118 protein-coding genes and 2 pseudogenes (2 of these 120 running past the window's edge) are annotated in these 113,380 nt (G+C 60.5%); 88 read left to right on the forward strand and 32 right to left on the reverse strand.

The genetic code is table 11. The features are described 5' to 3' along the window. The 4 genes from ACR3YK_RS07380 to ACR3YK_RS07395 form a co-directional block, all read right to left on the reverse strand. Positions 1-697, reverse strand: partial view of a DEAD/DEAH box helicase gene (locus ACR3YK_RS07380; protein ID WP_486174276.1) — the beginning only. 1,034 nt of this gene lie to the left of the window's left edge; 697 of the gene's 1,731 nt are visible here — the first part of the coding sequence; it begins with the start codon at positions 695-697; the stop codon falls past the left edge of the window. A gap of 295 nt (positions 698-992) precedes the next feature. Then, positions 993-1,595 (reverse strand): DUF1684 domain-containing protein, encoded by a 603-nt coding sequence (locus ACR3YK_RS07385; RefSeq protein WP_486174277.1) that lies wholly within the window; start codon positions 1,593-1,595, stop codon positions 993-995. A gap of 136 nt (positions 1,596-1,731) precedes the next feature. Next, positions 1,732-2,727 (reverse strand): DNA topoisomerase IB, encoded by a 996-nt coding sequence (locus ACR3YK_RS07390; protein ID WP_486174278.1) that lies wholly within the window; start codon positions 2,725-2,727, stop codon positions 1,732-1,734. A 62-nt stretch (positions 2,728-2,789) separates the two neighbouring features. Continuing rightward, the gene (locus ACR3YK_RS07395; protein WP_486174279.1) at positions 2,790-3,290 is read right to left on the reverse strand and encodes a hypothetical protein; all 501 of its coding nucleotides are present in this window, start codon (positions 3,288-3,290) and stop codon (positions 2,790-2,792) included. A 107-nt stretch (positions 3,291-3,397) separates the two neighbouring features. Here ACR3YK_RS07395 and ACR3YK_RS07400 point away from each other — a divergent pair, with 107 nt between their 5' ends. The 3 genes from ACR3YK_RS07400 to ACR3YK_RS07410 all read left to right on the forward strand — a co-directional run bounded on the left by ACR3YK_RS07400 (position 3,398) and on the right by ACR3YK_RS07410 (position 5,538). Further along, on the forward strand, positions 3,398-4,474 hold the full coding sequence (locus tag ACR3YK_RS07400) for an NAD(P)-dependent alcohol dehydrogenase (RefSeq protein WP_486174280.1): 1,077 nt from the start codon (positions 3,398-3,400) through the stop codon (positions 4,472-4,474). 133 nt (positions 4,475-4,607) lie between these two features. Further along, positions 4,608-5,150, forward strand: a complete 543-nt coding sequence (locus ACR3YK_RS07405; protein WP_486174281.1) for a 2-phosphosulfolactate phosphatase — start codon at positions 4,608-4,610, stop codon at positions 5,148-5,150. An 85-nt stretch (positions 5,151-5,235) separates the two neighbouring features. Further along, positions 5,236-5,538 carry a DUF427 domain-containing protein gene (locus tag ACR3YK_RS07410; RefSeq protein ID WP_486174282.1) on the forward strand — a complete coding sequence of 101 codons (303 nt, stop codon included), beginning with the start codon at positions 5,236-5,238 and terminating at the stop codon, positions 5,536-5,538. Between the two features lie 24 nt (positions 5,539-5,562). Here the strand turns inward: ACR3YK_RS07410 and ACR3YK_RS07415 are convergent, their stop codons facing one another. The 8 genes from ACR3YK_RS07415 to ACR3YK_RS07450 form a co-directional block, all read right to left on the reverse strand. Continuing rightward, positions 5,563-6,201, reverse strand: a complete 639-nt coding sequence (locus ACR3YK_RS07415; protein ID WP_486174283.1) for a CGNR zinc finger domain-containing protein — start codon at positions 6,199-6,201, stop codon at positions 5,563-5,565. Between the two features lie 54 nt (positions 6,202-6,255). After that, positions 6,256-6,723, reverse strand: coding sequence for a SprT-like domain-containing protein (locus ACR3YK_RS07420; protein ID WP_486174284.1), 468 nt, complete (start codon positions 6,721-6,723; stop codon positions 6,256-6,258). 24 nt (positions 6,724-6,747) lie between these two features. Then, the gene (locus tag ACR3YK_RS07425; protein ID WP_486174285.1) at positions 6,748-7,440 is read right to left on the reverse strand and encodes a signal peptidase I; all 693 of its coding nucleotides are present in this window, start codon (positions 7,438-7,440) and stop codon (positions 6,748-6,750) included. After that, entirely contained in the window at positions 7,433-8,290 is an 858-nt protein-coding gene (locus ACR3YK_RS07430) for a hypothetical protein (RefSeq protein ID WP_486174286.1), read from the reverse strand. Before ACR3YK_RS07430 ends, ACR3YK_RS07425 begins: the two co-directional genes overlap by 8 nt. Continuing rightward, the gene (locus ACR3YK_RS07435; RefSeq protein ID WP_486174287.1) at positions 8,281-9,252 is read right to left on the reverse strand and encodes a hypothetical protein; all 972 of its coding nucleotides are present in this window, start codon (positions 9,250-9,252) and stop codon (positions 8,281-8,283) included. The genes ACR3YK_RS07430 and ACR3YK_RS07435 overlap by 10 nt, the downstream gene beginning before the upstream one ends. After that, positions 9,249-9,830, reverse strand: a complete 582-nt coding sequence (locus tag ACR3YK_RS07440; protein ID WP_486174288.1) for a TasA family protein — start codon at positions 9,828-9,830, stop codon at positions 9,249-9,251. The genes ACR3YK_RS07435 and ACR3YK_RS07440 overlap by 4 nt, the downstream gene beginning before the upstream one ends. A gap of 92 nt (positions 9,831-9,922) precedes the next feature. Beyond that, entirely contained in the window at positions 9,923-10,474 is a 552-nt protein-coding gene (locus ACR3YK_RS07445) for an alternate-type signal peptide domain-containing protein (RefSeq protein ID WP_486174289.1), read from the reverse strand. Positions 10,475-10,820: 346 nt separating this feature from the next. Then, entirely contained in the window at positions 10,821-11,687 is an 867-nt protein-coding gene (locus tag ACR3YK_RS07450; RefSeq protein WP_486174290.1) for a spermidine synthase, read from the reverse strand. Between the two features lie 79 nt (positions 11,688-11,766). Here ACR3YK_RS07450 and speB point away from each other — a divergent pair, with 79 nt between their 5' ends. The 3 genes from speB (at position 11,767) to ACR3YK_RS07465 (ending at position 20,442) form a co-directional block, all read left to right on the forward strand. Then, positions 11,767-12,780 (forward strand): agmatinase, encoded by a 1,014-nt coding sequence (gene speB, locus ACR3YK_RS07455; RefSeq protein ID WP_486174291.1) that lies wholly within the window; start codon positions 11,767-11,769, stop codon positions 12,778-12,780. A gap of 211 nt (positions 12,781-12,991) precedes the next feature. Further along, on the forward strand, positions 12,992-16,516 hold the full coding sequence (gene rpoB, locus ACR3YK_RS07460) for a DNA-directed RNA polymerase subunit beta (protein ID WP_486174292.1): 3,525 nt from the start codon (positions 12,992-12,994) through the stop codon (positions 16,514-16,516). 44 nt (positions 16,517-16,560) lie between these two features. Next, entirely contained in the window at positions 16,561-20,442 is a 3,882-nt protein-coding gene (locus tag ACR3YK_RS07465) for a DNA-directed RNA polymerase subunit beta' (protein WP_486174293.1), read from the forward strand. A gap of 146 nt (positions 20,443-20,588) precedes the next feature. Here the strand turns inward: ACR3YK_RS07465 and ACR3YK_RS07470 are convergent, their stop codons facing one another. Genes ACR3YK_RS07470 through ACR3YK_RS07480 form a run of 3 tightly spaced genes read right to left on the reverse strand, consistent with a single transcriptional unit; the run spans position 20,589 to position 23,409 of the window. Continuing rightward, positions 20,589-21,587 carry a hypothetical protein gene (locus ACR3YK_RS07470; protein WP_486174294.1) on the reverse strand — a complete coding sequence of 333 codons (999 nt, stop codon included), beginning with the start codon at positions 21,585-21,587 and terminating at the stop codon, positions 20,589-20,591. Then, positions 21,584-22,795 (reverse strand): sensor histidine kinase, encoded by a 1,212-nt coding sequence (locus ACR3YK_RS07475; protein ID WP_486174295.1) that lies wholly within the window; start codon positions 22,793-22,795, stop codon positions 21,584-21,586. The genes ACR3YK_RS07470 and ACR3YK_RS07475 overlap by 4 nt, the downstream gene beginning before the upstream one ends. Continuing rightward, a complete protein-coding gene (locus ACR3YK_RS07480; protein ID WP_486174296.1) occupies positions 22,792-23,409 on the reverse strand; it encodes a response regulator transcription factor in 618 nt (205 codons plus the stop codon). Before ACR3YK_RS07480 ends, ACR3YK_RS07475 begins: the two co-directional genes overlap by 4 nt. Positions 23,410-23,639: 230 nt before the next feature. Between ACR3YK_RS07480 and ACR3YK_RS07485 the strand changes: the two genes are divergently transcribed. From ACR3YK_RS07485 to tuf, 17 genes are all read left to right on the forward strand, one after another. Beyond that, complete coding sequence (locus tag ACR3YK_RS07485; RefSeq protein ID WP_486174297.1) at positions 23,640-24,086, forward strand: hypothetical protein; 447 nt, start codon at positions 23,640-23,642, stop codon at positions 24,084-24,086. 92 nt (positions 24,087-24,178) lie between these two features. Beyond that, a complete protein-coding gene (locus ACR3YK_RS07490; RefSeq protein WP_486174298.1) occupies positions 24,179-25,852 on the forward strand; it encodes a GspE/PulE family protein in 1,674 nt (557 codons plus the stop codon). Between the two features lie 21 nt (positions 25,853-25,873). Further along, complete coding sequence (locus ACR3YK_RS07495; protein ID WP_486174299.1) at positions 25,874-27,958, forward strand: type IV pilus twitching motility protein PilT; 2,085 nt, start codon at positions 25,874-25,876, stop codon at positions 27,956-27,958. Further along, positions 27,958-29,199: a type II secretion system F family protein gene (locus tag ACR3YK_RS07500; protein ID WP_486174300.1), complete on the forward strand. Its 1,242-nt coding sequence runs from the start codon at positions 27,958-27,960 to the stop codon at positions 29,197-29,199. Before ACR3YK_RS07495 ends, ACR3YK_RS07500 begins: the two co-directional genes overlap by 1 nt. Positions 29,200-29,557: 358 nt before the next feature. Beyond that, positions 29,558-29,989: a prepilin-type N-terminal cleavage/methylation domain-containing protein gene (locus tag ACR3YK_RS07505; RefSeq protein ID WP_486174301.1), complete on the forward strand. Its 432-nt coding sequence runs from the start codon at positions 29,558-29,560 to the stop codon at positions 29,987-29,989. Between the two features lie 145 nt (positions 29,990-30,134). Next, positions 30,135-31,514 (forward strand): type IV pilus modification PilV family protein, encoded by a 1,380-nt coding sequence (locus tag ACR3YK_RS07510; RefSeq protein ID WP_486174302.1) that lies wholly within the window; start codon positions 30,135-30,137, stop codon positions 31,512-31,514. Beyond that, positions 31,514-32,221 (forward strand): type II secretion system protein, encoded by a 708-nt coding sequence (locus ACR3YK_RS07515; RefSeq protein WP_486174303.1) that lies wholly within the window; start codon positions 31,514-31,516, stop codon positions 32,219-32,221. Before ACR3YK_RS07510 ends, ACR3YK_RS07515 begins: the two co-directional genes overlap by 1 nt. Beyond that, a complete protein-coding gene (locus ACR3YK_RS07520) occupies positions 32,218-33,969 on the forward strand; it encodes a hypothetical protein (protein ID WP_486174304.1) in 1,752 nt (583 codons plus the stop codon). Before ACR3YK_RS07515 ends, ACR3YK_RS07520 begins: the two co-directional genes overlap by 4 nt. Further along, positions 33,966-34,769: a prepilin peptidase gene (locus ACR3YK_RS07525; RefSeq protein ID WP_486174305.1), complete on the forward strand. Its 804-nt coding sequence runs from the start codon at positions 33,966-33,968 to the stop codon at positions 34,767-34,769. Before ACR3YK_RS07520 ends, ACR3YK_RS07525 begins: the two co-directional genes overlap by 4 nt. A gap of 19 nt (positions 34,770-34,788) precedes the next feature. Next, positions 34,789-35,829 carry a type IV pilus assembly protein PilM gene (pilM, locus tag ACR3YK_RS07530; protein ID WP_486174306.1) on the forward strand — a complete coding sequence of 347 codons (1,041 nt, stop codon included), beginning with the start codon at positions 34,789-34,791 and terminating at the stop codon, positions 35,827-35,829. After that, positions 35,826-36,611 (forward strand): fimbrial assembly protein, encoded by a 786-nt coding sequence (locus ACR3YK_RS07535; RefSeq protein WP_486174307.1) that lies wholly within the window; start codon positions 35,826-35,828, stop codon positions 36,609-36,611. The genes pilM and ACR3YK_RS07535 overlap by 4 nt, the downstream gene beginning before the upstream one ends. After that, complete coding sequence (locus ACR3YK_RS07540; protein WP_486174308.1) at positions 36,608-37,312, forward strand: hypothetical protein; 705 nt, start codon at positions 36,608-36,610, stop codon at positions 37,310-37,312. Before ACR3YK_RS07535 ends, ACR3YK_RS07540 begins: the two co-directional genes overlap by 4 nt. Before the next feature lie 117 nt (positions 37,313-37,429). Then, positions 37,430-38,290: a hypothetical protein gene (locus ACR3YK_RS07545; protein ID WP_486174309.1), complete on the forward strand. Its 861-nt coding sequence runs from the start codon at positions 37,430-37,432 to the stop codon at positions 38,288-38,290. A gap of 350 nt (positions 38,291-38,640) precedes the next feature. Then, entirely contained in the window at positions 38,641-39,015 is a 375-nt protein-coding gene (gene rpsL / locus ACR3YK_RS07550; protein ID WP_009773141.1) for a 30S ribosomal protein S12, read from the forward strand. Further along, positions 39,015-39,485 carry a 30S ribosomal protein S7 gene (gene rpsG / locus ACR3YK_RS07555; protein WP_486174310.1) on the forward strand — a complete coding sequence of 157 codons (471 nt, stop codon included), beginning with the start codon at positions 39,015-39,017 and terminating at the stop codon, positions 39,483-39,485. The genes rpsL and rpsG overlap by 1 nt, the downstream gene beginning before the upstream one ends. Before the next feature lie 90 nt (positions 39,486-39,575). Beyond that, entirely contained in the window at positions 39,576-41,690 is a 2,115-nt protein-coding gene (fusA, locus tag ACR3YK_RS07560; RefSeq protein WP_486174311.1) for an elongation factor G, read from the forward strand. 109 nt (positions 41,691-41,799) lie between these two features. Beyond that, a complete protein-coding gene (gene tuf / locus ACR3YK_RS07565) occupies positions 41,800-42,993 on the forward strand; it encodes an elongation factor Tu (protein ID WP_486174312.1) in 1,194 nt (397 codons plus the stop codon). A 140-nt stretch (positions 42,994-43,133) separates the two neighbouring features. Here tuf and ACR3YK_RS07570 read toward each other — a convergent pair whose 3' ends face one another. Next, positions 43,134-43,901 (reverse strand): IclR family transcriptional regulator, encoded by a 768-nt coding sequence (locus ACR3YK_RS07570; RefSeq protein WP_486174313.1) that lies wholly within the window; start codon positions 43,899-43,901, stop codon positions 43,134-43,136. 79 nt (positions 43,902-43,980) lie between these two features. On the opposite strand from ACR3YK_RS07570, the gene hutH reads away from it, so the two are divergent. The 26 genes and pseudogenes from hutH (at position 43,981) to ACR3YK_RS07700 (ending at position 61,497) form a co-directional block, all read left to right on the forward strand. Then, the gene (hutH, locus tag ACR3YK_RS07575; protein ID WP_486174314.1) at positions 43,981-45,525 is read left to right on the forward strand and encodes a histidine ammonia-lyase; all 1,545 of its coding nucleotides are present in this window, start codon (positions 43,981-43,983) and stop codon (positions 45,523-45,525) included. An 8-nt stretch (positions 45,526-45,533) separates the two neighbouring features. Next, positions 45,534-47,198: a urocanate hydratase gene (gene hutU, locus ACR3YK_RS07580; protein WP_486174315.1), complete on the forward strand. Its 1,665-nt coding sequence runs from the start codon at positions 45,534-45,536 to the stop codon at positions 47,196-47,198. Further along, the gene (locus ACR3YK_RS07585) at positions 47,185-48,042 is read left to right on the forward strand and encodes an arginase family protein (protein WP_486174316.1); all 858 of its coding nucleotides are present in this window, start codon (positions 47,185-47,187) and stop codon (positions 48,040-48,042) included. The genes hutU and ACR3YK_RS07585 overlap by 14 nt, the downstream gene beginning before the upstream one ends. Then, positions 48,039-49,253, forward strand: a complete 1,215-nt coding sequence (gene hutI / locus ACR3YK_RS07590; protein ID WP_486174317.1) for an imidazolonepropionase — start codon at positions 48,039-48,041, stop codon at positions 49,251-49,253. Before ACR3YK_RS07585 ends, hutI begins: the two co-directional genes overlap by 4 nt. A gap of 514 nt (positions 49,254-49,767) precedes the next feature. Continuing rightward, entirely contained in the window at positions 49,768-50,076 is a 309-nt protein-coding gene (gene rpsJ / locus ACR3YK_RS07595) for a 30S ribosomal protein S10 (RefSeq protein WP_100388190.1), read from the forward strand. Positions 50,077-50,116: 40 nt separating this feature from the next. After that, a complete protein-coding gene (gene rplC / locus ACR3YK_RS07600; RefSeq protein WP_486174318.1) occupies positions 50,117-50,767 on the forward strand; it encodes a 50S ribosomal protein L3 in 651 nt (216 codons plus the stop codon). A 5-nt stretch (positions 50,768-50,772) separates the two neighbouring features. Next, the gene (gene rplD / locus ACR3YK_RS07605) at positions 50,773-51,432 is read left to right on the forward strand and encodes a 50S ribosomal protein L4 (protein ID WP_486174319.1); all 660 of its coding nucleotides are present in this window, start codon (positions 50,773-50,775) and stop codon (positions 51,430-51,432) included. Further along, complete coding sequence (gene rplW, locus ACR3YK_RS07610) at positions 51,429-51,728, forward strand: 50S ribosomal protein L23 (RefSeq protein ID WP_010203832.1); 300 nt, start codon at positions 51,429-51,431, stop codon at positions 51,726-51,728. Before rplD ends, rplW begins: the two co-directional genes overlap by 4 nt. 17 nt (positions 51,729-51,745) lie before the next feature. Further along, positions 51,746-52,585: a 50S ribosomal protein L2 gene (gene rplB / locus ACR3YK_RS07615; protein ID WP_486174320.1), complete on the forward strand. Its 840-nt coding sequence runs from the start codon at positions 51,746-51,748 to the stop codon at positions 52,583-52,585. Positions 52,586-52,600: 15 nt separating this feature from the next. After that, the gene (gene rpsS, locus ACR3YK_RS07620) at positions 52,601-52,882 is read left to right on the forward strand and encodes a 30S ribosomal protein S19 (RefSeq protein ID WP_009773127.1); all 282 of its coding nucleotides are present in this window, start codon (positions 52,601-52,603) and stop codon (positions 52,880-52,882) included. 24 nt (positions 52,883-52,906) lie between these two features. After that, positions 52,907-53,299, forward strand: coding sequence for a 50S ribosomal protein L22 (gene rplV / locus ACR3YK_RS07625; RefSeq protein WP_486174321.1), 393 nt, complete (start codon positions 52,907-52,909; stop codon positions 53,297-53,299). Beyond that, a complete protein-coding gene (rpsC, locus tag ACR3YK_RS07630; RefSeq protein ID WP_486174322.1) occupies positions 53,299-54,111 on the forward strand; it encodes a 30S ribosomal protein S3 in 813 nt (270 codons plus the stop codon). The genes rplV and rpsC overlap by 1 nt, the downstream gene beginning before the upstream one ends. A gap of 2 nt (positions 54,112-54,113) precedes the next feature. Then, positions 54,114-54,533 (forward strand): 50S ribosomal protein L16, encoded by a 420-nt coding sequence (gene rplP / locus ACR3YK_RS07635; protein WP_339619145.1) that lies wholly within the window; start codon positions 54,114-54,116, stop codon positions 54,531-54,533. Continuing rightward, positions 54,533-54,865 (forward strand): 50S ribosomal protein L29, encoded by a 333-nt coding sequence (rpmC, locus tag ACR3YK_RS07640; RefSeq protein ID WP_486174323.1) that lies wholly within the window; start codon positions 54,533-54,535, stop codon positions 54,863-54,865. The genes rplP and rpmC overlap by 1 nt, the downstream gene beginning before the upstream one ends. Before the next feature lie 2 nt (positions 54,866-54,867). Beyond that, a complete protein-coding gene (gene rpsQ, locus ACR3YK_RS07645; protein WP_100388197.1) occupies positions 54,868-55,164 on the forward strand; it encodes a 30S ribosomal protein S17 in 297 nt (98 codons plus the stop codon). Further along, complete coding sequence (gene rplN, locus ACR3YK_RS07650) at positions 55,164-55,535, forward strand: 50S ribosomal protein L14 (RefSeq protein ID WP_100388198.1); 372 nt, start codon at positions 55,164-55,166, stop codon at positions 55,533-55,535. Before rpsQ ends, rplN begins: the two co-directional genes overlap by 1 nt. Positions 55,536-55,537: 2 nt before the next feature. Further along, positions 55,538-55,873: pseudogene (gene rplX / locus ACR3YK_RS07655) on the forward strand (50S ribosomal protein L24); the annotation flags it as partial. A gap of 95 nt (positions 55,874-55,968) precedes the next feature. Next, positions 55,969-56,559, forward strand: coding sequence for a 50S ribosomal protein L5 (gene rplE / locus ACR3YK_RS07660; protein WP_486174324.1), 591 nt, complete (start codon positions 55,969-55,971; stop codon positions 56,557-56,559). Between the two features lie 73 nt (positions 56,560-56,632). Beyond that, on the forward strand, positions 56,633-57,031 hold the full coding sequence (gene rpsH / locus ACR3YK_RS07665; protein WP_100388201.1) for a 30S ribosomal protein S8: 399 nt from the start codon (positions 56,633-56,635) through the stop codon (positions 57,029-57,031). 6 nt (positions 57,032-57,037) lie between these two features. Then, on the forward strand, positions 57,038-57,574 hold the full coding sequence (gene rplF / locus ACR3YK_RS07670; RefSeq protein WP_486174325.1) for a 50S ribosomal protein L6: 537 nt from the start codon (positions 57,038-57,040) through the stop codon (positions 57,572-57,574). A 2-nt stretch (positions 57,575-57,576) separates the two neighbouring features. Then, positions 57,577-57,948, forward strand: coding sequence for a 50S ribosomal protein L18 (rplR, locus tag ACR3YK_RS07675; protein WP_486174326.1), 372 nt, complete (start codon positions 57,577-57,579; stop codon positions 57,946-57,948). After that, on the forward strand, positions 57,945-58,670 hold the full coding sequence (gene rpsE / locus ACR3YK_RS07680; protein WP_486174327.1) for a 30S ribosomal protein S5: 726 nt from the start codon (positions 57,945-57,947) through the stop codon (positions 58,668-58,670). The genes rplR and rpsE overlap by 4 nt, the downstream gene beginning before the upstream one ends. After that, positions 58,670-58,855 carry a 50S ribosomal protein L30 gene (rpmD, locus tag ACR3YK_RS07685; RefSeq protein ID WP_486174328.1) on the forward strand — a complete coding sequence of 62 codons (186 nt, stop codon included), beginning with the start codon at positions 58,670-58,672 and terminating at the stop codon, positions 58,853-58,855. Before rpsE ends, rpmD begins: the two co-directional genes overlap by 1 nt. Further along, positions 58,855-59,454: a 50S ribosomal protein L15 gene (gene rplO / locus ACR3YK_RS07690; RefSeq protein WP_486174329.1), complete on the forward strand. Its 600-nt coding sequence runs from the start codon at positions 58,855-58,857 to the stop codon at positions 59,452-59,454. The genes rpmD and rplO overlap by 1 nt, the downstream gene beginning before the upstream one ends. A gap of 124 nt (positions 59,455-59,578) precedes the next feature. Further along, entirely contained in the window at positions 59,579-60,901 is a 1,323-nt protein-coding gene (secY, locus tag ACR3YK_RS07695; RefSeq protein WP_486174330.1) for a preprotein translocase subunit SecY, read from the forward strand. Beyond that, positions 60,898-61,497 (forward strand): adenylate kinase, encoded by a 600-nt coding sequence (locus ACR3YK_RS07700; RefSeq protein WP_486174331.1) that lies wholly within the window; start codon positions 60,898-60,900, stop codon positions 61,495-61,497. Before secY ends, ACR3YK_RS07700 begins: the two co-directional genes overlap by 4 nt. 75 nt (positions 61,498-61,572) lie before the next feature. On the opposite strand, the gene ACR3YK_RS07705 is transcribed toward ACR3YK_RS07700, so the two are convergent. Next, the gene (locus tag ACR3YK_RS07705) at positions 61,573-63,492 is read right to left on the reverse strand and encodes a BglG family transcription antiterminator (RefSeq protein ID WP_486174332.1); all 1,920 of its coding nucleotides are present in this window, start codon (positions 63,490-63,492) and stop codon (positions 61,573-61,575) included. 136 nt (positions 63,493-63,628) lie between these two features. On the opposite strand from ACR3YK_RS07705, the gene ACR3YK_RS07710 reads away from it, so the two are divergent. The 15 genes and pseudogenes from ACR3YK_RS07710 to glmM all read left to right on the forward strand — a co-directional run bounded on the left by ACR3YK_RS07710 (position 63,629) and on the right by glmM (position 74,229). Then, on the forward strand, positions 63,629-63,952 hold the full coding sequence (locus ACR3YK_RS07710) for a PTS sugar transporter subunit IIB (protein WP_486176389.1): 324 nt from the start codon (positions 63,629-63,631) through the stop codon (positions 63,950-63,952). Continuing rightward, positions 63,945-64,211 carry an HPr family phosphocarrier protein gene (locus ACR3YK_RS07715; protein WP_486174333.1) on the forward strand — a complete coding sequence of 89 codons (267 nt, stop codon included), beginning with the start codon at positions 63,945-63,947 and terminating at the stop codon, positions 64,209-64,211. The genes ACR3YK_RS07710 and ACR3YK_RS07715 overlap by 8 nt, the downstream gene beginning before the upstream one ends. A gap of 57 nt (positions 64,212-64,268) precedes the next feature. After that, positions 64,269-65,798, forward strand: a complete 1,530-nt coding sequence (locus tag ACR3YK_RS07720) for a PTS mannitol transporter subunit IIBC (RefSeq protein WP_486174334.1) — start codon at positions 64,269-64,271, stop codon at positions 65,796-65,798. A gap of 11 nt (positions 65,799-65,809) precedes the next feature. Further along, on the forward strand, positions 65,810-66,247 hold the full coding sequence (locus tag ACR3YK_RS07725) for a PTS mannitol transporter subunit IIA (protein ID WP_486174335.1): 438 nt from the start codon (positions 65,810-65,812) through the stop codon (positions 66,245-66,247). Beyond that, positions 66,244-67,377, forward strand: a complete 1,134-nt coding sequence (locus tag ACR3YK_RS07730; RefSeq protein WP_486174336.1) for a mannitol-1-phosphate 5-dehydrogenase — start codon at positions 66,244-66,246, stop codon at positions 67,375-67,377. Before ACR3YK_RS07725 ends, ACR3YK_RS07730 begins: the two co-directional genes overlap by 4 nt. Positions 67,378-67,521: 144 nt before the next feature. Next, entirely contained in the window at positions 67,522-67,743 is a 222-nt protein-coding gene (infA, locus tag ACR3YK_RS07735; RefSeq protein ID WP_010203795.1) for a translation initiation factor IF-1, read from the forward strand. Between the two features lie 75 nt (positions 67,744-67,818). Then, positions 67,819-67,935 (forward strand): 50S ribosomal protein L36, encoded by a 117-nt coding sequence (rpmJ, locus tag ACR3YK_RS07740; RefSeq protein WP_129072182.1) that lies wholly within the window; start codon positions 67,819-67,821, stop codon positions 67,933-67,935. A 193-nt stretch (positions 67,936-68,128) separates the two neighbouring features. After that, entirely contained in the window at positions 68,129-68,503 is a 375-nt protein-coding gene (gene rpsM, locus ACR3YK_RS07745; protein ID WP_100388215.1) for a 30S ribosomal protein S13, read from the forward strand. A 51-nt stretch (positions 68,504-68,554) separates the two neighbouring features. After that, positions 68,555-68,954, forward strand: a pseudogene (gene rpsK, locus ACR3YK_RS07750) (30S ribosomal protein S11). A gap of 165 nt (positions 68,955-69,119) precedes the next feature. Further along, positions 69,120-70,115 carry a DNA-directed RNA polymerase subunit alpha gene (locus tag ACR3YK_RS07755; protein ID WP_100388217.1) on the forward strand — a complete coding sequence of 332 codons (996 nt, stop codon included), beginning with the start codon at positions 69,120-69,122 and terminating at the stop codon, positions 70,113-70,115. A 38-nt stretch (positions 70,116-70,153) separates the two neighbouring features. After that, a complete protein-coding gene (rplQ, locus tag ACR3YK_RS07760) occupies positions 70,154-70,654 on the forward strand; it encodes a 50S ribosomal protein L17 (RefSeq protein WP_486174337.1) in 501 nt (166 codons plus the stop codon). 73 nt (positions 70,655-70,727) lie between these two features. After that, on the forward strand, positions 70,728-71,651 hold the full coding sequence (locus ACR3YK_RS07765; RefSeq protein ID WP_486174338.1) for a tRNA pseudouridine synthase A: 924 nt from the start codon (positions 70,728-70,730) through the stop codon (positions 71,649-71,651). 212 nt (positions 71,652-71,863) lie between these two features. Beyond that, entirely contained in the window at positions 71,864-72,310 is a 447-nt protein-coding gene (rplM, locus tag ACR3YK_RS07770; protein ID WP_341619222.1) for a 50S ribosomal protein L13, read from the forward strand. Positions 72,311-72,352: 42 nt separating this feature from the next. Continuing rightward, positions 72,353-72,841: a 30S ribosomal protein S9 gene (rpsI, locus tag ACR3YK_RS07775; protein WP_486174339.1), complete on the forward strand. Its 489-nt coding sequence runs from the start codon at positions 72,353-72,355 to the stop codon at positions 72,839-72,841. Between the two features lie 26 nt (positions 72,842-72,867). Continuing rightward, entirely contained in the window at positions 72,868-74,229 is a 1,362-nt protein-coding gene (gene glmM, locus ACR3YK_RS07780) for a phosphoglucosamine mutase (RefSeq protein WP_486174340.1), read from the forward strand. Between the two features lie 20 nt (positions 74,230-74,249). On the opposite strand, the gene coaA is transcribed toward glmM, so the two are convergent. Further along, on the reverse strand, positions 74,250-75,197 hold the full coding sequence (gene coaA, locus ACR3YK_RS07785) for a type I pantothenate kinase (RefSeq protein WP_486176390.1): 948 nt from the start codon (positions 75,195-75,197) through the stop codon (positions 74,250-74,252). Positions 75,198-75,252: 55 nt separating this feature from the next. Between coaA and glmS the strand changes: the two genes are divergently transcribed. The 8 genes from glmS (at position 75,253) to ACR3YK_RS07825 (ending at position 81,711) form a co-directional block, all read left to right on the forward strand. Then, complete coding sequence (gene glmS / locus ACR3YK_RS07790) at positions 75,253-77,103, forward strand: glutamine--fructose-6-phosphate transaminase (isomerizing) (RefSeq protein ID WP_486174341.1); 1,851 nt, start codon at positions 75,253-75,255, stop codon at positions 77,101-77,103. Positions 77,104-77,111: 8 nt separating this feature from the next. Continuing rightward, the gene (locus tag ACR3YK_RS07795; RefSeq protein WP_486174342.1) at positions 77,112-77,483 is read left to right on the forward strand and encodes a holo-ACP synthase; all 372 of its coding nucleotides are present in this window, start codon (positions 77,112-77,114) and stop codon (positions 77,481-77,483) included. After that, entirely contained in the window at positions 77,480-78,580 is a 1,101-nt protein-coding gene (alr, locus tag ACR3YK_RS07800; RefSeq protein WP_486174343.1) for an alanine racemase, read from the forward strand. Before ACR3YK_RS07795 ends, alr begins: the two co-directional genes overlap by 4 nt. Continuing rightward, positions 78,577-79,134, forward strand: coding sequence for a tRNA (adenosine(37)-N6)-threonylcarbamoyltransferase complex ATPase subunit type 1 TsaE (gene tsaE, locus ACR3YK_RS07805; protein ID WP_486174344.1), 558 nt, complete (start codon positions 78,577-78,579; stop codon positions 79,132-79,134). Before alr ends, tsaE begins: the two co-directional genes overlap by 4 nt. Further along, positions 79,118-79,738, forward strand: a complete 621-nt coding sequence (tsaB, locus tag ACR3YK_RS07810; RefSeq protein WP_486174345.1) for a tRNA (adenosine(37)-N6)-threonylcarbamoyltransferase complex dimerization subunit type 1 TsaB — start codon at positions 79,118-79,120, stop codon at positions 79,736-79,738. Before tsaE ends, tsaB begins: the two co-directional genes overlap by 17 nt. Next, positions 79,735-80,226 (forward strand): ribosomal protein S18-alanine N-acetyltransferase, encoded by a 492-nt coding sequence (gene rimI, locus ACR3YK_RS07815; RefSeq protein ID WP_486174346.1) that lies wholly within the window; start codon positions 79,735-79,737, stop codon positions 80,224-80,226. Before tsaB ends, rimI begins: the two co-directional genes overlap by 4 nt. Positions 80,227-80,255: 29 nt before the next feature. After that, a complete protein-coding gene (gene tsaD / locus ACR3YK_RS07820) occupies positions 80,256-81,329 on the forward strand; it encodes a tRNA (adenosine(37)-N6)-threonylcarbamoyltransferase complex transferase subunit TsaD (protein WP_486176391.1) in 1,074 nt (357 codons plus the stop codon). Positions 81,330-81,429: 100 nt separating this feature from the next. Next, positions 81,430-81,711 (forward strand): DUF4190 domain-containing protein, encoded by a 282-nt coding sequence (locus tag ACR3YK_RS07825; protein WP_486174347.1) that lies wholly within the window; start codon positions 81,430-81,432, stop codon positions 81,709-81,711. 63 nt (positions 81,712-81,774) lie between these two features. On the opposite strand, the gene ACR3YK_RS07830 is transcribed toward ACR3YK_RS07825, so the two are convergent. Next, positions 81,775-82,299 (reverse strand): hypothetical protein, encoded by a 525-nt coding sequence (locus ACR3YK_RS07830; protein WP_486174348.1) that lies wholly within the window; start codon positions 82,297-82,299, stop codon positions 81,775-81,777. A 7-nt stretch (positions 82,300-82,306) separates the two neighbouring features. Here ACR3YK_RS07830 and ACR3YK_RS07835 point away from each other — a divergent pair, with 7 nt between their 5' ends. Further along, positions 82,307-82,792, forward strand: coding sequence for a DUF4190 domain-containing protein (locus tag ACR3YK_RS07835; RefSeq protein ID WP_486174349.1), 486 nt, complete (start codon positions 82,307-82,309; stop codon positions 82,790-82,792). Here ACR3YK_RS07835 and ACR3YK_RS07840 read toward each other — a convergent pair. Continuing rightward, complete coding sequence (locus ACR3YK_RS07840) at positions 82,789-83,994, reverse strand: class I SAM-dependent methyltransferase (RefSeq protein WP_486174350.1); 1,206 nt, start codon at positions 83,992-83,994, stop codon at positions 82,789-82,791. The two genes, ACR3YK_RS07835 and ACR3YK_RS07840, sit on opposite strands and share 4 nt — an antisense overlap. 123 nt (positions 83,995-84,117) lie before the next feature. Between ACR3YK_RS07840 and groES the strand changes: the two genes are divergently transcribed. From groES to ACR3YK_RS07865, 5 genes are all read left to right on the forward strand, one after another. Next, positions 84,118-84,414, forward strand: a complete 297-nt coding sequence (gene groES, locus ACR3YK_RS07845; protein ID WP_100388242.1) for a co-chaperone GroES — start codon at positions 84,118-84,120, stop codon at positions 84,412-84,414. Between the two features lie 153 nt (positions 84,415-84,567). Then, the gene (gene rarD / locus ACR3YK_RS07850) at positions 84,568-85,512 is read left to right on the forward strand and encodes an EamA family transporter RarD (RefSeq protein WP_486174351.1); all 945 of its coding nucleotides are present in this window, start codon (positions 84,568-84,570) and stop codon (positions 85,510-85,512) included. Positions 85,513-85,565: 53 nt separating this feature from the next. After that, on the forward strand, positions 85,566-86,864 hold the full coding sequence (locus ACR3YK_RS07855; protein ID WP_486174352.1) for an ABC transporter substrate-binding protein: 1,299 nt from the start codon (positions 85,566-85,568) through the stop codon (positions 86,862-86,864). 130 nt (positions 86,865-86,994) lie between these two features. Continuing rightward, positions 86,995-88,251, forward strand: a complete 1,257-nt coding sequence (locus ACR3YK_RS07860; protein WP_486176392.1) for an ABC transporter substrate-binding protein — start codon at positions 86,995-86,997, stop codon at positions 88,249-88,251. Positions 88,252-88,421: 170 nt separating this feature from the next. Then, complete coding sequence (locus ACR3YK_RS07865; RefSeq protein ID WP_486174353.1) at positions 88,422-89,693, forward strand: ABC transporter substrate-binding protein; 1,272 nt, start codon at positions 88,422-88,424, stop codon at positions 89,691-89,693. A gap of 456 nt (positions 89,694-90,149) precedes the next feature. On the opposite strand, the gene ACR3YK_RS07870 is transcribed toward ACR3YK_RS07865, so the two are convergent. Genes ACR3YK_RS07870 through ACR3YK_RS07885 form a run of 4 tightly spaced genes read right to left on the reverse strand, consistent with a single transcriptional unit; the run spans position 90,150 to position 94,118 of the window. Beyond that, a complete protein-coding gene (locus ACR3YK_RS07870) occupies positions 90,150-90,887 on the reverse strand; it encodes an ABC transporter ATP-binding protein (RefSeq protein ID WP_486174354.1) in 738 nt (245 codons plus the stop codon). Continuing rightward, positions 90,884-91,858 carry an ABC transporter ATP-binding protein gene (locus ACR3YK_RS07875; protein WP_486174355.1) on the reverse strand — a complete coding sequence of 325 codons (975 nt, stop codon included), beginning with the start codon at positions 91,856-91,858 and terminating at the stop codon, positions 90,884-90,886. Before ACR3YK_RS07875 ends, ACR3YK_RS07870 begins: the two co-directional genes overlap by 4 nt. Continuing rightward, positions 91,848-92,828: a branched-chain amino acid ABC transporter permease gene (locus ACR3YK_RS07880; RefSeq protein WP_486174356.1), complete on the reverse strand. Its 981-nt coding sequence runs from the start codon at positions 92,826-92,828 to the stop codon at positions 91,848-91,850. The genes ACR3YK_RS07875 and ACR3YK_RS07880 overlap by 11 nt, the downstream gene beginning before the upstream one ends. A gap of 9 nt (positions 92,829-92,837) precedes the next feature. Beyond that, positions 92,838-94,118, reverse strand: a complete 1,281-nt coding sequence (locus ACR3YK_RS07885) for a branched-chain amino acid ABC transporter permease (RefSeq protein WP_486174357.1) — start codon at positions 94,116-94,118, stop codon at positions 92,838-92,840. A 279-nt stretch (positions 94,119-94,397) separates the two neighbouring features. On the opposite strand from ACR3YK_RS07885, the gene guaB reads away from it, so the two are divergent. Beyond that, positions 94,398-95,900 carry an IMP dehydrogenase gene (guaB, locus tag ACR3YK_RS07890; protein WP_486174358.1) on the forward strand — a complete coding sequence of 501 codons (1,503 nt, stop codon included), beginning with the start codon at positions 94,398-94,400 and terminating at the stop codon, positions 95,898-95,900. Between the two features lie 117 nt (positions 95,901-96,017). Here guaB and ACR3YK_RS07895 read toward each other — a convergent pair whose 3' ends face one another. From ACR3YK_RS07895 to ACR3YK_RS07905, 3 genes are read right to left on the reverse strand one after another with little or no spacing between them, the layout of a single operon-like run. Beyond that, positions 96,018-96,833, reverse strand: coding sequence for an ABC transporter permease subunit (locus tag ACR3YK_RS07895; RefSeq protein ID WP_486174359.1), 816 nt, complete (start codon positions 96,831-96,833; stop codon positions 96,018-96,020). Next, the gene (locus ACR3YK_RS07900; RefSeq protein WP_486174360.1) at positions 96,830-97,744 is read right to left on the reverse strand and encodes an ABC transporter ATP-binding protein; all 915 of its coding nucleotides are present in this window, start codon (positions 97,742-97,744) and stop codon (positions 96,830-96,832) included. Before ACR3YK_RS07900 ends, ACR3YK_RS07895 begins: the two co-directional genes overlap by 4 nt. 50 nt (positions 97,745-97,794) lie before the next feature. Continuing rightward, positions 97,795-98,502, reverse strand: coding sequence for a TetR/AcrR family transcriptional regulator (locus tag ACR3YK_RS07905; RefSeq protein WP_486174361.1), 708 nt, complete (start codon positions 98,500-98,502; stop codon positions 97,795-97,797). A 99-nt stretch (positions 98,503-98,601) separates the two neighbouring features. Between ACR3YK_RS07905 and ACR3YK_RS07910 the strand changes: the two genes are divergently transcribed. The 5 genes from ACR3YK_RS07910 to guaA are packed head-to-tail and all read left to right on the forward strand — an operon-like array spanning position 98,602 to position 104,367. Then, positions 98,602-99,723, forward strand: a complete 1,122-nt coding sequence (locus tag ACR3YK_RS07910) for a GuaB3 family IMP dehydrogenase-related protein (protein ID WP_100388255.1) — start codon at positions 98,602-98,604, stop codon at positions 99,721-99,723. Between the two features lie 52 nt (positions 99,724-99,775). After that, complete coding sequence (locus ACR3YK_RS07915) at positions 99,776-101,503, forward strand: glycerol-3-phosphate dehydrogenase/oxidase (protein ID WP_486174362.1); 1,728 nt, start codon at positions 99,776-99,778, stop codon at positions 101,501-101,503. Continuing rightward, complete coding sequence (locus ACR3YK_RS07920) at positions 101,500-102,312, forward strand: SURF1 family cytochrome oxidase biogenesis protein (protein WP_486174363.1); 813 nt, start codon at positions 101,500-101,502, stop codon at positions 102,310-102,312. Before ACR3YK_RS07915 ends, ACR3YK_RS07920 begins: the two co-directional genes overlap by 4 nt. Positions 102,313-102,316: 4 nt before the next feature. Beyond that, entirely contained in the window at positions 102,317-102,775 is a 459-nt protein-coding gene (locus tag ACR3YK_RS07925) for a DUF3817 domain-containing protein (protein ID WP_100388258.1), read from the forward strand. Continuing rightward, positions 102,772-104,367, forward strand: coding sequence for a glutamine-hydrolyzing GMP synthase (gene guaA, locus ACR3YK_RS07930; RefSeq protein WP_486174364.1), 1,596 nt, complete (start codon positions 102,772-102,774; stop codon positions 104,365-104,367). Before ACR3YK_RS07925 ends, guaA begins: the two co-directional genes overlap by 4 nt. 146 nt (positions 104,368-104,513) lie before the next feature. Here the strand turns inward: guaA and ACR3YK_RS07935 are convergent, their stop codons facing one another. The 3 genes from ACR3YK_RS07935 to ACR3YK_RS07945 form a co-directional block, all read right to left on the reverse strand. Continuing rightward, the gene (locus ACR3YK_RS07935; RefSeq protein WP_486174365.1) at positions 104,514-105,317 is read right to left on the reverse strand and encodes a Bax inhibitor-1/YccA family protein; all 804 of its coding nucleotides are present in this window, start codon (positions 105,315-105,317) and stop codon (positions 104,514-104,516) included. Positions 105,318-105,397: 80 nt separating this feature from the next. Next, positions 105,398-105,907 carry a hypothetical protein gene (locus tag ACR3YK_RS07940; protein ID WP_486174366.1) on the reverse strand — a complete coding sequence of 170 codons (510 nt, stop codon included), beginning with the start codon at positions 105,905-105,907 and terminating at the stop codon, positions 105,398-105,400. Next, positions 105,897-106,217, reverse strand: coding sequence for a DUF4190 domain-containing protein (locus ACR3YK_RS07945; protein ID WP_341619252.1), 321 nt, complete (start codon positions 106,215-106,217; stop codon positions 105,897-105,899). The genes ACR3YK_RS07940 and ACR3YK_RS07945 overlap by 11 nt, the downstream gene beginning before the upstream one ends. Positions 106,218-106,263: 46 nt before the next feature. Here ACR3YK_RS07945 and ACR3YK_RS07950 point away from each other — a divergent pair, with 46 nt between their 5' ends. From ACR3YK_RS07950 to ACR3YK_RS07960, 3 genes are read left to right on the forward strand one after another with little or no spacing between them, the layout of a single operon-like run. Further along, positions 106,264-107,265 (forward strand): glycerophosphodiester phosphodiesterase family protein, encoded by a 1,002-nt coding sequence (locus tag ACR3YK_RS07950; protein ID WP_486174367.1) that lies wholly within the window; start codon positions 106,264-106,266, stop codon positions 107,263-107,265. A 12-nt stretch (positions 107,266-107,277) separates the two neighbouring features. Then, the gene (locus ACR3YK_RS07955) at positions 107,278-109,683 is read left to right on the forward strand and encodes an ATP-dependent helicase (RefSeq protein ID WP_486174368.1); all 2,406 of its coding nucleotides are present in this window, start codon (positions 107,278-107,280) and stop codon (positions 109,681-109,683) included. A gap of 49 nt (positions 109,684-109,732) precedes the next feature. Continuing rightward, the gene (locus ACR3YK_RS07960) at positions 109,733-111,148 is read left to right on the forward strand and encodes an RNB domain-containing ribonuclease (protein ID WP_486176393.1); all 1,416 of its coding nucleotides are present in this window, start codon (positions 109,733-109,735) and stop codon (positions 111,146-111,148) included. Positions 111,149-111,163: 15 nt separating this feature from the next. Here the strand turns inward: ACR3YK_RS07960 and ACR3YK_RS07965 are convergent, their stop codons facing one another. After that, the gene (locus tag ACR3YK_RS07965; protein WP_486174369.1) at positions 111,164-111,928 is read right to left on the reverse strand and encodes a nuclear transport factor 2 family protein; all 765 of its coding nucleotides are present in this window, start codon (positions 111,926-111,928) and stop codon (positions 111,164-111,166) included. Between the two features lie 91 nt (positions 111,929-112,019). Next, positions 112,020-112,874 carry a helix-turn-helix domain-containing protein gene (locus ACR3YK_RS07970; RefSeq protein WP_486176394.1) on the reverse strand — a complete coding sequence of 285 codons (855 nt, stop codon included), beginning with the start codon at positions 112,872-112,874 and terminating at the stop codon, positions 112,020-112,022. Between the two features lie 271 nt (positions 112,875-113,145). On the opposite strand from ACR3YK_RS07970, the gene ACR3YK_RS07975 reads away from it, so the two are divergent. After that, positions 113,146-113,380, forward strand: the beginning of a protein-coding gene (locus ACR3YK_RS07975; RefSeq protein WP_486174370.1) for a hypothetical protein. 392 nt of this gene lie beyond the right edge of the window; 235 of the gene's 627 nt are visible here — the first part of the coding sequence; its start codon is at positions 113,146-113,148; its stop codon lies beyond the right edge, outside the window.

Consider the following 113,380-nt stretch of genomic DNA (forward strand, 5'->3'; position numbering starts at 1 on the left):
TTTCGGTCTCGAACACGTGGTGAGTCATGGCGGAGACGTGCGAAGTCGCTTCGTCAACCGAGTGCAATACCTCGTTGTGGAGGAAGCGGCGAACCAGCTTGTCTACACCGTTGTCGAGGGTGGCGCTGAACAGTAGGCGCTGTCCGCTGCTGGGGGTCTTGTCGAGGATGCGGGTCACGACGGGCAAGAAGCCAAGGTCGGCCATGTGGTCGGCCTCGTCAAGCACGGTGATCTCGATGGCGTCGAGGCTCACGAAGCCCTGCTTCATGAGGTCTTCGAGGCGACCGGGGCAAGCAACGACGATGTCGACGCCGGCCTTGAGGGCCGCAACCTGGCGGTTCTGGCTGACGCCACCGAAGATCGTGGTGGTGTTGAGGCCGTAGGCCGCAGCGAGAGGTTCGATAACAGCAGAGATCTGCGTGGCGAGCTCACGGGTCGGTGCGAGTACGAGACCCAGAGGGCGACCCGAGCGGCGCTTGCCACCCGAGAGCTTGCCGCCGAGGCGAGCAACCATGGGCAGCGAGAAGGCGAGGGTCTTGCCCGAGCCCGTCTTTCCGCGACCGAGTACGTCGCGGCCATTGAGGGTGTCGGGAAGGGTGTCGAGTTGGATGGGGAACGGCGTGGTCTTGCCATCGGCTGCAAGTGCAGCAACGAGAGGGGCGGGTACGCCAAGCGAGCTAAAAGTTTGTTCAGTCACAACGGTGGTGCCTTTCGGGCATAAGTAACAGATGGGCGTTACACCGGAGGCGCACACACCGTTCACATTGAACGTGGCAGTGCTGATCTACACCGACCCAATCTGGCGTTTCGCACGGATGCGGCACACAGGTCAGATCTCGAACTTTCGTTCGGCGCGGATTACTCCAGTTCGCCGGAGAAAGTTATCTACGAGCCTCACGTTTCTGATTGACGTGGGCGAGAAGAGGGAAGCGTTCTACGACGCAGGGAAACATAATTGTTTCGCAAGTTCCCCCAGCGTAGCAGTTATGCCCCTAGTAGCGCTCGCCTACCGGCACTTGCACAGCCAGAGTGTTCCCGGCCTGCGCGAGCGGGCAGGCCCAAGCGGGGTCGTAGGCGCACGAAGGGTTGTACGCAAAGTTGAAGTCGAGCACGAGCGACTCGGGCGTGCTGCCCGGCCCAAGATCGGCACCCTTGACGGTGTCGAGAAGGTAGCGGCCACCACCGTAGGTTCCGCCCTTCACTCGAGAGAGAGCATCCTTCACGGGGATAAAAATTCCGCCGCCATACGACGCCAAGCGCCACACATCGAGCGAGCCAACCGAGTCAATCTCGACCGTGCCAAGCAGGTCGAACGGCACAACGCCATCCGTTCCTGTCTCCACGTTCATGCGGCGACCGTCGCCCGGAACAATGGATGCTTCGAAACGCCAGTCGGGATTGTACGACTCAAACGGCAGCCCCTTAAAGCCGCGCAGGTCCTCCGGCAATAGCGGCGAAGCTGGATGCGTGGCGAACATCTCATCCCGTGCCGCACGCCAGTCGGCGTGGGCGCTCGCGGCATCCGGATTCTCGCGGATAGCGGCGTAGAGAGCAAAGTTGCGGCGGCGCCAGTCGGCTACGTCAAGAGCGGTCATAGCTTCAGGCTAACCCGCGCAGCCGACAGCGAGCTTGGTGCGGCGCTCGCCTTCAGCATCCGCCCGCGCGAAACGCGCCAGCGCAAACCCCGCCAGCGCAAACCCCGCCCCTTCGAAACGCGCAGCCAACAGGCCGCTACCTGTCGCGCGAGAGCAGCGCCCGCACTTCACTCTCGGCCGAGGCGAGCCGCTGCGGGTTGATCGTCTCGCCGGCAGAGAACAGGTCAACGATGCGCGGGTCAACGTAGCTCTTCTTAGCGATGGCGGGGGTATTGCCAAGCACCTCGGCTGCCGCTTCCATCGCCACGCGAATAGCGCGCGATCGTGCCCGCTGGCTCAGTTTTTTCACTGCCACATCAGCAGCGGCTGCGCTCACTGCCAGACTTGATGCCGCCGCAATTGTGCCGCGTAGCGTGCGAAAGTCCTTGGCCGTGAAGTCACCGCCCGTGCGTTCGCGAACGTAGTCGTTGATGTCCGCTGCGGTGAGGGAGCGGCGCTCGCGGCCTTCCCGCCAGGAGAGAACCGAAGCGTCGGGAGCACTGCGCAGGCGGCGTCGAATGAACTCGGCGAGGTCGGCATCCACAATTTCGCTCTCCCACTGTTGACCGCTCTTGGCGGGAAAGCAGAGTTGCACGCGATCGCCGACCACGGTGACGTGATCGCACAGGAGAGTGGAGAGGCCGTGACTGCCGTGTTCTTCGGCATAGCGCTCGCTGCCAACCCGCAAGGAGCCGGTGTCGAGCATCCGAAAGGCTGCGGCAAGAGTGCGCTCACGAGGGTCTTCGCTCGAGCGCAAGGTGCGGGTGACGACGCCGCGAGCGCCGGGCAACACGGCGGCAAGTTCGAGAGCGCGGTCGAACTTCACGCGGTCTTGACGTTCGCGCCAGGCCGGGTGGTAAATGTACTGGCGGCGACCCGCCTCATCGAACCCGGTCGCGAGAATGTGACCGTTCTCGTAGGGGCAGATCCACACTTCGGTCCAGGCGGGAGGAATGCCGAGCGACGCAAACCGCGACTTGAGGGCGGCATCGGTGACCGTCGCGCCGGCAGGGTCGCTATAGCTGAAGCCCTTGCCTGATCGCTTGCGCGAGTAACCGCGCCCTGATGTATTGCTCCGCCGCAGTCGAGGCACCGCGTGTTCCTTTCGCCCCTGCGATTCGGCTCACGCCGACGGCTGAAGCCAGAACGGTCAACCTAAAGGTTGAGATTACTTCTTCTCGTTGTGCCCCAACTCCACGACGGAGCCAGACGGCGCAGAGCCGCACCGCGCCACTGCCAAAACGCCCAGTAGAGCGGCCACAGGAGGGGAGTGAGAAGTCCCGCGCTGAAGATGAGCTGGTCGCGGTAGAGGGTCCCACCTCCGGGGGCGGCGCTGATCGCCATGGAGTGTTCCCAGTGCGTGACAAGAGCGAGGGGACCACTGAGTCCGCGGCCGCTGTCACGCATGATGCGCACGCCGTCAGGGGCATCCGGGAATGACACATCGATCACTTGTTGGCCCACCGGGAACAGCCCCGCAGCAGCCATGCGCACCGGATGCTCGCCCGCTTGCCACAGCTCCGGAAAGCCGCCAACTTCCAACGAGGTGAAAGTCGAGAGCGGTGCCGATACCTCTTGAAAAACGTGCGGGCTGCGGATGGCGCGCCAAGCGTCGTCGGGGGCACAATCGAGTTCGAACTTCAGCAGCACGCGCATGCCTCTAGTGTCCTCCTGTCTGATTCAGGAATCCAGAGTGGAACCCGAAGCGCGCCAAAAATCGGCACGAACCCTACACTGGATGCACCGATTCGGCAGGAGCCCCGATGTCTATTCCTCCGCACACCAGCCCGAGCCCCGCACCGGCCATTCCCGAGACGATGACCGCGGTAACGTCGCGGCGCTATGGCGACACCGACGTTCTCGCGATCGAGACGCTCCCGACGCCCACGGCGGGCCCCGGCATGCTTCTCGTGCAGGTCTTGGGCTCCTCGGCCAATGCGCTCGACTGGCGTTTGCTCAGTGGCACCCCGCTATTTGTGCGACTCGTCATGGGGTTGCGTAAGCCGAAGCGGCTGACTCCGGGGGCGGATGTCACGGGGCGCGTCGTTGCCGTCGGTGACGGGGTTACCGGCTTTGCGATCGGAGACGCTGTGTTTGGTGAGGCAAACGGCGGAGCCTTCGCCGAGTACGCCGCCGTCACAGCCAAGCATTTTGTCACCCTGCCGCCCGGCATCGATTTCGTGGCAGCGGGAGCAACTCCGGTCGCAGCTCTCACCGCGCTTCAGGGGCTGCGGACCAAGGGCGCGGTTCAACCCGGCGATCGGGTGCTCATCAACGGGGCCGCGGGTGGGGTCGGCACTTTCGCAGTTCAGCTCGCGCGCATCCTCGGTGCCAGCGACATCACCGCCGTCTGCAGTGGCCGCAACACCGAACAGTCGCTCGCTCTCGGCGCGACCTGCGTCGTTGACTACGAAACCGAGGACTACATCGAAGTCGGCGGCCAGTACGACGTCGTCTTCGACCTCATGGGTAACCGAACCGCCGACGACATGCGCACCATCCTGGCTCCCGGCGCGCGCTTCGTGGGCGTTAGCGGTCCCATGAGCAACCGGTGGGTCGGCCCCGTCTTCCACCTCATGCGCATGGCCCGCGCCTTCAGGAAGTCGGATGTCACGTTCCACCAGTTCACCGCCGCGCCGACTCCCGAGGATCTCAGCTACCTTGCCGAGCTGCTCGCTTCCGGCGAGCTTGTTCCCGCAATCGAACGCGTCGTGGGGCTCGACGGAGTCGTAGACGCCATCGATCAGATTGCGTCCAGCCACGGACGGGGCAAGGTCGCGATCGTGCCGGGCGGAGCCGATAGCGAGGCTGCGGACGGGGCTCCCGGCAGAGCCTCCTAGCGCCGCTGTGCGGCCGTACTGCGGAACATGATCTCCCGCGCCACGGCTGACTTCTCGTGGCCCGGGCAGTCAGGCGCTGTCACATTTGGTAACCGAAGATGACGCCCGCGCACCCGCGCTTTAGCCTCAAGAAGTGAACGATCCCCGCACCCAACCCCAGTACCAGGTCCGCTTTGGCTTCGGTCGCGCTCAAGCGCACGAGTTGAGCGACGGCGCCGACGTCGTCGTGTGGGCGGATGCTCTGGCCGACGGTTCCACGCCCGCCCCCGAGCTGCCCGGAGAACTCTCGGTTCTCAGCGCCGGCACCGGGGCAGCCACGGCCGTCGCCGAGTGGGTTATCGCGCAACAAGAACTCAAAGGTGACCGCTTCACCGTCGCCGTCATCGCTGCCGGAAACGCGGACGGCGGGTTCGCCGTCGACGACCTCCTGGCGGCGGGGGCGATCGTGGATACTCTCGCCGATGCGGGCATTGACTACATTTCTCCGGAAGCGGCATCCGCTGTTGCCGCTTTCACGGGCCTCAAGTCTGCTCACAACCACTTGCTGTCGGCGAGCACCGCGGGCCAGCAGTTGATTCAGGATGCCGGACGCGGCGCCCTCGATGCGGCCATTGCCAGCAATTCCGCAGCCAGTTTTGCCATCGTTCAGCACAGTCGGCAACTCGTTCGGGAATGACCCTCGCGCCGTGAGCGTTGAACCGAATAGTCACTGACTGAGCTACCTGTCATTGACTCACGACATCGACTCAACGGAGGACAGTATGAAGGCAGTAATCGGCGACACCGTCATCGCAGAAGCACCCCAGGAAGATCTCCTCAAGATTGAGGGCAACTGGTACTTCCCGCCGGCCAGCGTGAACCACGAACTGCTCGAGAAGAGCCCCACCCCGTACCACTGCCCGTGGAAGGGTGACTGCCAGTACTTTGTTGTCAGCGCCAACGGCCAGAAGTACCAGGACCGTGCGTTCAGCTACCCGAACCTCCTCCCGGGCGCTGCAGAGCGCGTCGGCAAGGACTTCTCCAACTACGTCACCTTCTGGAAAGAGGTTCAGTTCGTCGACTAATCGACGACTGTCTTTTGTGCGCAGTTAGCGTGCCGCATTGCGAGCACGGTGGCTGCGCACTTTTGCGCGGTTGCCGCAGCGTTGCATCGAGCACCAGCGGCGGTTGTTCGAGCGTGACTCGTCGTAGAAGACCAGCGCGCAGTCATCCGCAGCACATTCACGAATGCGTTCGTGCTGTTCTTCGCCAAAGAGGAAGACGGCTTCGCGCGCCATGGTTGCGAGCGCCTGACCGGTGCGAACGCGGGTGCGACCGGCCTGCAGGCTTCCGCCGGCCAGCCGGGGCGGAACATCCGGAGTCGCGGCAAAGAGGTTGATGATGTCGACCTGGCGGGAATCGGGAGTGCCGTTCACGCTGAGCGCGGTGGCAATCGACGCAATAGCGTCGCGCAGCCCCTTGGCGTCGGTCAGATCGCGATCGGTGACCGTGCCGTCGCAGGCTTCAAAGCGGCCCTCGAGCCACGTCGCCAAATCGGCGGGAGTGTTCAGTCGCTCCCACGCGGGGTTGTCGCCCATGGCGCCCGTGTACGCAAAGTCGAGCGCACGCGCACCCGAATCAAACCACCACTGACGTGAAGAGCGAGACGTGAACCACTGGCCGGTTGCGCCACCGGCGTTGTCCGTTGTGGGCGTGACAGTAGGAGTTGTGGTTTCGGGATGTGGCACCTAACCATTATCGCCGGTTACGAGACACCCCGGTGACCAGCAGTGAGCGACCGCCTAGCCGCGCGGTCGCGACACCACCCGGTGCACCCAGTCGATGCGATTGGCCGTGCTGAACCTGCGAGAACACAGCCCGCACGCGAGCACGCGCGTTGGCTTGCGATAGCGGTAGTGCTTGTGGCCGGCGGGGCACGTGCCTACCCAGGGTGCGAACTCATCGGCGATTGCACCGCCGTGCAGCCGCTTACCCTCATAGCCGAGCTCTTTCGCTACGGCCTTCCACTGCGCTCCGTGCCCAGCACCGGGGCCAGCCATCGCATGCGCGATCTCGTGCAGCAGGATTTGATGAATCTCGTCATCCTCATACCGCGCAGCCAAATACCGCGACACCGAAATGCGCTTGTGCGTGTAGTTGCAGAGCCCGGCCCGGGTTTTGGCGTTGTCGAAGGTGAAGTGCCAACTGTCATCCAAGTGCAATCGAATGAGGGCATCAGCCCACACGCGCACTCGGAAAAGTTCAGCCACCTGTCGAGGCTAATCGATGAATCGCTAGCCCAACCGCACGCGGTTGTCGACCGGTTCGACGGCATCCACTGCTGTAGCCGCTTCGATGGATGCTGCACGCTCGGCTTCACGCTGAGCACGAGCCCGGCGACGCTTGCGCTTGCGGGCGCCGGAGATGATTCCGCTGGTGATCATGAAGCCGGCGTACACGAACAGGGCGATGGCGATGATCGGAACAAGCCACGCTTTAGCGCTGCCGTTGACGAAATTGCTCACATAACCGATCCACGGAACGCTGTACCAGAGCTTGCCCTGCACCTGAACGGGCAGTACTTGTAATTCGTCGGCGACGTCGTTGTTGTCGCCCTTCAACGTGAAGGTGCGGCTGCCGTCGCTGGAGTTGGTGATGCCGGTGACGCGGTGCGTGATGACTCCGGGCTTACCTGATTCGATCTGGTAGGTAATGACGTCGCCCACCGCAATCTTTTCGGTTTCTATGGGTTTGACCACTATGAGCGTTCCCGGGGGTAGTCCCGGTTCCATCGAGCTCGTGAGGACGGTCAGTGGCATCGCGCCGGCGAGGTTCGGCACAATGATTACGAGAGCGCCAACGAGGAGAACGAGCGCAAAGAGTCCGCCGCTGATCCCCATGCCGAGGTAATAAAGAATGCCGTGAGACTTTTCTTCGTCGGCACTGGCGGCAGAGCGAGCGGCTGCACGAGTAGTCAGATTAGACATCGTCTGCTTCCTTTCGTGTGCGACGGCCAGCGATCCACGAGATGCCTGCACCGACCAGTGCGGCCAAGAACAGGATGAGTACAAGGTACTCCTGGTAGAGCCGCCACGAGTTGGGGTCGAGTGTGAATCCCGTGGGGAATGTCGGGGTGAGTCCGCTTGCCGTATCGGTACTGTCGTCAGTCATCGCGGGGCTCGGGCTCGGTGTGGGAATCGGCAGCGCCGACGTGTTTCCGACTCCGTCGGCGGTGGTGTCTGTCGTCGTGGCTGTGGAGCCCGGAACGTTAGGCACAAGCGGAACCGTCGATCCGGTGTTGCCACAGTGCGTTGCAGGCGCGCTGCCGGGGGTAGTGTCCGAGAGTGTGAAGCGAAGCGAAATGGATGCCGTAGCCCCTTGCCCCTGAGTGCCGGTCAAGTTGCCGAGTGCCAGGTTTGCCGTGACGGGAACGGTCTGCCCGGCAGCGACGAGCACTCCTTCGGTGGTGACGAGGCAGGGCGAGGCGCCACTGATCGCCTGGGCGGCGCCAGCATTGCTCGGAGTGCTGGTCGTCACAGTGAGCGCATCGGCGTAGCGAGCATCCGAGAATGACACGTCGCGCATGGTGATGCGGAGGTAGCCCGCAGCAGTGCCGGTGTTGCGCACGTAGATGGTTTCGGTCTGGCTGTCGCCCGGGCTCAGCAGCGCGATGCTGTCGAAGACCGCGCCCGGGTAAGTGCGGGCGAAGTTCACTCCGTCGTCACTCAGTTCGACGACGCCGACGCCCGTCGCAGCGCTTGCGGGCGTGGCGCCGAGTATGAGGCTGAGAAGCGCGGCGGTGGCGATGCCGGATGCCCGGCGAAGTCCTAACCGCATGCGACACCAGTGGCGTACCAGCCATTTGCCAATTGCACAGCGACGGCGGCGGAGGGGTCGGACTGCGTCGTGCCGTTGAGCACCGCGCGAACTGTGATGTCGCCACTACTCGAGACCAATGACCGAGTAATCGTGGCCGATGTGGACGAGGTCGTCCCCAAGAGGGTGGGGCCCGATCCATTGTCGAAGTACACCTCATAGCTGAGGGTTCCAGAATTGCTGGTCGGCGCAGTCCAGGATACTTGGGCTTCGTACCAAGCGCCCCAGTAAATCGAACGAGTTGTGCACTGCATGTTGGTCGGGGCGCCGATCTGTGGAGCGGCTTCGACGTCTTGAGTGAACGTCCGGTTTGCAGCGCTCATCACGTCAGTGGCGTTCCAGTTTGTTCCCGCGCTCGCGTTGATCGCGAATGTGGCCGTGGTGGCGCGGCCCGCTTGAGTCGTCATAGAACCCGTGAAAGTTGTGGAGGCGCACAGAATCGCACTGTTCGTAGACGCGAGGGTCATGTTGAGGGTGCCCAACGACACAGTGCCGCCGCCCAGAGTCGTTGAGACAACTGGCGTGGTGGCGGCACAGGCGGAGCTCGTGCCCACCCAGAACTTCACGGCAACTTGGTTGCCCGCGAGAGTTCCGCTGCGAGAAATGGTGACGCTCGTGATTGACGCTTCGACGCTACCGGTATTGCGCACGGTGATGGGCTTCGTGACGGTCTGGTTGGTGGCCGTGTAGGTGTGAGGACCGAGGGTGCTGATGGTGGCGGCGCCACTGGCGGTCGCGGTCGTCAATGCGACCGCGCCGGTGGCGGCGGTGGCGGTCTTCGTGGACGACGCGGTCCAGGCGGCGAAGCTCACGCCAGAAACGAGCGTGAGAAATACGGCTATGCCCGCGATGATCGAGACGCGCGTGGAGCGCTTCATGCCGCGGTAGCCCTGAGCCGCCGTGCGCTCTGCGATGCGGCTCACGGCTGAACTCCAGAGATTGTGGCGGTGATGGCGACGTTCGTTGACTGCGCGCTCGCGGGCGCGTTGGCGGGAAGAGTGACGACGAGGCAGGCACTCGTGGAGGCGCCAGCGGCGAGCGTGCTGTTCAGGGTTCCCGTGGGAACTCCCGAGCTGGGGCACGCGTTGTTGGCTACCGAGATGGTGAACGGGTTCGTGGTCGATGAACCGGTTGCCGTTGCTGCGATTGCTGCGGAAAGTACGAGGGGCACGTCACCGGTGTTGGTGATGGTGAACGTGCCGGTGACTGATTTGCCCGGAGCAAGCGCAGTCCAATTGAGCGACTGGTTTCCGACGGTCAGGGCGGCGGTGCCAGCGCTGATGGTCGAGCCAGGAGTCGCGGTGGCAGACGAGTTGAGGTAGGCGTAGGTGCCGCCGGTGCCAACGAGCCCGAGCGAGATAGCGATGGTGAGAACGGCCAGTGCTTTGATTGCGCCAAGGGTCCCCCCGCCGAACGCGGTGAAAAGCGATGCTGAGCGGCGCTGGTGACGGGCGTTAACCATGTCAAGGCGGTGCGATCCGCGAACTGTCGAAGAGTTCATGGTGCACCGCCTTTCGATGAGAGAAAACTACTTACTGTGAAGAGGATTGCTGGGTGCGCGTCCCCCCAGACCGCACACCCAGCAGGGTAAAACTAGTTCTGCGTGAGCGTGATGGTGAAGTCGCTCAGCGATACGGCACCCAGCTTGGAACCGTTCTCGGCTCCGGCGTTGGTGCTCTTCGGGTACGTGATGGTGACGCTGACAACAACGGGCTGCGTTCCGGCTGCGGGGCTCACGGTCGAGGTTGCTGCGCCGTTGACGGTGAAGGTTGCCGACTTGGTGAGTGCTGCGGCCAGTGCGGTGTCGGCGCTGCTCGAGCTGGCGGCCGTGATGGCGAGCGTGCCGAGTGCTGCGGTTGCGGTCAGGTTGTCTCCGGTTGCGGTGACGTTGAAGGTCTTGGTGTAGGTCACGGTGTCACCGGGAACGATTTTGAAACCAGCGGGCGATGAAACAGTGGCCGCGTTCCCGAGCTTCCAGCCGTCGTTGCTTCCGGTTGCTGCGGCGATGCTCAGTGTTCCCGCCGAGATGGTCCCCGGTGCGCTCACGGTAGCGACAGAGTTCCAGGTGGCGAGCGTTCCGGCACCACCGAGGAGAAGAGCGATTCCTGCTGCACCTGCGATGGAGCCTTTTACGAGCTTGTTCATGATTTCCTTTCGCGGCGCAGCGGAGCAGGCCGGGATGAGTGTGGTTCGGGTTATCGGGATTCAAGAAGCTGTCTGCTGGTTTCGGGTTCCTGCATCTCGGGATGAGTAGTCGCGAGGTTCGGGTCTCGCTCTCAACTTCTAAATCGAATCTACTTGTCCGCACTATGGAGGACAGTCCCCAGTAGTGGGGGGCAGGTTGTGTCCGCACCATGGGGGACTAGAAGAGCGCATTTGGGGGACGAAATACCCCGATTTTACGCGGATGTTGCCAGAAACAAGCCAAAGGGGTACATCGTTTGTACCCCGAAAGTCTCAGAAAAATCGGGGTACAACGGGACAGATCTGTCTATCCTCTACCCGGTTTGACCTGAAAAATATTTTTGGAGGGGGGTGGAGATTTCACCGCAGTGGCGTCTGTGACCACCGGAGAGCTGCCAATGAAGTCCACAAGTTCGACACCGGCGACCACCTTGGAGGGGTGCGGGCCGCCGGCAAGCAGCCGCGGCATCCAGTGCAGGGGAAGTGCGGAAGGCGACCCGACAAGCACAATGTTGCCAAAACGGCGACCTTTGAGAATCTGAGTCTCGGCAAGAGCCGCTACATGGCCAACCGTGTGCTTAAGGGTTGCGGCCTGGCTGCGCGCAAATGCGAGCCCGGGACCGTCGGCAACGTTCACGACGACAACGCCTTCGGGCGCAAGGAGCGTCATGGCTTCCTCATAGAACTCGACGCTGGTGACGTGAGCGGGAGTGCGGGCGCCGCTGAAGACGTCTACGACGAGAAGATCGACGGCTCCGCGCATCCCGGCCGGGAACTTTGCCAGCACCTCGCGAGCATCACCGTGGCGAACGCGGATGGATGCCCGCTTCGACCACGGAAGCTCAGCACGAACAAAGTCCACGAGATCCGACTCCAGCTCGACGACCTGTTGGCGTGAGCCGGGGCGCGTGGCCTCAACGTAGCGGGGAAGGGTCAGGGCGCCACCGCCCAGGTGAATGGCGGTGATGGGCGCGCCGGGCTCCGAGAGCTGGTCAATGACGTGGCCCATGCGCTGTACGTACTCGAAGAACAGCTGGCTCGGGTCGTCCATGTTGACGTGCGATTGAGGGGTGCCGTCCACGGTGAGGGTGAAGGCGCCATCCTGCCAACGGTCAGGGGCGATCTCGGCAAAGTGGCCGCTCAATTTCAGGGTGGTGCTGGGATGCTCGGCCATGGCATTGACTTTGCCACACTCCGTGCAGACATGCAGCCGCGCTCGCGGGCTCCAGAACCGCTGAGCGGTACGGTGAAGCATGGCTGATGCGAACCGCGAACTTCCTCCCCACCTCAAGGCGCAATTGAACGCCCAGTCCTATGTGGGGCCGGCAACCTTCGGAATGCGACCGATGCTGAGCGAGCCGGAGCAGCTTGATTCGTGGCAACCGGATGTCGCGGTCGTTGGTGCTCCGTGGGATGACAGCACCACCAACCGCCCGGGTGCTCGCTTCGGCCCGCGTGCTTTGCGTGCCAGCGCCTACGACCCCGGCACGTATCACCTCGACCTCGGCGTCGAGATCTTCGACCACCTCGACGTCGTCGATTACGGGGATGCCGTCACGAGTCACGGAATGTGGGAGTTTTCAAAGGCCGCGATTCACGAGCGCGTCTCGCAGGTCGCCAGCCGTGGCATCGTTCCGTTCATCATTGGTGGCGACCACTCGATTACGTGGCCGGCCGCAACAGCGGTTGCCGAGCATCACGGCTTCGGCAATGTGGTGATGATCCATTTCGATGCGCACGCTGACACCGCGAACATTCTCGAGGGCAACCTGGCCAGCCACGGTACCCCGATGCGTCGTCTCATCGAGTCGGGCGCCATCCCGGGCCCCAACTTCTTACAGGTCGGCTTGCGCGGCTACTGGCCGGGAGAAGAAGACCAGAAGTGGATGCGCGATAACGGTCTCAAGCACTTCATGATGCAGGAGTTTTGGGAGCGCGGCGTCAAGGAGATGATCCCGGAGATCATCGCTGCGGCGAAGGCTCGAGCATCCAAGGTGTACATCTCCATCGACATCGACGTACTCGATCCCGGCTTTGCGCCGGCAACCGGAACTCCCGAGCCGGGGGGCTTCGCGCCCATCGATCTGCTGCGCATAATCCGCCAAATTGTGCTCGAAACGGATGTTGTGGGTTTCGATGTCATGGAGGTTGCGCCGGCCTATGACCACGCCGACATCACGGTAAACAACGCCCATCGGCTCATCTGGGAGGCCTTCGGAGCCATGGCCGCCAAGAAGCGGAACGCGGGACTCACAGCAAACCCCTAGTCGAATTTGCGAATTTGGTCAAGAATCGGGTGGACACGGCGCGGCAAAGCGGCTTATAGTGGATCCTTGCGCTCCCAGACAAATTAAGCAGTCATATTGCGGACAGCTGGGTGCCCCGAGTATAGCGGCGGGGTGATTCTGGTGAGCATTTCATTACCGACCGTCAATCATCTTGACAGACGAACCCGACGGGGTTCACGGAGGTTGTTCCTTGGCTGCTGCGCGCGATGCGTCCACCAATAAGTCCCCAAAGAATGGCCGCGCAGCTTCGCGGCTTTCTTTCGCTAAAATTACTGACACACTCACTGTTCCCGATCTGCTCGCACTGCAGACCGAGAGCTTTGACTGGCTTGTCGGAAACGACAGCTGGAAAACGCGTATAGCGGATGGTGTTGCCGCTGGCCGCACCGATCTGCCGTCGCGCAGTGGTCTCGACGAAATCTTTGAAGAGATCTCGCCGATCGAAGACCTCGGCGAGACGATGCAATTGTCGTTCACCGACCCTGAGCTCGAAGAGCCGAAGTACTCCATTGATGAGTGCAAGGAACGTGGCAAGACCTTTGCTGCGCCCCTGTACGTGAACGCCGAGTTCATGAACCACCTCACCGGTGAGATCAAGACTCAGACCGTCTTCATGGGTGACTTCCCGCTCATGACGGCTCGCGGAACCTTCATCATTAACGGAACCGAACGTGTTGTTGTTTCTCAGCTCGTTCGCTCTCCCGGTGTTTACTTCGACCGCCAGCCTGAGAAGCTCTCCGACAAGGACATCTACTCGGCTCGCATCATCCCGAGCCGCGGTGCGTGGCTTGAGTTCGAGATCGACAAGCGCGATCAGGTCGGCGTTCGCATCGACCGCAAGCGCAAGCAGTCGGTCACGGTCTTCTTGAAGGCCCTCGGCCTCTCCAGCGAAGAGATTCTCGAGGAGTTCAAGGGCTTCCCGTCGATCGAGGCCACCTTGGAGAAGGACAACATCCTCACCAAGGAAGAGGCGCTCAAGGACATCTACCGCAAGCTCCGTCCGGGCGAGCAGGTCGCTGCAGAAGCCGCACGCGCGCTTCTCGACAACTTCTACTTCAACGCCAAGCGTTACGACCTCGCGAAGGTCGGTCGTTACAAGATCAACCGCAAGCTTGGTCTCGACACCGACATCAAAGAGTCGGTTCTCACCGTTGAAGACATCATTGCCACCATCAAGTACATGGTGTCGCTCCACGACACCACGGCTCCCAACGTTGCAGTGAGTGACAGCGGCGCGGCCAGCATCAAGGGTGTGCGTGATGGCCAGCAGGTCGACATCCGTCTCGACGTAGATGACATTGACCACTTCGGCAACCGTCGTATTCGTGCGGTGGGTGAGCTCATCCAGAATCAGGTTCGTACCGGTCTCAGCCGTATGGAACGTGTTGTCCGTGAACGCATGACTACGCAGGACATCGAAGCCATCACGCCGCAAACTCTGATCAACGTGCGCCCCGTCGTCGCTGCGATCAAGGAGTTCTTCGGTACGAGCCAGCTCTCGCAGTTCATGGACCAGAACAACCCGCTCGCGGGTCTGACCCACAAGCGTCGCCTTTCGGCGCTGGGCCCTGGTGGTCTGAGCCGTGAGCGCGCTGGTGTTGAGGTTCGAGACGTTCACCCCTCTCACTACGGCCGTATGTGCCCGATTGAGACTCCTGAAGGCCCCAACATTGGTCTGATTGGTTCGCTCGCATCGTTCGCGCGCATCAACGCGTTTGGTTTCATCGAGACGCCGTACCGTCGTTTGATCGACGGTGTTGTTTCGACGACCATCGACTACCTCACGGCAAGTGAGGAAGATGACTTCATCGTTGCGCAGGCAAACGCCCCGCTCACGAAGGACATGAAGTTCGCTGAGCCTCGCGTTCTTGCGCGCAAGAAGGGTGGCGAGGTCGACCTCGTTCCCGCTGAAGACATTGCCTACATGGATGTCTCGCCGCGCCAGATGGTGTCGGTAGCGACCTCGATCATCCCCTTCCTTGAGCACGACGACGCGAACCGCGCACTCATGGGTGCCAACATGCAGCGTCAGGCTGTGCCGCTGCTGCGCAGCGAGAGCCCGCTGGTCGGAACCGGTATGGAAGCCTTCGCTGCCATCGACTCCGGCGATGTCGTTACCGCGCTCAAGGCCGGTGTAGTTTCTGAGGTGTCTGCAGACGTCGTTGTCGTTCAGCTCGATGAGGGTGGAACGCAGGAGTACTTCCTGCGCAAGTTCGACCGCTCCAACCAGGGCACGAGCTACAACCACCGCGTTATTGTCAGCGCCGGTGAGCGTGTCGAAGTTGGTCAGGTCATCGCTGATGGTCCCGCAACGGAGAACGGCGAGCTTGCCCTCGGAAAGAACCTGCTCGTGGCATTCATGCCGTGGGAGGGCCACAACTTCGAGGATGCGATCATCCTGAGCCAGAACCTGGTCAAGGATGACGTACTGTCGTCAATCCACATCGAAGAGTACGAAGTGGATGCTCGCGACACCAAGCTCGGCAAGGAAGAGATCACGCGTGATCTGCCGAACGTTAGCCCCGAACTCTTGGCTGACCTCGACGAGCGCGGAATCATCCGTATCGGTGCAGAGGTTCGCCCCGGCGACATCCTCGTCGGAAAGGTCACGCCTAAGGGCGAGACCGAGCTTTCGGCTGAAGAGCGCTTGCTCCGTGCCATCTTCAACGAGAAGAGCCGCGAAGTTCGCGACACTTCGCTGAAGGTTCCCCACGGTGAGCAGGGCACGATCATTGCTGTCAAGGAATTCTCCGCAGACAACGATGACGAGCTTGGTTCGGGCGTTAACCAGCGTGTTGTGGTGTACATCGCCCAGAAGCGCAAGATCACCGAAGGTGACAAGCTCGCTGGTCGTCACGGCAACAAGGGTGTTATCTCCAAGATTCTGCCTGTCGAAGACATGCCGTTCTTGGCCGATGGAACCCCGGTTGACATCATCCTGAACCCCCTCGGTATCCCCGGTCGAATGAACTTCGGTCAGGTCCTCGAAACCCACCTCGGTTGGGTTGCAAAGCAGGGCTGGGAAGTTGAAGGCAAGCCGGAGTGGGCAAAGAACCTTCCGGAGGAAGCATTCAGCGCTGCCCCCGGAACCAAGGTTGCTACCCCGGTATTCGACGGTGCGTACGAAGAGGAAATCGCGGGTCTTCTCGACTCCACGACACCTACTCGCGACGGCGAGCGGCTCATCGACCACACGGGTAAGACCCGCCTGTTCGATGGTCGTTCGGGAGAGCCTTTCCCCGCTCCCATCTCGGTCGGTTACATGTACATCCTCAAGCTGCACCACCTCGTTGACGACAAGATTCACGCTCGTTCAACCGGACCGTACTCCATGATTACTCAGCAGCCACTCGGTGGTAAGGCTCAGTTCGGTGGACAGCGCTTCGGTGAGATGGAAGTGTGGGCGCTCGAGGCTTATGGTGCCGCCTACGCACTGCAGGAACTTCTGACAATCAAGTCGGACGACATCCTCGGTCGCGTCAAGGTGTACGAAGCCATTGTTAAGGGCGAGAACATCCAGGAGCCGGGTATCCCCGAGAGCTTCAAGGTGCTCATCAAGGAAATGCAGTCGCTGTGCCTCAACGTCGAAGTTCTTTCGGCGGACGGCTCAACGGTCAACCTGCGCGACTCGGACGATGAAGCGTTCCGTGCCGCGGAAGAGTTGGGCATCAACATTTCCGCGCGGTTCGAATCCTCGTCTGTTGACGAGATCTAACCCGACCGATTACGACTGCAGAACTTTCGAAGAGAGAAGATAAATTGCTCGACGTTCACGCGTTTGATGAAATCAAAATCGGTCTCGCTACCGCCGACGACATTCGTCGCTGGTCGCACGGTGAGGTAAAAAAGCCAGAGACCATTAACTACCGCACCCTCAAGCCGGAGAAAGATGGTCTGTTCGGCGAACAGATCTTCGGGCCTTCGCGCGACTGGGAGTGCTCCTGTGGCAAGTACAAGCGAGTGCGCTTTAAGGGCATCGTTTGTGAGCGCTGTGGTGTTGAAGTAACTAAGTCGGCTGTGCGCCGTGAGCGCATGGGCCACATTGAGCTCGCCGCTCCGGTTACTCACATCTGGTACTTCAAGGGTGTTCCGAGCCGTCTCGGTTACCTGCTTGATATGGCACCGAAGGACCTCGAAAAGGTCATCTACTTCGCTGCATACATGATCATTTCGGTTGACGAAGAGGGCCGTCACGCTGACCTCCCCGCGCTTGAGAACGAGATCCGTCTCGAAATCAAGACGCTTGAGGGACAGCGCGATTCTCGCATCGCTGACCGCCTGACCAAGTTCGAGGAAGACCTCGCCGCTCTTGAAGAAGAGGGAGCGAAGGCCGACCAGAAGCGCCGCGTCAAGGATGCTGCTGAGAAGGAAATGTCTCAGCTGCGTAAGTCGATTGATGAGCAGATTGCTCAGCTTGAGCGCGTGTGGGAAGACTTCCGCACCCTCAAGGTTGGCGACCTGAAGCCTGAAGACTCCGTCTTCCAGGAACTGCAGGACCGTTTCGGTAGCTACTTCGAAGCATTCATGGGTGCCGAAGCGATCAAGAAGCGTCTTGAGTCCTTCGACCTCGCGCTCGAGAGCGTTGAACTGCACGACCAGATCGCTAATGGCAAGGGTCAAAAGAAGATCCGCGCCATCAAGCGCCTGCGTGTAGTCAACTCGTTCCTGCAGACTGGCAACTCGCCGGCCGCGATGGTTCTCGATGTTGTTCCGGTTATTCCTCCGGAGCTTCGCCCGATGGTTCAGTTGGATGGTGGCCGCTTCGCGACTTCCGACCTCAACGACCTCTACCGTCGTGTGATCAACCGCAACAACCGTCTGCGTCGTCTCCTTGACCTCGGTGCTCCCGAGATCATCGTCAACAACGAGAAGCGCATGCTTCAGGAAGCCGTTGACGCCCTGTTCGACAACGGTCGTCGTGGTCGCCCCGTCACCGGTACTGGTAACCGTGCCCTCAAGTCCTTGAGCGACATGCTCAAGGGTAAGCAGGGTCGTTTCCGCCAGAACCTGCTCGGAAAGCGCGTTGACTACTCCGGTCGTTCGGTCATCATCGTTGGACCGCAGCTCAAGCTGCACCAGTGTGGTCTTCCCAAGCAGATGGCTCTCGAGCTGTTCAAGCCGTTTGTTATCAAGCGCCTGATCGACTTGAGCCACGCGCAGAACATCAAGAGCGCCAAGCGCATGGTTGAGCGTGCACGTCCGCAGGTGTGGGATGTACTCGAAGAGATCATTCGTGAGCGCCCCGTGCTGCTGAACCGTGCACCAACCCTGCACCGTTTGGGTATCCAGGCATTCGAACCTCAGCTCGTTGAGGGTAAGGCTATTCAGCTTCACCCCCTCGTTTGTGCGGCTTTCAACGCTGACTTCGACGGTGACCAGATGGCTGTTCACCTTCCGTTGTCGGTAGAGGCACAGGCTGAAGCTCGCGTGCTTATGCTCGCCAGCAACAACATCCTCAAGCCGTCTGACGGTCGTCCGGTGACCCTGCCCACACAGGACATGATCATCGGTCTGCACCACCTGACCACGCTCACGGAGGGTGCAGTCGGCGAAGGCCGTGCGTTCTCGTCGGTTGCTGAAGCAATCTTCGCGTTCGACCAGCACTCGCTCGACCTCAACGCCAAGATCCGTTTGCGCCTCGACAACGTCTACCTCGCTGAGGAAGATGCTCCTGAGGGCTTCGTTCAGGGTCAGTCCAAGCTCATGGAAACGACCCTCGGTCGCGCGCTCTTCAACGAGGCGCTTCCGAAGGACTACCCGTACGTCGAAGCACTCGCGGACAAGGGCCAGATTTCGGCCATCGTCAACGACCTCGCCGAGCGGTATGTGAAGGTCGATGTTGCCGCAGCTCTTGACGCGATCAAGGATGCTGGATTCCACTGGGCTACTCGCTCGGGTGTAACGGTTGCGCTGTCTGACATCGTGACCCCGCCGACCAAGCCGGAGATCATCGGCCGCTACGAGAAGTTGGCCGCAAAGGTCCAGGGCCAGTTCGAGAAGGGACTCACGACCGACGCTGAGCGTCGTCAGGAGCTCATCGAGATCTGGAACAAGGCAACCGCAGAAGTAGCGACTGCGATGCAGTCCAACTTCCGCACCGACAACAACATCAACCGCATGGTGTCGTCTGGTGCTCGTGGTAACTGGATGCAGGTTCGTCAGATCGCCGGTATGCGTGGTCTGGTATCGAACCCGAAGGGTGAGATTATCCCTCGCCCGATCGTTCACTCCTACAAGGAAGGCCTGACCGTAGCCGAGTACTTCATCTCGACTCACGGTGCTCGTAAGGGACTGGCCGACACCGCACTGCGTACTGCAGACTCCGGATACCTCACGCGTCGACTCGTCGACGTGTCGCAGGATGTCATCATTCGTGAAAACGACTGTGGCACCCGCAAGGGACTGGACATGCCCATCGCAACGCAGAACGCTGATGGCAAGTGGGTCCTTGACGACAACGTTGAGAACTCGGTCTACGCTCGCAGCCTCGCTGCGGATGCCACCAACGACAAGGGCGATGTAGTCGCTGCTGCTGGTGCAGACGTCGGAGACGTTCTGCTCGAGAAGCTCGTTGCAGCCGGTGTTCACAGCATCAAGGTTCGTTCGGTGCTTACGTGTGAGTCCGCTGTTGGTGTGTGTGCCGTCTGCTACGGCCGCTCGCTCGCAACCGGTCTGCTCGTTGACATCGGTGAGGCTGTCGGAATTATCGCCGCACAGTCGATCGGTGAGCCCGGTACCCAGCTGACCATGCGTACCTTCCACACCGGTGGTGTTGCTTCGGCAGACGACATTACGCAGGGTCTTCCCCGCGTTACGGAACTCTTCGAAGCTCGTACCCCTAAGGGTGCAAGCCCCATCGCAGAAGCCGCTGGTCGCGTCACGATCGAAGACACCGACCGCAGCCGCAAGCTGATCCTCACGCCCGATAACGGTGACGAGCCCATCGCCTACCCGGTATTGCGTCGTGCGACCCTCCTCGTTGAGGACGGCGAGCACGTTGAGCTTGGACAGCAGCTTCACGTCGGAAACGTTGACCCGAAGGAAGTTCTTCGCGTTCGCGGTGTTCGTGCCGTGCAGCAGCACCTCGTCGACGGTGTGCAGGGCGTTTACCGCTCGCAGGGTGTGCCGATTCACGACAAGCACATTGAGGTCATCGTTCGTCAGATGCTCCGCAAGGTGACTGTTGTTGACCACGGTGACACCGGTCTCCTCCCGGGTGAGCTGGTCGACCGTTCGAAGTACAACGAACTCAACCGCGGTGTTCTCACCGAGGGTAAGGCAACGGCATCCGCTCGTCAGGAGATCTTGGGTATCACCAAGGCTTCGCTGGCGACCGAGTCGTGGCTGTCGGCTGCGTCGTTCCAGGAGACCACCCGCGTTCTTACGCAGGCGGCCATGGAAGGCAAGTCCGACCCGCTCATGGGACTTAAGGAGAACGTCATCATCGGTAAGCTCATCCCGGCTGGTACGGGATTGGCTCGCTACCGCGATGTATCGGTCGAGGCAACGGAAGAGGCGAAAGCCGAACGGTACCCCAACCGCATCTTCGCTGATGATGCAAGCCTCACTGAGAGCGACTTGAGCTTCGTCGACTTCGACAGCTTCAGCTCGAATGACTCCACGCCGGGAACCTACAACTAAGTAATCCCGGCATCGCCTCCGGGCGATACCACGAAGGGCCCTCGTCATTGTGACGGGGGCCCTTCGTCATTGCGCCTCGCCCGTGCGGCACGGCTAGGTTTACTACACGAACATCACCACGCCCGCGGCACATCGCACGACGTCAGCTATGGCGCAGGGATCTCGAAGCGAGAGTATTCATCATCGTCGGCAACCATCGTGGCGAGCAGTGGACGTCCCGCAGGAAGCAAGCGAATTGTGACAGTTCCAGCCGAGGCGGTGTCAAGAACGCGAACGGCAGCCTCCGTGACGGAAGAAAGCGCGCCACTCGGCAGCGGCAGCGGATAACGATCATCGAGCAGCACGACCGTGATTCCACGACGCCGAGCGCGTTGCACCGCAGCGACGACCTCAGGGAGATCGAGCTGGCGGGCGCGAAGGCTGTCGCGAAGTCGCGCTTCAGCGATCACAAGCTCGGCCCGGTCGTCATCGGTGAGCTCATCACCATCGGCGATGCGCTTCAACTGCGCGCCCACAGCAGCGTCGAGTGCTGCGAGCCGACGAGAGCGTTCAGCCGTTCGCGCAAGAGCGGCCGCTTCGGCAGCTGCGCGAGCTGTCTCGACGTTGTGGATGCCGTCAAGCCGCTGACGTGTGCGCTCCATCCCCAGCGTGAACAGTGACCCTACCAACACGAACGGGGCTTGGCGTGCGACGAGCACGATTGCTTCGAGCAGGCGATCCTCGGTGGAGAACCCCCACAGGATCACCACGCCGCCCATCAGGCTGAAGCCGAGCCATGCCAGAAGATTCCGCCGCCGAAGGCAGAGGTAGAACATCGCGAGTGCGCCGACCCCCACGTACCACTGGGAAAAGCCTCCTACTATCGCGTTACTGGAGGAGATTGCGGTCACGGCCACGCTCGTCACGATCACGTAGAGGCTGGCGCCGATACCGACTCGAGGGCGCGTGTCGTTCGTCAGAATGAACCACACTGTCGCGAAGAGCCCGATAGAGATATAGACGGGAAGGGGAGATTTGACGTCGTCGAGCGACAGCAAAGCGAGTGCCGAGATGGTGACGAAATAGATCCACATCAGAATGTGGGCGCCACGACCGGTAATCTGTGGCAGATCGAGCCGTGCTCGCGGTGGCAAGTTGCTGATCATTCGAACCATCCCACCGTGACGCGGGTGCCGTGATCGGGTGCGGAGGACACTGTAGCGCTGGCACCAGGAAGTGCGTTAACGCGACCGAGGATGCTCACAACGATGCCGAGACGGTTGGCCGGAACGGCAGCGGGGTCGAACCCTTTGCCGTCGTCGTTCACCACGATCTCGACTCCCTCAGTACTCAGGCTGAGACGCACCTCTCGGGCGACGGCAGCATTCCCGGCGTGCACCACGCTATTGCGCAGCGCTTCGACTGTCGCTTCGATGAGGGCGCTTGCGATCGATGATGGCAGTGGCGGCCGCCGGGAGCCGTGAACCACGAGTGCTGCGGCATCTGACGTTTCTGCGATGGACGATGCAAGTCCTTGCACGAAGTAGTCGACGTGGATGAGCTCGGGAACGCTGGCGGTGGCGTCGCTCAATTCGCTGAGGCGGGCGATCGTGCGCGCGGCTTGCGCTCGAGTGGAGCCGGAGTCGCTTCGCCCGGCTCCGGCCGCGGCAAAAATCGTAGCGATCACTTCATCGTGAACAAGAGCGTCAAGGTGCGCCTGTTCCTCGCCGCGGGCAGTGAGCGCTGCGGCTCGCATAGAGGAGGCACGCGCAGCGGTAGTGGCTGCGTCGACTTCACGACCGGCAGCCGTCGCGACGGTGGCGACCGCGGTGAAGGCTGCGCAGACCGTGATGGTGAAGAAGGCAAACTGCACGGCGAGCGAGACATCGGCCCCACCGTCAGCGATGATCCGGATGGGGGCGATGACGAATGACGCCGCCAGAAGATAGAGCCACGCGATAAGCGGGCGCCACGCGATCGCGGCCGGGGTGGTGCCCAAGGCCGTCAACCCCACGACCCAGGGAGCGAGCTCCGGGGGCATCGGTCCGTTGACAAACGCCGGTATCCAGCTCACTACCGTGACGGCAAAAATGATCGCATATGCCGCGTGAAGTATGCGCAGTTGCCGCAGAGAGCTCCACGGTGCCACCGCAGCCATGATCAGGGGTGTGCCGAAAATCGCAACTGCCGCTACGAGCTCCCAATGGGGGAGAACATAGCCCGCTTCGTCAAAGAATGAGCCGAACGACAATCCAAGAAACATCATCGCAGCCGCTGCGAAAACTAGTGTCATCGTGCGCACGACACCGAGTTCGGCACCGCCGGCCGCGTGTGGTGGTCCAGCGCGCGGATTCGCGCTCTTGGCTGAACTCATGAGCTTGGGGGAGGCAGAATGCCGTCTTCAACGGCTCGCTTGTAGAGGTCAACTTTGGTCGCGGCAGGGCGACCGGCCATCGCGTACTTATAGCGAATGCGACGGACGTACTCGGCAACTGTGCTTGCCGAAAGCCCCGCTCGGTGAGCGACTGCCACGGACTTGTCACCGGAGGCGTAGTGCGCGAGCACCTCCTGTTCCTTGGGGCTCAAGCCGGCCGCGGCTAGTTCAGGGTCGGAGTCTAGAGCGGCAGCCCAGTCTGTGGTTACGACGGGGTTACCGAGGGCAGCTTCACGAACGGCATCAATGATCACTTCACGAGATTCTGATTTGCGGACGATTCCGAGCACTCCGGCACGAGAAGCGGCGCGAACTTCCGAGGCGTTATCGGCGGCGGTAAATACGAGTACATTGATCCCTCGTTCGCGCAGCCACGCGACGTTGTCTTCGACGTTGCTGCCGTCGGAAAGCCGCACATCGAGAACGACGAGATCGAGTTCGGAGGCGACAGCATCGAGTTCCTGCACGCGTGCGGCGGAAGAGTGGAGTACCACATCGATGCAGTTGCCGAGGAGCGATGCGAAGCCCAACTGCACGGTCTCATGATCATCCACATGCCCAACGCGATAGCGGCGTGGCGGGTATTCATTGTGCGGTGTCAATCGTGTCCCCGTTCGGATCAGGGTCGGTGCGTCCCGCAAGAATTTGCAGTCATCCTCATAAATGTACCGGAACTTTCTGTCTGTCCCCCAAACAGGTGTCATTGATAGTGACGACTGCCGTAACTTGGCCCTCGGTGCGACGATCGCTTAGGTCACATGGTTACTTTCGGGGGAGTGGGTTGATGAACCGTCACGCGGTAAATGACCTCATCGACTGTTCTCTCCAACGCTGGTACCGGCTCGTTTCAGAATGGCGCCAGCCGGCTCCCGGCACCGACGAGGGATGCGTTGCGTGCCGTGACTCTGACTTTGCCGCGTTTGACCGCACGGCTGAATGGCCGCACGATCTCATTCATTCCTTCGTGGAGACGCTGGAACTCGTGACGTTCCAACTCGCCGTCGCGCTTCATGAGGAGCGACACTGTCGCGGAGAAGACGCCCGATCGACGCGACCGTGTTCAACGTGCCTTGCAGCATCGCGCTCCACCGTGCAGGCCTGCGCGCATCGTCACGGGCCCGACATCTCTGGGGTCGTCAGCGAGTGCGCTCTCCCGCGACTTGATGCCTACGTCGAGAAAAGCATCACTTTGGCACTCAATGCTGCGACTCGCGGCGAATGGGCTTCCTGAAACGTCCTGACTACCCCTCACAAGTGGGGCTAGTGGTGCAGATGTGAGTCGATTAGCGTTGAACTCCGCTAGGACCTTGGGGGGAGGCACGCGTGACCACACTTGCTGAAGTACTGATTCTTCGCGGAATGATGCCAATTGAGAGCATTGACTCTGTGGGGACTTCTCACACCGACGAGGAAGCACTCGTTCGAAACTTGCTCGATAGCGGAACCATTTCGCCGGCGCAGCTCGCTTCAGCGCGCGCAGCTCAAGCCGGAGTACCGTTTGTTGAGCTCGTCGACTTCGCTGTTGACCATCAAGCGGTCGCCTTGGCGCCAGCCGCTATTTGTCGCCGTCACGAAGTTCTCCCTATTGCCTTCAGCGAGGGATATCTTGTCTTGGCCATGGTCGATCCCGGCAATATCTTTGCCCTCGACGACATTCGTGCAGCTACCGGCCGTCAGATTCGCGTGGTCGTTGCCGAGCGTAGCGACCTCCAAACCGCTCTCGACCGCTTCCACCGCGCGGACGGTGAACTCTCCAGCCTGAGCAGCGAGCTCGAGCAGGAAGCAACGACGACGGATGTCGCTCTTGCCGCGAACAACAATGAGCCGACCGAAGACGACGCACCTATCGTTCGCTTCGTGAACTTGCTCATCAGCCAGGGCATCCAAGACAAGGCCTCGGACATTCATATTGAGCCCGGTGAGCACGACCTCGGCGTTCGTTACCGTATTGACGGCGTGCTTCACGAAATGCAACGCGCTCCTCGTCAGATTCAGAACGGTGTCATCTCGCGCCTCAAGATCATGGCTGAAATGGACATCGCAGAGCGTCGTAAGCCTCAGGATGGCCGTATCTCCGTCATCCACGGTCAGAAGAAAATCGACCTTCGTGTCGCCACACTGCCGACCGTCTATGGCGAAAAAGTTGTCATGCGAATTCTCGACAACTCGAACACCACGCTGGACTTGAGTCAGCTGTACCTACTCGAACACAACGCGAAGGTGTACAAAGAGGCGTACGTAAAGCCCTACGGCATGATCCTTGTTACCGGTCCTACCGGTTCTGGTAAGTCGACCACGCTGTACACGACTCTGAATGCGGTTGCGCGCCCCGAGATCAACGTCATCACGGTGGAAGACCCGGTGGAGTACCGCATGGCGGGAATCAACCAGGTTCAAGTCAACCCGAAGGCCGGCCTTACATTTGCGAGTGCGCTGCGTTCAATTCTGCGATCTGACCCGGATGTCGTGCTGATTGGTGAAATCCGAGACCAGGAAACGGCGCAGATTGCGATCGAGGCCGCCCTTACTGGCCACCTCGTGTTGAGCACCCTTCACACCAACGACGCTCCGAGTGCCGTCACTCGATTGATTGAGATGGACATTGAACCCTTCTTGGTGGGTTCTGCTATCGACTGTGTCGTGGCCCAGCGTCTGGCGCGCCGTTTGTGTGACCGTTGCAAGCAGCCCGCCGTTCACAACCCGCAAGATCTGGTGAACCTTAAGGTCGGTTTCAATCCCGAAGGTCCCATGCCGACTCTGTATGCGCCGGTCGGGTGCACCGTGTGCTCGAAGACGGGTTACCGCGGCCGAATCGCCCTTCATGAAGTAATGGCGGTCACCGAAGAAATTGAACGCCTCGCGGTCGCGCGCTCGTCGAGTGCTGAAATTGGCCGGGTGGCGGTGGAGCAGGGGATGAGAACTCTGCGGATGGATGGATGGGCTAAGGCCCAGCTCGGTCTAACGACCGTCGAAGAGATTTTGCGCGTCGTCGCATAAGACGAATTATCTGGGGGAATTATGGCTAAGCGGATTTACGACATCCCGTCGCAATCGGTCGATGAGAGTTTGTTTACTCCGAAGGGGCAGAGTGCGCCTGCCGGGCAGAGCGTTCCAACGGATGCGCCACCACCCACGCCGGGAACCAGTGTTCCTGGCGTAGGTACGCCGCAAGCGGCAACTGCGTCACCGTTCCCTGAGTGGGCTCAAACGGGCACTGCGCCGGCAGCGTCGGCGGCGACCGTTCCTGCCTCGCCGCTTCCGACGATCCCGCCGCCGTCTGGTTCGATTAAGAGCACAGATACTTCGGGTGTAACACCCCCGGCCGCACCGCCGGCACCACCGGCCTCACCGACCTCCGCCACCGCTGCACCTCAGAGCGCTCCTGCGTCGGAGCCCGCGGCCGAGGCAACTCAGGCTGAGGCCAGCCAGACAGTAGCAGGTGCTGAAGGCGGGCGCCGCGCTCGCCGGATGGCTAGCGAACCTGTCACGTCGATCGATTCACTTGATGAACTGTTCCGCCAAGCGGCGGCGGGCGCAATGTCTCAGACGTCAGCCGCGACGTCGGCTGCTGGCGCATCACTTCCTGACCCCGATGTCGCTGAACCGGAAGCTCCTGCTGCTTCGGCGGCTTCCGCCGCTGCCGCTCCCGCTGCCGGAACCGCGCCGTCGCCGACCGCTGCCGAAGTTCCCTACTTTACGGAAGACACGCCACGTTCGCCTGCCGACAACCCAACCCAGATCTTGGATGAGGTTTCGGCAGATGCTCCTACGGTGAAATTCCCGTCGCAGTCTGCTCCCGAAGGTGGTCTGCTTGACCTGCCCGACATTGCTCCCGCGGCCGAGGGCGAACTGAATTTCCCACCGCCCGGCGTCGATGAGGGGCTCTTGAGCTTCACAAGCGGATTCGGTGCCGCGGACCCTCAGCCGACGCGAGAGTCCCAGTTGCTCTCGGTGCCCGAGATTGTGGAAGAGGAGCGCGAAGCGCGCCCCGAGATGGAGCTCACGGCGCGGGAGGGATCGAGCCCCGAATTGCTCGACGCTCTCAAAGAAGTCGTCTATACCGGTGCTTCTGACCTCCACATCGCATCGGGTGCTGTTCCCATGATCCGTATTGACGGAGGACTGCAGCCCCTCAAGGGAGTAGCTGCCTGGGATAAGGATCGTACGCGTGACGCCCTGTTCAGCATCCTCGACGAAAAGCAGGAGGAACAATTCCTTGAGGTTCTCGAACTCGACTTTGCGTTCGAGCTATCGGAGGCTGCCCGTTTCCGTGTCAACTTCTACATGGACCGTGGCAACCTGGGCGCTGCCTTCCGCATCATTCCGACCGAGATCAAGCAGTTGAAAGACCTCGGCATCCAGGAGTCAGTTTCCCAGTTTGCAACTCTTCCTCGCGGGTTGGTGCTCGTTACCGGTCCTACAGGGTCCGGTAAGTCGACGACGTTGGCCGCGCTGATCGACTTGGTCAACCGCACCCGTGCTGACCACATCGTCACGGTGGAAGACCCCATCGAGTTCTTGCATGGCAATCAGAAGTCACTGGTTAATCAGCGCGAGGTCGGTCGTGATACTCACTCGTTTACGAACGCCCTTAAGCATGTCTTGCGTCAAGACCCCGATGTCATTCTGATCGGTGAGCTTCGAGACCTAGAAACCATCTCGATCGCGCTGACCGCTGCAGAAACGGGCCACCTCGTGTTCGCCACCCTGCACACTCAGGATGCTGCGCAAACTGTTGACCGCATCATCGATGTTTTCCCGCCGCACCAGCAGGGTCAGGTGCGTACTCAGCTCGCTGCGGTGCTTCAGGGCATCATCTGTCAGACGCTCGTGCGTCGTGCCAGCGGCAAAGGGCGAGTTGTGGCGACAGAAGTACTGACGATGAACCCGGCCATTGGCAACCTCATCCGCGAAGGAAAGATCTATCAGATCCCCTCGGCGATGCAGGCTGGCCGTGGTGCGGGAATGCACACGATGGACCAGCACCTTGCTGGTCTCGCTAAGTCTGGTGCGATTACCGAAGAGGCTGCCATGGCTAAGGCTCATGACCCCGAGGGTATGCACCGATTGATGAGCGACAGCTCAACGGGAGTACCGAGATAATGGCCGCTACGACCTCTTCCACCAAGTCTTTTGAGTACAAGGCCCGCGATCAGTCGGGCAAGGTTGTCAAGGGACGCATTGATGCCTCGAGCGAGAACGCGGTCCTGGTGCGCCTTCGTGCCATGGAGATTAGCCCGATCTCGGTTACTGAAGCGGGTGCCGGCACCGGCCTCAACAAAGAGATCAACATCTCCTTCTTGCAGAAGGGCGTTGGCCTTGATGACCTCGCGGTGATGAGCCGTCAGATGTCGACGATGATCTCGTCGGGACTGTCGCTTATCCGGGCGCTGGTCATCCTCTCGGAGCAGACGGAAAACCCCACGCTTGCGAAGGCTCTCGGAGAGATTCGTCAAGACGTCGAAACCGGTGGAACGCTGTCGGATGCGTTTGCCAAGCACGGCACGGTTTTTCCGCCAATTATGATCCACCTGGTTCGTGCGGGTGAGACGGGCGGATTCCTCGACAACGCGCTCGAATCGATCGCGAACAACTTTGAGGGCGAAGTAAAGCTCCGCGGAACGATTAAGTCTGCGCTGACCTACCCCGTGGTCGTTCTCATTATGGCGATCGCTGCCGTGGTGGGAATGTTGCTCTTCATTGTGCCGGTGTTCGAGGAAATGTTCGCCGACCTCGGTGGCGAGCTGCCACTGCTCACCCAGATGCTGGTGTGGATGTCTGATGGAATGACCATCATTGCCCCGATTCTTGTCGTTGGCGGCATTATCTTCAGCGTGTGGTGGGGCAAGAACAAGCACACAGAAAAGGTCCGTAAGGCTGTTGACCCGTGGAAGCTGCGGGCGCCCGTCTTTGGCCCTCTCTTCCGAAAGGTATCGATCTCGCGCTTCACGCGTAACTTTGGAACCATGCTCGGCGCTGGTGTGCCAATTCTTCATGCACTGTCGATCGTCGGGGAGACGTCGGGAAACTTTGTCATCGAGGAAGCCCTTCGTCGCGTGGCAGACTCTGTCCGTTCCGGTCAGTCGGTTTCTGTTCCTCTAGCCAAAGAGCCGGTCTTCCCTTCGATGGTGACCCAGATGGTCGCCGTTGGTGAAGATGCTGGTTCGATGGAGGTCATGCTCTCGAAGATCGCTGACTTCTACGACGATGAGGTGCAGAAGACTACTGAGCAGCTCACGGCACTTATCGAGCCGCTCATGATTGGTGTCATTGGCGCGATCGTAGGCGTGATGGTCATCGCGCTCTACATGCCGATCTTTGCCATCTTCGACCAGATCAAATAGCACCCAGGCACCTAGCAGCCCCAAGCGGGGGCATCGCGACCCGAGTCGCGATGCCCCCGCTTGGCCGTTGACGTGCATTTCGGTTAGAGGACGCAGCACAGGGGAGTGCGCGCTTTCCGGCCGTCGCGGGCGAGTCCCGTGGAGTTGTGCCGGCGGAATCTACCCCTGAACTAGGCGCAAAAACCGCCACGACTCGCACCTCGCCCCTCAGACTGGGGGCGTGATTCGGGCGGTTCACCCCCGTTTGTGGGATTCTCAGCTAGCCCACATGTTGAGAGTATTTTTTGTGGGGGGCTGAGAAGCTGATTTTTTCTGGGGGCCCCTGTCCAAGATCCGAACCACAGACAGGAAATCCATAATGATCGCACGTTTGAACGAAGCACTGCGCAGCAAGCGCAACGACCTCGAGAACGACCAGAAGGGCTTCACTCTCGTTGAGCTCCTCGTTGTTGTTCTGATCATCGGCATCCTTGCCGCTATCGCTATCCCCTTCTTCCTCAACCAGCGCCAGGGCGCCTGGGAATCGCAGGTCAAGTCGGACATCGCTAACGCTGTTATCGCTGCCGAGACCTACGCGGTAGGCAACAACGGTTCGTTCACGGACCTCGACGAGACTGCTTTGGGTCTTAACGGATTCAAGAAGACCGACAAGGTAATCCTCACGAGCGTTACCCCGACTGCCACCACCTACGTGCTCGTTTTCGGCCACGAGGACTACACCGGCCAGACATGGACCTACGACAGCAGCACCGGTAAGACCGAGAAGGCTGCTTCTTCGACCACGCCGTAGTAGCAAGATAACTACCGAGACGGGGCGTCGCCAAGCGGCGGCGCCCCGTTTCCGTTCCACCCGAGAGTGATCGCTCTCACCAAGGAGAACCCATCTCCGACCGCACAACTTGCACACCCTTATACCCGCACGAAAGGGGCTCATCATGCATAAGGTTCTACAGCGTCTCCGTAGCTCCGACGCAGGGCTGAGCCTTCTCGAGGTACTCGTGGCGATGATGATCTTCGCGGTCGTCTCGCTTGGAGTCCTGCAATCACTAGCCACTGTTCTGGCAATCACGCGCGATAACCGAGCTCGCGTAGTCGCCGCTAACCTCGCTGCCCAAGAGGTAGACCTTGCCCGCGATGCCGGCGACGTCTTTACACTTTTTGACGACACGTACACGAAGACGCTCAATGGTGATGTCTTCACCGTTCGTCGTTCGACGGCGTGGGTCCCGTCAAGCAACACGGAAGCCTCGTGCGGCTCCGGCGGCGGAACGCTCCAGTACAAGCGCATCAATATCGAGGTTTCCTGGCCCAACATGCGAGCCGGTACCGAGCCCGTACGTTTTGACAGCCTGCTTGCTCCGGATGATCGAATCAATGACCCGGCTCTCGGGACGATCCTCGTGTCTGTGCTCGGTGGTTCTGGTGAAGGTTCGGCCGGCGTTAGCGTTGACGCCAGCCCAGCATCACCGCCTGAGGGGGCCCAGAGCCTTTCAACGTCACCAGCCGCGACAGACGCTCAGGGCTGCACCTTCATCCTGAAGGTGGCCCCTGGCAACTACAACGTCAGTGTTTCCCGCTCGGGATACATCACCGATGACGGTCAATCGTCGTCGCCTTCGCAATTGACTCAGGTGGTCGCGGGAACGGCGAGCTCCGTCTCGTTCAACTACGACAAGTCGGCGCGCTTCGACCTGAAGTATGTTGCAACTCCCGCTCCATCAAACGTCGAGATCCCGAAGAACATGGACACGACATTCCTGAGCTCGTATGGCGTCTACACCGACAGCAGCAGCTCATCGAGCCTGACTCGAAATGTCGATCTTTTCCCTTGGCGCTCTGGCTACGTCGGTATCGCGGGGGAGTACATTCCCAAACCGGAAGATTCGGCGAGTACCGCTAAATACTGTGCCTCACCAAACCCTGCGCTGTGGCCGGAAGAGGTTGTGGCGGGAGTGACCTATCGTTCTCCCGACCCGGCACCGGTGGCGGCGAACCCGGGCGGCAGCGTCGACATGGTGGTGCCTATGGGGCTCGTTGACGTGAGTGCGATCTCGGGATCTCGAATTCGAGTGAAGTCGACGGCGCCCGTAGCCGGTAGCGGCGACCCGGGTTGCACCGAGTCGATCACCCTCAACTTCAATTCACTCAATGCGAGCACGCAGTTCATTGCACTGCCATACGGAACGTGGGAGATTGAGCGCCGCGTCGCTGGCGCGTGGATTCCGCTCGGGTTGGGAAGCATCCTGACTCCCGTCATCGGTGGAACCTCCACGGTGCCTGGCGTAGTGACCGTCGACCCTCGAGTGGCAAGCTAATGCGTAGCTTTCGGCGACTTCTCTTCTCTCGCGTATCCCAACTCCGTCACGAACAGCGTGGTGTTACGCTCAGCGAGCTCATTGTCACGGTGGCGCTGATGGGAATGCTTCTCGCGATGGTGATGACGATTTTCGTCACGTTCACCAAAACCTTCAGCGAAGAGCGTTCAGCGTCGGCCAACACCTCGGCCGCGACAATCGCTATGAATGAGCTGACTCGTGTCATTCGGGCGGGTACGGAGAATCCGGTACCATCCGCTACCTTGAATGAGCCCGTCTTCAGTGTGGCCAGTGCCGAGAACGTCGTGTTGCAGGCCTACTTGGATACCGATGCGCTTAGTCCAGAACCGGTCAAAGTTCAGTTCCGCATCACGACGGACCGCACACTGGTTGAGACTCGCTGGGACGCGCGTCCTCTCTCCTCTGGCTATTTTTCGTTCTATAGCGCGGCAGCCTCCGAACGCACCGTCGTCCGTCAGATCGCGACGGGCGGTACTCCAGTGTTTAGGTTCTATACCAAAGACAATGTCGAACTCGTCGTGCCGTCCAGTGGATCCCTTTCCGAATCGCAGCGTCGCCAGATCGCCGCGGTCAAGGTGACAATGACCGTTCAGACGGATCCGACCGGAAGCGCCAAAACTGCAACGCTCGAAAACACCGTAGGTATCCCGAACCTTGGATTCTCCAGGATTGGAATTGATCGATGATCCGCTTTCTTCGTGCCCGTATCGGAGGCGATCAGGGCGCCGCGCTTCCCATGGTGATTGGCATCACTGTCGTCCTCGGTCTCTTGGTGACGACCGCAGTTGCCTACGCCACTGGAGGGTTTCGTCAAGCGGCCGCCACGCAAGAGTGGTCGGCTTCTCTTGCCGCAGCGTACGCCGGTGTTGAGGACTACCAGAGCCGGCTCTCGGAAGACACCTCCTACGTTCAGTACGGAAACCCTCTCGCGGACTTCTCGTCCACGAGTGACGTTCGGCTGCCCACCGGCGCCAACGCGAACCCCGCCTTCAACACCCTCGCCAGCGAGCCCTGGGTGAAGGTGCCCGGTAGCTCGGACAATTCCTACTTTCGCTACGAGGTCGACAACTCGAAGTATCAGAGCAGTGGAACCATCCGCGTGCGGTCGACGGGAAAGGTAGGCGGCGAAACTCGAACGATCGTGGCTGACCTTCGCCAATCCGGCTTTATCGACTTCCTCTATTTCACCGACTACGAAATCATGGACCCTACGTTCAGCAGCGTGAGTAACAACTGTGTGAAGTACTGGTGGGATGGCCGCAGCAGCATCTCAGGGAACTGCGGGGAGATCGCTTTCTCCGGCGGGGACACCGTCGATGGCCCAGTACATTCCAACGACACGATTCGCATTTGCAGCGCGAGCTTCTTGGGAGCAGTTACCACGAGTTACCGACCGTCGAGCGGAAACAAGTACAACCCACGTGACTCCAACGGATACTACTGCAGCGGTCAGTACTTCGACGTCCCCGGTTCGCCGAGCTTTAGTCCCGTGATCGGAATGCCAGCGACGAACTCACAGCATTTGAGAGAGACGCGATCTGATCTTGTCACCGACGGGGTGCCACGCCCAGGCTGCCTGTATACCGGTCCGACGGAAATCCAGTTGAACTCGAACGGCACGATCACGGTGCGCTCGCCGTGGACTAAGAAGACCCAGATCACAGGTTCTCCCGCAACAGGGGGAAGCACGCCGTCAACGTGCGGAAGTCTCTCCGGGCTCCGTAGTAGCTCTGGCGCGACATTCACTTTGCCACCGAGCAACGTGATTTACGTTCAGAATGTGCCGAGCGTCGTAGGCGACCCCAACTACTGGGAGAGCTGGAACCGTCCGAGTGGTCTCTCCTGCGTCGGCGAGAGCGGCTATCGCGACAGCAATGGAAATGGCAACGGCCTTGGCTACCCAATTCGCTACGAGGTCGCTCCGAGTGGAAGCTACGAATGCCGTAATGGAGACCTCTTTGTTAAGGGAACGCTGAACGGTCAAGCAACGCTCTCGGCGGAACACTACATTTACGTAACCGGCGACATCCGCTACAGCGATCCTCAGGAAGACATGCTCGGCCTTGTGGGCAATGACGCAGTCTGGGTGTGGAACCCCACGACGGGATCTAACCGTTACTATCACCACACGCTGCTCGGCGGCTATAACCGACGCATTGATGCTGCGATTCTCTCGGTCGGTCATACTTTCGCCGTTCAGAACCCCAGCATTGGTGGCGGCCGCGGCACCCTTACCGTCAACGGCGCGATCGCTCAGAAGTTCCGCGGAATCGTTCGGAGCGGTAGCGGCGGCTACGTCAAGGACTATGTCTATGACGGCCGACTTAAGTACACGGCACCTCCCAAGTTCCTTTCGCCCGTGACCACCACTTATGGTGTAAACGTGTGGATTGAGGTGGAGCCAGCCTACGAGGCATCAGGTGCCGCTCGATGACGGCAACCTCTCTTCTCGTCGTTTTCGCTGTCATTCTCGGACTTGCTGTTGGCTCGTTCTTGAACGTCGTGGTCTGGCGGTTGCCGCGCGGCGAGAACCTGACCTCGCCACCGAGCGCGTGCCCCAAATGCGAGCACCGCATCCGGTGGTACGACAACATTCCGGTTGTCGGGTGGTTGCTTCTTCGCGGCCGCTGCCGCGACTGTTCCGAGCCGATCGCAGCGCGCTACCCACTAGTGGAAGCAGCGACCGCAGTTGCCTTCGGCGTGACAGCCGGCGTCATCGGGGCAGAGTCCACTCTGATCTGGGCGCTTCCCGCGTTCCTTTACCTTGCAGCGATTTCGATCGCTCTCACCCTCATCGACCTTGACACGCAAACCCTGCCGAATCGCATCGTTCTGCCGTCGATCGTTGTGGGTGCGGTTTTGCTCGCCGTCGCGAGCGCGGGCACTGGAAACTGGGGTGCCTTTCTCAGCGCTCTCGGCGGGGGCGCTGCGCTTTTCGCTTTCTACTTCATCATCGCGATTATTCAGCCCCGTGGCATGGGCATGGGTGACGTCAAACTCGCCGCTGTCCTTGGTCTTTACCTCGGGTGGCTCGGATGGGGGGTCGTCGTCGTGGGTGCTTTTGCGGCATTCTTGCTCGGGGGCGTATTTGCAATCGCATTGCTCATCATTCGGCGGGCAGGCCGGCGCACAGCTATCCCATTTGGGCCGTGGATGATCGCGGGCGCATGGGTTGGCATCGCTTTCGGTTCACAACTGTGGAATGGATATATGGCGGTCACTGGTCTCGTCTGACCGTGACCCGGGGGGAACTATGGGAAAGAAATTAGTGGGGCTGGACATTGGCTCAACAGCAATTCGTGCTGTTGAAGTCGAGAACCCGCACCTTCAGAAGCCAACGGTGCTTCGCTTCGGTGAAGTACCTTTGCCCGAGGGCGCGGTGCGTGCAGGCGAGGTCATCGATTCTGCTACCGTTTCGGCGTCGATCAAGAAGTTGTGGTCAGCGAACGGCATCCGCACGCGCGACGTGGTGGTTGGCTTTGGAAACTCCAAAGTCGTTGCTCGCGATGTGACGGTGCCACGACTGCCGTTGAACCAAGTACGCGAATCGTTGCCTTTTCAGGTGCAAGATTTGCTTCCGGTTCCCGCTTCCGATGCGCTGCTCGACTTCTATCCCGCAGCTGAGGCGGAGGGCGAAACTGGGCCCATGCTCCAGGGCATGCTCGTGGCGGCCATCAAGGCGCCAGTTCTCGTCAATGTGAACGCGGCATCCGCCGGAGGTGTCGCACCTGTCAATGTGGACCTCGCTCCATTCGCTCTGACGCGACTGTTCTCCACACCGGAATTGGGTAGCACGACCACTCTGCTTGTCGATATCGGCGCGTCGACAACGACACTCGTTGCGCTGGAGGGGCACATCCCTCACTTCATTCGCTTCCTTCCTTCAGGCGGCGGCGATATTACTAAAGGAATATCGCAACGACTCGATATTTCTACTCGAGATGCCGAAGCGATCAAGCGATCGGTGGGCGTAATCGCCGCACGTGCCACTGCGGAGCAGCGCCCCGCGCTTGAAGTATCGTTCGAGCTGGTAAACGAGACTTTGATGGCGATTCGGGCAACCATTCAGTACTTCCAGAACGCGCGTAACAATCGCGCGATTGACCGCATTGTGATGACCGGTGGAGGATCGCACCTTCTCGGTCTCGTAGAGACTGTCTCAGAGTTCACTAAAACTCCGGCATCACTACCCGACCCCTTCACGATGACCGCTGTTTCGCGTGGTCTCAAGGGCACAGGATCACCGTTCGATATGTCGGTTGCGCTCGGATTGGTTACGGGGGTCTCGGCATGAGCGACAAGAATCAAAAGGCGCCAAAAGCTCGTAAGGAAGTAAAGGTCCCTACGGCGTATCCGCCGCACGTTAACCTTCTCCCGCCTGAGGTGGGGCAGAAAAAGCAAGCGGCGCGGGCCCGTGGTCGAGCCATTTTTGTCGCGATTGTCGCTATCGGAGTCGTAATTGTTGCGTCAGCGGGAACCAATCTCTATTCGCTTCAGCGCACGCTGACCCTAGAGACCGCGCGAACGGAGACGCAGAATCTCATCAACCAGCAGGGCGAATACAACGACGTTCGCGTCGCCAGCCAGATGGTGGAGTCGACAAAGAGTGCACGACAGTTTGCGACGTCAACTGAGATCTCGGTCAACACACTCATCCTCGCGCTCAACAAGAAGCTGGGCACAGATAGTGCCGTCGTCTCCTATAGCTTCGAGACCGCAACGCCGCTCCAGGCTTATGGCGAGTCCACCTCGGTGCTCGACCCGATTCGTATCGCTCAAGTCGGCTTGGAAGTGTCCTTTCCGAGTGTTGCGGCTGTCGATACGTGGGTCCGTTCGCTACCCGAGATATCGGGGATCTCCGACGCCACTTTGGTATCGGTCGAGCAAGGAGAGGCGGGCGCATATACCGCTTCAGTAATTGTGTTTGTAGACGAGAGCGCGTTGCTCAAGCGTTTTGATCCCGCGGCGCAAGAAGAAGCGGAGACTGCCGAAGAATCTGAGCCTGAGCCTGCGCCTGAGTCAACGCCGGCTCCGTCGCCGACCGAGGACACAGAGGAAGAAGGGAGCGGCTCATGACCTTAACGCGTCTATGGACCCTCATCGGGGTGATCGCTGTAATCGTCATTCTCGCTGCGGGCTACGCCGTCGGAGTCGGGCCGGCATACACCGCGGCAGCCGAGTCTGACCGACAGCTTGCGGACGTCGAACTCCAGAACCAGATCAAGCAGACAGAGCTCGATCGGCTAAAGGCACTTGCCGCAGACTCCACCGAGCTCTTCGCCGAGCTGGACGAACTACAGTTGGCGATCCCGGATTCTCACAACACCTCTAAGTTCGCGGCGCAGGTTCAAGCGATAGCGAGTAAGTCGGAAGTCTCTCTCGTCAACCTCTCCTACGTCAGTGCGAACCTCGCTGTTGCTCCTCAAGCTGACGCGGCGCCGTCGACTCCGGTCGAAGGTGAAGAAGGTGAAGAGGGTGAAGCGACCGCTGAAGTGGACCCTGGCTCTGAGGCGAACACTCAGTCGGTCGCTTCGGTCCCCGGGCTTGTGGCTGTGGCTGTCAACATCGAGGTCGAAGGTGAGTTCGCTGCGGTTCACCTCTTCTTGGAGCGAGTGCAGAAAGCTGTTCGCACCTACACCCTCGGCTCCGTGACGGTAGATCAAGGGGACGAGCCCGGCAGCTTCCAGCTCAAGTCAACCGGTTTTGTGTACGTGCTTCCCGGTACCGACTTGTCCACTGTGACCGGCGTCGTCGACGACGGAACGACAGTCGGCTAGACAGTAATCGCAATAAGGAGGGACGCCACGACCGCTTGGTCGTGGCGTCCTTCCCGTTTCTGAGAGTTGCTTCAGTACACTGAGAGCATCAGTCGCTGGCACGAGGAGGCAACAGTCATGACCGATCCATCTGTAGAGCGTGGTTCTTCTGCCGAGAAAAACGACAACATCGAAGATGCTGTAGTGGTCGACGAGGCCGTTGATGCGGCGGACGCGCCCCAGCACACCACGCCCCTTGTGGATCCAGCCGCGGAGCCCGTCGCTCCCGTTGGTTTCGTTGCGGCTACCGATACGGCGTCGTACGACGATGCCACTCTTGAAGCCGAAGCTGAACCGATGACGGTGCCCGCTCCGGCTGCTGAGACGGAGATTGTGGGCGAGGCCGAGCCACAGGGGACAACAACAGCTGCTCCAAGTGCGGAATCCAGCGAACTGCGAGTGGTTTATGTGACGGCACCGACACCGCCGAAGGTGGCCGGGAATCGAGGCTTCGGCGTATTTATCGCTCTAGCCTCAAGCCTGGTCTTTGCTATCGTCTTCGCTCTCGCAGTGGCGATCATCAGTGCGGCGGCAACCGGCCGTGTTGCTCTCGCATTTATGCAGGCGCCATCGTTCTACGTCCCGGTCGCGTTTTTCGCGTTGGGGGCAATTGTCGTCGCTCTCATTGTGAACCGCGCTGGCTGGGCTGCTCATGTTTTCTCGAGCATCATTGTCGGTCTCGTCGTGTATTTCGGCACGATCGGTGCCTTGTTGTTGATCAATGGCATTATCCAGAACACTCCCGTGCAGGCTCAAGCTATGTTCGTCGGTGCCTTGGCCGATCCGCTGGTTATCGCAGCAGGCCTTATCGGCCGTGAAGTGTCACTGTGGACAGGCGCACTCGTCGCAAAGCGCGGCCGCAAGGTCACCCAGCGCAACAGTGAATCCCGGGCGAAGTGGGAAGCCGAGCTTGCAGAGAAAACTGCTGCTCAACGCTAAGGTGGCGTGCGCAGTCGCGTGCCCTGTTCTGGAGCCTGCGTGTGCGCTGTGATCATTTGACCCCGGTGCGCCCGGGGGGCTATTCTTTCTGAGGTGTGCGCTTTGCCGTGCGCTTGAACTATGCCTCTTGAAGGTCGCCGCGAGAGCGGGGTTCGGGTGCAAGTAACTCCGCACCATTGGGCTCAACCGTCTGGTTGACCCCCACGGCATATTCACGAACCACTCAGAGAAGCTGTTTATTCAGCCTGTGGGCGGGGAGCGGATCCAGATGAACTCGATGTTCTGCCCAGAGCATCGAATGCTAACCATCATGACGCTGTCACCGTGCAGCAAAAACAAGGAGTAATTGAGTGCCCACCATTCAGCAGTTGGTGCGTAAGGGACGCACGCCGAAGGTCGTCAAGACCAAGGCGCCCGCCCTTAAGTCCAACCCGCAGCAGCGCGGCGTTTGCACGCGTGTCTACACAACAACCCCGAAGAAGCCGAACTCGGCGCTGCGTAAGGTTGCTCGTGTCAAGCTTTCTAACGGAACCGAAGTCACTGCCTACATTCCCGGTGAAGGTCACAACCTTCAAGAGCACTCGATGGTGCTCATCCGTGGTGGTCGTGTAAAGGACCTTCCCGGTGTTCGCTACAAGATCGTTCGCGGAGCGCTCGACACCCAGGCCGTAAAGAACCGTAAGCAGGCTCGTAGCCGTTACGGCGCGAAGAAGGACAAGAAGTAATGCCTCGTAAAGGACCAGCACCTAAGCGTCCCGTAGTCGCGGATCCGGTATACGGCGCACCTATTGTCAGCCAGCTTGTCAACAAGATTCTTCTTGACGGCAAGAAGGGCCTCGCAGAGCGCATCGTTTACGGCGCACTCGAAGGCGTAGCAGAGAAGACCGGCCAAGATGCCGTCGTCACCCTCAAGAAGGCTCTCGACAACGTCCGCCCGACCCTTGAGGTCAAGTCGCGTCGCGTCGGTGGATCGACCTACCAAGTGCCTGTTGAGGTCAAGTCGCACCGGGCAAACACGCTCGCACTGCGCTGGCTCACGAGCTACGCAAAGGGTCGTCGCGAAAAGACGATGACCGAGCGTCTCACCAACGAGATCTTGGATGCATCAAATGGACTTGGCGCCGCTGTGAAGCGTCGTGAAGACACCCACAAGATGGCCGAGTCGAACAAGGCATTCGCTCACTACCGCTGGTAGTCAGCACCTCGCAGCGAGGCGGATGAGGGTAAGCCTGATTCGCCTCGCGGCTGAGATTCGTTCTTCACCAACTAACTTTCGGAGGAACCTGTGGCACAGGAAGTGCTCACGGACCTAAAAAAGGTCCGCAATATCGGCATCATGGCTCACATCGATGCCGGCAAGACCACCACGACTGAGCGCATCCTGTTTTACACGGGTGTAAACCACAAAATTGGTGAAACTCACGATGGTGCGTCGACGACTGACTGGATGGAGCAGGAGCAAGAGCGTGGCATCACGATCACGTCTGCTGCTGTGACCTGTTTCTGGAACAAGAACCAGATCAACATCATCGACACCCCCGGCCACGTTGACTTCACGGTCGAGGTGGAGCGTTCGCTCCGCGTTCTCGACGGTGCTGTCGCCGTGTTTGACGGCAAAGAAGGCGTGGAGCCGCAGTCGGAGACTGTATGGCGCCAGGCTGACAAGTACGACGTTCCCCGCATTTGCTTCGTCAACAAGATGGACAAGATGGGCGCGGACTTCTACTACACGGTAGACACCATCGTGAACCGCCTCGGCGCTCGCCCCCTGGTTCTTCAGCTCCCGATCGGACTCGAGTCTGAGTTCGAAGGCGTCGTCGACCTCGTCGAGATGCGTGCGCTTACCTGGCGCGGAGACGCCAAGGGTGACGTTCAGATGGGTGCGAAGTACGCCATCGAAGAGATTCCCGAAGACCTCAAGGAAAAGGCTGAGGAGTACCGCACCGCACTCCTTGAGGTCGTGGCTGAAACCGATGACGCCCTCATGGAGCGTTACTTTGGTGGCGAAGAGATCACGGTTGCGGAGATCAAGGCTGCGATTCGCAAGCTCACCGTCAACAGCGAGATCTACCCCGTGCTTTGTGGTTCTGCCTTCAAGAACCGCGGCGTTCAGCCGATGCTCGATGCGGTTGTTGATTACCTCCCCTCGCCGGTCGATGTGCCTCCCATGGAAGCAACTGACCCCCGCGATGAAGAGAAGATCATCATCCGCAAGCCTGACTCCGCAGAGCCTTTCTCGGCGTTGGCGTTCAAGGTTGCAGTGCACCCCTTCTTCGGTCGCCTGACGTACATTCGCGTGTACTCGGGGCACCTTGACTCTGGCGGAGCTGTTGCTAACTCCACCAAGGGAAAGAAGGAGCGCATCGGAAAGATCTTCCAGATGCACGCCAACAAGGAGATGCCTGTCGACAGCGTCACGGCTGGACACATCTACGCCGTGATCGGCCTCAAGGACACCACGACCGGCGACACTCTGTGTGACCCGAACGAGCAAGTCGTTCTTGAGTCGATGACGTTCCCTGAGCCCGTTATCGAGGTCGCGATCGAGCCAAAGACGAAGGCCGACCAAGAAAAACTTGGCGTCGCTATTCAGAAGCTCGCTGAAGAAGACCCCACGTTCCGTACCGAACAGAACCAGGAAACTGGTCAGACGGTTATCAAGGGAATGGGTGAACTTCACCTCGACATCCTTGTTGACCGTATGAAGCGCGAATTCAACGTTGAAGCCAACGTTGGTAAGCCGCAGGTTGCCTACCGCGAGACGATTCGACGCGTTGTGGACAAGCACGACTACACGCACAAGAAGCAGACCGGTGGATCGGGACAGTTCGCTAAGGTCCAGATTTCGCTTGAGCCTATGGAAGTTGAAGGCGACAACATTTACGAGTTCGTAAATAAAGTCACCGGTGGCCGTATTCCTCGCGAGTACATTGGCTCGATCGATCAGGGCTTCCAGGCCTCGATGAACGTCGGAATCCTCGCAGGATTCCCGATGGTTGGCGTTCGAGGAATTATCCTCGATGGTGCCGCTCACGATGTTGACTCGTCCGAAATGGCGTTCAAGATCGCGGGAACCATGGCTTTCAAGGAAGCTGCTCGTAAGGCAAACCCAGTTCTCCTCGAGCCGCTCATGGCGGTCGAGGTTCGTACTCCCGAGGAGTACATGGGAGATGTCATCGGTGACCTTAACAGTCGCCGTGGACAGATCCAGTCCATGGAGGACGCGACCGGCGTAAAGGTCGTTCGCGCCCACGTACCGCTGTCGGAGATGTTCGGTTACGTTGGCGACTTGAGGTCCAAGACTTCGGGTCGTGCGGTGTACTCGATGACGTTCGACAGTTACTCTGAGGTTCCCCGCGCGGTAGCTGACGAGATTGTTGCAAAGAACAAGGGCGAGTAATCGCCGCACTACCAGCGCGCAACTAACATAGATACACACCAACTTGCAGAACATTCGGCAGCGATAAATCGCCGGATGCGAAGCAACCGAGTCCTGAGGAGGACCCACAGTGGCTAAGGCCAAGTTCGAGCGGACCAAGCCGCACGTAAACATCGGAACCATCGGTCACGTTGACCACGGAAAGACCACGCTCACGGCAGCGATCTCGAAGGTGCTTGCAGACAAGTTCCCTTCGGCAACCAACGTCCAGCGTGACTTCTCGTCGATTGACTCGGCTCCGGAAGAGCGTCAGCGCGGAATTACCATCAACATCTCGCACGTTGAGTACGAGACGACCAAGCGCCACTACGCTCACGTAGACGCTCCCGGTCACGCTGACTACATCAAGAACATGATCACCGGTGCGGCTCAGATGGACGGTGCGATCCTCGTGGTTGCAGCGACCGACGGCCCGATGGCTCAGACTCGTGAGCACGTTCTGCTCGCGAAGCAGGTTGGTGTTCCTTACCTGCTCGTAGCACTCAACAAGTCCGACATGGTTGACGACGAAGAGATCCTTGAGCTCGTTGAGCTTGAGGTTCGTGAGCTCCTGGGCAGCCAGGGCTTCGACGGCGACAACGCACCTGTCGTTCGCGTTTCGGGCCTCAAGGCTCTTGAAGGCGACGAGAAGTGGGTTCAGTCGATCCTCGACCTCATGGACGCTGTTGACGAGAACATCCCCGACCCCGTACGCGACAAGGACAAGCCGTTCTTGATGCCCGTTGAGGACGTCTTCACGATCACCGGTCGTGGAACCGTTGTTACGGGTCGCGCCGAGCGCGGAACCCTCGCGATCAACTCTGACGTTGAGATTGTTGGAATCCGTCCGACCCAGAAGACCACGGTCACTGGTATCGAGATGTTCCACAAGCAGCTCGACGAAGCATGGGCTGGCGAGAACTGTGGTCTGCTCCTGCGCGGAACCAAGCGTGAAGACGTTGAGCGTGGTCAGGTCGTTGTAAAGCCTGGCTCGGTTACTCCTCACACGAACTTCGAGGGAACCGCATACATCCTTTCCAAGGATGAGGGTGGGCGTCACAACCCGTTCTACGCGAACTACCGTCCGCAGTTCTACTTCCGCACCACCGACGTCACCGGCGTCATCACGCTGCCCGAGGGCACCGAGATGGTTATGCCCGGCGACACCACTGACATGACCGTTGAGCTTATTCAGCCCATCGCCATGGAAGAGGGCCTCGGCTTCGCCATCCGTGAGGGTGGACGTACCGTAGGTGCCGGTAAGGTAACCAAGGTTCTGGCGTAAGCTCAGTAACTCATTACGACAAGGGTCGGGCCGAAAGGCTCGGCCCTTTGTCGTTTAACCAGCGATGTTGCTTAGTCGGCGATGTTGCTTAGCGTGTGAGGTTGTCGAATCGGCCCCCGGCGATCGGTCAGTAGTGTCGTTCAGCTGGGACGTCCGGTGAGCCGGCCGGTGAGGGCGCGCGCAGCAGCCATCGTCGCGGCGCCGAGTTCTTCCCAGTGCCCGCCCACCGCATCCGTGCGGAAGGTCAACCCGATCGCTGCTGTGGGGTAGTTGTTGCGATCGAGCGCCGCGGTACCCACCGAGGAGTAGTCGGCGGTGACGTCGCCGATCTCGCTCGCCCAGCCCCGCGCGCGAGCGGAATCCAGCATCCGGTCAAGCTCGGCCAGGGTTTGGGGGCCCGCGGTTTGCCGGCGAGTCAGAGCTGCCCGAGTCGGATACAGGGCGCGGACTTGAGGTGCGGTGAGCCGCGCGAGCATGGCACGGCCAGTGGCAGTGAGATGGGCGGGCAGGCGCACACCGACCGCCGAGACGGTCGTGGGAGCGCGCGTTCCCTGCACGCGGGCCGCGTAGCTGACATCCGCGCCGCTCAATACCGCCAAGTGAGCGACGACCGGGATGGGTGCTTCGCGAGCGAGACTGCGCAGCAGCGGTGAGGCAAGAGCAGAGAGCCTTTCGCTGCGCAGCGCTGAAGTGCCAATCTCAGAGACGAGGGCACTGAGCCCGTAGGTGCGGTCCTCGGGGTAGTGCACAACGAATCCCTCGTCAACCATGACGGCGAGCAGTTGGTAGACGGATGATCGAGGCAGTCCTAGCTCGCGGGCCAACGCCGAGGCGGGCACGGGTCCTTTGCGAGACGCGAGATGGCGCAACACCGCCATAGTGTTGCGCGCTGCCGGAATGCTGGGCACGTTTCCCCTGTCTGATATCTCAGACACCATATCGCGAATCGCTATCGTAGCTGAAGGATGAACGGCGTTCACTGGGATCATGAATCCCGAAACTCCGCAGTCTATTTCTCTTGGTGTTGGCCCCGTCAGCATCGCCGAGGTCGTCGCTGTTGCGCGCCACCATGCGCGCGTGTCGATCTCGCCCGAAGCTATCGCCGAGATCGAGGCGTCGCGCGCCGTCATCGAGGCTCTCGCGAACGACGTTCGGCCGCACTACGGGGTGTCGACAGGCTTTGGCGCCCTCGCCACGAAACACATCGCTCTCGAGCAGCGTGTGCAATTGCAGCGGTCTCTGGTGCGCAGCCATGCCGCCAGCTCCGGTGCGGAGATTGACGCTGAGGTGGTGCGGGCGACCATGCTCTTACGCCTCTCCACGATGACAACCGGGCGAACCGGAGTGCGGCCAGTTGTCGCCGAAACCTATGCCGCACTGCTTAACGCCGACATCACTCCGATCGTGGGAGAGTACGGCAGCCTCGGGTGCTCGGGCGACCTCGCTCCGCTGGCGCATTGCGCGTTGGCGGTCATGGGCGAAGGCGACGTGCGCGTCGCCGGGGAGTTGATGCCCGCTTCCGCTGCTCTCAAGGCTGCCGGTATTGAGCCGGTCGTGCTGCACGAAAAGGAGGGTCTGGCGCTTATCAATGGCACGGACGGGATGCTCGGCATGCTATCGATGGCCATCACCGATCTGAGCGCGTTGCTCACCACCGCCGACCTGTCCGCGGCTCTCAGCGTCGAGGGTCTCGCCGGAACAGATCGCGTCTTCGCCGAAGATCTTCACGCCCTCCGCCCCCACCCCGGCCAGCAGGTGTCCGCCGGTAACATGCGCGCGGTGTTGCGCGATTCGGGAACGATCGCCGCCCACGCCACCAATGGTTTCACCCGAGTGCAGGATGCCTATTCCTTACGTTGTGCTCCGCAGGTTCACGGGGCGGCTCGCGACACGGTTGATCACACGCGACGCGTTGCTGAGCGAGAGTTGCAGAGCGCAATCGATAATCCTGTCGTCACCCTCGATGGCCGCGTGGAGTCGAACGGAAACTTCCATGGGGCGCCCGTGGGATATGCGCTCGACTTCCTTGCGATTGTGGCGGCCGACGTCGCAAGCATGAGTGAACGTCGCACCGACCGCTTCCTCGACAGCAACCGCAACGGCGGGCTGAACGCGTTCCTCGCCGCAGATCCCGGAGTCGACTCAGGTCACATGATCGCGCAGTACACCCAGGCAGGCATCGTCAGCGAGATGAAGCGGCTCGCGGCGCCGGCATCCGTCGACTCGATTCCGACCAGCGCCATGCAAGAGGATCACGTTTCGATGGGCTGGAGTGCCGGTCTCAAGCTGCGTCGCAGCATCGACGGTCTCTCGCGCGTTCTGGCAATCGAACTGTTGACCTCCGCGCGCGGCATTGAGATGCGCGGCGAGAAGCCGTCCCCGGTATCGGCCGCCGTGATCGACACCCTGCGCGAGCGGGTGCCGGGAGCCGGCCCCGACCGTTATCTTGCCCCCGACATTGCCGCGAGCGTTGAACTCGTGCAGTCGGGTGCCCTTGTTGCAGCAGCACGTTCCGTCACCGAACTTCACTAGGAGCAGTCATGATTCAGGCACAGCGTGGTTCCACCCTCACTACTCTCGGCTGGCAGCAGGAGGGCGCTCTGCGGATGCTGCAGAACAACCTCGACCCGGAGGTTGCCGAGCATCCCGAAGATCTCGTCGTCTATGGCGGCACGGGCAAGGCTGCCCGCGACTGGCCCAGCTACCATGCGATCGTGCGCTCGCTCACGACGCTCAAGGGCGACGAGACGCTGCTCGTGCAGTCGGGCAAGCCCGTCGGTGTGATGCAGACGCATGAGTGGGCGCCCCGCGTGCTGCTCGCCAACTCCAACCTCGTGGGCGACTGGGCGAACTGGGATGAGTTCCGTCGGCTCGAGCAGTTGGGCCTCACAATGTACGGCCAAATGACGGCCGGGTCGTGGATCTACATTGGTACGCAGGGCATTCTGCAAGGCACGTACGAAACTTTCTCTGCGGTTGCGGCGAAACGATTCGGTGGCACTCTAGCGGGCACCATCACCCTCACGGCCGGCCTCGGAGGCATGGGCGGCGCTCAGCCCCTCGCCGTAACCATGAACGACGGTGTCGCGATCTGCATCGATGTTGATCAGAGCCGCATCACTCGGCGTATCGATCATGGCTACCTCGACGTCGAGGCGACGTCGCTCGCGCACGCCGTCGAGCTCGCCGTTGCGGCTCGCGATGCGAAGAAGGCGCTATCGATCGGCGTGCTTGCCAACGCGGCTGCAGCCGTGCCTGAGTTGCTCGCGATGGGCGCCCCGATCGATATCGTCACCGACCAGACCAGCGCACACGACCCCCTCGCGTACTTGCCGCTCGGCGTTGACTTCCACGACTGGGAGAGCGCCCGTAGCCACCCGGACTTCGCCCAGCGCGCTCGCGAGTCTATGGCGATCCACGTTGAAGCGATGGTGGGTTTCCAGCGTCAGGGTGCCGAGGTCTTTGACTACGGCAACAACATCCGCACCGAGGCGCGCGCAGCAGGGTACGCGGATGCGTTTGCGTTTCCGGGGTTCGTGCCGGCCTACATCCGTCCGTTGTTCGCGGAGGGTAAGGGACCGTTCCGGTGGGCCGCCCTCAGCGGCGAGGCCCGCGACATCCACAAGACAGACAGGGCCATTCTTGAGCTGTTCCCCGAGAACGAATCGCTCGCGCGCTGGATCACGCTGGCAGGGGAGCGGGTGCACTTCCAAGGTCTGCCCGCCCGCATCTGCTGGCTCGGCTATGGCGAACGCGACAAGGCGGGCCTCAAGTTCAACGAGATGGTCGCCTCTGGTGAGCTGGCTGCCCCGCTGGCTATTGGTCGCGATCATCTCGATAGCGGGTCGGTGGCGTCCCCGTACCGCGAAACCGAAGCAATGAAAGATGGTTCGGATGCGATTGCCGACTGGCCGTTGCTCAACGCGCTGGTGAACACGTCGTCGGGGGCAACGTGGGTCTCTATTCACCACGGTGGCGGCGTTGGCATTGGCCGGTCGATCCACGCCGGCCAGGTGACGGTCGCTGACGGAACCGAGTTGGCGGCCCAGAAGCTTGAGCGCGTTCTCACGAACGATCCCGGGATGGGAGTGATCCGTCACGTCGATGCTGGCTACGATGAAGCCATCGCGGTCGCTGATGATCTCGGCGTTCGCATCCCTATGAACGAGGCTCCACTCACGAAGGGCGACAATGCTGAGCGCTGATCCGCTGTGGCCACGGGCGGGAGACTGGCCCGCGCCGGTTGCTGATGAATGGGCGGATGTCGCGCTCATCGGTATGCCGACTTCGCGTACGTCGCTCTCGCCGACTCAAGCGCACACCACGCCTCAGGCGGTGCGGGAGGCTCTGCGGCGTTATGCCGCGCTGTCTGATCTGCGGATCGTCGACGCCGGCAACGTGCGCGAGCCTGACTTGAACGAAGCGGATGCGATCGAGGCGGTCGCTGAGCTGCGAGCCGAGCTTGTTATTGCTTTGGGCGGCGATAACGCCGCAACGGTACCCACCGCCCTCGGACGCTGGGGATCACAGATCGCCACCGCTGGGCTCATCACGCTCGATGCCCACTACGACCTACGCGACGGAACGAGTAATGGTTCGCCCGTCCGTCGACTTCTCGAGGCAGGCCTCGACGGCAACCGCGTGGTGCAGATTGGTATCGAGCCGCTGGCGAACTCGCTGGCCTACGCCGAGCGAGCCCGCGAGGCGGGAATCACCGTCATCACTCGTGACGAACTGCGCTCGCGGTCGATGGAGGAGGTCATGGCGCAGGCCCTTGAGATTGCGGGTGCTGCTGGTGGCCCCATCCACGTCGATCTCGATGTCGATGTCTGCGACCGCGCGGTTACTCCCGCTTGCCCCGCGTCAGTACCGGGTGGCATTGCGGCGATTGACCTGCGCGCTGCCGCACGGATTGCTGCCGCGCATCCGGCGGTCTGTTCGATTGACCTTGTCGAAGTGGATGCCGCTGCAGACTCTGCCGACGAACGCACGGTGCGCCTCGTGGCCCTCTGCGTTCTCGAAGCGATCTCCGGAGTGGCACTGCGATGACGAATGCCGCAAACACGTGCACTGCGAACGCCAGCACCGCGAACGCCAGCACTGTGATCACGAATATCGGGCTTCTCCTGACTCACGACAGCGAGCAGCCAGAGATCGAGAATGCCGCCATTGTTTTCGACGGCGGCCGCGTGGCGTGGTGGGGCCCGACCGAGCAAGCCCCCGCTGCCGACGAGCACGTGGATGCCGCGGGTCGCTGCGTGCTTCCAGGTTTTGTTGATAGCCACAGCCACCTTCTCTTCGCGGGCGACCGCTCGGAGGAGTTCGAAGCGCGCATGGCGGGTCGTCGCTACGGGGCGGGCGGCATCCGGCGCACCGTTGCGCTGTCGCGGGAGGCAACCGACGACGAACTGCTCGCCAACGCCACGGCGCTCGTGGCAGAGATGCGCCGCCAAGGCACAACCACGATCGAGATCAAGAGCGGTTACGGCCTCAGCGTTCACGATGAGGCGCGGATGCTGCGCCTTGCCTCCACGCTCACCGACGAGACAACCTTCCTCGGCGCCCACGTCGTGCCGGCCGAATACGCCGAGGACCGCGCCGCTTACGTCTCGCTCGTCAGGGGAGAGATGCTCGACGCCTGCGCCCCGTTCTCGCGTTGGATCGATGTGTTCTGCGACAACGGTGCCTTTACCGAAGACGAAACGCGCTCCATCATCACTGCCGGCCAGGCCGCCGGCTTGGGTGCTCGTCTTCACGGCGCGCAATTGGGGGAGTCCGGCGCCGTGCAGCTCGCGGTTGAGCTCGGCGCTGCGAGCGTCGACCACTGCACCTATCTCTCCGACGACGATGTCGACGCGCTCGCCGCCAGCACTACGAGCGTCGGCCTCGTGCCCGGCGTCGAGTTCTCGACGAAGCATCCGTTCGTGGATGCCCGGCGCCTGCTTGACGCGGGCGTCGCCGTTGCGCTCGCCAGCGACTGCAATCCCGGCTCCAGCTTCACGTCATCCCTCCCGTTCTGCATCGCACTGGCGGTGCGGGAGATGGGAATGACGTCCGCCGAAGCGGTGACGGCAGCGACTCTCGGGGGAGCACGCTCGCTGCAGCGCGGTGACGTGGGTCATTTGCGGGTCGGCGCGCGAGCACATGCCCAGATTTTGGATGCTCCGCACTACCGTCATCTGGCGTACCGGCCAGGCGTTCCGCTGGTCTCGAGCGTCTTTCTGGATGGCGTTCATGAGCGTGTGCGGCCGCTGGGCTGAGAGCCGGCTAAACCCCGTCATATCGGCACCCAGAAGTGCTGAAAAAGAATGATCTGGATGCCGTACTTTCGGCATCGAGAAGTAGCCTGAAATTCCGACACGCCCGGGTTGCAGCAAATGCCGGGATGTGACAGACTCTTCTAGTTCAACATTTCGCCGCCCTGTGCGCGCGGATCACTCCCAGTCAGTGCATAGTTCCACAACGTGCGGGTCACGCAGAGCGTGAATCACACAGCGTGTAGCAGCTAGGCCGCGGGGAGAAGAACCAAGCTTAACCAACTCCCCAATTGATCACTCGAAAGAGTTATTGCTGCGGGAGACGCGTGTGCTGGCTCGCCAGCATGTGCTCCTCGCGGCCTCGCGGGTTGGTATCACGAGCAGTGACAGCAAGAACTTGACAGATAAATAGTGGTGCGAAAGCAGAAGTGCTGAGTGTCTTCGGGTGGCAACATTCGGCGTCGAACAGCCCAGGTGCACGCAGTGCCTCAACAGTACTAAGGGAAGAGAGCCAGTCATGGCGGGACAGAAGATCCGCATCCGACTCAAGTCGTACGACCACGAGGTCATCGACTCATCGGCACGCAAGATCGTTGACACGGTTACCCGCGCGGGTGCCACGGTAGTAGGCCCAGTGCCGCTGCCCACTGAGAAGAACGTGGTTGCGGTAATCCGCTCACCTCACAAGTACAAGGACAGCCGCGAGCACTTCGAAAAGCGCACCCACAAGCGGCTCATCGACATCATCGACCCGACGCCCAAGGCTGTGGATTCGCTCATGCGTCTCGACCTGCCGGCCGACGTCAACATCGAGATCAAGCTTTAGCTCGCGCAGTTATTGAGCGACTGAGCCGATAAGGAAAATAATGTCTACAACTAAGACGACCAAGGGTCTGCTGGGCAAGAAGCTCGGCATGACGCAGGTTTGGGACGAGAACAACAAGCTCGTTCCCGTGACCGTTGTCGAAATCACCCCGAATGTTGTTACGCAGCTGCGTAGCCCCGAGGTTGATGGATACAGCGCTGTCCAGATCGCGTACGGCCAGATTGATCCTCGTAAGGTCAACAAGCCTCTCACCGGTCACTTTGACAAAGCAGGTGTAACGCCGCGCCGTCACCTCACCGAAATTCGCACCCCTGACGCCGCGGAATACACCGTTGGCCAAGAGCTCACGGTCGACATCTTCACCCCCGGCTCGAAGGTCGACGTTGTCGGCACGAGCAAGGGTAAGGGTTTCGCCGGTGTTATGAAGCGTCACAACTTCAAGGGCGTATCGGCAAGCCACGGTGCGCACCGTAACCACCGCAAGCCTGGTTCCATTGGTGCTTCGTCGACCCCCAGCCGTGTCTTCAAGGGCATGCGTATGGCCGGTCGTATGGGTGGTGACCGTGTAACGGTTATGAACCTCGCTGTCCACTCGATCGACCTCGAGAAGGGACTCGTGCTCATTAAGGGCGCTGTCCCCGGTGCTCGTGGCCGTATCGTCTTCGTCCGCAACGCAGTGAAGGGGGCGTAGTACACATGGCTACCTCCATCGACGTCATCGACGCCAAGGGCAAGAAGGTCGACTCTGTCGAGCTTCCCGCCGAGATCTTCGACGTGCAGACCAACGTTCCCCTCATTCACCAGGTTGTAGTTGCACAGCGTGCAGCTGCTCGTCAGGGTACGCACAACACCCTGCGCCGCGGTGAAGTCTCGGGTGCTGGTCGTAAGCCGTTCAAGCAGAAGGGAACCGGTCGCGCTCGCCAGGGCTCGATTCGTGCTCCTCAGATGAAGGGTGGTGGCATCGTTCACGGTCCACACCCGCGTGACTACGCACAGCGCACCCCCAAGAAGATGATTGCTGCTGCTTTGCGCGGCACGTTGTCCGACCGGGCTCGCGGTGAGCGCATCCACGTTATCGACGCTCTGGCTGTCGACAACAAGCCTTCGACCAAGACTGTCTCTGCGCTGCTCTCGAGCATCGCACCGAGCAAGAACGTTCTCGTCGTGCTTCAGCGCGAAGACGCTCTTAGCTTGAAGAGCATTCGCAACCTCGATGGCGTTCACGTTCTGTCGTATGACCAGCTCAACGCCTACGACGTCGTCGTTAGCGACGACATCGTGTTCAGCAAGGGCGCTTTCGACGCGTTCGTTGCCTTCAACACCAAGTCTTCGAACAAGGAAGAGGTCAGCGCATGACCGTCACGTACAAGGACCCACGCGACATCATCATTGCTCCCGTGGTTTCCGAGAAGAGCTACAACCTGATCGACATGGGCAAGTACACCTTCGAGGTTGACCCCCGTGCGAACAAGACTGAGATCAAGCTCGCGATCGAGAAGATCTTCAGCGTCAAGGTTGACTCGGTCAACACGTTGAACCGCACGGGCAAGACCCGTCGCACTCGTTTCGGTATGGGTAAGCGCAAGGACACCAAGCGCGCCATCGTCACGCTCAAGTCCGGTTCTATCGACATCTTCACCGCTGTCGGTTAAGGACCAAGGAGAAACTAATGGCTATTCGCAAGTACAAGCCCACGACGCCTGGTCGCCGTGGTTCCTCGGTTGCAGACTTTGCTGAGATCACTCGTTCGACGCCAGAGAAGTCGCTTCTGCGTCCTCTGCCCAAGACCGGTGGCCGCAACAACGCAGGTCGCATCACGAGCCGTCACGTCGGTGGTGGCCACAAGCGCCAGTACCGCGTAATCGACTTCAAGCGCAGCGACAAAGACGGCGTAAACGCCCGCGTTGCCGAAATCGAGTACGACCCCAACCGCACCGCACGTATCGCTCTCCTTCACTTCGTGGATGGATCTAAGCGCTACATTGTTGCTCCCAACAAGCTCAAGCAGGGTGACATCGTCGAGTCCGGCGCTGGGGCGGACATCAAGCCCGGCAACAACCTCCCGATGAAGAACATCCCCGTCGGTACGGTTATCCACATGGTCGAGCTTCGCCCGGGTGGCGGCGCCAAGATGGCCCGTTCTGCGGGAGCTTCGGTTCGACTCGTTGCTAAAGAGGGCCCCTACGCGCAGCTGCGTTTGCCTTCCGGAGAAATCCGCAACGTTGACGTTCGTTGCCGCGCAACAATCGGCGAGGTCGGCAATGCCGAGCAGTCGAACATCAACTGGGGTAAGGCCGGCCGTATGCGCTGGAAGGGCGTTCGCCCGACCGTCCGTGGTGTTGCCATGAACCCTGTCGACCACCCCCACGGTGGTGGAGAGGGCAAGACGTCCGGTGGACGTCACCCCGTTTCCCCTTGGGGCCAGGCAGAGGGGCGCACTCGTAAGCGCAACCTGCCCAGTGACCAGCTCATCGTTCGCCGCCGCAATGTCGGCAAGAAGCGCAAGTAGTAGGAGAGTCAGAAGATGCCACGCAGTCTGAAGAAGGGCCCCTTCGTCGACGACCACCTCCTGCAAAAGGTTGTCAAGGCGAATGAGGCCAAGAGCAAGAACGTAATCAAGACCTGGTCGCGCCGCTCAATGATCGTTCCCGCAATGCTGGGTCACACGATCGCGGTGCACGACGGTCGCAAGCACATTCCGGTGTTCATCACCGAAACCATGGTTGGGCACAAGCTCGGTGAGTTCTCGCCCACCCGTACCTTCCGTGGACACGTGAAGGATGACAAGAAGGGTCGCCGCCGCTAACGCGGTGGTGTAGGAGGTAGAGAAATGGTGGAGTCGATCGCACGCGTGCGTCACATCCGCGTGACCCCCATGAAGGCTCGTCGCGTCATCAACATGATCCGCGGCAAGCAAGCACAGGAAGCACTGGCAATTTTGAAGTTCGCTCCTCAGGGCGCGAGCGAGCCGGTCTACAAGTTGGTTGCATCTGCAATCGCGAATGCGCGAGTCAAGGCAGACGCTTCGAACACTTTTCTGGACGAACAGGATCTGATCATCTCGAAGGCTTATGTCGACGACGGTGCAACGCTCAAGCGTTTCCAGCCGCGTGCCCAGGGCCGCGCGTTCCAGATCCTGAAGCGCACAAGCCACATCACGGTCGTGCTGGCCACGCCAGACCACGTCGTTGAAGCCAAGGCCGACAAGGCAGGGAAGAAGTAATGGGACAGAAGGTAAACCCCTACGGTTTCCGTCTGGGAATCACCACCGACCACGTGTCGCGTTGGTTCTCTGACAGCACCAAGCCGGGTCAGCGTTACAGCGACTATGTTGCAGAGGATGTAAAGATCCGCAACCTGCTCAAGTCGAACCTCGACCGTGCAGGCGTTGCTCGTATCGAGATCGAGCGCACCCGCGACCGCGTTCGCGTAGACATTCACACTGCCCGTCCGGGTATCGTGATTGGTCGTCGTGGCGCCGAAGCAGAGCGCATCCGTGGCGAGCTCGAGAAGCTCTCGGGCAAGCAGATTCAGCTCAACATCCTTGAGGTCAAGAACCCCGAGGCTGAAGCTCAGCTCGTTGCTCAGGGAATCGCAGAGCAGCTCGCAGCTCGTGTCGCTTTCCGTCGTGCAATGCGTAAGGGTCTTCAGGGCGCTCAGCGCGCCGGCGCCAAGGGTGTTCGCATCCAGGTATCCGGTCGTTTGGGTGGCGCAGAAATGAGCCGCTCGGAGTACTACCGTGAGGGTCGCGTTCCGCTGCACACGCTGCGCGCAAACATCGACTACGGCTTCTACGAGGCCAAGACCACGTTCGGTCGTATCGGTGTCAAGGTGTGGGTCTACAAGGGCGACATCACCAACAAGGAGCTCGCTCGCGAGCAGGCTAACCAGAAGTCGTCGCGTCCCGAGCGTCGCGATGGTGGAGACCGTGGCCGCCGCACCGGCGGTGGACCATCGTCCGCACCGAAATCTGACGCACCCAAGGCAGAAGCCCCCAAGGCAGAAGCTACGGCTGCAGCAGGAGTTGAGGCATAACAATGTTGATTCCCCGTAAGGTCAAGTACCGCAAGCAGCACCACCCCTCTCGTAGCGGCCACGCTACCGGTGGAACCACGGTGTCGTTTGGCGAGTACGGTATTCAGGCTCTGACGCCCGCATACGTTACGAACCGCCAGATTGAGGCAGCTCGTATCGCTATGACGCGTCACATCAAGCGTGGTGGAAAGGTGTGGATCAATATCTACCCTGACCGTCCGCTCACCAAAAAGCCCGCTGAAACCCGCATGGGTTCCGGTAAGGGTTCGCCCGAGTGGTGGGTCGCCAATGTCAAGCCAGGTCGCGTGCTCTTCGAGCTCAGCGGTGTGGATGAGACTGTTGCGCGTGAAGCTCTCACTCGTGCTATTCACAAGCTGCCCCTCAAGGCACGCATCATCAAGCGCGAGGAGGGCGACGCATAATGGCGATCGGATCCAAGGAGCTAGCCCCAGTCGAGCTAGACACTTTTGAAGACGAACGACTCGTTGACGAGCTGAAGAAGGCGAAGGAAGAGCTTTTCAACCTTCGTTTCCAAGCCGCAACTGGTCAACTGGAAAGCCACGGACGCATTCGGGCTGTCAAGCGCGATATCGCTCGCATCTACACGGTTATCCGTGAACGTGAGCTCGGCATTCGTGCAACCCCTGCTGCTGTTGAGGTTCCTGCGAAGGAAACCAAGAAGCGCAGCACCAAGAAGGCAGACGCAGCGGCAGCGCCCGCGGCAGCAGCCACTGACGAGACGAAGGAGGCGTAGTCATGGCCAAGGTTGAAGACAAGAAGACCGCGGAGACCGCCGAGGTCGCTCGTGGGTACCGCAAGACCCGCCGCGGGCTGGTAACGAGCGACAAGATGGATAAGACCATCGTCGTCATCGTTGAAGACCGTGTGAAGCACCCGTTGTACGGCAAGGTTGTTCGCCGTAACTCCAAGGTGAAGGTTCACGACGAGGCCAACACGGCCGGCGTTGGTGACTCCGTTCTAATCAGCGAGACCCGTCCGCTCAGCGCCACGAAGCGCTGGCGTCTGGTCGAGATCCTCGAAAAGGCTAAGTAATGCTTCAGCAGGAATCCCGAGTAAAGGTTGCCGATAACACCGGCGCCAAGGAGCTCCTCACGATTCGCGTTCTCGGTGGCTCAGGTCGTCGTTACGCAGGTCTCGGCGATGTCATTGTGGCAACCGTCAAAGACGCGATTCCTGGCGGCAACGTCAAGAAGGGTGAGGTCGTCAAGGCCGTCATCGTTCGCGTGATCAAGCAGACTCGTCGTCCAGACGGCTCATACATCAAGTTCGATGAGAACGCGGCTGTAATCTTGAAGTCCGATGGTGGAGACCCCCGTGGTACTCGTATCTTCGGACCGGTTGGCCGTGAGCTTCGTGACAAGAAGTTCATGAAGATCATCTCGCTCGCACCGGAGGTGCTGTAGTTATGGCAAAGATTCGCAAGGGTGACCTCGTACAGGTCATCAGCGGCCCGACCCAAGAGCGTGGCGGAAGCCGCGGCAAGCAGGGTCGCGTCATCAGTGTTATCGCTGGAAAAGACCGCGTTGTCGTGGAAGGTGTCAACTTTGTCACCAAGCACGTCAAGGTAGGCCAGACTCAGCGTGGAACCAAGACCGGTGGCATCGAAACGATGGAGGCACCGATTCACGTGTCGAACGTCGCTCTCGTTGACCCCGAGACCAAGCTCCCGGCTCGTGTTGGCTTCACCGTCACCACCGACGACCGCGGCAAGACCACGCGTGAGCGCTACTTCAAGAAGTCGCGCCGCGTAGAGACCAAGAAGTCCAAGGCAGCTAAGGCTGAGCCGAAGGCTTCGAAGAAGGATGCCGAGAAGGCAACCGAGAAGGACGCAGACTAATGACGACGACTGCACCTGCTGCTGGCAAAATCCAGCCGCGCCTCAAGCAGAAGTACCGCACCGAACTCGCGGAACAGCTCAAGAAGGAGCTCGGTCTCTCCAACGTCAACCAGATTCCCGGCATCGTCAAGGTCGTCGTGAACACTGGTGTTGGTGAAGCTGCTCGCGACGGAAAGATCATCGATGGGGCCGTCAAGGATCTCACCGCGATCACCGGTCAGAAGCCCTACGTCACGAGCGCCCGTAAGTCGATCGCTCAGTTCAAGCTGCGTGAAGGGCAGCCCATCGGCGCTCACGTCACCCTCCGTGGTGACCGCGCTTGGGAGTTCCTTGACCGTTTGATCACGTTGGCTCTTCCTCGTATCCGCGACTTCCGCGGCCTCTCGGACAAGCAGTTCGATGGCAACGGTAACTACACCTTCGGGCTCACGGAGCAGTCGATGTTCCACGAGATCGATCAGGACAAGATTGACCGCGTTCGTGGTTTCGACATCACGATTGTTACCACCGGTAAGAACAACGAAGAGGGCCGCGCATTGCTGAAGGCACTGGGCTTCCCCTTCCGTTCCGCTGAGAACGCATCCAACTAATCAAGTAACACCGATCGACTAGGTCGGCCTTCGTGTAACGGATGCCGAAACCAGTTGAGACAGGAAAAACATAATGACAATGACAGATCCGGTCGCTGACATGCTGACCAGACTGCGCAACGCCAATTCGGCGCACCACGACAGCGTTTCTATGCCTTCGAGCAAGCTGAAGTCGCGCCTGGCAGAGATGCTCAAGGCCGAGGGATACATCCTCGGTTGGAGCAACGAAGACGCTCGTGTAGGCCAGACCCTCACGATCGAACTCAAGTACGGACCCGCCCGCGAGCGTTCCATCAAGGGAATCAAGCGTGTGTCGAAGCCTGGTCTTCGCGTATACGCTCGCTCGACCGAAATCCCCAAGGTGCTTGGTGGACTCGGTGTGGCGATTTTGTCCACCTCCTCTGGTCTCTTGACCGACAAAGAGGCGACTCAGAAGGGCGTAGGTGGGGAAGTCCTCGCCTACGTGTGGTAACCAAATATGTCACGTATCGGAAGACTTCCTATTGATGTCCCCGCCGGTGTCACTATCACCATCAACGGCCAAGACGTCACCGTAAAGGGCCCGAAGGGTGAGCTTGGGCTCACCGTTAAGGAGCCCATCGCTGTAGCTCTCGAAGAGGGTCAGGTGCTGGTAACCCGTCCCGATGACGAGCGCGAGTCGCGTTCGCTTCACGGATTGACCCGTACGCTCATCGCTAACCAGATCGTCGGTGTCACCACTGGCTACACCAAGGGCCTTGAGGTTGTTGGTACTGGTTACCGTGTCACCGCAAAGGGCAGCTCAGTTGAGTTCGCTCTCGGGTATTCGCACTCGATCACCGTTGACCCGCCCGCTGGTATTAGCTTCGCGGTCGAGGGCAACAACAAACTAGTTGTCAGCGGCATCGACAAGCAGGCGGTTGGCGAAGTAGCAGCCAACATTCGTAAATTGCGTAAGCCAGAGCCCTACAAGGGCAAGGGTGTGCGCTACGCCGGCGAAGTTGTTCGTCGCAAGGCCGGAAAGAGTGGTAAGTAGACATGGCTCTCGGAACCAGAGGTAAGAGCAAGTCGGCCGCTAAGGGCCGTCGTCACGCACGTCTCCGCAAGAAAGTTGTGGGCACCGAGGTGCGTCCCCGTCTCGTGGTTACGCGCTCCGCGCGTCACGTATTCGTCCAGGTTGTCGATGACTCGAAGGGCGTAACCGTCGCTTCAGCATCGACCATGGAGTCAGACATGCGTACATTCGATGGAGACAAGACCGCCAAGGCACGCAAGATCGGTGAAATGGTTGCCGAGCGCGCGAAGCAGGCCGGTATTGAGGCCGTCGTATTTGATCGTGGTGGAAGCCGTTACGCAGGTCGCGTAGCCGCTATCGCCGACGGAGCGCGAGAGGGTGGATTGAACCTGTGAGCGACAACGTGGACAACAAAACAACAAACAAGGAGCAGGCCGTGGCCGCTGAGGCGACTAGCGCCATCTCCGTCCCTGAGGTCGTCGTAGACGCCCCAGCTACCGACGTTACGAGCGAGCCCCGCGAGGCTCGTCGTGGCGGTCGTGAGCGTGGACCAGACCGTGGTGGCCGTGGTGGAAACAACAGCCGCGACAACGACAAGAACCAGTTCCTGGAGCGCGTCGTCACCATCAACCGAGTATCGAAGGTAGTCAAGGGTGGTCGTCGCTTCAGCTTCACCGCGCTCGTCGTCGTCGGTGACGGTAACGGCATGGTTGGCGTCGGCTACGGCAAGGCCCGCGAAGTTCCTCTCGCGATCTCCAAGGGTGTCGAGGAGGCGAAGAAGAACTTCTTCCGCGTCCCCCGCGTCGCCGCGACGATTCCTCACTCGGTTCAGGGCGAGGCGGCTGCAGGTGTAGTTCTGCTGCGTCCCGCATCCGCTGGTACCGGTGTTATCGCTGGTGGTCCCGTTCGTGCCGTACTCGAGTGCGCTGGAATTCACGACGTACTGAGCAAGTCGCTCGGTTCCTCGAACACGATCAACATCGTGCACGCGACGGTTGAAGCGCTGAAGCAGCTCGAAGAGCCTCGCTCGGTTGCAGCTCGTCGTGGTCTCGAAGTAGAACACGTAATCCCGGCTCGCTTGCTGCGCGCTGAGGCTGAAGCTAAGGCAGGTGTCTGATGGCTGGTCGCCTGAAGGTAACCCAGATCAAGTCCAAAATTAGTGAGAAGCAGAACCAACGCGACACGCTGCGTAGCCTTGGGCTCAAGCGCATCGGCTCCGTGGTTGTGCGCGAGGACAACTCGCAGAACCGTGGGTATATCAACACGGTCGCTCACCTTGTCAAGGTCGAGGAGATTGACTAATGGCTGACGAGAAAGAAACTCCGAAGAAGGCCGCAGCCCCCAAGGCTGCAGCTGCTAAGGCACCCGCTGCGAAGGCATCCACCACGAAGGCTCCCGCGAAGTCGACCGCTGCTAAAGCATCGGCTGCGAAGAAGTCGTCGAGCGACGATGTTGCTAATCGCCCGCAGGTTCTCAAGATGCACCACCTTCGTCCCGCTGCCGGCGCCAAGAAGGACCGCATGCGTGTTGGTCGTGGTGAAGGATCCAAGGGTAAGACTGCTGGTCGTGGAACCAAGGGAACCAAGGCGCGCTACAACATGCGTCTCGGCTTCGAAGGCGGAAACATCAACTTCGTCATGCGTGCGCCGAAGCTGCGCGGATTCAAGAACCCGTTCCGTGTCGAGTACCAGGTTGTGAATCTGGAAAAACTCGCCGCACTGTACCCCAAGGGTGGCGACGTAACCGTTGCCGATCTCGTCTCGAAGGGCGCCGTTCGCAAGAACGAAAAGGTCAAGGTTCTTGGTCAGGGTGATATTACGGTTAAGCTGAACGTTGTAGTTGACAAGGTCTCCGGCTCTGCCGAGCAGAAGATCGTTGCAGCCGGCGGTTCGGTTCAGTAACTGTCACTACGACAAACGTTAGTGTCGCGTAGGTCACACCGGTGACAGACGCAGACAGGTGGAGTGGGGAATCCCGCAAGGGGTTCCCCACTCGCCCGTAGTACATAGATAAATCGGAGGCCTTGTGTTTAAAGCTGTCGCGCGGATTGTCCGCACGCCTGACCTTCGCAGGAAGATCGGGTTCACGCTAGGCATCATTGCGCTGTTTAGACTTGGCTCCTTCATCCCCGCGCCGTTCGTCGACTTTGGTAACGTGCAGGCCTGCCTCGCAGCCAACGCCTCGAGCGGCGGCCTGTATGACCTCATCAACCTCTTCAGCGGTGGGGCACTCCTTCAACTTTCCGTGTTTGCACTCGGAATCATGCCCTACATCACGGCATCGATCATCGTGCAACTGCTTCGCGTGGTTATCCCACACTTTGAAACTCTTCACAAAGAGGGCCAAACTGGTCAGGCAACGCTGACTCAATACACGCGCTATCTCACGATCGCTCTGGCGATCCTCCAGTCCACGACTTTGATCACTGTCGCGCGAAGCGGCGCTCTCTTTCAGTCGGCTGGTGTCGCTGAATGTAGCCAACTCATCACCAATGACGCGTGGTACGCGATCCTTCTCATGGTGATCACGATGACTGCTGGCACCGGCCTCATCATGTGGATGGGTGAGCTCGTGACCGAACGGGGTATCGGTAACGGTATGTCGTTGCTGATCTTCACCTCGATTGCCGCCACTTTCCCCAGCGCTCTGTGGGGCATCTACCTCAGCAATGGTGTTGAGACTTTCGTTCTCGTGTTGCTTATGGGCGTGCTGATCATGGGCGCCGTTGTCTTCGTTGAGCAGTCTCAGCGACGCATCCCGGTTCAATACGCTAAGCGCATGGTCGGGCGTCGTACCTATGGCGGCAACAACACGTATATTCCCATCAAGGTCAACATGGCCGGCGTTATCCCCGTGATCTTCGCCTCGTCGCTGTTGTACCTCCCCGCTTTGATCGCGCAGTTTAACCAGCCACAAGCTGGCGAGACTTCGGCAGCATGGGTCGTCTGGGTCCAGAACAACCTGGTGTCCGGCGATAGCCCGATTTACATGATTGGCTATTTCCTGCTCATCGTTGGCTTCACCTACTTCTACGTAGCGATTACGTTCAACCCCGAAGAGGTTGCCGACAACATGAAGAAGTACGGTGGCTTCATTCCTGGCATTCGCGCTGGTCGACCGACCGCGGAGTACTTGGACTACGTATTGACTCGTGTGACTTTGCCCGGCTCGTTATATCTCGGCCTTGTGGCAATGATCCCGCTGATCGCGTTTGTGGTCATCGGGGCCAACCAAAATTTCCCATTCGGTGGAGCTAGCATCCTGATTATCGTTGGCGTCGGTCTGGAGACCGTCAAGCAAATCGATTCGCAGTTGCAGCAACGCCATTACGAAGGTTTGTTGCGTTGACACGACTTCTCCTGATTGGTCCTCCTGGCGCTGGAAAAGGTACGCAAGCTGCACGGCTTGCCGAGATCTACGGCGTTCCCGCTATCTCAACCGGTGATATTTTTCGCAGCAATGTGAAGAACGGCACGGAGCTTGGCAATAAAGCCAAAGCATTCATGGATGCGGGCGATAATGTGCCTGATTCCTTGACGAATGCGCTCATCCGCGATCGCCTCGAGGAAGACGACGCTAAGAACGGCTTTCTCTTGGACGGGTATCCTCGTACGACCGATCAGGTTCGAGAGCTGGATGCGTTTCTAGCCACTCACGGCTCCGCTCTAGACGTCGTAGTAGAGCTCGAAGCGGACACAGAAGTCGTCGTCGATCGACTACGTAAACGAGCCGTCGAGCAAAATCGCAGTGACGACACTGAAGAGGTTGTTCGCCACCGCTTGGATGTGTATAACGAACAGACTGCGCCACTCATCTCAACCTACGCCAGTCGAGACGTGCTAGTAACGATCGATGCCTTGGGCGAGGTAGACGCTGTGACTGCCCGAATTACTGAAGCACTTTTTGACCGCGGAATCTCCGCAACTGATGCTGGTTCACGCTAGCAATCGGACTTCAGATTGCCCCGCTGCCTTACGGTAGCGGGGCATTCTTTTTGGTGGCGACGCTCGTTGTGGTGGCTAGTCTTCGATGCCGCGCACGAGTTCATCGATGAACGTCGGGAAGTCCACGGCCTTCTTCACGAGTTGTTGCACGTAGTCGCGATCTGAGAAGACGGTGACGAACTGATCGAACACCGTTTGAAAGGTGGTGCGGCCCGCTGCGCTAAAGGCAATGAGTGCGATCACGTTCACTCGGTTCTCCCCCCAGGGCATCGGTGTCTCGTTGATGACGATACTGATTGCGGTGCGGTGGGCGTTCATCGTCATGGCATGGGGGACCGCGAGCGTGTCAGTGAAGGCGGTGGATGACATGCGCTCGCGTTCGATTGCCCCCGTGATGTAGCTGTGATCGATCACCCCGGCTTCGATCATCCGGTGCCCGAGAGCGGCGATCATGGCCTCCTCGCTGGGCGCGCTGAAGTTTCGTAGAAAGAGCGCCGGATCAAAGAAGCGCAGCAGTTCGTCAGTGAGCTGTCGGCGGCGGCGAAGGCGGCGCACGCGTCCAATGGCGCGTCGAATGGCATCCACGTCGGTCTCGGTAAGGAACGGTTGGATAAGAACGACGTTGTCAGCGAATGACCTCAAGTCGATCGTGGTCAACACAAGGTCGGTCGACAGCTCCGCCAAATCAACGTCTGTTCGCGTGATGACTATCCTTAACTGCAGTTCGTCACCGAGCACCGCCTCGATGCGCTCCCGAAGGATGACGTGCAGGTCATGATAGTTGGGACAGACTAACGCCGCAGTCAGGCGCACTTCTCGTTTCGCTTGGCGCTCAAGGTGAGACCCCACATGGAGGGCGATGTAGGAGATTTCATCATCGTGAATGATGATTCCCTCCTGGCGCTGCACCTCAGCAGCGATAAAAACCGCAAGCTCATAGATCATGGGGTAGGTGGTCTTGATCGACCTCGTCATGGGATTTCGAGAGTATGAGAGGTCTTGAGCGCGCAGGATGAGATTGCGCACGTGCAAGGACAATCTCATGATGAAGTCGTCGTCGTCGAGGTCAATGAGGTATTCCTCGCCGACGTGCTGCACAGTGCGGCGCACGCGAGTGATGAGTTCCTCAAGATCTATGTCGGCCGTCGAACTGGACCCGGCAGAGCGAGTGATAACTCGCGTGGTGAGCAGCAACTCGATCTCGTTGACGTCATCCTGCCGCAGGTTCGCACCGAAGTGAGTTGTGATGAGCGCAGCAAGATCTTTCGAGAACGCTGCAGACGCCGACGGGGTCTCATCGGAGCTGATCGACGGTTCGTCGGCACCCGCGGAATTTAAGGGTCCGGTGCGGTCCGCGGCGATCGCAACGTGCAGGAGCACGTGATTGATTCCGTACTCGTTGACGAAATACCCGTGTGAATCTAACAACTCAAGTAGCGCGGTCTTGAACGAGCGAAGATCGGACGACTCGAACTCTCGCTGGATGCTCTCTAGCTCCAAGAAACCTTGCGATTCTTCGTGGCGGAACATCTTGCTGAGCAAGCGCCGCAAGTTGGGCTCGGTGCCGGAGAGGATGACGAGTGGGCCGCGCCGCGAAAGCGTAAGACCCGACTCTTCAACTACCGTCTTCACCTTGCGGAGGTCTGCTTCGATCGTGGACTCACTCACGAAGAAACTCTCAGCGAGGGCGTGGATGTCCGTGCCCTCAGGCGCATCGCCCAGTCGTCGAACGAGATGGTACTGCCGGTCACGCGGGCGCTCGGACTCGCGGTTATTTGCACCTTTGAGGAATTCGGCGTAGTTGTCGCGATTGAGGCGATATCCCGACGTTGATGATTCGATAACTTCGAGGGGCAGGGCTGACGACTTTACTGCCGTGACGTAACTGCGCACGCTGCGGGTGGTGACGCCGAGTTTGTCTGAGAGCTCGGCAGCCGTCACCCATGCCTCGGACTGGGCTAGGTGTTCTATGAGTCGCGCGTGGTTATCGAGCATGAGATACCCATTCTTGCGTATGTACCTTTCCGCAGGGGCGGAATCTTCTCTACTGGAACTCGAAGGCACTTCCCAGCGACGATAGACCTTCAAGGAATACGGATTGATTTCGCAAGGAGGCGAGACGGTGTCTACAGTGTTGGTTTTGTGTGGGGCAGGCGCTTCGAGCACTTTTTTGGCGCACGCACTTCGGCGCCAAGCCACCGTCCGTGGTCTTTCTCACACCTTTACTCCGGCGAGCGTTGCGGCCCTCAGCATGCCTTTGACTTCTGTAGATGTCGTCCTCGTGAGCTCGCACGTCTCGGATTTCTTTGATCAGGCCGAAACAGCGGCTGCGGTAATTGGCGCCCGCGCGGTACAGCTTCCGGCGATCAATTTCAACGCCGCTGGAGCAGACATTGCTCTCGACCTTCTCAATGCCCTCCCTCAGGCAACAACAGAAAGCAGCAACAATGGCTGAACACACTATTCGAGTCGCGTCTTCTCATGGGCTTCACGCTCGCCCGGCGTCGCTCTTCACTCAGGCGGCAGCCGCTTCTGGTCTCGACGTCACGATTGCCAAGGGCGACAAGTCCGTGAATGCGTCGAGCATCCTCAGCGTTATTTCGCTGGGCGTCAACCACGGCGATGAGGTGACAATCTCCGCAGACGGAGAAGGCGCTGACGCTGTAATTGCCGAGTTGACCGAAATCCTCAGTACCGATCACGACGAAGCATAGCCGTGGTCGTTCGCTTCCCTCGCAGTATCCCAACATCACAGATATCGGAGTAAAACAATGACAACGTCGTCTACAACCGCCACGACGGGCGGTGTGCGCGTAGGGGTCCAGAAATTCGGAACCTTCGTGAGCGGAATGGTGATGCCGAATATTGCGGCATTTATCGCGTGGGGCTTCATTACCGCCCTCTTCATCCAGACCGGTTGGTTGCCGCTACTCGGCATTGATCCGGTATGGGTTCAGCAGCTTGGCGGTTGGAGCCTCGACCCTGAGGTCACTAACACGGGCCTTGTCGGCCCGATGATTATTTACCTACTGCCGTTGCTCATTGCTAACACCGGTGGCCGCATGGTCTACGGAACTCGCGGTGGAGTCATCGGAACCATCGCGACGATGGGTGTCATCATCGGTGCCGGAATCCCGATGTTCCTCGGTGCCATGATCGTAGGCCCCGGTGCTGCATGGGTGATGAAGAAGATTGACGCTCTCTGGGCAGGCAAGATTCGGGCCGGGTTCGAGATGCTTGTCGACAACTTCTCCGGCGGAATCGTCGGAATGTTGCTCGCGGTTGCCTCGTTCTTCCTCATTGCTCCGATCGTTACCGCGATCAGCAATGGTCTCGAATCGGTTATCGCATTCCTGGTCGACAACAACCTGCTGCCGCTCGCGAGCGTCTTCGTCGAGCCGGGCAAGATCCTCTTCCTCAACAACGCCATCAACCACGGTGTCTTCACGCCGCTGGGCACGGCCGAGTCGCTCGAAAAGGGCCAGTCGATCCTCTTCCTCATTGAAGCAAACCCTGGCCCCGGCCTCGGCATCCTGCTCGCCTTCTTGGTATTCGGTGTTGGCCTGCTGCGCGCAAGCGCTCCTGGCGCCATCCTGATTCACTTCGTCGGTGGTATTCACGAGATCTACTTTCCCTACGTATTGGCTAAGCCGCTTCTCGTTGTCGCTGCAATCGCTGGTGGAGCAACTGGTGTTCTCACGAACGTCATCTTCCAGTCAGGGTTGCGCGCTCCGGCATCTCCCGGATCGATCATTGCGGTGCTCGCCCAGACCCCTCCCGGAAGCATCGTCGGTGTAGTGCTGTCAGTAGTGTTCTCGGCTGCTGTCTCGTTCGTTGTCGCTGCGGTCATCATCCGCGCCGGCCGTAAGCGTGACCTTGAGGCAATGGCCAACGGCGACGACGCACTCGCTGCGGCTGTTGCTAAGAACGCCGCTAACAAGGGCAAGGACAGCTCGGTAGGCGACCTGCTCGGAACCGGTGCTGCTGCGACCGGAGCTGGTGCTGCAACCTCCACCGCGACCAAGATCCAGAACGTTGTGTTTGCGTGCGACGCTGGTATGGGTTCGAGCGCGATGGGCGCAACCGTTCTGCGTAACAAGTTCGCGAAGGCAGGCATCGAAGGTGTCAATGTCACGAACAAGGCGATCGCTAACCTGGATGGCTCAGAAGACCTGATCATCACCCAGGACAAGCTCACCGAACGCGCTGAGCAGAAGGTTCCCGGCGCAATTCATGTTTCGGTTGATAACTTCATGAACAGTCCGAAATACGATGAAGTCGTAAACATGGTTGGCAAGTAACAGGAGACATCATGAGCAAGGTACTCGAGCTAGACCGAATCAAGGCCGCTGGCACCGCCCGCACCAAAGAGGATGCCCTCGTTGAGGCAGCGGAGATCCTTGTGGCTGCTGGTGCAGTAACGCCCGAGTACCTTGGCTTCATGAAGGCCCGCGAAGAGTTGACGTCAACCTTTATGGGTAACTTCCTGGCCATTCCGCACGGCACGAACGAGGGCAAGGACACGATCCTGTCGTCTGCGCTCTCGTTCGTGCGGTACGCGGATCCCATCGATTGGGACGGCAACGAGGTTCGCTTCGTTGTCGGCATCGCAGGCAAAGACGGTGGCCACATGGACACGCTTGCCGCGGTCGCCACAATCTTTAGCGACAACGACGAAGTGCAGAAGCTGGTCGACGCCTCGAGCGAAGATGAGTTGCTCGCCCTCTTGTCTGAATTGAACAACGCATGAAAGCCGTACACTTCGGCGCTGGCAACATCGGCCGCGGTTTCGTCGGACTGATTCTGCACAAGGCCGGATACGAGATCGTCTTCGCGGATGTCGCGGCAGAGCTCATCGACACACTCGCCGCTGCAGACCACTATCAGGTGCACGAGGTGGGTTCCGAACCTCGTACGTGGACTGTCGACAACTTTCGGGCTTTGAACAGTGCGAAAAACGAAGCAGACGTGGTTGACGAGATCGCTACTGCCGACATGGTGACCACGGCGGTTGGTCCTAACATTCTCAAATTCGTTGCGCCGCTTATTGCTCAGGCAATCAAGAAGCGCTCAGACGAGCTGCCCCCGCTTCAGGTGCTCGCGTGCGAAAACGCGCTCTACGCCACCAACAATCTTCGCGCCGAAGTTGCTGTCGCGGTCGATGCTGAAACGCTCGCCGCTAAGGCAATCTTCGCGAACACCGCTGTTGACCGCATCGTTCCCGCGCAGGATTCTGCTGCAGGACTCGACGTCACTGTCGAGGATTTCTTCGAGTGGGCCATCGAAAGCGGTCCGTTCGGAGACAGCATTCCCGAGATCGCTGACGTCCACTTCGTCTCAGATCTTGAGCCATACATCGAGCGCAAGCTCTTCACCGTCAACACAGGTCACGCAACGCTGGCCTATCACGGCCGCGCCCAGGGCGCAGAGACGCTCGCAGCCGCGATGGACATCGATGCTGTCGCGTCCGAGGTCGCTGCGGTGCTTGCTGAGACCAGCGCGATGTTGATCGCTAAGCACGGATTCAATGCCAGCGAGCACGCCGAATACGTCGCTACCTGCACGCGTCGCTTCAGCAATCCCCATTTGCCAGATACCCCCGAGCGTGTCGGGCGCAGCCCGCTGCGCAAGCTCTCGCGTAACGAGCGCTTTGTGAGCCCGGCTAGCGAGCTTGCGGCATCCGGAACCACCCCCAGTGCGCTTCTGCGTGCCATGGGTGCAGCGTTGCATTTCACGGTGCCGGAAGACCCTGAGAGTGTGCGGATGCACGAGTTGTTGTCATCACTTTCGGCAGCCGATTTCGTCACCGAGGTCATGGGACTTCGCGCGGGTGATGCGCTCTACTCAGACGCAGTGAAAACTGTCAGCGCGCAATCTTAGACCCAACTTGGCGAAACGCCCGGGATTAGCGTAGGCTTGCTCTTTGGTGTTTCAGGTCGATTTTTTCGCGCCTTGGCTTTTTCGAAAGTCACTCACCGCAATCCACGCAGACCAGCGAACCATACTTATAGCGACGAAGAGGCTATGGCCAAAAAAGACGGTGTCATTGAGATCGAAGGAGCAGTAGTCGAGGCTCTGCCCAACGCGATGTTTCGTGTTGAGTTGACGAACGGCCACGTTGTGCTCGCGCACATCTCCGGCAAAATGCGACAGAACTACATTCGAATCCTCCCCGAGGATCGCGTGGTTGTAGAGCTGAGCCCGTATGACCTGACTCGCGGCCGTATCACCTACCGCTACAAGTAGAGCGCGCTGGAAAGTAACGTCCACGCTGCCCTTGCGGGCTAGTGGAACGACGACAGCGATTCACAAGGAAAAATAATGAAGGTTAACCCCAGCGTTAAGCCCATCTGCGACCACTGCCGCGTTATTCGTCGCAATGGACGCGTCATGGTTATCTGCAAGTCGAACCCGCGTCACAAGCAACGCCAAGGCTAAGGCTCCGCGAGCAGATCGCACGAAAGCTCGGGTGGGGCGAGCAATCGCCACACACCGCAGCACACAACTGAATACATAGAACTAGCAACACCAGATCCGATGCCCGCGAAAGCTGGCACAGGGGACACCATCGGTTGGAGGCCGATGCACAGGTGTTGCTACAGACCTCCACTCATCAACAGGAGAAGCCACTATGGCACGTCTAGCCGGCGTCGACATCCCACGCGACAAGCGTGTAGAGGTCGCACTGACTTACATTTACGGTGTTGGCCGCACGAGAGCTCTCAAAGCTCTCGCCGACACCCAGATCAGCGGAGAGATCCGTGTTCAGGATCTCACCGATGACCAGCTCATCGCGCTGCGCGACTACATCGAAGGAAACTTCCAAGTAGAAGGTGACCTCCGTCGTGAGGTTGCAGCAGACATTCGCCGCAAGGTGGAGATCGGCAGCTACCAGGGTATCCGTCACCGCAAGGGACTGCCCGTACATGGTCAGCGCACGAAGACCAACGCTCGTACCCGCAAGGGCCCGAAGCGCACCGTAGCCGGCAAGAAGAAGGCCCGATAGACCCTGGGTTCAACCCCAGCGTCGTCGCCATCAACGTTTTAGGAGAAAACAATGGCAGCACCAAAATCGGCCGCTCGTAAGCCGCGTCGTAAAGAAAAGAAGAATGTTGCTGTGGGCCAGGCTCACATCAAGTCAACGTTCAACAACACCATCGTCACCATCACGGACCCGACCGGCGCAGTACTGAGCTGGTCTTCGTCAGGCGTCGTCGGCTTCAAGGGATCGCGCAAGTCGACCCCTTACGCCGCACAGATGTCCGCTGAGTCGGCAGCCCGCCAGGGCTCAAGAGCACGGCGTCAAGAAGGTAGACGTTTTCGTCAAGGGACCGGGTTCAGGTCGCGAAACTGCGATCCGTTCGCTGCAGGCCGCTGGCCTCGAAGTGGGTTCGATCAACGACGTAACACCGCAGACGCACAATGGTTGCCGTCCGCCCAAGCGTCGTCGCGTTTAGTTTCACGCCGTACTAGCGAGGCAACTCGCTAGTGCTGGCGTCGTGTGGCGGGGGTCCCAGCGGCCCTCGCTCACAGTTCCAGCGCACAACTCAATACAACGTCGGGCCAGCCACCCGTCGCCCACAAGTGTCATATAGCGGACACTTTGCCGAAAGGAATTACCAGTGCTCATTGCACAGCGTCCCACCCTTGCTGAGGAGAACATCTCCGAATTCCGTTCACGGTTCGTCATCGAGCCGCTTGAGCCCGGTTTCGGTTACACCCTCGGAAACTCACTTCGTCGCACCCTTCTTTCGTCGATCCCCGGAGCAGCTGTAACCAGCATCCGTATCGATGGAGTTCTTCACGAATTCAGCACCGTCGCCGGTGTCAAGGAAGACGTGACCGAGGTCATCCTGAACATCAAGAACCTCGTAGTCTCCAGTGAGCACGACGAGCCCATCACCGCTTACCTGCGCAAGCAGGGTTCTGGTGAAGTTACCGCGGCTGATATCTCTGCACCTGCCGGTGTAGAGATCCACAACCCGGAACTCGTCATCGCAACGCTCAACGACAAGGCCAAGTTTGAACTTGAGCTGACGATCGAGCGTGGCCGCGGCTACGTCACCGCAACGCAGAACCGCAGCGAGTTCAGCGAAGCCGGCCAAATTCCGGTCGACTCGATCTACTCGCCCGTACTCAAGGTCACCTACCGTGTCGAGGCAACTCGTGCCGGTGAGCGCACTGACTTTGACCGTCTCGTTGTTGATGTCGAAACCAAGTCCGCAATCACTCCTCGCGATGCAGTGGCCTCCGCCGGTCGTACGCTGACCGAACTGTTTGGACTCGCTCGCGAGCTCAACACGGCAGCAGAGGGTATCGAGATTGGTCCTGCACCGGTTGACGCCGTGCTCTCGACCGAGCTCAGCATGCCGATCGAAGATCTTGATCTTTCGGTACGCAGCTACAACTGCCTCAAGCGCGAAGGCATCAACACCGTGAGTGAACTGGTTGCTCTTTCAGAGACTCAGCTCATGAACATCCGTAACTTCGGTCAGAAGTCGGTAGATGAAGTGCGCGACAAGCTTGTTGAGATGGGACTGTCGTTGAAGGACAGCGTTCCCGGATTCGACGGAGCACACTTCTACGGCGGATACGCCGACGACGAGACCAACGCTTGAGCCACTGGCTCGAACCTTTGACACTGGAGAACTAGAAAATGCCTACACCTACTAAGGGCCCGCGTCTCGGCGGTGGACCGGCGCACGAGCGCCTCATGCTGGCCAACCTGGCCGCAGCCCTGTTCACGCACAAGAGCATCAAGACGACGGAAACGCGTGCCAAGCGCCTGCGTCCCGTTGCTGAGCGTCTGATCACGTTCGCGAAGAAGGGTGACCTGCACAACCGTCGCCGCGCGCTCGGGATCATCGGTGACAAGACCGTCATCCACGAACTCTTCACGGTCATCGCACCGCAGGTTGAGAACCGCGATGGTGGCTACACCCGCATCACGAAGCTTGGTTTCCGCAAGGGCGACAACGCTTCGATGGTTCAGATCGAGCTCGTTCTTGAGCCCGTTACACCGAAGAAGAAGGCCCCGAAGGCCGCCGCTAAGGCTGAGCCCAAGGCTGCTGCAGAAGAGCCCGCCGTAGAGGAAGCTCCTGCTGAAGAAGTTGTCGCCGACGAGGTTGCAACCGAGGAGACTGCAGAAGAGAAGTAACTTTCTTCGCTTGAGAAGACCCCGGCTCCGCTTCGTGCGGGCCGGGGTTTTCTTGGTGAAATAGGGTTGAACTATGAATGAAGCGGCACCCGCTATTCCGGCGCCCGAGTCGGATGCCACCCCTTATACGCGGCTGCGCCTCGACATCGCCTACGACGGCACGAACTTCTTTGGGTGGGGAAAACAGCCGCCTCCCCTGCGCACGGTGCAGGGCACTATCGAAGACGCGTTAGCAATCGTGTTTCGACGCTTCGGCGTCATCCCACAGCTGGTTGTTGCCGGGCGAACGGATGCGGGAGTGCACGCCACCGGCCAAGTTGCACACCTCGATCTCACCGACACCCAACTGCGTAGTCTTGACCGCCCGCGCCGGGGCAACATGGGCGGACGACGGTACGACGGACCGGCATCCTTAGCCCGACGCATCAACGGTATTACGGGCCTCGAGTCCGACATCTTTGTGAAGCAGTCGGTAATCGCTGCGGAAGGTTTTGACGCCCGCTTCTCGCCGCTGTGGCGACGCTACGAGTACCGCATTGCCGACAACCTGTCGCCGCGTGATCCTCGCCAACGCAATCACACGCTCTGGTACCCGGCCACCCTCGATGTCGACGCCATGAACGTCGCCGCAAACGAATTGCTCGGCCTCCACGACTGGGCTGCGTATTGCAAGCCCCGCGAGGGGGCGACGACCGTGCGCACTCTAGAGCGTTTCAGCTTCCGCCGCACCGAAGAGGGCATCGTGCTGGCTGAGGTTCGTGCCGATGCCTTCTGCCACAGCATGGTGCGGTCGCTCGTGGGCGCTGGTGTTTACGTGGGTCAGGGCAAGATCGACTCTTCGCGGCCAGCCGACATCCGCGACGAACGCTCCAAGGGGAGCGAGTTCAAAGTGATGCCCGCGAAGGGGTTGTCGCTCGTCGAGGTCGGATATCCGCCGGATGACGAACTCGGCGCTCGCGCCGAACTGACCCGTTCGCGCCGTGAACTCTTCGACTAAGTGTCTCCGCTATCCCCACTTGCGGCAGGCTGGCAAACTGCCGTTGTTGGCGTTTGCTGCAGACCCGGAGTTCCGCTAGAGTTGACCCTTGGTGTCTGCACTAGAGGGTGCGGCATCCGATCATGAGCCCTCCACCGGAATTGTTTCTGTAGAAACAACCATCGGAGCGGGATTCACGAACACCTCACTCGATCAATGAAAGCAGCACTATTGTGACGCGCACATATTCGCCCAAGCCCGACGACATCAAGCGGGAATGGGTCATCATCGACGCCGCCGACATCGTCCTCGGCCGTCTCGCCAGCCACGCAGCCATCTTGCTCCGCGGAAAGCACAAGGCCACCTTTGCTCCGCACATGGACATGGGTGACTTCGTCATCATCATCAACGCTGAGAAGGTTGCCCTCACCGGTTCCAAGCTCAAGCAGAAGAAGGCTTACCGCCACTCCGGTTACCCGGGTGGGCTCACAGCCACCACGTACTCCGAACTTTTGGAGAAGCACCCTGAACGCGCTGTCGAAAAGGCGATTCGTGGAATGCTGCCCAAGAACTCGCTCGGTCGCGCTCAGCTCTCGAAGCTGAAGGTATACGCAGGTGCTGAGCACCCGCACGCTGCCCAGCAGCCCACGCCGTACACCCTCGACCAGGTCGCTCAGTAGCGCCCGCGCTTTACGAAGCAAAGAATTAAAGGACTTATTACAGTGGCTAAGATCGAAGATTCAATCACCGAGGGTGCGCCCGAGTCGTACACGACCGAGTCGGCACCCGTCGAGGCACCCAGTGCACCTCGCCCCGTTCTCACCGTTCCCGGCGCAGCCGTAGGACGTCGCAAGCAGGCCATCGCCCGCGTGCGTCTCGTTCCCGGTTCGGGCACCATCACGGTCAACGGCCGTGAGCTCGCCGAGTACTTCCCCAACAAGCTTCACCAGCAGCTCATCAACGATCCGTTCAAGATCCTTGACCTGCTCGGTGGCTACGACGTGATTGCACGCATCACCGGTGGTGGTCCCTCGGGCCAGGCCGGCGCACTGCGTCTCGGCATCGCTCGTTCGCTCAACCAGATCGACGAAGAGAACAACCGCGCTGCCCTCAAGAAGGCCGGCTTCCTCACTCGTGACGCTCGCGTCAAGGAGCGCAAGAAGGCTGGACTCAAGAAGGCGCGTAAGGCTCCGCAGTTCTCGAAGCGCTAACCCGCTCCGCCTGCTAGCGGCAACGTATGGCACGTCTTTTCGGTACAGATGGTGTTCGCGGACTCGCGAACAGCGATCTTACAGTCGAGCTTGCACTCGGCTTGGCTCAGTCGGCAGCAGTCGTACTGGGCCAAGGTCGAGTTGCTGATGGTCGGCGCGCTTCAGGCCGCCGACCGGTTGCAGTTGTCGCCCGCGACCCCCGCGTATCCGGCGAATTCATATCCGCCGCAGTATCCGCGGGGCTCGCGAGCTCAGGCGTCGACGTCTTCGACGCCGGAGTAATCCCCACCCCGGCAGCAGCGTTCCTCGTTGCCGACTTTAAAGCCGACCTCGGAGTCATGATCTCCGCGTCGCACAATCCCGCCCCTGACAACGGAATCAAATTCTTCGGTCAGGGCGGCACCAAACTTCCCGATGAGGTCGAAGACCGCATCGAAGCCGCTCTCTCCGCTCCGAGCCTCGCTCCGACCGGTGTTGAGGTTGGTCGCATCCGCCGGTTCTCCGATGCTGAAGATCGCTACGTCGTGCATCTCTTGTCGACGTTGCCGAACCAGCTCGACGGTATCCACGTCGTTCTCGACTGCGCCCATGGTGCTGCGGCAGGCGTCTCGCCCCAAGTGTTCACGGATGCCGGAGCTAAGGTCACCGTTATCGGTGCGGATCCCGACGGAATAAACATCAACGAGGGTGTCGGGTCGACTCACCTCGACAACCTCGCTTCGGCCGTTCTTGCGCACGGCGCCGATGTCGGAATCGCCCACGATGGCGATGCCGACCGATGCCTTGCCGTTGATAAAGAAGGCAACGTCGTCGACGGCGACCAGATCATGGCGATCCTTGCGGTGTCCATGGCCGAACGCGGCGTGCTGCACGATCGCACCCTCGTAGCGACAGTAATGAGCAACTTGGGACTGCGCCGCGCCATGGCAGAGCACAACATCACCATGCTCGAAACCAAGGTGGGCGACCGCTACGTACTCGAAGCGCTGGGAGCCCACGGACTCTCTCTCGGTGGTGAGCAGTCAGGTCACGTGATCATGACCAAGTTTGCGACCACGGGAGACGGCATCCTCACGGGGCTGCACCTCGTGGCTGAAATGGCACGCACCGGCAAAACTCTCGCGCAACTCGCTACGGTAATGACGGTGTACCCGCAGGTTCTCGTGAATGTTCGCGGAATTGACCACCACTCGCTCGGCTCCGACTTGGTGATCGCTGATGCTGTTGCGGCTGCTGAGGCAGAGTTGGGCGATACGGGGCGCGTGCTGTTGCGAGCATCCGGAACTGAACCGATGGTGCGCGTTATGGTCGAAGCGGAGCACCACGAGGTCGCACAGCACATCGCAGACCGTCTGGCTGAGATCGTTCGTACTCAACTCAGCCGTTAGAGGGCGACGTTGCGCACCGCTTAGGTCTTGCGCAGCAGAACTTTCGAGACAGCGTGATCGGCATCCTTGCGCAGAATGAGGGACGCCCGCGGACGAGTAGGGCGCACGTTCTGCGTGAGGTTAGGTTCGTTTGTACGCTTCCAGACTTCACGCGCGCGGGCGCGAGCGGCATTCTCATCGAGGTCAGCAAAACGATGAAAGTACGAACTCGGGTTGCTGAACGCACCTCGCTGCAGTCGAAGGAAGCGCTCTTCGTACCAGTGGGCTATATCGCTCGTGCGGGCATCCACATAAATGGTGAAATCGAAAAGGTCGCTGACCGCTAGGCTCTTGCCCGCGATGGGCGGTTGGAGAACGTTGAGTCCTTCGACAATGAGAACATCTGGTTTGCGTACGGTCACCGCGGCATCGGGGATGATGTCGTATGCCAAGTGGGAATAAAAGGGCGCGCGCACTTCAGGTTCGCCGGCCTTCACCTTGCTGACAAACCGCAGCAGGGCTCGCCGGTCATAGCTTTCGGGGAAGCCTTTGCGCTCAAGAATGCCGCGTCGTTCGAGCTCAGCGTTCGGGTGCAAAAAGCCGTCCGTTGTGATGAGTTCCACTCGCGGAGTGCCGTCCCAGCGCGAGAGTAACTCTCGAAGAAGTCGCGCAATGGTGGATTTTCCCACCGCGACAGAACCCGCAACGCCAATCACGAACGGTGTGCTGGAGGTCGAAGCTCCCAAGAATTGAGTAGTGGCAGCATGCAAACGCTGGGCGTTTTCGGCATACAAATTGAGCAGTCTACTGAGGGGCAGATACACCTCGGCGACTTCCGTGAGATCGAGCTCATCGCCCAATCCGCGCAGCTCAATAAGCTCCGCCTGGGTGAGGGGAACTTTCATTCTGGGGGCAAGTGCAGCCCAATCGCTCCGATCAATTTCGAGAAAGGGAGAGATGTGACCGTGTCCGGAGCCATGTTCATGCATCACGATCATCCTAACTGCGCACGGATACCCAGCTTGGGGAACTAAACTCGTCTCCATGTGTGGAATTGTCGGTTACGTCGGTAACAACAAAAGCCTTGAGGTTCTCCTCGGCGGTCTCAAGCGTCTCGAATACCGGGGTTACGATTCCGCAGGAATCGCAATCATTGACGAGGATGGCGCGCTCGGAACGCGCAAGCGCGCTGGCAAGCTCCAGATGCTCGTCGATGACCTTGAAACGACTCCCCTCGGTAATGGGGCGACCGGTATCGGGCACACGCGGTGGGCAACTCACGGTGGGCCTACCGACGTCAACGCCCACCCTCATCTGGGACGCGACTCCAAGCTCGCCCTGATTCACAACGGGATCATCGAGAACTTCTCCGAGCTCAAGAGTGAACTGCTTGCAGAAGGCGCCGCTTTCGCAAGCGAGACCGACACCGAGGTGGCGGCCCTACTCGTTGGCCGTGAGTACGAGAAGAGCGGCGACCTCACGGAGGCGTTGCGCGCTGTCGTCGCTCGTCTCGAGGGCGCCTTCACTCTTCTCGCTGTGCACCAAGACCAACCAGGCGTTGTTGTCGGCGCTCGCCGCAATTCACCCCTCGTTATCGGTTTGGGCGATGGCGAGAACTTCCTGGGCTCTGACGTCGCTGCCTTCGTCGAGTTCACGCGTCGTGCTGTTGCTATCGGTCAAGACCAGATCGTGACTATCCGCCCTGACTCGGTCGACGTCACTGACTTCGACGGCAATTCAGTCGAGGTAGAAGAATTTGACATCGCGTGGGATGCTTCCGCCTCCGAAAAGGGCGGCTGGTCGAGCTTCATGGCGAAGGAGATCAGTGAAGAACCGGATGCCGTAGCCAACACCATTCTTGGTCGAGTTCAGGATGGTCTGGTCAAGCTCACCGAACTCGATCCCCTCGGTGACGAAGTCATGGCCACTGTCGACCGTGTTGTCGTTATTGCCTGTGGAACCGCGGCCTATGCTGGCATGCTCGGAAAATATGCCATTGAGGGCTGGGCCCGTGTTCCGGTTGATGTTGAACTGGCGCACGAGTTCCGCTACCGCAACCCCATTTTGACCGAGCGCACGCTCGTTATTTCGATCAGCCAGTCCGGCGAAACGATGGACACGCTCATGGCGGTCAAGTTCGCGATGGAGTCCGGTGCGAAGGTAATTTCGGTGTGCAACACGCACGGCGCAACGATCCCGCGCGAATCGCACGCTGTCGTTTACACGCACGCGGGCCCCGAGGTTGCCGTGGCATCCACGAAGGCTTTTGTCGCTCAGGTCACGGCGCTCTACCTCATCGGCCTTCACATCGCAGGCGTGCGCGGCACGCTGAGCGATGACGCCATTCGCGAAAACGTCGCTGAGCTGCAGGCGGTGCCGGAGAAGATTTCTGAGGTTCTCGTTACCTCACAGTCGATCAAGCAGCTTGCTCACTGGATGACGGACACTCAGTCGGTGCTCTTCCTCGGTCGCCACGTCGGCTACCCGGTCGCGCTCGAGGGGGCGCTCAAGCTCAAGGAACTCGCGTACATTCACGCCGAGGGCTTTGCCGCTGGCGAACTCAAGCACGGTCCGATCGCGCTCATCGAGCCCGGCCAGGTCGTTTTTGTTATTGTGCCGAGCCCGCGCGACCCGAACTCGCTTCACAAGAAGGTTGTCTCCAACATTCAGGAGATCCGTGCTCGGGGCGCTCGCGTTATTGCGATTGCTGAGAAGGGTGACGCCGCCGTGCTTCCCTTTGCCGATGAGGTCATCCCGATTCCGTTGGCGGGTTCGTTCTTCGAGCCGCTGCTTGCTGTCATCCCGCTGCACATCTTCGGTATGGAGCTTTCTGCTGCGAAGGGACTCGACGTCGACCAGCCTCGCAACCTCGCTAAGTCTGTCACCGTCGAATAGGTTTCACCGTGATTGTGGGGATCGGTGTGGATGTCGTGGACATCGCCCGTTTCGAGCGTGCCTTGCAGCGCACACCGACCCTCACATCGCGCCTGTTCTCTGAGAGCGAACAACTCAAGGACGGCAAGCCGCTTCCGCTACGTTCGCTCGCCGGAAGATTCGCCGCGAAAGAGGCACTCATCAAGGCCCTGGGAGATTCCAGTGGGGTCACTTGGCACGACATGCGGGTGGTGTCGGATGCGCTGGGAAATCCCTCGCTCGAACTTCGCAACTCGACGAAAGATATTGCCGATCGTCGGGGCATTACGTTGGTTCATCTCTCGATGAGCCATGACGCGGGAATCGCTATTGCCTATGTCATTGCCGAGGGCAGCCCATGAGTGACCTTCGAGTTGCCACGATCAGCACCGCAGCCATTAGCCGCAACGTGGAGACCCTGCGGGCGCTCGTTGCGCCGGTGCAGGTTATGGCCGTCGTGAAAGCGGATGGCTATGGCCACGGCGCGGTGGAAAGTGCGCGTGCCGCTCTCGCGGGCGGTGCCGATTGGCTGGGGGTCGCCGACCTCAACGAAGCGTTCGCGTTGCGCGCGGCAGGAATCGACGCTCCCCTCTTGGCGTGGTTGCACCAGCAGGGGGCAGCATTCGGCGAAGCGGTGCGCGCGAAGATCGACCTCGGCGTGAGCAGCCTCGCTCAGCTGAATGAAGTTGCCGCGACATCCGATACCGCCTACGTTCACCTGAAGGTCGACACTGGCCTGCACCGCAACGGCGCTTTTCTGGATGAGTGGCAGCAGTTCTTTGAAGCCGCTGTCGCCCATGAGCTAGCGGGCCGCATTCGCGTTCGGGGGCTCTGGAGCCACCTGGCCAATGCCGGTGCCGAGCACGATCTCGAACAGATTGAGCAGTTTTCCGCAGCGATCGCGATGGCCGACTCGGTGGGCTTGCGTCCGGAGCTTCGCCACCTCGCGGCATCCGAAGGGGCAATCAAGCATCCAGCGGCTCGCTTTGACCTTGTGCGGGTCGGCATCTCAAGCTACGGTCTTGCTCCTGCCGCGGATGTGGATGTTGCGGCTCTCGGCCTTGTGCCAGCGATGACGCTGAGTGCTCCCGTCGTCTCGGTAAAGCGCGTCACAGCAGGTTCGGGAGTCTCGTACGGCTACGCGTACCGTTGCGAGCGAGATACCACGTTGGCGCTCGTGCCGGTCGGCTACGCCGATGGCATTCCGCGTCACGCGTCGAATCGCGGTCCCGTGTCGATCAATGGCGTTGTCGGTCGGGTCGCTGGCCGCGTAGCCATGGACCAGATTGTGGTCGACATGGGCGACGCGACAGTGGCGATTGGTGATCAAGCGGTGCTGTTCGGCAATCCTGCCGCTGCGGTGCCGAGCGCCGACGACTGGGCCGAAGCGGCCGACACTATCAATTACGAAATCGTGACCCGCATCGGGCCGCGAGTGACCCGCAGGTACGAATCGTGACCACTTTTACTATTGCTACGCCCGAGCGCATGGCCGACCTGGGCGCGGTTATTGCTGCGCAACTCGGCGCGGGCGATCTGGTCCTCCTCAACGGCGAGCTCGGCGCTGGCAAGACAACCCTCACGCGGGCGATTGGCGAGACTCTCGGCATCCGTGGCACGGTCACGAGCCCGACGTTCGTGCTGGCGCGCACGCACCCTCGGTTGGATGACGCGGGAGTTGAATTGTCGACTGACGCTGCTGCGCCGCTCGTTCACGTCGACGCGTACCGCCTCAGCAGCGCTGTAGAACTCGAGGACCTCGATATCGACTTCGAAGCATCCATCGTGATTGTGGAGTGGGGTGCCGGCTTGCTCGACGGTGTAAGCGACAGCTGGTTGACCGTCGACATCGCCCGCCCCCTCGGCGGGGGCTCCCGCGAGAGCGCAGTTGACGACCTCAACGAATCACACGACGACTTCGCCGACGAGGCCATTGAGCCGCGCACGGTGACCGTGACGGGCACTGGCCCCCGATGGGCAGACATGGAGTGGCTCAATGCTGTTAGCGATTGATACGTCAGCGGGAACGACCGTCGCGATCGTGGCGGCCGATGGTTCGGTGCGCGCGGAACGCAATTCTCTCGATACCCGTAAGCATGCCGAGGTGGTTGGCGATTTCATCCACGGTGCTCTCGCCGATGCGGGAGTCGCTGTAACCGACCTGACCGGTGTCGTGGCCGGTATGGGCCCGGGCCCTTTTACTGGCCTGCGGGTCGGCATCGTGGCGGCTCGAGCGTTCGCCTTTGGTGCCAGTCTTCCGTTGCTGCCTGTCGTCACTCACGATGCGCTCGCGCTCGGCGAGACAGAACCCGTAGTGGTGGCTACCGACGCCCGTCGCAAAGAGCTGTACTGGTCAACGTACGAGGGGTCGGATGCCGCGGGCTTGCCGATTCTCGTCGAGGGCCCCGCGTTGGCTCCGGCCTCTGAGCTCGCCACGAGCGTTCCCAACTTCGAGCACTTTGCACTGCGCGACACCGAGCCGGTGCAAGCCACACGCCTGGCACGTCTCGCACTCTTACTCCGCGAAAACGACCGTCCGTTTGCGGGCGAAGAGGCGCTCTATTTACGCTCGCCCGACGTCACCCCCTCCGCAGGACCGAAACGAGTCACCGCATGAGCTGGCAATTACGCCGCGCCACGATCGACGATCTCGACGCCATCATGGCGATCGAGGCGAGCGAATTCGCCAACGACGCCTGGTCGAGCGACATGATGCGGGGCGAGCTCGGCGACAACCACGGCTACTACCTTGTGGCGACAACGCTTGAGGAGCCCGCCGTGGTGAAGGCCTATGCCGGCTTGCGTGCGCCGTACCGCTCGGGGCAGGCAGAAATCCAAACTATTGCGGTTGCTCCGGATGCTCGCCGCCACGGAATCGGTCGAGCACTGATGCACGCGCTCATGGTCGAGGCTCGCGATCGCGGCGCAAGCGAACTGTTTCTCGAAGTGCGCGACGATAATCCTTCGGCGCAAAAACTCTACGATTCGCTCGGCTTTGAGCGCATCGCTGTGCGCCCCAATTACTACCAACCGGATGGGGTTGACGCCATCGTGATGCAACTAACGATTCCCGAGCCCAAGCTTGCTCCGGCGGTCGGCCAGTGAGCGCGTCGACGGCGGCCACGGCCTCCGCACTGTCGGGGGTCACGCCCCTCAACACAACTGATCCGCTGGTGCTGGGCATCGAGACGAGCTGCGACGAAACCGGCATCGGTATCGTTCGGGGCAACCACTTGCTGGCGAATGTCATTTCGTCATCGATGGAGGAGCATGCGCGCTACGGGGGAGTGGTTCCCGAGGTTGCGGCCCGCGCGCACCTCGAAGCGATCCAACCGGCGCTGGAGCAGGCGCTTGCCAAAGCCGGAGTCGACCTGGCAGATCTCGACGCGATCGCCGTCACGAGCGGGCCAGGACTTGCCGGCGCCCTGATGGTCGGTGTCGCGGCCGCGAAGGCACTGTCTGTGGCGACGGGAAAGCCGCTCTATGCCGTCAACCACCTTGTCGGTCATGTCGGTGCTGATGTTCTTCGTGATGACGGTACCGAGATTGACCTCCCTACCATCGCCCTACTCGTGTCGGGCGGGCACACCTCGCTACTGCACGTGCGAGATTTGGTTTCGGATGTCGAGCTGCTGGGCGAGACGATTGACGACGCCGCGGGAGAAGCCTTCGATAAGGTCGCACGATTGCTAGGTCTTCCTTATCCCGGAGGCCCCCACATCGACCGCGTCGCTGCAACGGGTGATCCCCAGGCGATCCGTTTTCCGCGGGGGCTGAGCAGACCCAAGGATCTGGAACGCCATCGCTACGATTTCTCGTTCTCGGGCTTGAAAACAGCGGTCGCCCGCTGGGTCGAGCGCGAGCAAGACGCGGGTACCGAATTTTCCCCAGCGGATGTCGCTGCGAGCTTTAGAGAGGCAGTTGTTGACGTCTTGCTGACGAAGGCGATCGCTGCGTGTAGGGATCGAGACGTTCCACGTTTGCTCTTGGGGGGCGGTGTTGTTGCAAATGCTCGTGTTCGCGAGCTCGCTGTCGAGCGTTGCGCCGCTGCTGGAATCGAGTTGCGTATCCCTCCGCTGTCGCTCTGCACCGACAATGGGGCGATGATTGCTGCACTGGGCGCCCAGTTAGTCATGGCGGGCAAACATCCTTCCACTTGGGGCTTTAGTGCCGATTCCACGCTGCCGGTGACGCAGATTCAGGCCTAGAACGCTCGTAAACTCTGGGTAACCTGCGTTGACAGGCTTCTTTCAGGCTGAGAATATAGGTGCGCCGCAATCGGCCCCATTACCTAAGGAGCACTTCGCTATGTCCGAACCCACCCCTTACGCTGCAGCACCTGCAGGCGCACCGGCTGCTAAGTGGAATGTTCTCTCGATCATCTCGCTCGTCACCTCCATCATCGGCCTGAGCCTCGTCGGCATCATCACCGGCCACATCAGCCTCAGCCAGATCAAGAAGACCGGCGAGCAAGGCAACGTTCTCGCCATCATCGGCCTCATCCTTGGTTACTTGGGCTTCGTCATCGGCCTCATCGTTGCGATCACCATCATCGGTGCCGCAACGATCGGCGGCGTTAGCTCCTACTAACACGTGAAGTAACAAAAGAGGCTCGCACGGTTGTGCGGGCCTCTTTTGTTTGAGCCGCGCTTGCTAAAGTGTGCGCATGGCTACCAATAACTCAGACGGCTCCATTCCGCCGATCGCTTCGCCCGGCGGCTCCTCCACGTCAGACGCTCCGCTGGCAAAAGCAACACCTTCCGCTAAGAAGCCCGCTGCCAAGAAGTCGCCCGCGGCGAAGAAGCCGGCTGCGAAGGCTGATCTTTCCGCGAGTGCCGCGAAGTCTCCCGCAAAGTCGACCGCAAAGTCGACCGCGCCAAAGCCCGCTGCAAAGGCTGCGCCCTCCAAGACCGCAGCGGCGAAGGCCCCTGCTGCCAAGTCGACTACAGCAAAGCCCGCAGCAGCGAAGCCGGCGACGACAAAGGCCTCACCCACAAAATCTACGACGACGAAGGCGGCTGCCACGAAAGCGGCTGCCGCTAAAACGTCGGCTGCGAAGACGGCTGCAGCGAAGGCTGCTGCTGCCAACGACACGAGCGCAGCGGCTCCCGCCGCAGTTCCCGCTGAGACCGCGGATGCTGCGACGACTCCGGCCGCGCCGAGTGCAGCGACGACCATCCCTCCTGTGCCCCCGGCACCGTCCGTTGCGCCTGCAACTGCACCTTCTGTCGACAACACTGCTGCCGGAGACGCGACCGCAGCGCCGGTTGCTCCCGAAGCAGCGCCAGCCGCAGCACCTTCTAACCCCTACGCTTCGACCAACGGAACTCCCGTTCCTGGTTATGCGAGCGGCCCCACTCCCGGCCAGGCGGCGTACAGTCCCGTGCCGGCAGGCCCGCCCAAGGGTTTGTCGATCGCTTCGATGGCAACGGGTATCTCGAGCATCGTTCTCACGTTCATGGCGCTCGGCTTCTTGCCCGGTATCGCTGCGGTTGTCTTGGGCCACATGGCACAGAAGAAGCAGCCCTACGCGCGTCCGTTCTGGCTCACGGGCCTCATCACCGGGTACATTGCCACCGCGCTTGGCTTGCTCACGATCATTGGCTGGATCGTATTCTTCGTTTTCGTGGCCAACGCTAGCTACGGCGGACCATACTACGGAAGCTATTAGGCAGTAGCTGCTGAGGGTTCAGCAAACGTCGTGCGCTGTGCGAGCAACGCACGACGTTTGCCGCCCACTCGCGTGAGTAGGAGTGTGGCGCTGTTTTCTCCCTTGAGCGAAAGAGATGTTCTGAAGGTCGCGGGGTCGATATCGACCCCGCGCTTTTTGATTTCTAAGGTTCCGATCTTGCGGCTGGCGAGTTCCTTCTTGAGCGAGCGCTTGTCGAGAGCGAAGTCGGCCACAATCTCAAAGCACGTGGCGAATGGGGTCGCGACTGCGGCATCCGCGCTGAAATAGGCAATCGATGTGTCGAGCATGCGAGCGTTTAGCTGACGAGCCAGATCACCAATGAGTCGTGCCCGGATGACAGAGCCGTCGGGTTCGTATAGATACTGGCCGAGTTCTCCCGCGACTTCGTCTTCGCTGTCGGCAGCTGCCGTGAGCTCGGCGGTGCCGTGATCGCCGATGACGAGGGCGGCTCGGCGGATGCCGGGGCGGGCTACCGCTCCGAACCAGAGCCCGAGCTCAACAACCTCGCGTCCGACTGACACCCATTGGGCTTCAGCATCGTCAGGGATGAGGTCGCGGTCGATGCCCGGGCCGAGTTTGATGCCTGTGGGGTAGTGCTCAGCGAGGCCAAAGGCGAAGTCGAGCGAGGGGGTCCAGTCGGCGGGGTTGGTGAGGCGCACGCGGGCGTCGCGGCGAGCGGGGTCGAGGTAGATGCCGTCGATGCCGGCCAGATCCGCAGATTCGGCGTCGCCGTGCACGACTTGGGCGTTGTGCCACGGCGCGAGGTTGAACGCTGCAATGGCGGCGGTCGTCTCGTCGCGCTCGACGGCGGTGACGTTGAGGTCAAGGGCGGCGATAGCGAGCGCATCCGCTCCGATGCCACAGCCAAGGTCGGCCACCCACTTCACCCCGGCTTTCGAGAAGCGGCCGGCGTGCTGGGCGGCGACGGAGAGGCGTGTTGCCTGTTCGAGCCCGGCCTCGGTGAAGAGCATCCGCTCGGCGAAGGGGCCAAATTTGCCCGCGGCTTTTGCGCGCAGTTTTGACTGGCTGAGAACAGCAGCGACAAGTTCCGGGCTGTGGCCTGCCTTGCGCAGCTCGGCGACGGTGCGCACGATTTCGTCGCTGGAGCTCCATGCTGGCAACGAGTCCAGGAGGCGAAGCCCTTGGGCGGAAAGTAGCTCGCGCAGTTCGCTCTGATTCATTCTCTAACCGTATCCGCATCCGAATTGGCACTCACGTTGATCGAGTGCCAACCAAGCCGTATAGTTGATCTGGCACTCCTACAGGGAGTGTGCCAGCCCAAGTACTTGAGAAAGAGGTCAAACGTGTCGGTGTCCATTAAGCCGCTCGAGGATCGCATTGTTATTAAGCAGGTTGACGCAGAACAGACCACCGCGTCTGGGCTCGTTATTCCTGACACTGCGAAGGAGAAGCCCCAGGAGGGTGAAGTAGTCGCCGTAGGTCCCGGTCGCATCGACGACAACGGAAACCGCGTGCCGCTCGACATCGCAGTCGGTGACAAGGTCATCTACTCCAAGTATGGCGGAACCGAGGTTAAGTACGGCGGAGAAGACCTTCTCGTGCTCTCGGCTCGCGACGTGCTCGCCGTAGTCGTTCGCTAACGCGATACTCATTTCTCGTCCGCCGTTTTCGGTAGGACAACTCGAAAGCCCAGGGCCCCGGCTCTGGGCTTTCGTCGTTTCCGGACGAAACCTGGGGCGCCCCACACATTGCGGATGGCGCTGAGCGTCCGTCGTCAGCCCTAGGATTTAGAAGTGACTTCTCCCTCGCCCGCTACCGACCGCGTTTCTCCGAGCGGTCTCGGCTTTGCTGTCTCCGCGTATGTCCTGTGGGGCGCCATGCCGATCGTGTTCTTCTCCCTTAAAGAGTCGGGCGCGATTGAAATTGTGGCCTGGCGAATCCTGCTCTCGCTCGTGTTTTGTGCAATCTTGTTGGTGTTTACTCGGGGCTATCGCCGAGTCATCGCCATCATTCGTGACCGCAGGACCGTGTGGACGCTCGGCTTGGGAGGCACCTTCGTCGTCGTTAACTGGCTGATCTATGTGTACGCAAGCCTCAACGGTCACATTGTCGAGGCGTCACTGGGGTACTTCACGAACCCGATCGTCACCGTGTTGCTCGGTGTCGTCATCCTGCGTGAACGGTTGCGACCGCTGCAATGGGTGGCACTGGGCATCAGCGCCTTCGCGGTTCTCGTGTTGTCGATTGGGTATGGCAGTTTCCCGTGGATTGCTCTCGGTCTGGCTTTCAGCTTCGGTTTCTATGGCCTCGTCAAGAAGAACGTGGGGCCGAAAGCGGATGCCGTCGGTGGCTTGGCTGTCGAGACCGCCTTTCTCGCCCCGATCGCCGTTGTCGTGCTGCTTGTTCTTTCTACAGAGGGGCAGCTCGCGGCAGGTACTGCGGGCGCCGGTCACCTCACATTAACGCTCTTTCTCGGCGCCATCACTGCGATTCCGTTGATCCTTTTTGCGGCGGCCGCCCGGCGACTGCCGCTAACGTACATGGGGCTCGCGCAGTACCTCGCGCCGATTCTGCAACTCATCGTCGCGGTCTTTATCTTTCACGAGGCGATGCCGCCCGAACGGTGGCTGGGCTTCGCAATCGTATGGGTGGCGCTTGCTATTCTTACCTTCGATCTTTTTCGCCACTCCTCGCGTACGCGGCTCGGTTCCTCAGCCGAGGCCCCCGGCGCCCCGTAGTATTCCTCTGGAGGCGCGCGATTACCCGAGATTGCCGCTGAGAGAGGGGAGCCATGGCCAAGTTTCGGTCGACTCAGTGCGCGGCAGTTGCGGCGCTCTTATTGCTGGCGCTCTCCGCCTGTAGCTCGCCGGTGACTCCCGTTTCGCCGACGACTGCAGCCGATTCGCCGGCCTCGTCGTCGGCGACGCCCACCCCGGTCGTGACGCCGACCGGTGATGGCATCCTGCGCATCGGTACCATTTTTCCGACATCGGGAACGTATTCGTTCTTGGCCGCAGCACAGAAGGCAGGCGTAGCGGCTGCGGTGAAGGAGATTAATGCAGCCGGTGGAGTGAACGACGAACCGGTCGAGATCGTCGCAGTAGATTCGGGTGAGGCTAAGAAAACCACGCTTGAAACGAACTTCAAGAAACTTGTGTCCCGCGACGTCGATGTCGTAATCGGCCCATCGTCCTCAGTGCTGGCTCAGCGGGCGATCCCCCTCGCGGCAGAAGCGAAAATTCCGCTTATTTCTCCGGCTGCTACGTTCTCGAGCCTCGATGAGGTGTTCGACGATGGGTATTTCTTTCGCACGATCCCCGCCTACGACCAGCAGGGGTATGCTCTCGCCGAGGCGCTTGCAGGAGGTGAAACGCGGCAGCGGATCGCCTTTGTCTCCATCGCGGATGCTCACGGCATTGCCTTGCACGACACCTTTGTTGCGGCGCTCGCCGATCATGACACGGAACTCGTCGCCGATGAAGTGTTCACGGGTTCCACCACCGCATTCGACTCGATCATTTCGAATCTTAAAGACGCGGCTCCCGATGTCGTTGTAGTTGGTTCCACCTACGACGCCCAGAAGGCCACGAAAGCCGTTATCCAGAAGATTGTGGCGGCAGGATTTACGGGTTCCGAACTGTGGCTGACGTCACTCAATACCGGTGACTACTCTCAAGCGTTTAAGAACGGCACGCTGAAGGGCGTGAGAGGAATCATCGAGGGCTACCAACCTTCCAAGACGTTTATCGCGACCCTCAAGTCGACTGATTCGAAGCTGACCAGCTATCGTTATGCCGCCGAAGCGTACGATGCGACGATGCTTGCGGTTCTCTCCGCACTTGTCGCCCACGATGACGCGGGGGAGGCGATCGCAGGCTCGTTGTACGACGTCTCTAAGGGAGGCGTCAAGTGCCTGAGTTATGCGGAGTGTCTCGACGTGCTCAAGTCGACGAATGACATCGACTATGACGGAATCTCCGGCCCCGTTAATTTCACCCTTGACGGCAATGTCGAGCCGGGATTCTGGGGCTATTACACCTATAACGGCGAAAACAAGTTCGTTTACAAGAGCGGCGGGGTCTTCGGCTAGTTCGAGTGCCGCCCGGATTGGGGCCACTCTTTTGGCCCCGGATTGGTGCTGTGGAGTTCGCTTTTTCAGGATTGGCCACTACCGTAACTATGCCGCTTTCTCTGTGAGGCGGTAGATAGGAGCGACTGTGATGACTTCCCTTCCCGGTGGAACACCCGCGTCGCGCCGAACCCGTCGTGGGTTCGCGACAGTTGCTGGCGTTCTCGCCTCCATTCTTGTGTTGAGCGGATGCTCGGTCGAAGAGCCCGCTGAAGAGCGCCCTGCCCCGAAGGATCTGACTCTTACGATTGGTGCCCTTATACCTGAGTCAGGAGCTCTCGAAAAGTTCGGTCCGGCCGTATCTGCGGCGATCGCGCTGGCGGCCCAGGACGTCAACGACGCCAATGCGAACCTCACGGTCAACATCGAGACTCGTGATTCCGGGGATTCCAGCGACTCGACTCCAGAGGAAGCTGCTGCGGAACTTCTCGCTGCTCGCGCCACGGTGATCATCGGTGGCCTTTCGAACGGAATCTCCAAAAAGGTGATCGACAAGATCACTGACGCGGGGGTCGTCGAGATCTCGCCCGCGAACGATTCTCCGGACTTCTCGAACTACGCCGATAACCAGTTGTACTGGCGAACATCACCATCCTGTGCGCTTGAGGGGTCGGCCCTCGGTGCCGAGATGGCAGAGCGCGTCGACGGCTCGATCGCCATTCTTTCGGAGGACGCTCTGTGCGGTCCGCTGCTGCCCCGCGCGGTCGGCGAAACGTTCTTGCGCGGTGGCGGAGAGATCATTTATCAAGAGAGCATCGACGAGAAAGCGACTGGCCTCGACGACAAGATCGACGCGGCAATCGAAGCGAAGCCGGATGCCGTCGCTATCGTTGGCTCGAAGCGAGCGGAGAAGATCGCCAAGGCTTTCATCGCTGCGGGTTATGGTGGCGATCAACTGTTCTTTACGGGGCTCTCTCTGGGCAAGCGCGATTCAGGATTCGCTGCCGGAAGCCTCGAGGGGTCGATCGTCACTCATCCAGGTCTCGACGTCGAAACGATTTCGGATTTCACTGACCGACTGCTCGAGATTAACCCCAGCCTTAAGGATTTCAGCTACGCCGCCGAGAGCTACGACGCGGTGATTCTCGCGAGCCTCGCCGCACTGGCTTCGCAGAAAATCTCCGGTGAAGGCATCGCGAGCAAAATGCAGGAAGTGTCGGGCGGTAGCGGCGATGGCGAGGTTGCCGTGAACTTTGCGGATGCCGCCAAGATTGTGCTCGACGGCCGAGTCGTAGATTACGACGGTGTTTCGGGCCCAATAACCCTCAGTGACAATGGCGATCCACAGGGCGCCATCATTGGGATTTACCAGTACGGTAGCGACAACGTGTACACCCGTATTGGCTAAGTAAGACCTGCGTTTTCGAAAAGTCTACGAATGGTAACGATTCGAACAGTGTTACAAGGCTGTAGTACAGACGTATTGTGCAGACGTCACGGGTGGGCATAGCTTGACTGTGTGGTGACAACGCAGTGCCACATTTGATTCCTGAACACATTCGAAACGCAAGGAGCAACATGAGCGTATTCGCGAAGGCTACGGCCTCCCCATCACGGTCCAAGCGGACCCTGTTGAGCGGTCTCGCAATCGTCGGTGCAAGTGCACTGGTACTGGCTGGCTGTGCAACTGACGGCGGAGACACCTCCACCGGATCCGATGGCGGCGAGCTCTCCCTGAAGTTGGGAACGGCACTCCCCGTGACCGGTAACCTCGCGTTCCTCGGCCCGCCCGAGATCGCCGGCACCGAGTACGCAGCCTCCCAGATCAACGAAGCCGATGCCGGAATTCAGATCGAGCTTGTCCAAGGTGACTCGGGCGACACCGACAACAAGGCGTACGAGACTGAGATCCCTCGTCTGCTCGGTGAGAATGTTTCCGCCATTCTTGGTGCGGCATCCTCGGGTGTATCGCTCCAGTTCATCGACCAGGTTGTTGGCGCTGGAGTAATCCAGTTCTCGCCGGCAAACACCTCGGCCGCATTCACTGATTACGACGACAAGGGACTGTACTTCCGTACCGCGCCTTCCGACGTTCTTCAGGGTGAGGTTCTCGGTAACCTGATCGCTGCCGACGGTCACGAGACCCTGGGAATGATCGTTCTCAACGACTCCTACGGAACCGGCCTCGCCAAGTTCACGCAGGAAGCATTCGAAGCAGCCGGCGGTGAAGTTGTATCGCAGCCCACCTACAACACCGGTGACACCACGTTCGATGCTCAGATTTCCGAAGTTCTTGCTGCGGACCCTGACGCCATCGCGCTGATCACCTTCGAAGAAGTGTCGACCATGCTCCCGAGCATCGTCAGCAGCTTCCCCGCAGAGAACCTCTACTTCGTAGACGGTAACCTCGCGAACTTCGGTGACGAATTCGCAGAAGGCACCCTCACCGGTGCCAAGGGAACCCTCCCCGGCCTGAGCGTAGACACGATTGCTGACTTCACGTCGGCACTCAACGAGTTCTACGTTGACTCGGGACAGCCTGAGCTCGAAGAGTTCAGCTACGCAGCAGAGTCTTACGACTCGGTAGTACTCCTTGCCCTCGCATCGCTCGCAGCCGGTTCTACCGACTCCGCAGCAATCGCTGAGAAGCTTCAGGAAGTATCGGGTGGTTCGGGCAACGGCGAGAAGTGCACCACCTTCGCCGACTGTGCAGAAATCATCAACGGTGGCGGCGTAGCTGACTACGACGGCATTTCTGGTCCGATTACCTTCAACGAACTCGGTGACCCCACCGAGGCCAAGGTCGGAATCTACCAGTACGGTGAAGACAACACCTACAGCGCTTTCTAAGTCTCACTGAGACTGAGCTTTCGCTAAGAGAAGGCCCCAACCCTCACGGGTTGGGGCCTTCTTTGTGCGTTTAGTGGGCGGGTGCTGCCCGTTGTGGCTCTGGAGTGTCAGTTGGTGTGCGCGCAACTGCACTCCGCAACACAAGCCAGCCGGCTGGCTCCGCAACACAAGCCAGCCGCGGCCTCGCGACACAAGACAGCCGCCCTCCCGAATGGACGCTCGTTGCCCTTCGCCCCGGCTCACGATTCGGCGCTGAAAGGTTTTCAGTCTTGTCACTTGATGCCTAAGGAACGTGAAACGGCGTCAGATCACGCTGTGAGCGCCGCTCGCGTGCTCGGTGGGTTCGTGGGTGGTGTGGGTGAGAAACGCTGCGCAGAATGGCGCTGAGCGTTTCGGGCTCACGCAAAAGGCCCCCTCCGGATGAATCCGGAGGGGGCCTTGAACGTTACGCGTTGGTTAGGTGCCCAGAGTTCCGAGATAAAGCCCGATTACCTTGGGGTCATTCAGCAGCTCGCGCCCGGTGCCTTCGTAAGCATCGTGGCCCTGGTCGAGAACATAACCGCGGTCACAGATTTGCAGGCAGCGTCGTGCGTTCTGCTCCACCATGATCGTGGTCACTCCGGCCTTATTGATCTCCGAAACGCGAATAAACGCCTCATCCTGCTTCACGGGCGAGAGTCCAGCGGACGGCTCGTCGAGAAGGAGAACGTGGGGGTCCATCATGAGTGCTCGAGACATCGCAACCATCTGACGCTCACCTCCCGAGAGCGAACCCGCCCGCTGCTTGAGCCGCGATTTGAGCTCCGAAAAGATACTCGTGACGAAATCAAGGCGTTCGTCGTAAATCTTCGGGTTCTGGTAGAGCCCCATCTGAAGGTTCTCTTCAATGGTCAGGCTCGGGAACACGTTGTTGTTCTGGGGAACAAAACCAACCCCGCGCGACACGAGCTTGTTTGCCTTGAGCCCGGTGATGTCGTCACCGTTGAGGCTGATCGAACCACCGCGAACTTGAACCTGGCCGAAGATCGATTTCAATAGCGTGGACTTGCCGGCGCCATTCGGTCCAATGATTCCGATGAGCTCACCAGGGTTGGCGACCAAGTTGCAATCGTTCAGAATGTTCACGCCCGGGAGGTAGCCCGCAGTGAGGTCCTTGACGTGGACTACCGCATTCTCGGTGGGGATAGCGTTCACTTGCCAGTCTCCTTGCGCTTAGCGATGTTCTCATCGAGGTCCTTGACCTCTTCGGCGAGATCGATCGCAGCCGTGTTGAGGTCTCCTTCGATGCGCCCTGTGACTACACCGAGGTCGACATCCTGATGCGAACCAAGGTACGCATCGATAACGGCTTGATCCTTCATGACCTGGTCCGGAGGCCCCTCGGCCACGACTTGACCTTCCGCCATCACGATCACCCAGTCAGCGATGTGACGCACCATGTGCATATCGTGCTCGACGAAGAGCACGGTCATGCCCTCGTCCTTAAGGTCGAGGATGTGGTCGAGCAGCGACTGAGTCAACGCGGGGTTCACTCCGGCCATCGGTTCATCCAACATCACCAGCGTGGGCTGACTCATCAGAGCGCGAGCCATTTCGAGCAGCTTTCGCTGGCCACCGGAAAGGCTGGCCGCGAAATCTGAAGCCTTGGCATCAAGCTTGAACTTCTTGAGCAGAACGAGCGCACGCTCTTCGATCTCTGCTTCTTGCTTGCGCCAAAGGCTGGGGATCAAACCGCGGAAAATGTTCTCTCCGATTTGGTCCTTGGCTCCGAGCTTCATGTTCTCGAGCACGGTGAGGAGACCGAGAGCCTTCGTGAGCTGGAAGGTGCGCACCTGACCAAGTCGTGCAACTTTGTGCGCTCCCATACCGGAAAGAGAATGGCCGTCGAACGTCCACTTCCCCTCGTCGGGCTTGTCGAAGCCGGTCAGCAGATTGAACAGTGTCGTCTTTCCAGCACCGTTCGGGCCGATCAACGCGGTGATCGCATTGCGGGGAATCTCAACGTGATCCACGTTTACCGCGGTCAGTCCACCGAAGGTGCGACGGATGCCGTCAGCAACGATGATCGGATCGACCTTGGCAACTCCAGGAACGATGTCGCCCTTGTGGAGCCCTGTAGTTTTTTCGCGTTCCACCGGCGCGGCCGGTGCGTCTTTACTTGACAAAGGTCAGCTCCTTCTTGTTGCCGAGGATGCCCTGTGGTCGGTAGATCACGAGCAACATCAGCGCGACACCCACCAGGATGAAACGCACCGTCTGCGACTGCGTTGTGGTCATGAACGGCAGTACTCCGATGTTGACCAAAGCGGGAAGCAGATTGCTCAGGAGGGTTTGAACGCCCCAGAAAATCACCGAACCGATGATTGGTCCGAAGATCGTGGCGGCACCGCCGAGCAGGAGCGCTGTGTACACGAAGAACGTGAGCGACGTCACATATACACCGGGGTTCACGGAGGCGGGGAGGGCGTAAATGATTCCACCCATCGCTCCGAAGACACCACCGAGCATGAGCGACTGCAGCTTGTAAGAGAACACGTTCTTGCCGAGGGCACGAACGGCGTCTTCATCTTCCCGGATGCCCTTGATGACGCGACCCCAAGGGCTACGCATGACGGCCCAGAGGATCAAGGCAGCGATGGCGAGGATCGTGATTCCGAAGATACGAACCCACCAACCGTTGGCGTTGTACTCCCACGGACCGAAGCCGTAGGTGCCATCCGGAATCGGATTGAAGGAGCGGAAGCTCGCGTGGTAACCACTCAGGCCGTCGGCGGAACCGGTGTATTCGTCGAAGGTCGTAGTGAGGAACAACAGACGTACGACTTCGGCAGCGGCAATGGTCACGATCGCCAGATAGTCACCGCGCAAACGCAGCGTGGGAATACCGAGGATGAGCGCGAAGACTAGCGACCCACCTATTCCGACGAGCATGCCGCCCCACCACGGGAAACCGAAGGTGAGGATCGAAATCGCGTAGCCATAGGCGCCGATCGCCATGAAGGCGGCCACACCCATGTTGAGCAGTCCGGTGAAGCCGAAGTGCATCGCAAGACCGAGCGCCGCGAGCGCGTAGCCGATCGTTGCCGGTGCAATCAGCGATGACCCGGTGTTGGAGAGAATTTGCAGAATATCCATGTGCGGCCCCTAACCTATTCTCTCTTTGCGACCCAGGATGCCCTGTGGTCTAAACAGCAGGATGACGATGAGCACGACGAGCGCACCGACATACTTGAGGTCTGACGGAATGAAGAGACTCGAGGTCTCGACGAGTACGCCGACGATGATTGAACCGACCAGTGCTCCGAACGCTGTTCCGAGTCCACCGAGGGTGACCGCGGCGAAGACGAGCAGCAGAATCTGCGCACCCATATCCCAGCGGATGCCCGGGCGGAAATAGGCCCACAGCACGCCGGCGAGGCCGGCCATTGCTGCGGCGAGAATCCACACAACGCGAACGACTTGGTCGACGTCGATGCCAGATGCTGCTGCAAGCGACGGATTGTCGGAGACAGCCCGCGTGGCCTTACCGATCTTGGTTTTGACCAACCACCACGCGAAGATCACGATGACAACGATGCTGATGACCATGCTGATCATGTTGGTCTGGCTGAGCGACACCGATCCGAAGAGGGGGATGTCGGGGGAGTCTGAGCCGGGCAGCTGCTCGGTACCGCCTCCGCGGAAGTACTGGAACGTGTAGCGCAGCGCTAGCGAGAGACCGATCGACACGATCATCAGCTGAACAATGCCGACGCCTTTCTTGCGCAGCGGTTTCCAGAGCCCGGCATCGAGAGACCACCCGAAGCCGGCACTGAGGAGTACGGCAAGCGGTATCGCAATCCAGATGGGCCAACCGAGGTCGACTGACACGATGAGTGCCATCACTGCACCGAAGGTCACCATTTCTGCGTGCGCAAAGTTGGAAAGCCCGGTAGTTCCGTAAACCAAGGAGATGCCGATAGCAGCGAGCCCGAGCATCAGCCCGAAGTTGACACCGTTAACGATGCGTTCAACGAACTGATCGAAGAAGCTCGTCACGTTGCGTTCACCACGACCGATAAAGAAGTTCATGACGGTCGAGCCGCTGGGGCCGATCATCGCCTCTTTGACATTCGGGGTGTCATCTTCGCCGGTCTCATCGATCACCGCGATGCCGTCAGGCAGCGTTGACTCGTTGAGGGTGACGCTGAATTCGTCTCCGTCGGGCACGCCGACTTTCCAACGACCCTCAGCATCCGTCGCAACTTCAACCTCGTAGCCACCACCAGAGACGGTGAGCAGTACACCCTCTAATGGCTCACTGTTGAGCTTGACGTTACCGATGATGCTGTTGTCGTATTCGTCGACGTTTACCTCGTCGGCCATGGCAGGCATGGCCATTAGAGAGAAAGCGGCGGAAAGAGCCACGATGAGTGCTACGAGCACGCCTCGTCTATTTTTCCGTCGCGTGCGGCGATAATCCGCTGTGTTCACAGGACCTCCAGGAAGGGACCCAGCCGGACTCAAGAATCCCGCGGGTTCTGATGTGCCGACGGCAATGACGGCACCGGCCGATTGCGTTCCGACATACACATGCTTGTCGGGTACAAAGCGGTGAAGCCATTATGCGGGGGAATGTTCCGGCAGGAAACCCGTTAATATTGATTGGCCGGAGATTTAACACAATTCGCCGGTTTCGCGCTCCCGCCGTAAGGAAGATTTAACATGGACCAGCCAGACCCCTTCGGCTTCGTCGGCCTCACCTACGACGACGTAATGCTCTTGCCCGGGCACACCGACGTAATTCCCAGCGATGCTGACACCAGTTCACGTCTTACCCGCAGAATTCGGGTGTCTTCGCCCCTTATTTCGTCGGCGATGGACACCGTAACCGAAGCTCGAATGGCGATCGCGATGGCCCGTAATGGTGGCCTGGGGGTGCTTCACCGCAACCTCTCAATCGACGATCAGGCCGCGTACGTTGACAAGGTCAAGCGCAGCGAATCGGGCATGATTACCAATCCGGTAACAACTACGCAACAAGCGACCGTTGCAGAGGTGGATGCCCTCTGTGGCCAGTTCCGCGTCTCCGGTTTGCCGGTCGTAGAAGAAGACGGCACGCTCGTCGGAATCATCACGAACCGCGACATGCGCTTCATCGAGCCGGAGGACATGGACTCGGTACTCGTGCGCGACGTCATGACCACGACGCCGCTCGTTACCGCCCCGGTCGGCATCGACCGCGAGGGTGCGATTGCCATCCTTAACAAGCACAAGATCGAAAAGCTCCCTCTCGTTGACGATGCGGGCAAGCTCAGCGGTCTCATTACCGTCAAAGACTTCGAGAAGACGGACCAGTACCCCAACGCGACAAAGGACGACGAGGGGCGCCTGCGGGTAGGCGCTGCAATCGGATTCTTCGGCGACGCGTGGGAGCGCGCTGAGCGCTTGCGCGATGCGGGCGTTGACCTCATCGTTGTCGACACCGCCAATGGCGAATCCGCCGGCGTTATTGACATCGTTCGCCGCCTCAAGGCTGACTCCTCGTTTGACGCCATCGACATCATTGGCGGAAACGTCGCCACCCGCGCGGGAGCCCAGGCTCTCATCGACGCCGGGGTGGATGCCGTCAAGGTGGGCGTTGGCCCCGGCTCGATCTGCACGACCCGCGTCGTTGCCGGTGTCGGAGTACCGCAGGTGACCGCCGTGTACGAAGCGTCGCTCGCCGCCCGCGAGGCCGGCATCCCGGTCATCGCCGACGGTGGACTCCAGTACTCCGGTGACATCGCCAAGGCCCTCGTTGCTGGTGCGGAGACCGTCATGCTCGGTTCGTTGCTTGCGGGAACCGATGAGAGTCCGGGCGACCTCATCTTCCTCAACGGCAAGCAGTTCAAGAGCTACCGCGGCATGGGTTCGCTTGGCGCAATGCAGACGCGCGGCAAGAAGACCTCGTACTCGCGCGACCGCTACTTCCAGGCCGACGTCCCCTCGGACGACCAGTTGATCCCCGAGGGCATCGAAGGCCAGGTTCCTTATCGCGGCCCCGTTTCTACGGTCATGTACCAACTGCTCGGCGGCCTGCGTCAGTCGATGTTCTACACCGGCGCTCGCACAATTCAGGAGCTGCAGCAGAAGGGTAAGTTTGTGCGCATCACCGCCGCAGGCTTGAAAGAATCGCACCCCCACGACATCCAAATGGTTGTTGAGGCACCGAACTACCGTCGCTAACGTCGCCACACTCGCGGGCGTTTATGCCCGCGAGTGAGCTGCTGAGGCACGCAGAAGGCCTGCAGAGAGCACGAGCTTTCCGCAGGCCTTTGCTGTTGGTGCAGGGGTGCGTACTGCCTACGCGGAGACGTCGCGGCGGGTGAACACGAACCCACCGATGACGAGGGCGAGGGCCGAGATGCCGAACAGGAGTCCCAGAGCGCCCGCGTCGGCGCCGTTGCTGAGCGGCGAGTTTCCGAAGGCCCAGTGGTAGGGCGACAGGGCGTGGAGCCACTCGACGTCAGCGCTCTGATTGCCGAGCGAGTTGAGCACATAACCGAGCAGGGAGATTCCGGCTGCTGCCGCGGAGGCGTACGCGCGGCGACCCGTGATGGCACCGACGGCGAGGCCGAAGCTGGCCGCGAGCACTCCGAGTGCCAGGAGTGTGAGACATCCGCCAATCACATTGATCGGTTCAAGCGCGATTCCCGAGGAGTCGTTGAGCGCGAGAATCAGTAACGCGGAAACCGTCGCGAGCCAGACCAGCCGAAGGGTTACCCCGAGGCTGCGCTCGGCCATCACCTGCAGCCGAGAAACGCCGTGCGCGAGCGTGAGTTCGAGCGAGCCCGACTCTTCGTCGCCAGCAATCGCTGCCGAGCTCCAGAGCGTCGCGGCGATAGTGAAGAGCACAAAGCCGATCAACCCCAAAAAGGTGGCCTGCACGTAGCCGGCGCCGCTCGAGAGATCTTCGAACCCGAGCGTGTTCGCCAGCCCCTCGGGCAGGGACGCGATTATCTCGTCGAAGCCCGCGTTGTCACCCGAGAACGATGAGTACAGCGGAACGTAAAGGAAGATCGCTCCGGTAACGCCCGTGGTCCAGCCCAGAAGTCCGCGCCACGAGTCAGCAAGGTTGCGGCGGGTCAGCGGAAGGAGGGTACGAGTCGATTGGCTCATTTGCTTGCCTCTTTCGAGTAGAGGTCGAGAACCGATGATTCAAGGTCTTGTTCTTCAACGCGAAGATCAACGACGTGGAAGGGGGCAATCGCCTTGACGAGAGTATCGATGTGTCCTTCGACGGTGCCCGTGACCTGCACGACAGCGCCATCGGTCACGGTGAGGTTGTCAAGGTTCGGCAGCGCAGCCAGTGTTGATTGGATGCTCGCGGCCGAGGCATCCGCAAAGTCAACGAAGACGCGGCGCACGGCGCTGGCCCGCAGGCTCGCCACATCGCCGATCTTCACGATCACTCCGTTGCGCAGAACGGCGACCTTGTCGGCAGCGTTCTGAATTTCGCTGAGCACGTGGGAACTGAGGAACACGGTCTGGCCGTTGTGTTGGGCCTCGCGCACCATGCTCAAGAACTCCTGCTGCACGAGAGGGTCGAGCCCGCTGGTGGGTTCGTCGAGCACAAGAAGTTTCGGTTCGTGCATGAACGCTTGAACGAGGCCGAGTTTTTGTTTGTTGCCCTTGGAAAGTTTGCGCACGTGGCGACCGAGGTCGAGCCCCAGCCGTTCGGCGAGCTCGTCAATGCGACCAGCGGCAACCGGGCCGCTGATCTCGGCGTAGTGCTTGAGCAGCGAGCGGCCAGTCACGCGGCCTTCGAGAAGGAGCTCTCCGGGGAGAAAGCCGATCTCGCGGCGCAACGCAGCACCGCCGCTGATGGGGGAACGACCCAGAACGGTAGCGTCGCCCGAGGTGGGGCGGATAATGTCGAGCAGTAGCCGCATTGTGGTCGTTTTGCCGGCGCCGTTAGGGCCGATCATGCCGAACACGCTGCCCGTCTCGACGGCGAGATCCATGCCGTCGAGCGCAGTGTGGCGGCCGTAGCGCTTCGTTAGCGCTCGGGTTTCTATGGCAATAGTCATGGGGGAGGCCGAGGCCTCGTCCTTTCGTGGGGTAAATCAGAGGGAAGTGATTAGGGGGTGGGGATCTCGGCGGTCGTCGCAGGCGGGTCGGGGTCCTGCACGTGCTGGCGCATGTCTGCGGCTTCGCGACCGGCCTTTCGAGTGGCTTCGCGTGTGGCATCAAGGGTTGAGCCGTCGGTGTACACGCCGTGCGTGTAAACCTCGACGGCCGCGTTGCCCATACGACTCAGACTGTCGAGGCTGAGCCGTGCACTGTTCAGGCTGCGAGCGATGTGACTTTGCAGGGTGAGCATCGACAGGCTGTGGGCGACGAGGAGTACCGCGCGCGCGTGTTCGTCGTTGCTGGGATGCACGGCTCCGCTTGCGACGCCCTGCTCGAGCATCTCGCGAGAGAGCTCGACGAAGCGATCGAAGAGGTGGGCTCCGGCGTCCGAATCATCGGTGAAGAGGCGACCCAGGTAGCTAAGCCAAGGTTCGTAGGTGTCGAGATCGGCATACCATTCACTCACGGCGGCGCCCACATCGCCTTCGCCCATGCCCGCTTTGCGGTGGGTGACCTCGGTGATGATGAAATCGTCGCACGCTGTCTTGAGGTCGCGCATGCTGCCGAAGTGGTGGATGACGAGGCCGGCGCTGACTCCGGCCTCGGCCGCGACGGCGCGGGCGCTCGTCGCGGCGAAACCCTTGCGGCCGATGAGGCGAATCGCGGCATCGCGGATGCGTGCTTTGGTGGTGGAGTCATCCGTTCTTGAACGCATGTTTAACAACCTAAACGGTTGTTCAATGGAAGTCAACGGTGCAGGGAGTTGGCCTCGTCTCCTGAGCGCGCGTCGGCCCATGCGCGGTAGGCTGGAGTAGTGAATGATTTCGAGATTGGCCGTGCCAAGCGCGCTCGCCGCGTCTACTCCTTTGATGACATCGCGATCGTGCCCTCGCGCCGTACGCGTGACCCGCGCGATGTTTCGGTGAACTGGACGATTGACGCTTACACCTTCGACATCCCCGTTATCGCGGCTCCCATGGACTCCGTGGTCTCGCCCGCAACCGCAATTGCGATGGGTAAGCTCGGCGGTCTCGGCGTGCTCGACCTCGAAGGTCTCTGGACCCGCTACGAGAACCCCGAGCCCGTGCTCGAGGAGATCCGCTCGCTTCCCGCCGACCAGGCGACTGCGCGTATGCAAGAGCTGTACGCCGAGCCGATCAAGCCGGCGCTCGTCACGCAGCGTCTCGCTGAGATTCGCGAAGCCGGAGTACCCGTTGCCGGAGCGCTCAGCCCGCAGCGCACGAAAGAACTCCACCAGACCGTTGTGGATGCTGGAGTCGACCTGTTCGTCATCCGCGGCACGACCGTCAGCGCTGAGCACGTCTCCAAGACGAGCGAACCCCTCAACCTCAAGGAGTTCATCTACGAACTCGATGTTCCCGTGATCGTCGGAGGCGCCGCAACGTACACCGCGGCGCTGCACCTCATGCGCACGGGAGCAGCCGGTGTGCTCGTCGGCTTCGGCGGCGGTGCCTCGAGCACTACTCGCACTGCCCTCGGCATCCACGCTCCCATGGCAACCGCCGTAGCGGATGTCGCCGGCGCTCGCCGTGACTACATGGACGAGTCGGGCGGCCGTTACGTTCACGTCATCGCTGATGGCGGACTCGGAACGAGCGGTGACATCGTCAAGGCCATCGCGGTCGGTGCTGACGCCGTCATGCTGGGCAGCGCGCTTGCCCGCGCTACGGATGCTCCTGGTGGCGGTTACCACTGGGGTCAGGAAGCTCACCACTCTGAGTTGCCTCGCGGCAACCGGGTTGAGGTCGGGCAGCTTGCTCCACTTGCCGAGATTCTCAACGGACCGTCATCTCACCCCAACGGTCAGTCGAACCTCGTCGGTGCCCTCCGCCGCTCGATGGCGACGACTGGCTACTCCGATCTCAAAGAATTCCAACGGGTCGACGTGGTCGTCGCTCCGTACAACACGCTGTAGCTGATACCGCGCGCTGAGCACAGGCTCACCGCCAGACGCTGGAGGAAAAACAATGGTCAAGCCCCGATCGATTGCCCCGACAGCACCGCTGAGTGCCGAACAGCGCGCGGCCGCAATTGCTGCGCTGCGCGAAACAGAACTTGACGTTCTGGTGATCGGCGGCGGCATTGTTGGTACCGGAAGTGCTCTGGATGCCGCAACGCGCGGACTGAGCGTCGGCATGGTCGAGGCGCGTGACTGGGCCTCGGGCACGTCGAGCCGTTCCTCGAAGCTCGTGCACGGCGGCATCCGCTATTTGGAACAGCTCGATTTTCGACTCGTGCGAGAAGCACTGAAAGAACGCGGCTTGCTGCTGCAGCGCTTGGCGCCGCATCTTGTGCGCCCCGTGCGGTTTCTCTATCCCGTGACCAAACCGGTGTTCGAGCGCCTATATATCGGCGCGGGAATGTTGCTTTATGACCTCTTGAGCTACACCGGCGGACGACCTCCCGGGGTGCCTCACCATCGTCATTTGACGCGCTCTCAAATGCTGCGCGCAGCGCCGAGCCTTCGCGGCGACGCCTTCCGCGGCGGTCTCACGTACTATGACGCTCAAGTGGATGACGCTCGTTACGTGGCGACACTCGCGCGCACGGCGAGCCACTATGGGGCTCACGTGGCATCGCGAGTTCGGGTCGAAGACTTCATCAAGGTGGGGGAGCGCGTTGTCGGCGTGATGGCCCATGACCGAGAGACCGGCGAGCGTTTTGAGATTCGCGCCAAGCAGGTCGTGAACGCGACCGGAGTGTGGACCGACGACACTCAAGCGATGGTGGGCGAGCGCGGCCAGTTCAAGGTTCGTGCCTCCAAAGGCGTGCACCTTGTGGTGCCGCGCGATCGTTTCCAGTCGAAGCTCGGGCTCTTGTTGCGCACCGAGAAGAGCGTGCTGTTTGTGATTCCGTGGGGCCGGCACTGGCTGATCGGCACGACCGATACTGACTGGGATCTCGACAAAGCGCATCCCGCAGCAACGGCGGCGGACATCGACTATTTGCTCGAACACGTCAATAAAGTGCTGGCGGTGCCGCTGACGCGCGACGATGTCGAAGGCGTCTATGCCGGGCTTCGGCCGCTACTGGCGGGGGAGTCCGACCTCACCTCCAAGCTCAGTCGCGAACACATCGTGGCCCACACTGTTCCCGGTCTCGTGGTCGTCGCTGGCGGCAAGTGGACGACGTACCGCATCATGGCGAAGGATGCCGTGGATGCCGCCGTCGATGCGCTCGACGGCAAGATTTCTGCGAGCATCACCGAGGACGTCGCGCTGCTCGGTGCGGAAGGGTACAAGGCCGCGTGGAACAAGCGCTCGGCGCTCGCCCGTACCTCTGGTGTGCATAAGTCGCGCGTCGAACACCTTCTCAACCGGTACGGAGTGCTTGCGACCGAGGTGCTTGATCTCGTGCGCGAGAAGCCCGCGCTGGCGGAAGCGCTGCCCGGTGCCGATGACTACATTGCAGCCGAAGTGGTCTACGCGGCCACGGCCGAGGGTGCACTTCATCTCGATGATGTACTGGCCCGCCGCACTCGTATATCGATTGAGGCATGGGATCGAGGCGTCTCTGCTGCGCCCGTCGCCGCGAAGCTGATGGCGGATGTTTTGGGTTGGGATGCCGCCCGCACCACCACCGAAGTCGAGCGCTACCTGCAGCGTGTTGATGCCGAACTCGCGAGCCAACTGGAGCCTGACGATGAGTCCGCTGACAGGGTTCGCCTCGCAGCACCGGATATCGTTAGCGAGTGAGTACGAGCCCTTCCCCCCTGACTGACCCGGCTTCTGGCGCCGCACCGGCCACCATGTGGCAGATCGCCCGTCGGCCGCGCTGGATCGCCGCGCTCATTCTGGCTCTCGCCATTGCAGCGAGCTTTGCGGCTCTCGGGCAATGGCAGCTCAGCCGCAGCCTCGAAGGTGGCGAGATCACCGAGCAGCAGAGCGAAACAATCGTGGCGCTCGATTCTGTCGCCACCGCTCAGGCTCCGCTCTCGTATCTGACGACCGGTCAAGCGGTAACGTTTGAGGCCGAGCTGATTGCCGGTGACTACGTCGTGCTCTCTGACCGCAACAACGATGCCCAAGGGCGCGGCTATTGGGTCGTGGGCCACGCCGTTGAGCCGAGCGGGGCCAGTGTGGCGGTTGCGCTTGGCTGGGCTGCGACGTCGGATGCCGCGGCATCCGCTATTTCACAGCTAGAGGCTTCGTCGCCGACCACGACCATGACGGGGCGCCTGTTGCCGACCGAGTCTCCCCAACAGTCTGACTTCGAAGAGGGGCAACGCAGTGCTCTTGCGGTCTCCGAACTCGTCAACCTGTGGGCAGAGGTGCCCGCCGGAACCTACGGCGGCTACGTGGTTAGTTTCGAAGCCCCGGCTGGGCTCGAAGCAATCGATTCCCCGCCGCCGTCGACCGAAGTCTCGCTCAACTTGCTCAACGTGTTCTACGCCGTGGAGTGGGTCGTGTTCGCCGGCTTTGCCGTCTTCCTCTGGTACCGCCTCGTGCGGGATGTGTGGGAAGAAGAGCGCGAAGTTTCGACCCCTGACCCGGCCGTAGACTAGAACCATGGCTCTCGGTCCCCGGCTTTCAGATATCCCCAACATTCGTCGCACCCTCACGTTCTACAAGGTGTCGTCGATCATCACCGGTACCTTCCTGCTCGTGCTGTGCCTCATGATGGTGTTTCGCTACGGACTGGGCGGCGACATCGAGCTGAACGGCCCCTCCGCTTTCTTGACGCTCACGCCGAAAGAGCTCGTGCAGGGCATCAACGTCTCGACGATCATCCTGATCGTTCACGGCTGGCTTTACGTGTTCTACGTCGCGGCCGACTTCATCCTCTGGCGCCTGACGCGATTCTCCTTTTTGCGCTTCCTCTACATCGCCCTCGGCGGTGTCATCCCCTTCCTGTCGTTCTTCCTCGAACGTCAGGTGCCTCGACTCGTTGAGGCGAAGATCGCGACCCTCGAATCCGCTGCAGCTGCGAAAGCGGCCGGCGCTGACTCCGCAAAGGCAACTGCATGACCGACTCCACGGCCACATCCGCAGACACGAACGCTCGCCCCGTTCTTGTCGTCGACTTTGGCGCTCAGTATGCGCAATTGATCGCACGCCGCGTGCGCGAAGCCAACGTGTACAGCGAGATTGTTCCTCACACCATCACCGCTGAAGAGATTGCGGCCAAGAACCCGGCCGGCATCGTTCTGAGCGGTGGCCCGTCGAGCGTCTACGAGCCTGGCTCGCCCGACCTCGACCCCGGCATCCTCGAGCTCGGTGTTCCGGTCTTTGGTATTTGCTACGGTTTCCAGGTGATGGCCCGCCAGCTCGGCGGCACCGTTGCTAAGACCGGGCTGCGTGAATACGGCGCTACCGACATGACGGTTCAGGGTGGCGGCGGCTCGCTGCTCGCCGACCAGCCAAATGAGCAGACGGTGTGGATGAGCCACGGCGATGCTGTGACCGAAGCCCCGGAGGGTTTCGAGGTTCTTGCCAGCAGCGATGCGACGCCGGTTGCCGCCTTCGCGAGCAAGGAACGCGGTCTCTACGGAGTGCAGTGGCACCCCGAGGTGAAGCACTCCACTCACGGTCAAGACTTGCTCGAGAACTTCTTGCACGATGCTGCGGGCATCCCCGCCGACTGGAACAGCGGCAACGTGATCGCTGAGCAGGTTGAACGCATCCGCGAGCAGGTTGGTTCGGCCCGTGTGATCTGTGGTCTTTCTGGCGGAGTGGACTCCGCTGTTGCTGCCGCCATCGTGCACAAGGCCGTTGGCGACCAGCTCGTCTGCATCTTCGTTGATCACGGTCTGCTGCGTCAGGATGAGCGTCGCCAGGTTGAAGAGGACTACGTCGCTTCCACCGGTGTGCGTCTCGTCACCGTCGACGCCGTTGACCAGTTCATGGATGCCCTCGCCGGGGTCACTGACCCCGAGACGAAGCGCAAGATCATCGGCCGCGAATTCATCCGCAGCTTTGAGAACGCCGCTGAGGCGCTCGTGCTCGAAGCTCAGGGTGGCGAAGAGCCCGTCAAGTTCTTGGTGCAGGGAACCCTGTACCCGGATGTCGTGGAAAGTGGCGGCGGAACTGGCACGGCCAACATCAAGAGCCACCACAACGTGGGCGGCCTGCCTGAAGACTTGCAGTTCGAACTCGTTGAACCACTGCGCACCCTGTTCAAGGACGAGGTTCGTGCGATCGGTCGCGAGCTGGGACTGCCGGAGGTCATTGTTGGCCGCCAGCCGTTCCCTGGCCCCGGCCTCGGCATCCGCATCATCGGTGAAGTCACTCACGACCGTCTCGAGCTGCTGCGCAAGGCTGACGCGATCGCTCGCGCCGAGCTGACCGCTGCGGGTCTCGACGACTCGATCTGGCAGTGCCCCGTTGTTCTGCTCGCAGACGTTCGTTCGGTGGGCGTTCAGGGCGACGGCCGCACCTACGGTCACCCGATCGTGTTGCGCCCGGTGTCGTCGGAAGATGCGATGACCGCCGACTGGACTCGCTTGCCCTACGACGTTCTGGCCAAGATTTCTAACCGCATCACCAACGAGGTGGATGGGGTGAACCGCGTGGTTCTCGACGTCACGTCGAAGCCGCCAGGAACCATCGAGTGGGAATAAAGCGCTGAAGGCGAACGCCATTTCTGGCGTTCGCGCGCTTTATTCCGAGGCCGTCTCGGCCGAGGCTGCTTAGCTTTAACAACAAAGCCCCCGTCACCCGGCTAATGCCGAGGTGACGGGGGCTTTGTCGTTGCGAGACGGTGGCGCTAGTCGCGAAGGATCGCGAAGAAGCGCAGCAGCTCGAGGTAGAGCCAGATGACCGTGACCATAATGCCGAAGGCACCCTTCCAGCCATAGGCCCGAGGAGCGCGGTTAGCGACACCCTTCTGGATGTTGTCGAAGTCGAGCACGAGCGAGTACGCCGCCATGATCACGACGAGCACGCCGATGATGGCGCCGAGAGGAACGCCCATGAACGTGACACCGCGCAGGCCCTGAGTGCTTTCCACAACTCCCGTTGCCATGAGAACAAGGTTGAGCAGGGTGAAGACGACGTAGCCGATGAGGGCGATCATGAAGATCTTGGTGGCCTTTTTGGAGGCGCGAATCTTGCCGCTGGCGAAGAGTGCGAGGGTGACGCCAACCACAACGATGGTCGCGATCACGGCTTGCGTAACGATTCCGCCCGATGCATTCTCGAATACGCGCGAGATGCCGCCAACGAAGACTCCCTCAAATGCGGCGTATGCCAGCACGAGCGCTCCGGAAGGCTGCTTCTTGAAGATATTGACGAGAGCGAGAACGAAACCGATGAGCCCGGCACCGATCCACAGCAGTGGGAGGGCGGGAACGAGCATCCAGCTAAGTGCGGCGCCGACAACGAGAATCGCGAACGCACCGACGGTCTTGGCGATGGTGTCTTCGACGGTCATGACATCACCGGAGGCGGGAGCCGACTCACGGTTGTACATGTCGTTGAGCTGCTGGTTGGATACCTGGTTCGCTACGGCGATTCCGCCGCGCGAGCTGAATGCAGCATCGCGGGAGAAAGCGGGGTTATTGAGTGCCATGATTCCTCTGGTTGGTGTGGTGTCACACTTTTGTGACGCACCCCCAAAACTACCGGAGTTCGCTGAGAAATGCCGGACTTTCAGCGTCGCTTGGCTGCGCTCTGAGCGATCAGTTGGGCAACCCACGCTGCCGCCACAAGAACGACCGTTGAAATGGCAAGCGCCTGCGGCATTGCGGAGTACTCCTGATAGAACCGCGCAATGACGATGCCGTTGGCGATGGGGAGCGCCAAGGCGAGGTAGGAGATCAGCGGTCGGTGCCTGACGATGAGCCAACAGAGCAGCGGGATGGCGAGCGTCCACATCGCCATTGGACCGGTAAGCATGATCCAGATTTGGCTGACGGCTGGCAAGGCTACGACCATGCGGCGCCAACCTTTCGACGGCATGATCGACCAGCCCACGACCGTGACCGCGGTGCCGATGAGCAAGATCAGGAGGGTGTAGGGATTGGCACCTTGCAAGTGCACCGCGCCAGCGATGATGAGCACGAGCCCGATACCGTAGCGGTCAGCGTAGTTTCCCCACTTGAGCGGGAGCCGCCGGGTGGGTTCCCAGTCGCGAGCGAGCGAGAATCGGTTAGCTGACATTGGTCAGCAGCGAGTACAGCAGGATGCCCCACACGACCAACCACACGTAGCCGAGCACCGTAGCGATGCGGGCCATGATCATGCCGCGTTCGCCATTCTCTTTGATCTGGCGCATCGCGAGGTGACCGAAGATCAGCGCGGGCGCTCCACCGAAAGCGGCGAGAATGAGCGCGAGAATCGCGATGGGGTTCGTTCGGGGCGCTGCCAACGGCGCCGGGCGCGCTGCATCGGCCGAGGTGGGTTCTCCGCAATAGATGCAGAATTTCCACTCCGGTTGCACTTGGGCAGCGCATGACGAACATTCGGGCATGTCCCCAATATTAGTGGGAGCCGGTGAAACGCATATTCTTGACTCAATGAGCACCACCATTCGCCCGCTTGTGATCGGGCACCGCGGGGCGAGCGGCTATCGCCCAGAGCACACTAGAGCCGCCTACGATCTTGCGTTCACGCTGGGGGCGGATGCTGTCGAACCCGACATCGTGGCGACTCGGGATGGCGTGCTGGTGCTGCGCCACGAGAACGAGATTTCGGGCACAACGAACGTGGCCGAGCATCCGGAATTTGCGGATCGGCGTACCTCCAAGACGATCGATGGCGACGCGATCACGGGATGGTTCACCGAGGACTTCACGTGGGACGAACTCTCGACGTTGCGGGCCCGCGAGCGGCTGCCCGAGGTGCGTCAGGCGAGCACGACCCACAACGACGGATCGCCGATTCTGCGCTTGAGCGACCTGCTGGAGATTGTTGACCAGCACCCGGAGGCGACGCGTCGCCCGCTGAAGATCGTTGCCGAGATCAAGCACGCGAGTTACTTTGCGTCGATCGGGCTGCCGCTCGACGAACTCTTTGCGCGCGACGTGCGGGAGTGGGCCACGGCCGACAACCTGATCATCGAATCGTTCGAACAGAGCGTGCTGCACCGCATCCGGGATCGAGGGATTCCGGGGCAGCTGGTGTTCTTGCTCGAGTCGAGCGGTGCACCGTCTGATCTGATCGCCCAGCACGGTTCGAAGGCGCGCAGCTATGCCGATCATCTCAGCGACGAGGGGCTCGCTCAGCTCGCACGCGAAGTCGACGGCATCAGCGTGGATAAGAAAATGCTCATGCTCAAGGATCTGGCGGGCAACCTCACGGGGACGAACGACCTGGTTGACCGTGCTCACGCCGCCGGTCTCCTCGTTTTCTGCTGGACCCTGCGCGCCGAGAATCGATTCTTGCCGAAGAACCTGCGCTCGAGCAAGCAGCCTGAACAACACGGAGACTGGTTCGCAGAGTTTCGCACCCTCATGGATTCCGGTCTCGATGGTGTCTTTGCCGACCAACCCGACCTCGCGGTCACTGCGCGCGGGTAGAGTCGAGGGGCGATGACGACAGCTCTTGACTCTCACGACCCTGGCCGTTCTGACGACGGCAATCCCGTTGGCGACCCTCTGCTCGATGGGCTGAATCCGCGCCAACGCGAAGCCGTTGAATACCGCGGCCCCTCGTTGCTGATTGTGGCGGGTGCCGGTTCGGGTAAAACGAGCGTGCTCACGCGTCGTATCGCCGGGCTGCTGCGCTCGCGTGAAGCATGGCCGAGCCAAATTCTGGCCATCACCTTCACCAATAAGGCTGCCGCCGAAATGCGCGAGCGCGTCGGGGCGATCGTCGGCGACTCGGCTGAGGGCATGTGGATCTCTACCTTCCACTCCGCGTGTGTGCGCATCTTGCGGCGCGAAGCGGAAGCCTTCGGGTTCTCCAAGAACTTCACCATTTACGACTCGGCCGACAGCAAAGCTCTACTCAAGCGAATTCTCAAAGAGCTCGACGCCGACATGTTTGGCCTCACCGTCAGCAAGGCCGCTAATCGCATCTCGCAGCTCAAGAACGAGCTAACCGACGTCGAAGGTTTCGCGCGGGATGCCAACCTGAACGACCCGACAGAGAAGAAGTTTCTGGAGGTCTTCCGCCGCTACACGCGCGGTCTCAGCGATGCCAACGCTTTCGACTTTGACGATCTCATCGGTCAGACGGTCTACCTCTTCCGGGCGTTCCCGCACATTGCGGCAACGTACCAGCGCCGCTTCAAGCACATCCTTGTCGACGAGTACCAAGACACGAACCACGCGCAGTACGCGCTGATTCGTGAGCTGACCAAGCCGCCGGCTCCCGAGCAATTCGAGACCTCGCCTGGCGTACTTGTGCAGGGGCAGTCCAACGAACTCGAGGCTGCGTCGCTCACGGTGGTGGGCGACAGCGATCAGTCGATCTATGCGTTCCGCGGGGCCGACATCCGTAACATCGTGGAATTTGAGCGTGACTTTCCCCGCTCGACCGTGATTCTGCTTGAGCAGAATTACCGTTCGACCCAGACGATTCTGGATGCCGCAAACGCGGTGATCTCCCACAACTTTGACCGCAAAGACAAAAAGCTCTTCACTACGGTCGGTGCTGGCGACAAGATCGTCGGATTCACCGGGTACTCGGGGCACGACGAAGCGCAATTTGTGGCGGATGAGATTCAGAAGCTGCACGATGAAGGCGTCGCTTACAAAGACATTGCCGTCTTCTATCGCACTAACTCGCAGACACGTGCGCTGGAAGAGATCTTCATTCGCGCGGCTCTGCCCTACCGAGTTCTCGGGGGCACGAAGTTCTACGAGCGCGCGGAAATCAAGGATGCCTTCGGTTACCTGATTGCGGTTGCTAACCCGGCGGATCCGCTGGCGCTGCGTCGCATCATGAACACCCCGAAACGTGGCATTGGTCCGGCGACCGAAGCTGCGTTGCAGGCGTGGGCGGATGACCGGGGAGTGACCCTGCGCGATGCGATGCGCAACGCCTCCGAACTCGGCCTCGGCCCCAAAGTGACGAAAGCGATCGTCGGTTTGGCCGAGGTGCTCGACGAGGTAATGGCGAAGGTGGAAACATCCAAGCCCGCTGACATTTTGACCGAACTGCTCGAACGCTCGGGCTACCTTGCTGCGCTGCGTGCCTCGCAAGACCCACAGGATGAAGCTCGCGCCGAGAACGTGGACGAGCTCGTGGCTGTGACCAAGGAGTTCGGCAAGAACAACCCCGATGGCACCCTGCTCGACTTCCTCACCGAGGTGTCGCTCGTGGCCGCGGCGGATGACCTTGATGACTCCAGCGGAACCGTGTCGCTCATGACGCTACACACCGCGAAGGGCCTCGAGTACGACTCCGTGTTCCTTACCGGTGTCGAAGAAGACCTGCTGCCTCACCGTATGTCGGCCAACGAGCCCGGTGGCCCCGCCGAAGAGCGGCGCCTGTTCTATGTGGGCATCACGCGTGCCCGCAAGCGACTGTTCCTCTCGCTCGCGATGACTCGCGCGCAGTTCGGTGAGGTCAACGTGGCAATGCCGAGCCGCTACCTGCAAGAGATTCCGACCGAACTCATTGACTGGAAGCAGTCGCCGGGAATGGCAAACTCGCGCGGTGGCACTCAGTCGAGGGCGCTCAACGCTCGCCGCGATGGCAACAGCGGTGGCGGCTCGTGGTCCGGTTCGCTCCGGGCAGCGGCAGCGGGCGGATTGCCGCCGGCACCTCCACGCGCTAAGACCGAATGGGCGAACCCCGTCACGGCAACCGTGCGCGACAATGGCGACCTCACTCTGGTGGCGGGCGACCGCATCCGTCACGCTGACTTTGGTGACGGAACCGTGAATCAGGTCACGGGCGCTGGCCCGAAGAGTATTGCTGACGTTCAATTCGACACTGCAGGGCGCAAGCGTCTGCTGATCAAGATTGCTCCCATTGAGAAACTTTGATTCCGAAGGAACACCGCAGTCGGGTACGCCGCGTCACTGGGAGCCTCGGCTGGTTGTTCCGCGCGTTCGACCGCTCGATACCGACGATGAGCTAGCGAAGGCGCTCGCGGCAGTGCGCGTTGAGCTCAAGCTGCCCACCGAGTTCAGTGCTGAAGTCGAAGAAGCGGCTGCGGCTGCTGTAGCTGCATTCGAGCCGCCTGAGCTCGACCTCACCGACATTCCCTTCGTCACGATCGACCCCGAGGGCGCCACCGATCTCGATCAGGCGCTCTACCTCGAACGCACCGGCGAAACGCTGCGCGTGATGTACGCGATCGCTGAAGTGCCCGCCTTCGTGCTGCCCGGTTCCGTCGTTGATGCGGAAGCCCGCAAGCGCGGCCAAACCTTGTACGGCCCCGATGACCGGGTGCCGTTGCATCCGACGATCATCAGTGAAGATGCCGCATCGCTGCTGGCTGGTGCGACGCGACCCGCTTTCGTGTGGACCTTCGACTTGGATGCCACGGGCGAGGTCATCGAGACAACTCTCGTGCGCGCGCAAGTGCGTAACCGTCGCCAGTTCAACTATGTCGAAGTGCAAGAGTTGCTCGACAACGACCGCGCGGACGAATCGCTCTCGCTGCTGCCCGAGTTTGGGCGCCTGCGCACCGAGCTCGAACGCCAGCGTGGGGGAGCGAGCCTCAACCGTCCCGACGAAGAAGTGGCTGTCGTTGATGGCCAGTATGTGATCGAGCGTCGCGCTTCGCTGCCCGTCGAGGACTACAACGCCCACGTCTCGCTCATGACCGGCATGGAGGCCGCTCGCATCATGCTCGAGGGCAAGGTGGGCATTCTGCGCACGATGCCCGCGCCCGATGACGAGACGCTTGAGCAGTTCCGCCGTCAGGTAGCGAGCCTCGGATGCCCGTGGCCCGAGAACCAAAACTATGGCGAGTACTTGCGCACCCTCGACCACTCCGACCCTCGCGCCCTCGCGGCGACCCACGCCGCCACGTCTCTCTTTCGCGGAGCCGGTTACACGCCCTTCGACGGCGAACTGCCCGAAGACACCATCCAGGCCGCCGTTGCAGCGCCCTACGCTCACGCGACTGCGCCGCTGCGGCGACTCGTGGACCGCTTTGTGCTCGTGGCGTGTGAGGCAATCGTTGCTGGTCGCGATGTTCCCCAGTGGGTGCGTGAAGCGCTGCCGCAACTGCCCAAGATCATGGGCCGCACGAGTCAGCTGGCGTCGCAGTTCGACCGCTCGTCGGTAGACGTGATCGAAGCGGCACTGTTGCGGCCGCGAGTGGGCGAGGAGTTCGAGGCAACAGTGGTTTCGGAGCGCGCCGAGGGTGGCGTCATCCAGATCGCTGAACCGGTAATCACGGCCCGCATCTCCGGCACGGTTTCGGCCGGAGACACGGTGCGCGTGCGACTCGTTTCTGCCGAGATTGCTACCGGAACGATTGAGTTCGAACTCGCGTAGTTCGCTTCAGCCTGTTTAGAACTTGCCGGAGTTGACCCAGGTGCTCGGGTCGGTGATCTCTTCGGAGACAACCCAGTGCTCAGCGATGAGGCCATTCTCGACTCGGTAGAGGTCGATCAGGGCGGTAGCAGTGCCCGCGATCTCGGCTTCGGCGAGCACAGCCACAAAGTTGCCCGAGCCGATCACTTTGTGAATCTGCTTGTAGACGAGACCGTTCGCGGTGGCGTAGCTCACGAAGGCGTCGAGGCCGTCGGCAATGCGAGCGTCGTGCTGAGCAAGGTCAGCGTGAACGTAGGTGGAGGCAAGGGCGAGGTCTGCGCCGACGAGAACCTTTGCGGCGAACTCCGAAACGAGATGCTTGTTGACCTCGGTCTTGTCGAGATCGGTAACCTCGGTTGGGCCGTCAAGCGGCGTGCGGCCGCTCACGCTCGTGGGCTCGACTTCGGCGATCATGTCCCAGTGCTCGATGAGTTTGGCATCATCGTCGGTGTCGAAAATATCGGCGGTCACATAAATGAACTCGCCGTTGTTGAGCTTCTGGTGAGCCTGGATGAAGACAAAGGCTCCATCTTCGAAGCCGCGAACAATCTCGATGTCGCGGATGGGGTTGCGGGTTGTAAAGTCTTCAAAGAATTCGATGAAACCCTCTTTGCCATCTCGTACGGGCGTGGAGTGCTGCGTATAGCGCTGGCCGACGTACTTGTTCACGGCATCGACGTAGTTCCCGTCGCGAATGCCTTCGAGGTAGATGGCGGTGACGTTGTCGAGTCGTTGTCCCATGGGGTGCTCCTAGAAGTGTGGTGAGGGGTGCGATTGAGTACTTCAAGCATCCCGCGCAGCGAGAAGCGAGCACAGGTACGACCGCGACCGCTTATGGTGCAAAGTGGACAAGACTGCGCCGGAACTCCGCGGGCGAGGTGCCGACGACGCGCTCGAAGAACTTCGCAAAGTTGGTGGGCTCGCTGAATCCGAGCGCCGTCGAGATGGATGCCACGGTGCCGTCAGTGTGCGCCAGCAGTCGTTGTGCCTCGAGCATGAGCCGCTCATCCAGCAGCGCTTTGGCAGTGAGGCCCGTGACGGTTTGGCACGCGCGGCTGACGGTGCGCTCGGAATAGCCGAGGCCGGTGACGTAGTCACGAACATTGCGGCTGCGAGTGAGGTCGCGTTCGAGGGCTGCGCGGAAGGCGAGGTAGGCGTGGGGGAGGGCGCCGCGGCCGGGCTCACTGCTGGCGCGCTGATAGAGAGCGACGAGTGCAGCGAACAGCGCGCTGAGCAGGGTGACGGAGTGCTCGTCGGCGGTGAATCGCGCTTGTTCCCGCTCGATCGCGGCGACAAGCGCGAGTGCGGTGGTGAGCGAGTGCTCGCCCAGGTCAGCGTGAGCCGGATCGCCCGGAAGCCACGGCGCTGTTTTCGTTGCGGTGGGCGATGCCACGACCACACTGGCGCTGAGGTCGTTTTCGACGTGCCACTGCTGCACTTGCCCGGGTCGCACGAACAGCACGCGGCCGGGGTGCAGGGTGATCGTCTGAAAGTCGACGGTGTGCGAGCCGCTGCCACTGCGGATGACAATCATGAGTTCAAAGGAGGGCCGCTGCGCGCGTTCGAAATAGCTCGGGCCCATTCGCTCGACGAGCGCCGCGTAGTCGAGCAACTCCACGGGAAGCGCCAGTCCGTGCTCGCTCGCGAAGTCGACCGGCAGCACGGTCTCGTCGCGTTCGTCGTCCATTGTGGTCACACGCTGATGCTAGCGGGCGCGAGTGCGGAAGACCGAGTAAATGCGAGCGCACCAATAGTCGCGCGCTGCGACGACTCAACCTTCCCCAGGAGCGGCACCTAGATTGCTCGCTCTGTCGTGATGATGGGCTAGTACCTGCGAGCGCTGAGTGCCAACGATTGCTCGGGTAATGGTCAGGAGTGATTCGTAGGCTGTATTTATGACTAATTATCGGATTAGAGCCAATAGATCGAAGTCGATATCCACAATCGCGGCTTTAGTAATGGGCAGTTTGCTCGCGACCTTTGGAGCGGTTTCGGCCAGCGCCGAGCAGTCGAGCTCCAGCGCGAACGATCAAGCGATTCTTACTGAATTTCAAGCTGTTGAGTTGCTCGACGCCGCTGAGTTGCCGGTTGATTCCTCTAGCGGGTACCCAATAAATCGCTCGGATGTCGAGGCTTGGGAAATCCCAGGTGTCGTCTCGTTTGTGTCGGTCGCAGTTAAAGCGCCCGAAGTTG

The sequence above is a fragment of the Salinibacterium sp. 10G20-15 genome (genome assembly GCF_057365065.1).

Coding starts and splice junctions, on each gene's coding strand:
- ACR3YK_RS07385 (WP_486174277.1), bottom strand. CDS start 1,595: ATGACCGCTCTTGACGTAGCCGACTGGCGCCGCCGCAACTTTGCTCTC.
- ACR3YK_RS07395 (WP_486174279.1), bottom strand. CDS start 3,290: ATGCGCGTGCTGCTGAAGTTCGAACTCGATTGTGCCCCCGACGACGCT.
- ACR3YK_RS07400 (WP_486174280.1), top strand. CDS start 3,398: ATGTCTATTCCTCCGCACACCAGCCCGAGCCCCGCACCGGCCATTCCC.
- ACR3YK_RS07410 (WP_486174282.1), top strand. CDS start 5,236: ATGAAGGCAGTAATCGGCGACACCGTCATCGCAGAAGCACCCCAGGAA.
- ACR3YK_RS07425 (WP_486174285.1), bottom strand. CDS start 7,440: ATGTCTAATCTGACTACTCGTGCAGCCGCTCGCTCTGCCGCCAGTGCC.
- ACR3YK_RS07430 (WP_486174286.1), bottom strand. CDS start 8,290: ATGCGGTTAGGACTTCGCCGGGCATCCGGCATCGCCACCGCCGCGCTT.
- ACR3YK_RS07440 (WP_486174288.1), bottom strand. CDS start 9,830: ATGAACTCTTCGACAGTTCGCGGATCGCACCGCCTTGACATGGTTAAC.
- ACR3YK_RS07445 (WP_486174289.1), bottom strand. CDS start 10,474: ATGAACAAGCTCGTAAAAGGCTCCATCGCAGGTGCAGCAGGAATCGCT.
- ACR3YK_RS07450 (WP_486174290.1), bottom strand. CDS start 11,687: ATGGCCGAGCATCCCAGCACCACCCTGAAATTGAGCGGCCACTTTGCC.
- speB (WP_486174291.1), top strand. CDS start 11,767: ATGGCTGATGCGAACCGCGAACTTCCTCCCCACCTCAAGGCGCAATTG.
- ACR3YK_RS07470 (WP_486174294.1), bottom strand. CDS start 21,587: ATGATCAGCAACTTGCCACCGCGAGCACGGCTCGATCTGCCACAGATT.
- ACR3YK_RS07475 (WP_486174295.1), bottom strand. CDS start 22,795: ATGAGTTCAGCCAAGAGCGCGAATCCGCGCGCTGGACCACCACACGCG.
- ACR3YK_RS07485 (WP_486174297.1), top strand. CDS start 23,640: ATGAACCGTCACGCGGTAAATGACCTCATCGACTGTTCTCTCCAACGC.
- ACR3YK_RS07495 (WP_486174299.1), top strand. CDS start 25,874: ATGGCTAAGCGGATTTACGACATCCCGTCGCAATCGGTCGATGAGAGT.
- ACR3YK_RS07500 (WP_486174300.1), top strand. CDS start 27,958: ATGGCCGCTACGACCTCTTCCACCAAGTCTTTTGAGTACAAGGCCCGC.
- ACR3YK_RS07505 (WP_486174301.1), top strand. CDS start 29,558: ATGATCGCACGTTTGAACGAAGCACTGCGCAGCAAGCGCAACGACCTC.
- ACR3YK_RS07510 (WP_486174302.1), top strand. CDS start 30,135: ATGCATAAGGTTCTACAGCGTCTCCGTAGCTCCGACGCAGGGCTGAGC.
- ACR3YK_RS07515 (WP_486174303.1), top strand. CDS start 31,514: ATGCGTAGCTTTCGGCGACTTCTCTTCTCTCGCGTATCCCAACTCCGT.
- ACR3YK_RS07520 (WP_486174304.1), top strand. CDS start 32,218: ATGATCCGCTTTCTTCGTGCCCGTATCGGAGGCGATCAGGGCGCCGCG.
- ACR3YK_RS07525 (WP_486174305.1), top strand. CDS start 33,966: ATGACGGCAACCTCTCTTCTCGTCGTTTTCGCTGTCATTCTCGGACTT.
- pilM (WP_486174306.1), top strand. CDS start 34,789: ATGGGAAAGAAATTAGTGGGGCTGGACATTGGCTCAACAGCAATTCGT.
- ACR3YK_RS07535 (WP_486174307.1), top strand. CDS start 35,826: ATGAGCGACAAGAATCAAAAGGCGCCAAAAGCTCGTAAGGAAGTAAAG.
- ACR3YK_RS07540 (WP_486174308.1), top strand. CDS start 36,608: ATGACCTTAACGCGTCTATGGACCCTCATCGGGGTGATCGCTGTAATC.
- ACR3YK_RS07545 (WP_486174309.1), top strand. CDS start 37,430: ATGACCGATCCATCTGTAGAGCGTGGTTCTTCTGCCGAGAAAAACGAC.
- rpsG (WP_486174310.1), top strand. CDS start 39,015: ATGCCTCGTAAAGGACCAGCACCTAAGCGTCCCGTAGTCGCGGATCCG.
- hutH (WP_486174314.1), top strand. CDS start 43,981: ATGAATCCCGAAACTCCGCAGTCTATTTCTCTTGGTGTTGGCCCCGTC.
- hutU (WP_486174315.1), top strand. CDS start 45,534: ATGATTCAGGCACAGCGTGGTTCCACCCTCACTACTCTCGGCTGGCAG.
- ACR3YK_RS07585 (WP_486174316.1), top strand. CDS start 47,185: ATGCTGAGCGCTGATCCGCTGTGGCCACGGGCGGGAGACTGGCCCGCG.
- hutI (WP_486174317.1), top strand. CDS start 48,039: ATGACGAATGCCGCAAACACGTGCACTGCGAACGCCAGCACCGCGAAC.
- rpsJ (WP_100388190.1), top strand. CDS start 49,768: ATGGCGGGACAGAAGATCCGCATCCGACTCAAGTCGTACGACCACGAG.
- rplC (WP_486174318.1), top strand. CDS start 50,117: ATGTCTACAACTAAGACGACCAAGGGTCTGCTGGGCAAGAAGCTCGGC.
- rplD (WP_486174319.1), top strand. CDS start 50,773: ATGGCTACCTCCATCGACGTCATCGACGCCAAGGGCAAGAAGGTCGAC.
- rplW (WP_010203832.1), top strand. CDS start 51,429: ATGACCGTCACGTACAAGGACCCACGCGACATCATCATTGCTCCCGTG.
- rplB (WP_486174320.1), top strand. CDS start 51,746: ATGGCTATTCGCAAGTACAAGCCCACGACGCCTGGTCGCCGTGGTTCC.
- rpsS (WP_009773127.1), top strand. CDS start 52,601: ATGCCACGCAGTCTGAAGAAGGGCCCCTTCGTCGACGACCACCTCCTG.
- rplV (WP_486174321.1), top strand. CDS start 52,907: ATGGTGGAGTCGATCGCACGCGTGCGTCACATCCGCGTGACCCCCATG.
- rpsC (WP_486174322.1), top strand. CDS start 53,299: ATGGGACAGAAGGTAAACCCCTACGGTTTCCGTCTGGGAATCACCACC.
- rplP (WP_339619145.1), top strand. CDS start 54,114: ATGTTGATTCCCCGTAAGGTCAAGTACCGCAAGCAGCACCACCCCTCT.
- rpmC (WP_486174323.1), top strand. CDS start 54,533: ATGGCGATCGGATCCAAGGAGCTAGCCCCAGTCGAGCTAGACACTTTT.
- rpsQ (WP_100388197.1), top strand. CDS start 54,868: ATGGCCAAGGTTGAAGACAAGAAGACCGCGGAGACCGCCGAGGTCGCT.
- rplN (WP_100388198.1), top strand. CDS start 55,164: ATGCTTCAGCAGGAATCCCGAGTAAAGGTTGCCGATAACACCGGCGCC.
- rplE (WP_486174324.1), top strand. CDS start 55,969: ATGACGACGACTGCACCTGCTGCTGGCAAAATCCAGCCGCGCCTCAAG.
- rpsH (WP_100388201.1), top strand. CDS start 56,633: ATGACAATGACAGATCCGGTCGCTGACATGCTGACCAGACTGCGCAAC.
- rplF (WP_486174325.1), top strand. CDS start 57,038: ATGTCACGTATCGGAAGACTTCCTATTGATGTCCCCGCCGGTGTCACT.
- rplR (WP_486174326.1), top strand. CDS start 57,577: ATGGCTCTCGGAACCAGAGGTAAGAGCAAGTCGGCCGCTAAGGGCCGT.
- rpmD (WP_486174328.1), top strand. CDS start 58,670: ATGGCTGGTCGCCTGAAGGTAACCCAGATCAAGTCCAAAATTAGTGAG.
- rplO (WP_486174329.1), top strand. CDS start 58,855: ATGGCTGACGAGAAAGAAACTCCGAAGAAGGCCGCAGCCCCCAAGGCT.
- ACR3YK_RS07705 (WP_486174332.1), bottom strand. CDS start 63,492: ATGCTCGATAACCACGCGCGACTCATAGAACACCTAGCCCAGTCCGAG.
- ACR3YK_RS07715 (WP_486174333.1), top strand. CDS start 63,945: ATGGCTGAACACACTATTCGAGTCGCGTCTTCTCATGGGCTTCACGCT.
- ACR3YK_RS07720 (WP_486174334.1), top strand. CDS start 64,269: ATGACAACGTCGTCTACAACCGCCACGACGGGCGGTGTGCGCGTAGGG.
- ACR3YK_RS07725 (WP_486174335.1), top strand. CDS start 65,810: ATGAGCAAGGTACTCGAGCTAGACCGAATCAAGGCCGCTGGCACCGCC.
- ACR3YK_RS07730 (WP_486174336.1), top strand. CDS start 66,244: ATGAAAGCCGTACACTTCGGCGCTGGCAACATCGGCCGCGGTTTCGTC.
- infA (WP_010203795.1), top strand. CDS start 67,522: ATGGCCAAAAAAGACGGTGTCATTGAGATCGAAGGAGCAGTAGTCGAG.
- rpmJ (WP_129072182.1), top strand. CDS start 67,819: ATGAAGGTTAACCCCAGCGTTAAGCCCATCTGCGACCACTGCCGCGTT.
- rpsM (WP_100388215.1), top strand. CDS start 68,129: ATGGCACGTCTAGCCGGCGTCGACATCCCACGCGACAAGCGTGTAGAG.
- rplQ (WP_486174337.1), top strand. CDS start 70,154: ATGCCTACACCTACTAAGGGCCCGCGTCTCGGCGGTGGACCGGCGCAC.
- ACR3YK_RS07765 (WP_486174338.1), top strand. CDS start 70,728: ATGAATGAAGCGGCACCCGCTATTCCGGCGCCCGAGTCGGATGCCACC.
- glmM (WP_486174340.1), top strand. CDS start 72,868: ATGGCACGTCTTTTCGGTACAGATGGTGTTCGCGGACTCGCGAACAGC.
- coaA (WP_486176390.1), bottom strand. CDS start 75,197: ATGCATGAACATGGCTCCGGACACGGTCACATCTCTCCCTTTCTCGAA.
- glmS (WP_486174341.1), top strand. CDS start 75,253: ATGTGTGGAATTGTCGGTTACGTCGGTAACAACAAAAGCCTTGAGGTT.
- alr (WP_486174343.1), top strand. CDS start 77,480: ATGAGTGACCTTCGAGTTGCCACGATCAGCACCGCAGCCATTAGCCGC.
- tsaB (WP_486174345.1), top strand. CDS start 79,118: ATGCTGTTAGCGATTGATACGTCAGCGGGAACGACCGTCGCGATCGTG.
- rimI (WP_486174346.1), top strand. CDS start 79,735: ATGAGCTGGCAATTACGCCGCGCCACGATCGACGATCTCGACGCCATC.
- ACR3YK_RS07825 (WP_486174347.1), top strand. CDS start 81,430: ATGTCCGAACCCACCCCTTACGCTGCAGCACCTGCAGGCGCACCGGCT.
- ACR3YK_RS07830 (WP_486174348.1), bottom strand. CDS start 82,299: ATGGTCGTCGCTGCACTCGGCGCGGCCGGAGTCGTCGCAGCATCCGCG.
- ACR3YK_RS07840 (WP_486174350.1), bottom strand. CDS start 83,994: ATGAATCAGAGCGAACTGCGCGAGCTACTTTCCGCCCAAGGGCTTCGC.
- ACR3YK_RS07855 (WP_486174352.1), top strand. CDS start 85,566: ATGGCCAAGTTTCGGTCGACTCAGTGCGCGGCAGTTGCGGCGCTCTTA.
- ACR3YK_RS07860 (WP_486176392.1), top strand. CDS start 86,995: ATGACTTCCCTTCCCGGTGGAACACCCGCGTCGCGCCGAACCCGTCGT.
- ACR3YK_RS07865 (WP_486174353.1), top strand. CDS start 88,422: ATGAGCGTATTCGCGAAGGCTACGGCCTCCCCATCACGGTCCAAGCGG.
- ACR3YK_RS07880 (WP_486174356.1), bottom strand. CDS start 92,828: ATGGATATTCTGCAAATTCTCTCCAACACCGGGTCATCGCTGATTGCA.
- guaB (WP_486174358.1), top strand. CDS start 94,398: ATGGACCAGCCAGACCCCTTCGGCTTCGTCGGCCTCACCTACGACGAC.
- ACR3YK_RS07895 (WP_486174359.1), bottom strand. CDS start 96,833: ATGAGCCAATCGACTCGTACCCTCCTTCCGCTGACCCGCCGCAACCTT.
- ACR3YK_RS07900 (WP_486174360.1), bottom strand. CDS start 97,744: ATGACTATTGCCATAGAAACCCGAGCGCTAACGAAGCGCTACGGCCGC.
- ACR3YK_RS07905 (WP_486174361.1), bottom strand. CDS start 98,502: ATGCGTTCAAGAACGGATGACTCCACCACCAAAGCACGCATCCGCGAT.
- ACR3YK_RS07915 (WP_486174362.1), top strand. CDS start 99,776: ATGGTCAAGCCCCGATCGATTGCCCCGACAGCACCGCTGAGTGCCGAA.
- ACR3YK_RS07925 (WP_100388258.1), top strand. CDS start 102,317: ATGGCTCTCGGTCCCCGGCTTTCAGATATCCCCAACATTCGTCGCACC.
- guaA (WP_486174364.1), top strand. CDS start 102,772: ATGACCGACTCCACGGCCACATCCGCAGACACGAACGCTCGCCCCGTT.
- ACR3YK_RS07935 (WP_486174365.1), bottom strand. CDS start 105,317: ATGGCACTCAATAACCCCGCTTTCTCCCGCGATGCTGCATTCAGCTCG.
- ACR3YK_RS07940 (WP_486174366.1), bottom strand. CDS start 105,907: ATGTCAGCTAACCGATTCTCGCTCGCTCGCGACTGGGAACCCACCCGG.
- ACR3YK_RS07945 (WP_341619252.1), bottom strand. CDS start 106,217: ATGCCCGAATGTTCGTCATGCGCTGCCCAAGTGCAACCGGAGTGGAAA.
- ACR3YK_RS07950 (WP_486174367.1), top strand. CDS start 106,264: ATGAGCACCACCATTCGCCCGCTTGTGATCGGGCACCGCGGGGCGAGC.
- ACR3YK_RS07955 (WP_486174368.1), top strand. CDS start 107,278: ATGACGACAGCTCTTGACTCTCACGACCCTGGCCGTTCTGACGACGGC.
- ACR3YK_RS07965 (WP_486174369.1), bottom strand. CDS start 111,928: ATGGGACAACGACTCGACAACGTCACCGCCATCTACCTCGAAGGCATT.
- ACR3YK_RS07970 (WP_486176394.1), bottom strand. CDS start 112,874: ATGGACGACGAACGCGACGAGACCGTGCTGCCGGTCGACTTCGCGAGC.